Origin of the sequence: Comamonas aquatica NBRC 14918 (assembly GCF_000739875.1) — a bacterium.
In the GTDB taxonomy this organism is placed as follows: domain Bacteria; phylum Pseudomonadota; class Gammaproteobacteria; order Burkholderiales; family Burkholderiaceae_C; genus Comamonas; species Comamonas aquatica.
On sequence record NZ_BBJR01000037.1, the window covers coordinates 1 to 95,094 of the forward strand.

The window sequence follows — 95,094 nt, forward strand, 5'->3', positions numbered from 1 at the left end:
TGTCATTCACTGCCACAGGCACGTCGTCCACGATCTCGATCGTCAGCGCAGCATTGGCCGTGCTACCGTCGCTGTCGGTCACCACCACCGTGAAGTCGTCGGTTTCCGCCACGTTGTCCACATCGGTGGCCGTGCCGGTCAGGGTGTAGATGTAGCTGTACACGCCGTTGGCAACCGTCACCACCAAGCTGCCGTGTGCGCCGGTGACTGTGCCGCCAGCGGTCACATCCACGCCATTGATCTTGACGGTGCCCAGTGTGTCGTTGCCCAAGCTGATGCTCAACGTGCCGCTGGTGGTTGTGCCTGTGCCTTCGGCAGAGCCGCCCACCAAACCAGATTCCAGTACTTGGCCGCTATCGCCTTCTGCACGAACGATGTTCACCGTAGGCTCGGAGTCCGCCACCAAGGTAATGGTGACAGTGGCCGTGCTGCTGTCGCCGTCCGCGTCGGTGATGGTGTAGTCGAAGGTGACCGTGCCTTCCTCGCCGTCACCAGGTTGATAGGTGAAGGTGCCGTCTTCGTTGTAGACCAGCGTGCCGGTGGCCGCCGTGTCGCCGTTTTGCGGCTGGGTATGCGTGACACCCGTCACAAGATTGACGCCGTCAGCGCCCTGGGTGTCGTTGCCCAGCGCATTGATCGTTACGGAGGTGTTTTCTGCTTGCTGCGCGAAAGCGTCGTCTTCAGCCTGTGGCACGTCGTCCTCGATGGTGATCGTGACGTTGCCGCTGCCTGTGCTGCCGCCCGCACCAGTCACCACCACATCGATGATGTCGGTGACCTGCGTGTCTTGGTTCAAGGCTTGGTCGTGTGTTTGCGCTTCGCTGAGCGTGTATTCGTAGCTGACCGTACCTGCCTGGTTATTGACGCCGGGGATATAGCCCGTGATTTTGAGGATTCCCCTGCCGGTGTCGACCACCGGCAGCAGGGTCACATCACCCTGGAGTTGCGCCAGGGTAAAAGTGACACCGCCAATCGTGATGGAGCTGATGCCATCATTGGCACTCACGGCAATGTTGCCGGTGGCGGTTTCCGTGGTGGCGGCATTGCCCAAACCTGTTTCATAGACGGACTGTGCATCCGATACCACGCCGGCCTGGGGCGCGGGTTCTTCATCTTCAGCCGCAATGGCGCCACCAGAAATGAAGTCTTGGGTCGTACCGCCAATAGAACGCGGATATTCCAGCGCCAAGGGCGTAGTGTTTTCAATCACGTTGGCCAGGCGCACATAAGTGCTACCGGCACCGTCACCACCAGCCAGGATGGCGGCGGTGGGGTCCAGCTCTGCCAAGGGGTCTTGCCCTTGGTTCAAGGCGGTGATCAGAGCGTTGACGTCGGCGTCTGCCAGATTGGTGATGGCGGCTTCGCCGGCATCTGCGGTTTGGAACAAGTCGTCTGTCAGCTTGAGTTGCTGGCCTTCTGCAATTTGCAGGCTGCCGGCTTCATTGCCTTGCAAGGCAAGCTGGCTGCCAGCGGCCGTGATGATTTCTGCGTCAACCGGTACGCGCATGCCCACGCGCAGGGGCTGCAGGCTGCCGTCAGCGTTACGAATCCAAGCCTGTCCTTCCAGCTTGGTGACCAATGCAGAAGTATTTGCCATGACATGACTCCAAGAAATTATCTATCGACACTACAGACGCCATTGCGCCGCTCTTGGAGGCAATACTAAAAAGCAAATACGGGCAAGGCTATTGGCCGCCAAGCCAATATGCGCAATCTCTTGATGCAAGCGAATGTGTGGGCATTTACCTGGGCAGGCGATCCCAACAAAAAGGGGCTGCCCGGCCATGGCAGCCCCTGCAACAGGCACAAAGTTTGACAGTGTGTTCAACGTCTCGCTGTATGCCCGCCTTCGCGGGCATGGCGGAGAAAAAAGACGTTGAATACGTTCTGAGGCATAGCCCCCAAAAGCAATGACTGGGATGTCAGGTTTTTGAGCCCATGCTTTCCCGACGAATGCCATGCACTTTGAGCGCCAGTTGCAGGCGGTCATCCACCTGCAGTTTGTCAAACACGGCGGACATATGGGCCCGCACGGTGCGTTCGGTGATTTGCAGTTTTTGTGCAATTTCTGCGTTGCTGTGGCCCACAGCAGCAAGGCGTGCCACTTCTTGCTCGCGTGCAGACAGCGGTTGCGTCCAATCATTGTCAGCCGCTGCGGGCAAGCGCTGGTCAATGTCTTGCAACATTTTTTGTAGCAAGCTGCGCCCGAGCCATATGGCCCCAGACTCCAAACTGCTGACAATCAGCGCCAACGACTCGGCAGGCAAATGGCTGTGCGCATAACCATTGGCACCTTGGGCCAGTACCAGTTGGCCCTCGGCGTCGCTCATATGGGTGCTGAGCACGAGCACACACAGCCCGTCAAAGTACGCAGACCATGTTTCTTGCGCGGCCACTTGGTTGAGCAGTGCCATATCAACAATCACCAGGCGATGGCCTTGGCGCTTCCAGTGCAATACGTCTTGCAAACTCACGCCGCGGTGCGGCACTTTGCCAGGTTGCACCAAGGACTGCCAGCTCTGCCATAAACCGGCGTCCTGAGTCACCACCAAAATAGGCTGTACTTGCATCTTTTCCTCGCGTGCTTGAAGAGCAAGCTCAACGCTCTGTGAAAGCATTTGCTTTGGCCCGCAAAATAGGTTTAAGCAGGTACTGCATCAGGGTGCGCTGCCCCGTCAGGATATGCACCTCCGCCTGCATGCCCGGAATGATCGGCCGCGAGTCGTCTCCCACATGGGCACGGTCGGTCCGAACCTTCACGATATAAAAGGAATTACCTTTCTCGTCGGTGATTGTGTTGGCGGCAATTTGCTCCACCTTGCCCGCCAGCCCCCCGTAAATTGCGAAGTCATATGCGGTGAACTTGACTTCGGCCTTCTGACCAAAATGCAGAAAACCGATGTCCTTCGGGTTGATCTGCACTTCCAGCAGCAAGGTGTCATCCATGGGAACGATATCCAGGATGTCCTTGCCCGGCTGCACCACCCCACCGACGGTGTTGGCCATCAGGTTGTTGACCGTGCCCCGTACGGGCGAGCGCACTTCTGCCAGTTTGACTCGATCCTGCAGCGCCAGCTGTCCTTGCTCCAAGGACGAAAGCTTACCCCGGGTCTCAGACAGTTCCACCCGAGCCAGGTTGCGAGCGTTCAGCTCCGATTCCTGGACCTTGCGTTCAGCCTCCTGGATGGCCGCCTGGATGCGACCAATCTGCGCACCGGCGGCCTTGGCCTCGCCACAGAAACGGGCCACATCACGCTGCAAGCGCAGCAGATCCACTTCCGACACAGCGCCACTGCTCAGCAGAGGCTTGGTGACCCGCAACTCCTCTGAAGTCAAACTGCAGCTGGATGCAGCCTGATCGCGGTTGGCCATGGTCTCGCGCAGCTCCTGCTGCCGCTGATTGAATTGGTCACGCGCAATACTGATGGCGGTCTGCAATTCCTGGGTTTTGCTTTCCCACACTCGCCGCTCCATCTCGACCACATTCGGCGCCTGTTTGAGCACATCATCGGGGGCCTTAAAAGGCTCACCCGTGGCCAGTGCCTCCAAACGCGCGGCCTTGGCTTTCAACGCCAAGGTCTCGGCCTTGTTCTCTCCGAGCGAAGCTGTGGAACGCGTAGGATCCAGCCGCAGCAAGACCTGTCCGGCATCCACCCGTTGACCGGGCCGCACCAAAATCTCCTCCACGACCCCGCCATCGAGGCTTTGCACCACCTGCACCTGTCGCGATGGCACGACCTTGCCCTGGCCACGCACCACTTCGTCGATATAGCCCAGACTGGCCCAGATCAAAAGCACCAGCACGCACAGCAGGGAACTCCACAGCAAGATGCGTGACCCCTTGGCCTGCTGCTGGCTGGCAGCCCATTGGGCATCAGCGGCCAGGTCGGCGGCCGCCAATGTGTCCTTCTTGGCATCCCCCTCGACCAGCCAGTTCTCCCAGCGCTGCTTCCAGCTGCTGGGTTTGCTCTCAGGCCGCTTCATGTGCGCCCTCCCGCCCGTGCGATCCGGCCCGATTTGAGCGCTTGGATCACCTGTTCCTTGGCACCATCAGCCACGATTTTTCCGCAATCAATCACGATCAAACGATCGACCAGTTCCAGTAACGCGGTTCTGTGCGTGACCAAGATGATCGTCTTGTCGGCACTGGCGCGCTGCAAACGCTGTCTTAGCAAGGCTTCGCTTTGGTTGTCCAAATTGCTGCTGGGCTCATCCAGCAACAGGATTGGAGGGTCCTGGATCAAGGCGCGGGCGACGGCGATCGACTGGCGCTGCCCCCCTGACAGAGATTCGCCACGTTCGCCAATCGCCATGTCGTAGCCTTTCGGATGCTCGGCAGCGAATTCATCCACGCCGGCGATCTGCGCAGCATGCAGCATGTCGCCTTCAGAAGCGTACGGAGCCCCCACCAGCAGGTTGTGCTTGAGGCTGCCGTAAAAGAGCATCGGGTCCTGAGGCACATGGCCAATGGAACGCCGCAAATCGATTGGATCCATCTGGCGCACATCCACACCATCGACCAGGATCACGCCCTCCGTGGGCTGGTACAGGCCCAGAATGAGCTTTTCCAGGGTGGTCTTGCCGGAGCCGATACGGCCGATCACCCCGACCTTCTCACCCGGCCGCACCTGAAAGCTCACGCCCGTCAGCGCAGGCTGTTCCTGACCAGGATAGGTAAAGCTGACCTGCCGAAACTCCACGCCGCCCTTGATAACGGGCCGCGCCACAAACTCTTTATCGGCGCCATGTTCCACAGGCATCTTCATGTAATTGTCGATAGAAGCCAGTGAAGTGCGCGCATTGTGGTACTGCATCATCAAGCCAGCCACCTGACCGAGCGGAGAAATGCAGCGCCCAGCAATCATCGAGGCAGCAATGATCCCCCCCATCGACAGCTGGGCGCCTTGCACCAGGTACACGCCGATGACCACGACCGCCACCGTCACCAATTGCTGCATCACCTGCACGAAATTCACATTGGCAGATGAAATCAGCTTGATCTTGCCCCCGATCAGGGCGATGTACTGCGATGCACTCTCCCACAGGCGCTGCACGCCGCCTTGGGCATTCAAGGTCTTGACGGCATCCAGATTGGTCAGCGCCTCCACCAACAGCGCATTGCGTTGTGACGTGGCCTGGAAGGTCTTGACCGTCAAGCTTTCCAGGCTGGATTGCGCAAAGAACGAAACCAGCAAAACCAATCCGATCGCCACGACCGGCGGCAGCACCATCCAGGGTGAAATCCAGGCCAACACCACCAGGAACAGCAGCACAAACGGCAGGTCGACCAAGGTGGTGAGGCTGGCCGAGGCGATGAAGTCGCGCACGGATTCAAACGACCGCAGGTTGGCAGCAAACGAGCCCACCGATGCTGGACGGCTTTCCATCCGCAAATCCAGGACACGCTCCATGATCTGTGCCGAAAGCTGCACGTCGATGCGCTTGCTCGCGGTGTCGACCACATAGGCCCGCGCCGTCGCAAGTACAAAGTTGAAGAACAGGATCAAGCCCACGCCGATGGCCAGCACCCACAGCGTCTCCACCGCATTGTTGGGCACCACGCGGTCATACACATTCATGCTGAACAAGGGAATCGCCAACGCAAACAGGTTGATGAGCACCGCCGCGAGCAGCGCATCCCGGTACAGACGCTTGTTGTCCAGCACTGCAGACCAGAACCAGTGCCCCTGCTTCCCCACCACGCCCTGCGACGCACGCTTTTCAAAGCGGAACTGAGGCCGGACAAAGCAAAGATAGCCGGTGTAGACAGCTTGCAGCTCTGCCGCTGTCATCTCGACCGTGCTGCTGACTTCGGGGAATTGCAGCAGGAACGAGCCGTCTTCGCGCTCCTCCAGCAAGATGGCGGCGCGGCTGTCATGCAACAACACAATTGCGGGCAGCAATCCGCTCGGTATGCCCTGCAACGCGCGCCGCAGAATGCGGGAGCTGAACTTGGCGCGGGCTGCGGCACGCTCCAGCAGCGACGGCGTCAGGCGATTGTTTTCCAATGGCAAGCCATTGCTCAACGCCTGCGCGGTGTAGGGCGTGCCATGCATGCGGGTGATTTCCACCAGGCAATCCAGCAAAGGATCATCCTGTGTGCTGTGCGGAGGCAGTCGATCTGCGACAGGCATCGCAGCAGGGGCCGACAGGGTCTCTTGGGAAGTATCCATAGGAGTTGCTCTGTCGTGTTAGATCAGACCGTCGTCATCGGGCAGCAAGTCCAGCGAGTTGCGCAAACGCTCGCGCACCTGCTTGCGGCGATTGAGCTTTTCCAGCGCCTGGGGCGGCAGATCGGTCAATCGCAGCGTGCCATTGCTCAGCAAAGCATCAATCAAATCCTCCAGCACCCGGATGAAATCATCATCCAGGGCGGAGAAGTCTTGCTGGCCTTTACGCGGTCCATCGTTTGCATCTTTTGTTGCCATACTGCCCTCCCTCACAAGGGCGCTGCATATCCCCTGCAGCCGGGGGACGTGATCAGTTAGGGGTGCGCGGCGTGGATGAACCGGTCTGCTGCAGGGCCACAGGTGTCAAGTTGCTGGTGTCTGGCAGCGCATCGGAGCAAGCCATGACGGGATCGTCAGGCAAGACCAGGTTTTGCTGCTCTTCCGGCTGGTTGTCGTTGTAAGGCTGTGCCAGACCCAGGGTCTGCAGCACCTGGCTGGACAGTGTCAGCCAGTAGTACTCGGCCTTCTTCAGGTCGTACTCGGCATTCAGCAGCGCGCGACGGGCATCGAACAGCTCGTTCTCGGTATCCAGCAAGTCCAGCAACGACCGCTGGCCAATGCTGAATTGCTGCTGGTAAGCCACTCGGACTTTGGATGTCGACAGCTCGTGCTCGCGCAGGAAGGGCAGTTGCTGGCGCAAACGCTGGATGTTGTTCCAGGCAATCGACAGCTCTTGCTGCACGTTGCGGCAGGTGTAGTCACGCACATCCCGGGCGGCATAGTTTTGCGCAGCGGTCTGGCGGATGCGTGCGGAATCGGCACCACCACGGTACAGGGGATATGTCAGCATCAGCTGCACGCGAGAGCTTTGCACGTCGCGGTACAAGGCGCCGGGCTGCTCGCGATCACGGCCGGTGGAAGCGCGCAGGTCCACGGTGGGGGCGAACGCAGCCTTGGCGACCTTTTCGCCGGCCTCGGCGGCCTGGACCAAGGCCTGCTTGGACAAGATGGTCGGATTGGCGCGCAGGGCATCCTCGAAGTTCTTGGTCTGACCGACCACGGGCAGACCGGTCACGGCAGCTGGCACGGGTTCCATCTGTGCTGGAGGGTACTCACCGACCAGACGGCGGTAGCGCTGGGTGACATCGTTGAGGTTGTTGCTCTCAGTCATCAGGTTGGTCTGTGCCAGCGACAGGCGACCACTGGCCTGTTCCATATCGACGCCACGTCCGACACCCGACTGTTGGCGCTCACGCAACTGGTTGAGCGTGGTCTGGTGCATAGAGAAGTTGTCCTGCGCCAGGGTCTGCATGGTGCGATAACGCTGCACGTCCAGGTAGGCCCCTACGGCCTCGTTGGCCAGGGCATTGGTCGTGGCACGCAGGTCGTAGTACTTGGACAGCTTCTCGAAGCCGAACTGGCGGATGCGGTTGGTCGTGGCGCCCGCATCAAAAATCAGCTGGCGCAACTCCAGGTTCCAGCCGGGTCGGCTCCAGTTGTAGGAGGGGACGTTTTCAATGTTGCTGCGCCATTCCTTGCCCACCCAGCCCGAAGCAGTCACCTGGGGGCGCCAGCCGGCACGGGCGATGTTCTGGTCTTCCAGCGACGAGACAAAGTCATGGTAGCGGGCCATGATTTCAGGGTGGGACGTGATGGCACGATCCACAACCTGGTTGAGCTGTGGCTGGGCCACAACCGGGGCCTGCGCTGCAGGCGCGGGGGCCGCCTGTTGGGCCCAGGCACCCACGGCAAGGGACGTGAAGCCCAGGGAGGCCATCAGGCGAGGGAGTTGACGCATTTTCATAAGAGGTTCTCTCAGTGAGTTGCAACTGGCCCCGACTGATTGAAAAAACTAATCAGCAGAAGGCAAAGATTTAAATTTGCATAAACTTTAATTTACTTACGCAAAAAAATACAACCATCACCAAGCCGTTTATCTACGTCACATCCTTTGTCCCGCATGGATGCAGGAAAAATCCTACAAGAACAAAAAAACTATCACCACACAAACTCAATAGCAAAAAAACCAAGGAAAACATTGTCTTTCTGTTTCCAATAATCTTTTGCACTTCGTTTTTTATAGCAAAAAGCGCTTGCATCAAAAGGAGTTCAACACAAAATATTGTTGAAAAACTTTAAAAACAAGCGCTTGAAGCTATCATTTTAGGAGTTTGTCGCTAATCAACTTTTTGGGCGACTGTATACAAAAAACTACACTTCGCCCGCATCCCCACTCTTCGGCAACGCCACTTTGAAGCGCTGCTGTGCCAGGGTTTCCAGCCCGAACTCGGCCAGCAGCTGTTGCAGGCGCTCGGCCGCGCTGCGTTTCTTGTGCCCGGTGTAGCGCGCCACGATCAGCTCGTTCTTCATGCTGTGTTCCCAGCCCACCAGCTCGGTCACGGTCACCTGGTAGCCGCTGGCCTCCAGGTACAGGCAGCGCAGGACGTTGGTGATCTGGCTGCCCATTTCCCGCGTGTGGATGGGGTGGCGCCACAGCTCCGCCAGTGGGGTACGCGACAGGCTCAGCGCCTTGGTCTGGCGCAGGCAGGCAGCCACTTCGGCCTGGCAGCAGGGCACCAGGACCATGGCCTTGGCCTTCTTTTCCAGCCCAAACGCGATGGCGTCGTCGGTGGCGGTGTCGCAGGCGTGCAGCGCCGTGACCACGTCAAAACGCTCGGGCATGGCATCGGCACGCGTGGATTCGGCCACCGACATGTTCAGGAAATGCATGCGCGCAAAGCCCAGCTCGGCCGCCAGCTTCTGCGAGGCCTCGACCAGGGGGGCACGGGTTTCGATGCCGTAGATGTGGCCCTGCGCCTGGGCCTTGAAGTACAGGTCGTACAGGATGAAGCCCAGGTAGGACTTGCCGGCGCCATGGTCGGCCAGCGTGAGGGCCTGGCCGCCCTGCCCCAGCTCCTGCAGGATGGGTTCGATGAACTGGTAGAGGTGGTAGACCTGCTTGAGCTTACGGCGCGAGTCCTGGTTGAGCTTGCCGTCTCGCGTCAGGATGTGCAGCGCCTTGAGCAGCTCGATGCTCTGGCCGGGTTTCAGCTCCAGCTGCGTGGCGATGTCTTGGGGGGCGGGCTTGCCGCCCGCGGTTTTGGCCGGGGTCTTGCCGGCCTTGTCGTGTCTGCTCATCAATCTTTCTCGGTTGGGGGCGTGGCATCGCGGCCGGTGAACGGGCAGCGTGCCGCCAGGTCCAGGTCCAGCCAGCCTTCGATGCCCATCTGCTCCAGCACTTCCATGTTGCGCTCGTAGATGGTCTCGGCTTCGGGGAAGGCCTCCACGGCTTTGTCGATGCTGTCTTCACGCAGCAGGTGCAGCGTGGGATAGGGGGCACGGTTGGTGCAGTTGGTGACGTCGTCCACGTCCGTGCCTTCGAACTGGAAACGCGGGTGAAAGGACGCCACCTGCAGGATACCGCCCAGCTCCAGCTCTTCCACCATGGCGTCGGCCACCTCCAGGAAGTCGTTGAAGTCCAGGAACTCCTGCAGCGCCTGCGGCAGGATCAGCAAGGTGGTGTCGCGCTTGTCGGGCGAGATTTCGGCCAGCGCCTCCAGCTCCCGGTGCAGGTCCATGACCACGCCTTCCGCGTCCGTGGCCTGGCTGACCACGTAGTGGATCTGCCCTTTGACATGCACGCTCTTGGCGAACGGGCACAGGTTCAGGCCGATCACGGCCTTTTCCAGCCAGCGCACCGTGTCGGCGATCACGATGTCTTCAGGAAAGGAGCGTTCGGTGGAGGTGTCGGTCATAGGTCGGCCTTAAAAACAAATGGGGGCACCATGCCCCCTCTTGTGTTGTGCTGCAAATTCTAGCCAGCCGGGCTTGGCGGTGCAGACCGCTTGGGATTGCCGCCCCCCGCCCACCCGTCAGCCCAGCAGCTGGCGCCCCGTGATGCGTTCGTGCTCCCGGGAGGCGTAACGGTCCGTCATGCCGGCCACAAAGTCGGCCACGGCGCGGGCCTTGACCGCCTCCTGGTCCGCCTGCAGCGCGCGCTGGGCGAAGCGCGGCTTCATCATCGCCGGCTGCTGCAGGTAGGCGGCAAACAGCTCGCGCACCACCTGGCGGGCGGCGTCCATGGTCTGCATCACCTGGTCGTGGCGGTACAGCTGGTGGAACAGGAAGTGCTTGAGCGCCTGGGACTGCGCCTGCATGCCGGCGCTGAAGGCCACCAGCCGCTGCCCCTGGGCGCGCACGTCGTCCACGTGCGCCACGCCCGCCTGGGCAATCTGGGCGCGCGTGGTGTCGATCACGTCGTACACCTGGGCGCTGAGCATGCGGCGGATGGTCTCGTACAGCAGGCGCCGCTGCTCCGACGCCTGCGCCAGCTGCGGGTAGGCCGCCAGGGTCTGGGCATGGAAATGCGCAAACAGGGGCACGGCCTGCAGCTGTTCCAGCGTGATCAGGCCAGAGCGCACGCCGTCGTCCACGTCGTGGGCGTTGTAGGCGATCGCGTCAGCCAGGTTGGCCAACTGCCCTTCCAACGAGGTCTGGCGCCCGCTGAGAAAGCGCGCCGCGACGCCGCCCGGCTCCTGGGCCTCCAGCCTGAGCGCATTCGCGCGCGAGCAGTGCTTGAGGATGCCCTCGCGCGTCTCGAACGTCAGGTTGAGGCCGTCGTACTGGGGGTAGCGCTCTTCCAGCGCATCGACCACGCGCAGGCTTTGCAGGTTGTGCTCGAACCCGCCCCAGGCCTGCATGCAGGCGTTCAGCTCATCCTGGCCGGCATGGCCAAACGGCGTGTGACCCAGGTCGTGGGCCAGGCAGATGGCCTCGACCAGGTCTTCGTTCAGGCCCAGCGGCCGGGCAATCGATCGACCAAGCTGCGCCACCTCCAGCGAGTGGGTCAGGCGCGTGCGGAACAGGTCGCCCTCATGGTTGACGAACACCTGGGTTTTGTAGACCAGGCGGCGGAAGGCGCTGGAATGCACGATGCGGTCGCGGTCACGCTGGTGTTCGGTGCGCGTCGGCGCGGCGTCTTCCGGATACCGGCGGCCGCGGGATTGCTCGGGCTGGCAGGCCCAGGGCGACAAGGTTTGCAGTGCCAAACGCAGCTCCTCCCGTTTCACGTTCCAAGTTGGCGAGCGCACAGTGCTCGAAAAAAAGCATAGCGACTTGCGCCTGCCAAACAATGGTTTTAGACCTCTGTGCAATCCAAACCTTTGTTCAGCGCACGCTGGCAGCTATCTTTTCCGGTTACGCCTGGATGCCCACACCCTGGGCGCAGCAGGTGTCGATCACGCGACGGACCAGCGCATCGGGCGCCGCGCGCACCACGGCCTTGCCCGGGCCATTGATCAGCACAAAGCGGATTTCCCCTGCCTCGGCCTTCTTGTCCACACGCATGTGCGCCAGGTAAGCGCCCGCGTTGTCCGCGGTATCCAGCACGGCGCCGCGCGTGGGCAAGCCTGCCCGTTCGATCAGGCGCGTCAGCCGCTGCACAAAGGCGGCATCCACCAGCCCCAGTGCCTGCGACAGGTGCGCGGCCATCACCATGCCGGCGCCCACGCCTTCGCCATGCAACCAGTTGCCGTAGCCCATGCCGGCCTCGATGGCGTGGCCAAAGGTGTGGCCGAAGTTGAGGACGGCGCGCAGGCCGGCTTCCTTCTCGTCCTGGCCGACCACCCAGGCCTTGATCTCCACGCTGCGGCGCACGGCGTGCAGCAGCGCCGTGCGGTCGCGCTGGCGCAAGGCATCGATGTGGGTTTCCAGCCAGTCGAAGAAGGTCATGTCGGCGATCGGGCCATACTTGATGATTTCCGCCAGTCCGGCCGCAACTTCGCGCTGGGGCAGGCTGTCCAGCGTGGCCAGATCGCACACCACCAGCTGCGGCTGGTAGAAGGCGCCGATCATGTTCTTGCCCAGGGGGTGGTTGATGGCCGTCTTGCCGCCGACGCTGGAATCAACCTGGGACAGCAGCGTGGTCGGCACCTGCACAAACGGCACGCCACGCATGTAGCTGGCGGCGGCGAAACCGGTCATGTCGCCCACCACCCCGCCCCCCAGCGCGAACAGCACCGTCTTGCGGTCGCAGCCTTGCTGCAGCAGGCCGTCGAAAATCAGGTTCAGCGTCTGCCAGTCCTTGTGGGCTTCGCCATCCGGCAGCACCACGGTGTGCACCTGGCGGTACTTGCCCGCCAGCGCGGCCTGCAGTTGCGCGGCATACAGCGGCTGCACCGTGGTGTTGGTGACGATGACGGCCTGCGCCGCATCGGGGCAGGCGGCGAAGGTGGCGGCCTGCCCCAGCAGATCGGCAGCAATCACGATGGGGTAGGAGCGGTCGCCCAAATTGATGTGGACGGTGTGGCGGGTTTCGGTCACGGCAAGCATCTCGGCAAACATGGCAGGCCAGCGCGGCCTGGAAACAGCATGCAGCCCGGCTGCACGCTGTGGCATTGGGGCGTATTTATACCTTCAATCACCCGCAGCCCCTGGGCTGCCCGGCCCCGTCAGCAGACCTGCCAACTCGGCCTGCATGCCAATCTTGCGGCTGACCTGGCTGGCGTTTTGCCGCGCCGCATCCACCACGTAGTGGGCGGTCGCAAGGTACAGCGGCCCGCGCACCGCCAGCAGCTCCTGCAGGCGCTGCAGCGGATCGTCCCCCTGCATCAAAGGCCGGGTGGTGTCGTTGCGCAGGCGGCGGGCAATGTCCTCGGGCGTGGACTGCAGGTAAAACACGGTGCTGTGGGCCTGCAAGGCCTGGCGGTTGGCCGCGCGGAGCACCGATCCACCACCGGTGGACAGCACACAGGGCGCCGTGGCGGCCAGCAACTCGGCCAGCACCTGCTGCTCGACGTCGCGGAACGCCGCTTCGCCATGCTCGGCAAAGTACTGCTTGATGGTGCAGCCCAGGCGCTGCTCAATGACATGGTCGGAGTCGATGAAGGGCAGATGCCACTGGCGTGCCAATTGGCGCCCGATGGTGGATTTGCCGGAGCCCGGAAGGCCGATCAGAGAAAAGTGCACAACCGCATCCTGTTCATGCATAGACAAAGACCGCCTTGCGGCGGTCTTGGATTGTCACCGACATTGCGCGCTGTCAGTTGCGGGCAATCGCATCGGTCACCATGCGCGGGGTGATGAAGACCAGCATCTCGCGCTTGGTCGACTCGCGCGTGCGGCTCTTGAACAGGTTGCCCATCACGGGGATATCCCCCAGGACCGGCACCTTGTTGACCTGGTTGGTTTCTTCCATCTCGAAGATACCGCCAATCACCACCGTGCCGCCGTTTTCCACCAGCACCTGGGTCTTGATGTGCTTGGTATCGATGGCCACCCCCTGCAGCGTGGTTTCGCCGCGCGAGTCCTTGTTCAGGTCCAGATCCAGAATGATGTTGCCCTCGGGCGTGATCTGCGGCACCACTTCCAGCTTCAGCACGGCCTTCTTGAAAGCCACCGTGGTGGCGCCATTCGGGGCGGTCTGGGTGTAGGGGTACTCGGTACCTTGCTCGATCACCGCCTGGGTCTGGTCGGCGGTCAGCAGACGCGGACTGGAGATCACCTTGCCTTCGCCTTCCGCCTCCATGGCGGACAGCTCCAGCGACAGGAAACGCGTCAGCCCCGAGTTGAAGATGCTCAGCGCCAGCGACGAAGGCGTGCCCCCGGTCGACAGGCCGGCCGGCAAATTGACAAATGGGGAGCTGGTGGTCGTGCCATACGGCGCATAGCCGGTGCCGATGCTGCCGCGGCCAGGGCTTTGGTACCCCCCGCCAAACTTGACACCCAGAGAGCGGCCGAACGTATCGCGCGCCTCGACAATCCGCGCCTCGATCAGCACCTGGCGCACTGGCACATCCAGCTTCTTCAGCAGGTTGGCGATCTCCTCCAGCTTCTTGGCGGTATCCGTCACAAACAGCTGGTTGGTGCGTGGTTCAGCAATCGCCGAGCCGCGCTGCGACAGGAAGCGCGTACTGGCTTCGCTGGAGCCACTGTTGTCCGCAATCTGCTTTTTCAGATCTTCGGCCTTGGCGTAGTTGATCTGGAAGCCCTGGGTGCGCAAAGGCTCCAGCTGCTCGATATTGCGTGCCGCCTCGAAGTCGCGCTTGGTGCGTTCATCGATCTCATCCTTGGGTGCAATCCACAGCACATTGCCGTTTTTCTTCATGCCCAGGCCCTTGGCCTCCATGATGATGTTGAGCGCCTGGTCCCAGGGCACATCCTTGAGCCGCAGGGTCAGGGCCCCACCCACCGTGTCGGATGTCACGATGTTGAAGTTCGTGAAATCGGCGATCACCTGCAGCAGCGACCGCACTTCGATGTTCTGGAAGTTCAGCGACAGGCGCTCGCCGGTGAAGCCAGGGCCTTTGCTCAGCTTGGTTGGATCCACGCGCTTGGGACGCACTTCCAGCACGAACTGGCTGTCACTTTGGTAGGCACTGTGCTCCCACTCCCCGGTCGCTTCGACCTGCAAGCGCACGCGATCGCCTTGCTGGCTGGATGTCACCACCTGCACCGGCGTTCCAAAATCCACGACGTCCAGACGACGGCGCAATCCTTCCGGCAAACTGGTCTTCAGCAGATCCACCACGATCCCCTTGCCTTCAGGGCGGACATCCGCACTCACCATCGGCGAGCCCAGATCCACCACCACACGGCCAGCGCCATCGGCACTGCGGCGGAAATCGACATCCTTCAGGACCACTGCCCCATCCTGCTGAACCGGCTTGGCCACCAGACGGCGGTTGGGCGATTCCGTGGGCGCAATCGCCGAGGCCTGCTGCACCGGATCCAGGAACACCAGGACGGTGTTGCCCTTGGTTTCCGTGCGGTAGGTGGTCGCGGTCTTGAGATTCAGCACCAGCCGCGTACGGCCGGAGACCTCCACCACATTCGCGGTGTTCAGGTTGCCCTGCTGAATCTCCACCAGCGATTGCCCCAGGGCATTGCTGGTCTGCGGGAAATCCAGCGCAATGCGTGCCGGCGTCTGGATGGCAAACCCGGTGACAGGTGCACTCAGGGGCTCGGAGAGCTCGATGCGCACCACCTCACCGCCGGCCTGCAACGACCCCGTGACCGACTGGATGCTGGCCGCCCAGGCCCATGAGGAACAGAACGCAGTCATGGATACGGCCAACCAGCGCGCGGACAGCCAATTTTTCTTTTTCAGCATTATTTATTCCCCTCTTGCAGATCCAGCGTGGTCATGCGCTCCACCCAGTCCCCCGCAGGGTCCTGAACGATTTCACGCAGCTTGATGCTGTTTTCTCCAATTTGGACGATACGCCCGTAGTTCTGCCCCAGATAGTTGCCCGCCTTGACCTGGTAAATCAACTGATTCACCTTGAGCAGCGCGGTATCCTGCCCGCCCTTGCGCAAGCTACCCACCATCACCATGCTGTCCAGGGGATAGTTTTCCAGCTCTTCCTTGCGCCGCCCCTGCTCTGCGATCAAGAGCGCCATATTCGAGGTGTTTTGCGCCGATTCGCGGGTCAGCACCTGGGTCAGCTTGCTCATGCTGAAAGGGTCTGCACCATCGGCCGCCACATAAGCTTGCGGGGTGAAAACCGAAGGTTCCTTCAGTGGCTGAATCCTGGGCTTGGTCACCGCCCGTTGTTCGGCCACCCATTGCTGCAAGTCCCCGTGCTCATCCCCCGAGCACCCCAGCAGCAGGAGAACGCTCAGACAGCCCACCCAACGCGCATTACGGAGGTTCATCATTTGCCACCCCGCTTGGTTTTTTGGGCGCCAGCCCGTCCACTGATCTCCTCGGGATCCAAGTAACGGTAGGTCTTGGCCGTCGCATCCAGCGTCAGCACACCATCCTTGCCTTTGGGCGCCACCGACAGGTCATTCAGGGTGACGATGCGCGACAAATGCGCCACATCCGACGCAAACATGCCCATGTCGTGAAACTGCCCGGACACCCTGACGGCAATCGGCAACTCTGCATAGAAGTCTTTCACGACTTCGGTACCCGGCTTGAACAGTTCAAACTGCAGACTGCGCCCCAATCCAGCCTGGTTGATATCAGACAACAAGGCCGCCATTTCCGATTTGCTGGGCAACTGTTTCTCCAGCTGGATCACATATTGCTGCACTTGCTCGCGCTGCTGCTTCAAGCCATCCAGGCTGACTGCCTTGAGCAGTTTCTTGCTGTAGTCTGCGCGCAAGCTGGTCTCTTTATCGCGCTCGCTTTGCAAATCGATTTCCAAGTCGCTGAGGTAGAAATACCATGCTGCCCCCGCCGTGAACAACGTGATGGCGATGCACAGCAGTACCCGGGGCAAGATGGGCCACAGTGAGGGATCCTTGGGATCCAGGTCCTGGAACTGTGCCTTGGCATCGGCCAGATACCCTGCGACATCCAGCTTCAACTGCACTTTGGAGGATTTCATGGTTTTGTCCCTCCCGTCGCAACAGCCGCTGCACCAGACTCTGCGTCAACAGGCAGCACCAGCAAAAAGCTCAAATTGAAGTTAACCACCTTGCGTTGGTCCTTCGGGGACAACGCCACTGTCGATGCCACGATCTCTTTGAGATCAGGTTTGGCAAACCAGGCGGTATTGCCAGACAAATTGCGCAACACTTCCGAGACACGCTCGTTGGATTGCGCAACCCCCTTCATCTCGACCTGCAGACCGTTTTGCTTGATCGAGCTGATGTACACGCCTTCCGGGAGCTGGCGCACCAGCTCATTCAGCAGATGCACAGGCAAATTGCGGTTGGCCTGCAAGGCCTCCACCGCTTTCTGCCGCTCGCGCAGCGCATTGATTTCCCCTTCCAAGCCCGCAATTTCCTTGATCTGCTTGTCCAGCACGGCAATTTGCGAGCTCAGGTAGGCGTTGCGATCTTGCTGGTTTTCAATCCGCGATTGGAACCACCAATAGACCAGGGCCGCCACCAGCAGACCCACGACCACGGCCAAGAACATGGTGACCTGAAACGCCTCTTTGCGGCGCTTGCGCGCAGCCTCTCTGTGGGGCAATAGATTGATCAAGATCACGACAGGAACCTCCGCATCGCCAAGCCGCAAGCCGTGAGGTACATGGAGGCATCCTGCTTCAGTCGGGACTGCAGCACGCCCGTCGACAGCTTCATGCCCTCGAAGGGGTTCAGCACATGGGCCTGCACGCCGGTTTGCGCCTGTACCGCCTCGGCCAAACCTGCCACCCCTGCTGTGCCGCCAAACAGCACCACATGCTGCACGCTGTGATAGGGCGTGCTGGTATAGAAGAACTGCAGGGCGCGCCCGATATCCTGGGCCAGGCTGCCAACAAAAGACTGAAGCACGGCCTGGGGATAATCCGCCGGCAAGTCACCCGTCCTTTTCTTCAGCTCCGCCTCTTCCACCGTCACCCCGTAGTGGCGCGCAATCATCTGGGTCAACTGCGCACCGCCAAATGCCTGCTCGCTATCGTGCAGAACCTCATCGTCACGCACGATTTGCAGGCTGACGTTACGGGCGCCAACCTTCACCAAGGCAATCAGCTCACCGGCGCCGGCGTTCGGCAGCTTGGCAATCCAGCGCCCCGCTGCCAGACGCGAGGCATAGGACTCCACGTCCATCACCACCGGATTGAGCCCCACCAAAACCGCCAAGTTGTTGCGCTCTTCCACCCGTTCCTTGCGTGTGGCCGCGAGCAGCACATCGACGTCGCTGGGGTTCTTCGCATTCGCGCCCACCACACAGAAATCCAGGCTCACTTCGTCCAACGGGAAAGGAATGTATTGGCTGGCCTCGGACTCGACCTGCACCTCCAGCTCCTGCTCGCTGAGGCTGCCCGGCAAAATGATTCTTTTTGTAATAACAGCAGAATAAGGTAACGCAAGGGCCGTATTCTTGGCCCGCGTCCCGCTTTTCTTCAACAGGCGCCGCAGCGCGTCGGCCACTTCATCGAATTTTTCGATGTTGCCATCCACGATCCAGTCCACGTCCAAGGGCTCTGTCGCGCACCGCTCCAGCAACCACTCACCTTGACCGTCTTGATTCAGTTCGACCAGCTTGACAGCAGATGCACTGATGTCCAAGCCAATCAGCGGCGAGGGCTGGCGCCTAAATAGAGAACCTACAGATATCAAGGGGCCCTCCCTTCCGGTTTCATTTTGAGATATAGAAATTAGCAGTTCGAGGCATGCTATCAGTAAGGATAGAAATCAACCAAGCCCTCCCCATAGCGGGCGGCTGCGCTATCGTTGCCAAAAGTAGACGCTTTGGCGCTCACCGCGCCAGGAGCTCCGCAAGCTGCCTGGGCACCGTCACCGTTTCACCGCATTGAATCTTGACCATTTCTATAATGGTCTCCCCCTTTTGAGTGGAGCGTCATGCCTACCTCTCCAGACTCTCGAGATAAGAGCACATCCCGTCCTCAGACCCCCCCACACGCACGCATGCACTGGCTGGTGCGTGCTTTTTTATGGCTGATTGGCCTGGCGGTCGCTGGCGCGCTGGCCTTGGCCATGGTGGTGGCCGTGGCCCTGGCGATGGCGTATCCCAACCTGCCGGACGTGTCCGAGCTGGCCGACTACCGCCCCAAGCTGCCGTTGCGCATCTACTCGGCCGAAGGTGCCCTGCTGGGAGAATTCGGCGAAGAGCGGCGCACGCTGACGCCCATCAACGACATCCCCAAGGTTATGGTGGATGCGGTCTTGGCGATTGAGGACACCCGCTTCTTCGAGCATGGCGGCGTGGATTACAAGGGCATGCTGCGTGCGGCCCTGGCCAACCTCGGCAAGGTCAAGAGCCAGGGCGCATCGACCATCACCATGCAAGTGGCCCGCAACGTGTACCTGTCTTCCGAGAAGACGTACACGCGCAAGATCTATGAAATCCTGCTGACCTTCAAGCTGGAACACTTGCTGACCAAGGAAAAGATTCTCGAGATCTACATGAACCAGATCTTCCTGGGTCACCGGGCCTACGGTTTTGCGGCGGCCAGCGAGGTCTACTTCGGCAAGCCCCTCAAGGATGTCTCGATCGCCGAGGCTGCAATGCTGGCCGGGCTGCCCAAAGCCCCCTCGGCTTACAACCCCATCAGCAACCCCAAGCGTGCTCGCATTCGCCAGCTCTACATCATCGACCGCATGGAAGAGAACGGCTTCATCACGCCCGATCAGGCACGCCTGGCGCGTGAGGAGCCACTGCAACTGCGCAACGCCAACCACAACGTGGGCGTGAACGCGGACTACGTGGCCGAAATGGCCCGCCAGCTGGTCTATGCCCAGTACGGTGACGATGCCTACACACGCGGACTGAATGTCTACACCACCCTGAACGCAGGGGAGCAGGAGGTGGCCTATGCCGCACTGCGCAAGGGCATCATGGACTACGAACGGCGCCAGCGTTACCGCGGCCCCGAAAAGTTCATTGCCTTGCCCAGCGATGCCCAGGCGCTGGAAGATGTGATCGACGACACCCTGGCCCAGCACCCCGACAACGGGGATGTGCTGGCCGCCGTGGTGCTGGAGGCCTCGACCAAGTCGATGACCGTGCAACGCCCTGACGGCGAGAAGATCGTCATCACCGGGGACGGGCTGAAGCCCGTGGAATCGGGCTTGAGTGACAAGGCGGCCCCCAACATCAAGATCCGCCCGGGTGCCGTGATCCGGGTGATCGAAACCGGCAAAGGCAAGTGGTCGGCCACACAGCTGCCTGAAGTGGAAGGCGCGTTTGTCGCGGTCGACCCTCGCACCGGCGCCATCCGCGCGCTGGTCGGTGGGTTTGACTTCCAGAAGAACAAGTTCAACCACGTCACCCAGGCATGGCGCCAGCCCGGCTCGTCCTTCAAGCCTTTCCTGTACTCGGCGGCCCTGGAGAAGGGTGTGGGCCCTGCCACCCTGGTTAATGACGCGCCCATGTTCTTCGGCGCCAACGTCACCGGCGGCCAGCCATGGGAGCCGCGCAACTACGACGGTAAGTTCGAAGGCCCGATGCCCCTGCGCACGGCCCTGGCCAAATCGCGCAATATCCCGTCGATTCGCGTGCTGGAGTTCACCACGCCACAGTTCGGCCAACAATGGATCACCCGGTTCGGGTTCGACGCCAGCCGCCATCCTGCCTACCTGACGATGGCCCTGGGTGCCGGCTCGGTCACCCCGATGCAGATGGCCACCGCGTTCTCGGTGTTTGCCAATGGTGGCTACCGCATCAACCCCTGGCTGATCTCCAAAATCACGGACCACAAGGGCAAGGTGCTGTCGGCCTACACCCCCAAGCCTCTGGAAGAGCAGCCACAGGCCATCGACGCACGCAATGCCTTCATCATGAACAGCATGCTGCAAACCGTGGCCAAATCCGGCACGGCGGCGCGCGCGCAGGCCACGCTGAAGCGCCCGGACATCTATGGCAAGACCGGCACCACCAACGATGCGGTCGATGCCTGGTTTGCCGGCTTCCAGCCCACGCTGACCGCGATCACATGGATTGGCTACGACACCCCGCGCAACCTGGGTTCACGCGAAACCGGTGGCGGCCTCAGCCTGCCGATCTGGATCAGCTTCATGCAGCACGCGCTCAAGGACGTGCCGGTTGCCACCTACCCCGTGCCTCCGGGGGTGGTGAACATGGGGGGTGAATGGTTCTACGAGGAATATGCTGGCGGCACCGGCGTGACCGCGCTGGGCATGAACCCCGGGTACTTCAACCCCGATCAGCCCACGGAAGCTCCTCCGCAAGAAGAGCGCAGCCGCATCCTGGACCTGTTCCGCAACTGATGCGCCCACAAAAAAGCCCGGTGGTCACCCACCGGGCTTTTTTCATTCGCGGGTTTGGCGATCGCCCGCCAGCCGTCAGACCGTCTTGGCGGTGAATGCCAGAGCCAGCCCCGACTGGGCGCTGGCAAAACGGCTCAGGTTGTCAAAAAACTCCCCGCCGCCCTTGGTGTCCTGCCAGTGCTGGCCATCGAACTTGTAGTGAAAGCCGCCGGCCTTGGCCGCCATCCAGATTTCATGCAACGGCTTTTGCTGGTTGATCACGATCTGCGTGCGGTTGGCAAACACCAAGGTCACCATCCCCCCCACGCGCTGGGCATCAATGTCCGCGTCGGTCTCATCGTTGAGCCGATCGCACGACTGCTCCACGGCCAGCAGCAACTGCTCGGCTCTGTCTAAATATTCAAGGTCGGTCATTACAATCCACTCATGTTGAATGCTCCCCAAATTCTAGTCAGGTGCATTGCCCTTGCCGTTTGTACGGCGGCCTTGGCAGCCTGCGGCCAGCGCGGACCTTTATACCTGCCCACCGACCCCGCGGCCCAAGGGCGTGCCTCCCTGCCAGATACGGTGCTGCCGAACACCCCGGCGCCGGGCACCACCCCGCCACCTGCCCCGGCCCGCTGAACCTGCGGCGGCTGGGCGAGGGTCTGCACCCACCGGCCGGGTGCGCAGCACACGGTGGATTGCGCTTGATCAAGCGCTGGCCGGGCCACGTCTCCTACAGTGGGCCCTTTTTCCGCATCGACCCTGCAGATGGCCATCGAACTCTACCGTGACAAGACCCACGCTTGCCTGATGTTCACCGACCTCATGGAGGAAGATGGGCAGGCCGTGCAGTGCAACCAGTTCCTGATCGTCGACCATGGCACTGGCGCCATCATCGACCCCGGCGGCAACCTGGCCTTCAACGAACTGTTCATGGGCATGACACGGCACTTTGCGCCGCAAAAGCTCTCCTACGTCATCGCCTCCCACGCCGACCCCGACATCATCGCGTCGCTGGACCGCTGGATGAGCAGCACCAAGGCCGCCCTGGTCATCTCGCGCGTCTGGGAACGCTTCGCGCCGCACTTCACCAAAGTGGGCAAGACCGAAGACCGCGTGATCGGGGTGCCGGACAGCGGCGGCCGCCTGCCGCTGGGGCGCACCGAACTGCTGCTGCTGCCGGCGCACTTCATGCACTCCGAGGGCAACTTCCACTTCTACGACCCGATCAGCCGCATCCTCTTCACCGGCGACCTGGCGGTGTCCATGACCACCGGGGCCGAGGCACGCAAACCCGTGGTTCACATGCCCAGCCACATCCCGCGCATGGAAGCCTTCCACCGCCGCTACATGGTGTCCAACAAGATCCTGCGCCTGTGGGCCCAGATGGCCCGCCAACTGGACGTGCAGATGCTGGTGCCCCAGCACGGTGCCCCCATCATCGGCAAGCGGGCGATCGATGACTTTTACTGCTGGATTGAAAACCTGGAGTGCGGCATCGACCTGTTCGGTGCGCAGCACTACCAGATCCCCTCGGCCCAGATCGATCCCGTCACCCGGCAGATGCGCACGGGCCAGCCGGCTGTGACCACGCCCTGAGCTCCGCCGCCGGCGCATGGTGGCTGACCGGTATCCCCCACCGGCGCCGATAGGGATAATGCAGCACATGGCACTCTTGGCTGAAGGCATCCTCAAGCTGCACTGGGACCAGACGGTCCCGGTCAACATTGCGCACATCGTCAAAAGCATGGGCGTGCGCCTGTCGCTGGAAGACAGCGTGCCCTGCAGTGCCCGCCTGTCCATCACCGCGGGCAACCAGGCCCAGTTGCAGCTGTCACGCCAGCTGCCCCACCTACACCAGCGCTATGTGGTGGCCCACGCCCTGGCGCACGTGGCCCTGCACCACCTGCGCCCCGGCATGCAGCGCGAGCTGCACCTGTCCGAGGATTTCCGGCTGGATTTCGGTGTGCCCCACAACCTGGAAGCCAACGACTTTGCCCTGCGCCTGCTGATGCCCGAGCCGGCGTTGCGCTACGCCGTCGAGCAGATGCAGGCGCGCAGCATGGGCGAGCTGGAGCATGTGTTCGCCGTACCGGCCCTGTTCATCAAGCAGCGCCTGAGCGAGCTGGGCATGGAGCTGCCACGCGCCCAGCCGCGTGCGCGCCGCAGCACCCGCCCGCTGGTACAAGACGTCTGAACGGCGGTGGCCCCCTGGCCGCGCAGCGCCCAGGGCGGTACCCCACCCGACGCACATCAGGCCAGCGCGCGCTGGATCAGGATCTTCTGCACATCGCTGGTGCCTTCGTAGATCTGGCACACGCGCACATCGCGGTAGATGCGCTCGACCGGGAAGTCGCTGACCACGCCGTAGCCGCCCAGGGTCTGGATGGCGGCGCTGCACACGCGCTCGGCCATCTCGCTGGCGAACAGTTTGGCCATCGCCGCCTCCTTCAGGCAGGGCAGGCCGGCATCGCGCAGGCTGGCCGCATGCCAGATCAGCTGGCGTGCCGCCTCGATCTGCGTGGCGCAGTCGGCCAGCCGGAATCCCACGGCCTGGTGGTTGAAGATGGGCTGGCCAAAGCTCTCGCGCTCCTTGGCGTACTGCAGCGCGCACTCGAAGGCGGCGCGCGCCATGCCCACGCTTTGGGCGGCGATGCCGATGCGCCCGCCTTCCAGCGCGCTCAGCGCAATCTTGTAGCCCTCGCCTTCGGCGCCGATCAGGTTGGTGGCGGGGATGCGGCACTGGTCAAAATTGATCTGCGCCGTGTCGCTGCTGTGCTGGCCCAGCTTGTCCTCCAGCCGCGCCACCACATAGCCAGGGGTGTGGGTGGGCACCAGGAAGGCGCTCATGCCCTTCTTGCCCGCAGCCTTGTCGGTCACGGCGATCACGATCGCCACATCGCCGTTCTTGCCACTGGTGATGAACTGCTTGACGCCCTGGATGACGTAATCGCCGCCATCGCGGGTGGCCGTGGTGCGCAGCGCCGAGGCGTCCGAGCCGACATGCGGCTCCGTCAGGCAGAAGGCGCCCAGCATGTCGCCCTGCGCCAGCGGCTTGAGCCATTGCTGCTTTTGCGCCTCGCTGCCATAGCGCATCAGGATGGCGTTGACCGGGCAGTTGGTCACGCTGATCACGGTGCTGGTGCCGCCATCACCGGCGGCGATCTCTTCCAGCACCACGGCCAGGCTCACATAGTCCAGGCCGGCGCCGCCGTACGACTCGGGCACGCAGATGCCGTAGCAGCCCAGCGCCGCCAGGCCGCGGTGCACGTCCTGGGGGAAATGGTGTTCCTTGTCCCAGCGCGCGGCGTGGGGGGTGATCTGCTCCTGCACAAAGCTGCGCAGGGCCTCGCGGATCATTTGCTGGTCTTCGGTCAGCAGCATGGGGGTGTCTCCTTGGTTTTATATCAATAAGAGCTGCCAGCGCAGGTGCTTGCTTGGTTTCAATACTTAAAGTATTTGAAGTGCTTGTCTATCCTGCGCTGCCAGCTATGCTTTTTCAGCCCTTGCAGCGCTCGCCGTTGTAGCGCAGCAGACCGCCCCGGTCTTCCAGGGTCAGCTGGTCGACCGTGTCCAGCATGCCCTGCACGCTGGTCTCGACCGTGATCGGTGCGGCGGCGCCGCCCATCTCGGTCTGCACCCAGCCCGGGTCCATGGCGATCACCGTGGCACCGGGCCACTGCGGCTGGGCGCTGGCCACCACCATGTTCACCGCCGCCTTGCTGACGCGGTACAGCCAGGCATCCGCGTCGGCCAGCGACAGACGCGACATCTCGCTACTGATGCAAACCATGGTGCCGCCGGCGGCCTCCACACAGGGCATGACCTGGGGCAGCACCTGCATGGCGCCCAGCACATTGGTGTGCATGACGCGGTCAAACTGTTCCTGGGTGGGCGGGTGGGCGGCCGTGCCGGCATCCCACACCCCGGCCACATACCAGGCGCAGTCGATCTCCTGGCCGTCCAGCTGCCAGGCCAGGCCGCTGACGCTGGCGGGATCGGCCACGTCCACCACCAGCACCTCGGCGCCCTCGGCCCGCAGGGCCTCCCCATCCGCACGCTGGCGCACGGTGGCGATCACGCGGTCGCCGCGCGCCACACAGGCCCGCACCAGACCACGGCCAATGCCGCGCGAAGCCCCCATCACCAAAATCACTGCCATACCACTCCCTTTCGCTGGGTTCACGGCCGCACACGGCGGACCGGTTCAATGCTGTGTGCGCTCCGCCGCAATCTGCTGCTGGTAGCGCTGCTCCATCGCCGCCTGGCTTTCCGGCGGGGTGTCCAGCCCGATCTGCGCGTGGATCATCTGGTTCATGCTGGGCAGGGCCGAGCGCTCCACCTGCGCTTCGGCCTGCCACAGGCGCGAACGCATCAGCGCCTTGGCGCAGTGCAGATAGGCTTCGCGCACCTGTACCTCGATCACCAGCTTGGGGGTGAAGTGCGCGCCGGCGAAATGCCCGGTCCAGGCCGGCTCATCGCGCAGCCGGGCTGTGCCATTGATGCGCAGGGTTTCGTTCACCCCGGGCACCATGAACAGCAGGCCGATGCGCGGGTCATGCAGCAGGTTGCGCAGGCTGTCCAGTCGGTTGTTGCCACCGGCATCGGGGATCCACAGGGTCTGGGCATCGTGCACGTGCACAAATCCCGGCGCGCCGCCGCGGGGCGACGCGTCCATCAGTGCCCCGGCACCGCCGCCGGTGGCCAGCACGCACAACGGCGACAGCGCGATGAAGCGCTGGCAATGCGCATCCAGCGCAGCCTGCTGCTTGCGCAGGGCCCGCTCGGCCGGCATGGCGTACAACTGGCGCAACTGGTCTTCGCCGGTGATCATGCGACCTCCTCGGCCGCGCGCCGGTCCTGGCGGTGGATGGCGCTGTACATGCCCAGGTACTCGCGCCAGGAGGGGGCGTACTCCAGCGCCAGTGCGGCGTCCAGACCCGGGGCGTGCTCGGCCGCCAGCTGGCGGGCCAAGGCGGCGGCGACGTCCGGGTCGTCCACATAGAAGGCCGCCACGCGGGACTGCATGCCCTCCATGCGCGTGAAGACCTGGATGCCGCGCTGCTGGCCCAGCAGGTGCGCATCCAGCGCGTCCTGGGCCGCCCGCGCGCAGTCCAGGCTCTCCTGGCTGTCCACCGGGAACCGCAGCGTCATCAGATAGCACAGGTCGGCCCGCGTGGCCAACACATGGGCGCTGTCGTGGAAGGTCAGCAGATCGGGGGCACCGTCCTCGTCGGCATCGCGGGGGCGGACTTCCAGTGAGATCCAGCGGTCCTGCTCCTCCTGCGGAAAGTCATAGGTGCGTCCCAGGACCTCGCGCTGGAAGGCATCGAACACGGCGGGGAACTGCGACAGCGGGACTGCATCGGCCTCGGCGTCCCCAAATTCCACCGGCCCCACGCGCACGGCGAAATCCCATTCGCCCAGGGCATGGTCCAGCAGGATGAAGGCCATGTGCCGGGCCTGCTCCTGCAACTGCGGCGGCACGGCCTGGGCGAACGACAGCGCCAGCCCGATGATGCCGCCCGCGTCATAGTGGGCCACCAGCACATCGTCACAGGAGAGCTCGAAATCCTGCAGGCGCATGGCGAAGTTGCTGCCGGCGGCGCGGCTGCGGAACGCCTGCACGGCATAGCCCGCCAGCGGCGGGGCCTGGCGCACCACGGCCTGCGCCGCCTCAAAGTGTTCGATGTTGCCGTGGGCCGTGACCACCAGGCGGGCGCCGTCCTGGCCGGGCGTGCCTTCCAGCTCCAGCGACAGACCGGGGGCATGGCGCTGCAGCAGCGCGTTGGCTGCCTCGACGAAGGCCCGCCCGTCGAGCGCGGCCAGGGCCGTCAACTGGCCGGATAAATCATTCCAGAAGGCGGTCACCTGCGCGGCGCTCAAGGGCGCGGGGGGGTGGTCGTCTTCGGGCAGTTCTGCATGCATACGGAAAACCCTGAAAAGGGCCGCGCCCCGCAAGGTGGGGGCGCGGCCGGTGGCACATGGACCGACTGTAAGCCAAGCCCTGTGGCCCTGTGCCCAGCAGCGCCGGGGGACGGCGCCGCCGCGGTCGCTCAGACCAGTTCGATGGCCATGGCCGTGCCTTCGCCACCGCCAATGCACAACGTGGCCAGGCCGCGCTGCTTGCCATGACGCTGCAGGGCGTGGATCAGCGTCACCAGGATGCGCGCGCCGCTGGCGCCAATCGGGTGACCCAGGGCACAGGCGCCGCCGTGGACGTTGACCTTGTCGTGGGGCACCTTCATCTCGGCCATCAGCGCCATGGGCACCACGGCAAAGGCTTCGTTGATTTCCCACAGGTCCACATCCTCGACCTTCCAGCCGGCCTTCTTCAGCGCTTTCTCGGTGGCTCCCACGGGGGCCGTGGTGAACCACTCGGGCGCCTGGGCGTGCGTGGCATGCGCCATGATGCGCGCCAGCGGCTTGCAGCCCAGTTGCTTGGCCGTGGACTCGCGCATCAGCACCATGGCGGCAGCGCCGTCGTTGATGCTGGAGCTGGAAGCGGCGGTGATGGTGCCGTCCTTCTTGAAAGCGGGCTTGAGGCTGCCGATCTTGTCCAGCTTGGCCTTGGCCGGGCCTTCGTCCACGCTGATGGTCACATCGCCCTTGCGGGTCTTGACGGTGACGGGGGTGATCTCGGCATCGAAGGCACCGCTCTGGGCGGCTTGCTGCGCGCGCTGCACGCTGGCAATCGCAAACGCGTCCTGCGCTTCGCGCGTGAACTGGTACTTGGCGGCACAGTCCTCGCCGAAGGTGCCCATGGAGCGGCCGGCTTCGTAGGCATCTTCCAGGCCGTCCAGCATCATGTGGTCATAGACCTTGTCGTGGCCCATGCGGTAGCCGGCACGGCCCTTCTTCAGCAGGTAGGGCGCATTGGTCATGCTCTCCATGCCCCCGGCGATCATCACGTCACGGCTGCCGGCAATCAGCTGGTCGTGGGCCAGGATGGTGGCTTCCATGCCGGCGCCGCACATCTTGGACAGCGTCACGGCACCGGTGCTTTGCGGCAGGCCGCCCTTGAAGCCAGCCTGGCGTGCCGGGGCCTGGCCCTGGCCGGCCATCAGGCAGTTGCCGAACAGCACTTCCTCGACCTGCTCGGGCTGGATGCCGGCGCGGGCCAAGGCGGCCGCGATGGCCTCACCGCCCAGGTCGTGGGCGGCCAGATCGGAAAAATCGCCCTGGAACGCGCCCATGGGGGTGCGCGCAGCGCTGACGATGACGACGGGGTCTTGGTGTTGTGGCATGGAAGTCTCCTTGTTGATGTCAGTTTGCAAGCCAAAGGTTCACGACGTCAGCGCCGGCGCATGCAGCTGGCGGCTGGGGTCGTACGGGAAAACGTCGTGCATGTGGCCCTGCTGGATGCGCGCCTGGTGCGCCTGCCAGAAGGCCGGCTCCAGCAGGTCGGCGTGGTGCTGCAGAAACACCTCGCGCACGGCAGGATGGCCCAGCAGGAACGGGCCGAAGGTCTCGGGGAACACATCGTGCGGACCGACCCGCCACCAGATCTCCCCGCTCATTTCTTCCTCTTCGGTGCGTGCCGAGGGCACCGCCCGGAAGTGGCAGTCCGTCAGGTATTCGATCTCGTCGTAGTCATAGAACACCACCTTGCCGCCGCGGGTGACGCCGAAGTTCTTCCACAGCATGTCGCCCGGAAAGATGTTGGCCGCCACCAGGTCCTTGATGGCATTGCCGTACTCGATCACGCAGCGCTCCATGTTGGCGCGCGCACGGGGCTGCTCCAGCCCGGCATCGAAGCACTCCTGCAGGTACAGGTTCAGCGGCACCAGCCGGCGCTCGATGTAGAGGTGGCGGATGATGACTTCCTGCTGCCCGTCGCCATCGCTGTCGCTGACCTCGATCTGCTCGGGCGCATGGGCCAGCAGCTCGGCCAGCAGGGCATCGCTGAAGCGCTCGCGCGGGAAGGCTACCAGGCTGTACTCCATGGTGTCGGCCATGCGGCCCACCCGGTCGTGCTGTTTGACCAGCTGGTACTTGGCCTTGACCTGGGCGCGCGTGGTCTCCTTGGGCGCCGGGAAGCGGTCGCGGATCAGCTTGAACACGTAGGGAAAACTGGGCAGGTCGAACACCAGCATCACCAGGCCCTTGATGCCCGGCGCGATGCGGAACTGGTCGCTGGAATGCTTGAGGTGGTGCAAGAATTCCCGGTAAAACAGGGTCTTGCCCTGTTTGGCCAAGCCCAGGGCGCTATAGATTTCGCCACGCGGCTTGCGCGGCATCAGGCCGTGCAGAAACTGCACGTAGGCGCTGGGCACGGCCATGTCGACCATGAAGTAGGCCCGCGCAAAGCTGAACAGCCCGTGCAGGTCATCCTCGCCGAACAAGGCCGCGTGCAGCACCAGTTGGCCCTGGGCGCCGTGCACGATGGGAATGGCCAGCGGCAGCTCGGTGTAGCCGGTGATGATCTTGCCCACCAGGTAGGCGCCCTTGTTGCGGTAGAACAGGCTGGACAGCACCTGGATCTGGAAGTTGGCCCGCAGTGTCAGGCCCGCCAAGCGCTCGCGCATGCGAGCGGCCAGCACGGCGATGTCGCGGGCAAGATCCTCGAACGGGGCTTGCAGCTGCAGCTGCTGCACCAGGGCCTGCAGTGCCTGCGGCAAGGCGTCCAGCAATCCGGGGTAATAGGCACGGTACGTGGGCGCATCGTCCGGGTCCCGGCTCTCCAGGTACTCGGTGCTGACGGCCGGCCGCACGAAGATGAAATCGTTGTGGAAGTGGGTGCGGTGCAGGATCTTGGTGGTGACGGAGTTGAAGAAGGTCTCCGCCAGCTCCGGCTGCAGGTGCTCCACCATCAGGCCGATGTAGTGCAGCTTGACCTGCTGCCACACCGGCATGGGCAGCAGGCCGGCGTGGAACTCGGTCTCCAGCCGCTGCACGCACTCGGTAACGCGCAGATCGTAGAACGCGATGCGCTCGCGTTGCGCGGTCTGCTGGCCGCTCCAGTCGGCCTGTTCGAAACGGCGCTTGGCGCGGGCCGATTCAGCCCGAAACAGGCGGTAATGGCGGTCAAAGCCATCCATCATCGCCTGGGCGATGCCAAAGGCCTGGGGAGCGTCCAGCTGCTGGGGAAACATGGCTCAACGCACGCTAATACGCCCCAGGCGCAGGGCCCGGGGCCGGCCACTTGCCCGCCGTTCAGTCACGCTGGCGCTCGGCCACCAGCTGCACAGCGCGCTGGTGGATTTCATGCAGGCCACCGACGCCGGGGACGGTCATCTCCAGGTTGGTGATGTGGCCGTTCTTCAGGCTGTAGCACCAGCCGTGCAGCGACACGCTCTGGCCGCGGGCCCAGGCGTCCTGCATCACGGTGCTCTGCGCCACGTTCATCACCTGCTCGATGGCGTTCAGCTCGCACAGCACGTCGTGGCGGTACTGCACGGGCGTGGCCTTGATCAGGTCATAGTGCTTGTCGCGCACGTCGCGCACATGGCGGGTCCAGTTGTCGGCCAGGCCCAGGCGGATGCCTTCCAGTGCCGCCAGCACGCCGCCACAGCCATAGTGGCCCACGACCATCAGGTGCTCGACCTTGAGGTGGTCGACCGAGTACTGGATGGTGGACAGGCAGTTCAGGTCGCTGGGCACCACCACGTTGGCCACGTTGCGGTGCACAAAGACTTCACCCGGCTCCAGCCCGGTAATCTGGTTGGCAGGCACGCGGCTGTCCGAGCAACCAATCCACATGTACTTGGGTTTTTGCTGCGACATCAGCCCGGTGAAGAACCCGGGGCGGTCGCGCTCCATCTGGGCAGCCCATTCCTTGTTGTGCACAAACAGGTCATCGATGGAGGTAGTGGTCATGTGGCCTTCCTTTTCTAGGTTGCGTGAAACATGCGCAGGCGCGCCATCCGTTCCGTCAGCAGGTCTCCGCGAACAGTTCGCGGCCGATCAGCATGCGGCGGATTTCGCTGGTGCCGGCGCCAATTTCGTAGAGTTTCGCATCCCGCCACAGACGGCCCAGCGGGTACTCGTTGATATACCCATTGCCACCATAGATTTGCACGCCTTCGCCGGCCATCCAGGTGGCCTTCTCGGCGCACCACAGGATCACGCTGGCGCAGTCCTTGCGCACCTGGCGCACGTGGTCGGTGCCCAGCATGTCCAGGTTCTTGGCCACGGTATAGGCGAAGGAACGACCCGCCTGCAGCACGGTGTACATGTCGGCCACCTTGCCCTGGATGAGCTGGAACTCGCCAATGCTCTGGCCGAACTGCTTGCGGTCGTGGATGTAGGGCACGACGTTGTCCATCACGCTCTGCATGATGCCCAGCGGGCCACCGGTCAGCACGGCGCGCTCGTAGTCCAGGCCGCTCATCAGCACCTTGGCGCCACCGTTGACCTGGCCCAGCACGTTCTCAGCGGGCACTTCCACGTTCTGGAACACCAGCTCGCCGGTGTGACTGCCGCGCATGCCCAGCTTGTCCAGCTTCTGTGCGATTGAGAAACCGGGCATGCCCTTCTCGATCAGGAACGCCGTCACACCGCGCGCGCCCAGCTCGGCTTCGCTCTTGGCGTAGACCACCAGGGTGTCGGCATCGGGGCCGTTGGTGATCCACATCTTGTTGCCGTTGAGCAGGTAGTAGCCGCCCTTGTCCTCGGCCTTGAGCTTCATGCTGATTACGTCGGAGCCCGCGCCCGGCTCGCTCATGGCCAGCGCGCCCACATGCTCGCCGCTGATCAGCTTGGGCAGGTACTTGGCCTTCTGCGCGGCGTTGCCGTTGCGGTTGATCTGGTTCACGCACAGGTTGCTGTGCGCACCATACGACAGACCCACCGAGGCGCTGGCGCGCGAGATTTCCTCCATGGCCACCATGTGCGCCAGATAGCCCATGTCGGCACCACCGTACTGCTCGGGCACGGTGATGCCCAGCACGCCCAGCTCGCCAAACTTGCGCCACAGGTCCATGGGGAACTGGTCGCTGCGATCGATCTCGGCGGCACGCGGGGCGATCTCGATTTGCGCGAACTCGCGCACCGCGTCGCGCAGCGCATTAATGTCTTCACCCAGCTGGAAGTTCAGTCCTGGCAGTTGGCTCATGGTGGTGTCTCCTTGTGTGTATCGGTGTCTGTGCCGGGGCTGGCGATCGGTGCCGCCTATTTGCCCGCAATCCCTGGGCGCCCCTGCACCGCCATCAGCGTGCAGTGCATGGTGGCGCAGAGTTTTTCCTGTCCGCCGTCGAGGGCAAAGGCCCGGCCTTCGGCCAGGACGATGGTGCGCCCGGGCTTGAGCACCCGGCCTTCGCAGCGAAAGCGCTGCCCCTTGGCGGGCGCCAGCAGGTTGATCTTGAATTCGATGGTCAGCACCCCGGCGTCTTCCGGCATCAGGCTGAAGCCGGCATAGCCGCAGGCGGAATCCAACGCAGCCGACAACATGCCGGCGTGGATGAAGCCGTGCTGCTGCGTCAGGCCCGGGGCCCAGTCAAAGCTGATGTCCACCGCGCCCGGCGCCAGGTGGGTGAGTTGCGCCCCCAGCGTGCTCATGGCGCCCTGCAGTGCAAAGCTGTCCCGCACACGCTGCAGGCTGTCGGTCTGGGCCATGTTGTCTCCTTGGCTGTGCGGAATTTTCCATTCCTTTTACGTTAACGTCAATTATGACGTCTTGGCCTTGGGCAGCTTGCGCAACAGCGACTTGGCCTCTTTTTCCTGGGCGCAGACTTCGTCCAGCGTGGCCTGCAGGTCTTCCATGCGCGCCTCCAGCTGTCGGCGGTGGTTGCCCAGCACTTCCAGAAAGCGCTCTAGTTGCACATGGGTGTCGCGCGGACTGTCGTACAGATCGATGATTTCCTTGGCCTCCACCAGCGACAGCCCGAGGCGCTTGCCACGCAGGATCAGGCGCAGGCGCGTGCGGTCGCGCGGGCTGTAGACGCGGGTGCGCCCGCCCGAACCCTGGCGCGTGGGCTGCAACAGCCCCATGTCTTCGTAGAAGCGGATGGCGCGGGTGGTCAGGTCGAATTCCTGCGCCAGATCGCTGATGGAATAGGCCACAGGGGCCTGGGTGGTCTTGCTCATGGCCTGCATTATTGACGTGCACGTCAACGTCAGACACAACCATGCCCTGCGTACGCGGGGTTTTTGGCCGAAAATCACGGCCTTGCCGCCCGTGCGGCGCCTGCCCGAACCCTCGCCGTTGCCCATGCCCCTGTCGCCCCACGCCGCCTGTCCCTGTGGACGCACCACCGCCCAAGGTCTGCCCGTGGCCTATGCCGATTGCTGCGCCCGCTTTGTGGAACACTTCGACACGGCCCCGGCCCCCGATGCCGAGCACCTGATGCGCTCACGCTACAGCGCCTTCGTGACCGAAAACGCGCCCTACCTGCTGGCCACCTGGCACCCCAGCCAGCGCCCCGCGACGCTGGACTTCGAGGCTGGAGCCAAATGGCTGGGCCTGCAGGTCAAGGCCTTTCAGCCGACGGGCGCGGCCACGGCCGAGGTCGAGTTTGTCGCGCGCTTTCGCGTCGGCGGGCGGGCCGTGCGGCTGCACGAGCGCAGCCGCTTCGTCTGCGAAGACGGCCGCTGGTTCTATGTGGACGGCGACCAGTTCTGATGCAAACCCCAGCCTTTTACCCTTTGCACGCAGGTGCTGCCTGCGCTGACAGCCATGTCTTTTGAAGCCATCTTGTTCGACTGCGACGGCGTCCTGGTCGACAGCGAACTCATCACCAACCGCGTGCTGCACGCCATGCTCAACGAATCGGGCTGGACGCTGTCCGAGGACGACTGCATGCGCATCTTCATCGGCAAGACGGTGCGCAGCGAGACCGCCCGCATCGAGGCCGAAACCGGCAAGCCCCTGACCGACGCCTGGATGGCCGCGTTCTATGAACGCCGCAACCAGCGCCTGCGCGCCGAACTGGTGGCCATCGACGGCGCCGTGGACGCCGTGCGCGGCGTGCACGCCCAGCTGCAGGGCCGCATCGCCGTGGCCAGCGGCGCGGACAAGCCCAAGGTGCTGATGCAGCTCGACAAGGTCGGCCTGCTGCCCTACTTCGGCGGCCACGTCTTCAGCGGCCACGACCTGCCACGCACCAAGCCCTGGCCCGATGTCTACCTGGCCGCCGCAGCCGCCGTGGGCGTGCCCCCCGAGCGCTGCCTGGTGATCGAGGATTCCGTGCCCGGCCTGACGGCGGGCGTGCGCGCCGGCGCCACGGTCTGGGGCTACTGCCCGCGGGTCAACGCCCACACCACGCCCGAGGCGTTGCTGGCTGCCGGTGCCGTGCGGGTGTTCGACCACATGGCCGACCTGCCCGCCTTGCTGGCCCAGGCGCTGGCGGCCGCACAGGCACCGCAATAACAAGAGCAGGCTGCGCACGCTGAATCAGCATTTCGCAGTCATTTACCATCGGAACACCGATACAGCCAGCGCCATGCGCTCACCTTTTCATGCTATGCCCTCATGCCACAGGGGCGGCTTTGCGGGTTTGCCCTGCAGAGCACAGGGCTGAAATATAGAATCTGCGCCAGATCAAGGTTTTGCCGGATTGGCGTACCCCGGGGGGCATGCAAATCTGTGCCCCATGCTGGCAGACCGATCGCCCCCGGCCCCGCCCTGGCGACACGGCCTGGGCCCCTGGCCCCACGGCGATGCGCCGTCTGCCCGCCCTGTGGATGCGGGTCTGTGCCAATCTTCGTCGGACATGTTTCAGCCAATGCTTGTTGAGGAGTGCTGATGGGCGAACAGCCTCTTTACGATTTAGCGCCGCTGCTTGAACTCATGGCCCTGGGCGCCGTCATCGCCCTGGCCCCGCTGCTGTGGGTCTGGCACCGCAACCGCGGCGCCGGCCCTGCCCGCCGCCTGCAGGCCCTGGGCCTGCTGACCCTGTTCCTGACCTTCGACCTGGTGCTGTTCGGCGCCTTCACGCGACTGACCGATTCCGGCCTGGGCTGCCCCGACTGGCCGGGTTGCTACGGCAACACCAGCCCCCTGGGCGCGCACGCCGAGATCACCGCCGCCCAGACCGACATGCCCACCGGGCCGGTGACCTTCAGCAAGGCCTGGATCGAGATGATCCACCGCTACCTGGCCACCACCGTGGGCGTGCTCATCATCGCCCTGGTGCTGCTGGCCTGGCGCGAGCACCGCAAGGCCCCGCTGCACGGCCCGCGCCACCCCTGGTGGGCGACGGCCACGCTGGTGTGGGTGCTGATCCAGGGCGCCTTCGGCGCGCTGACGGTGACCATGAAGCTGTTCCCGGCCATCGTCACCTTGCACCTGCTGGGCGGCCTGCTGCTGCTGGTGCTGCTGTGCGTGCAGGCCGTGGGCCACCAGCAGGCCGTGCTGCGCCAGCCCCCCGCCCCTATTCCGGGCACGCTGCGCGCGGCGCTGTGGGCCTGTCTGGCGCTGCTGTTCGCCCAGGTGGCCCTGGGCGGCTGGGTCAGCACCAACTACGCCGTGCTGGCCTGCTCCACCTTCCCGGACTGCAACGGCCAGTGGTGGCCGACGATGGATTTTGCCCAGGCGTTCGAGATCTGGCGCCCGCTGGGCCTGCTGTCCGACGGCAGCCACATCAGTTTCGCGGCGCTGACCGCCATCCACTACGTCCACCGTCTGGCAGCCTATGGGGTGATCGCGGCCGTGGTCGCCGTGGCCCTGGCGATGCGCAGGCAGCCGGCCCTGGCCGGCCAGGGCCGCTGGCTGCTGGGCCTGATCGGCCTGCAATTTCTGACGGGCCTGTCCAACGTGGTGCTGGACTGGCCCCTGGTGGCCGCCGTGCTGCACACCGGCGGCGCGGCCGCCTTGGTCACGGTGATGACCTGGGCCCTGGCCGCCACCCGCACCCACAGCGCACCCGCGCTGCAAGACGATACACAGGCGCCCCACGGCGCACGGAGAGTTGTGGCATGACTGCACAGACTTTGAGTGACACCCAAGGCTCGCGCTGGAGCCAGTTTTACGCGCTGACCAAGCCCCGCGTGGTGCAGCTGATCGTGTTCTGCGCCCTGATCGGCATGGTCCTGGCCATCCCAGGCGTGCCGACGTTCCAGCAGCTGGGCGACATGGCCGTGGCCTGCCTGGGCATCTGGCTGGTGTCGGCGGCGGCGGCGGCCTTCAACTGCCTGGTCGAGCGCCACATCGATGCGCGCATGAAGCGCACCAGCTGGCGCCCCACGGCCAAGGGCGATCTGACGCCCCAGCAGGCCCTGGCCTTCTCCGCCATCCTGTGCACGGCCGGTGCGGCCATCCTGCTGGCCTTCACCAACACCCTGACCATGTGGCTGACGCTGGCCACCTTCATCGGCTATGCCGTGATCTACACCGTGGTGCTCAAGCCCGCCACGCCGCAGAACATCGTCATCGGCGGCGCCTCGGGCGCCATGCCCCCCGTGCTGGGCTGGGCGGCCATGACCGGCCAGGTCAACCCCGAGGCGCTGATCCTGTTCCTCATCATCTTCCTGTGGACGCCCCCGCACTTCTGGGCCCTGGCGCTGTACCGTGTGGACGACTACCGCAAGTCCGGCCTGCCCATGCTGCCTGTGACGCACGGCGCCAAGTACACCCAGCTGCAGATCCTGCTGTACACCCTGGTGCTGTTTGCCGGCTGCCTGCTGCCGGTGATCTTCGGCATGAGCGGCTGGCTGTACTTCACCGTGGCCTCGGCGCTGTGCCTGGGCTTCAGCTGGTATGCGCTGCGCCTGTGGATGCACTATTCGGACGCCCTGGCGCGCAAGACCTTCCGCTTCTCGCTGATCCACCTGAGCGGCGTGTTTGCCGCCCTGCTGATCGACCACTACCTGGTGACCTGAGCGCCCCGCTAACGGCGCTCCACGCCTCTGTCTAGCCCACGCGGGCTGCGCGCCCAACCTGCCCCCCCAAGGCCGCCATTGCGGCCTTGTTTTTTGGTGGCAGCCTCCCACCCGTGCCACGCACCACCTCCAGGCACGGAGCTCCCTCGGCTAGGTCACACCGCCACATTTCAACCAAAAAGACCTACAACGGGCGTCCAGCCTACGCAGGTTGCTATGCAAAAAAGGCCACATGCGCGGCCTTGGAGTGGGTGGGAGTAGGACTCCCGCCGAAAGGAGCTGGGTCGGTGCAGACCGCCCCGCTCAGGACGGCCGTTTGCGCCGCTCGTGGCACACCACCAAGCCCAGATCTCCCTAGGCCGCCATCACGGCCTTGTTGGGGGGCGACGGCCGTGCACCTGCGCCGCGACCCACTTCCGGACCAGGCACTACATCGATGGCGTCACACCGCCCACATTTCAGCCCAAAAGGCCTGCAGCGCCCGTCCAACCTGCGCAGGCTGCTATGCAAAAAAAAACAAAGGCCGCATGCGCGGCCTTGGAGGGAACGGGGAGCTAGGCTCCCGTCGGAAGGATCCGGGTCGTTCCAGGCCGCCCCACTCAGGACGACCGTTTGCGCCGCTCGTGGCGCACCACCAGCCAGGCCGCGCCGACCACCATCAGGGCCAGGCCGTACCAGGTCAGCGCATAGACCGCATGGGTGTTGGTGAACTGGATCACCGTCATCCCCGGCCGTGGCCAGGTGGCCGCCACGGCGGCGCCAGGCAGACCCTGGTCGACAAAGAACGGAGCCACCTGCTGCAGGCCCTTGTCCTGGGCGATCGCCTGCACATCGCGCGAATGCCAGCGGTCTTCCGCAGGCACGTTGTCCCGCATGAAGCCGCCCTTGGGCTCGGAAAAGCGCAGCAGGCCTTCCACCGTCACGGTCGCGCCCGCAGCCTCCCGCGGTGCGGCGGCAACCCGGTCCGCGAAGTCCTTGCGCTGCTCCGCAGGCACAAAGCCGCGGTTCACCAGCAACTGGCTGCCGTCGGCCTGCTGCAGCGGCGTCAGCAGCCAGAAGCCGGCGCCCAGCTCGGTCACGGCCTGGGTCAGCACGCTGCGCCCTTCCATCCACTGGCCCTGGGCCTGCACGGGCAGGTATTCATGCGTGGACGGCTGCACCTGCGGCCAGGCCGCCGCGGCCGGCACCGGCACGGGGGCGCTGTGCACGCGGGTGTTGACCCGCTCGATCAGGTCCAGCTTCCAGGCGCGGCGCTGCACCTGCCAGGTGCCCAGGCTGAGGAAGGAAATAAAAAGGGCGATGCCCGCTAGCGCGAGCACCGCCTTCACGAAGGTGGAGCGAGAGCGCCGGGGCGCCCTCGTGGTGTCAACCGTCATGTTCAGTTGCTGCTGTGGCCACTGTGTGCGGCGGCAGGTTCTGCCGCGGGTTGCACGGCCGCAGGGGCCGGCGCCGCGACCGCGGGCTGGTCCACCGGAGGCAGGTCGGTGTGGCTGGGCATCATGTTGGTGTTCATGTGGAACATGACCCACAAGGTACCCGCCAGGGTGATGGCCACGAAGACCACCGAGAAGATGGTGGACAGCATGGTCCAGCCGCCCTGGATCTTGCCGTTCATGTGCAGGAAGAAGTACATGTGGACCACCACCTGCACGGCGGCAAACAGGCCCAGCACCATTGCGGCGGTGGCACGGTTGTCGATCACCTTGGCCATGACCAGCCAGAAGGGGATCACGGTCAGGATGACCGCCAGGATAAAGCCGGTGACGTAGCCGCCAGTGGTGACGTGAATCTCTTCCTCACCGTGGTGGTCGTCGTGACCAGCATGCAGATCATGCGCGCTCATTTACAGCACCCCCATCAAATACACAAAGGTGAACACACCGATCCAGACCACATCCAAGAAGTGCCAGAACATCGACAGGCACATCAGGCGGCGGTTGTTTTCACGGGTCAGGCCATGCTTGCCCAGCTGGATCATCAGCACGATCAGCCAGATCAGGCCGAAGGTCACGTGCAAACCGTGGGTGCCCACCAGGGTGAAGAAGGCCGAGCCGAAGGCGCTGGACTGGGGTGTCAGGCCTTCGTGCATCAGGTGCGCGAACTCATACAGTTCCACCGCCAGGAAGGCCAGACCGAACAGGCCGGTGATGGCCAGCCAGGTCAGGGTGCCCTTCAGGTTGCCCTTTTGCTTCTGGATCAGCGCAAAGCCGAAAGTGATCGACGAGATCAGCAGGAAGGCCGTGTTCAGGGCCACCAGCTTCAGGTCGAACAGCTCGGCGCCCGTGGGGCCGCCGGCGTAGCTGCGACCCAGCACGCCGAAGGTGGCGAACAGGGCTGCAAAGATGAGGCAGTCGCTCATCAGGTACAGCCAGAAGCCCAGCGAAGTGCCGTTCTCGGGATGGGGCTCGTGCGCGGGGTGGTACTCGCGCTGACCCGCTTGGATGGAAATATTAGACATGGCGTGCGAGCTGTTCAGTACGTGCGTCTTCCGTCGCCTGCACTTCAGCTGCAGGGATGTAGTAGTCGCGGTTGTAGTTGAAGGTGTGGATGATCGAAGCCAGGATCATGCCGGCGAAGGACACCACGGCCAGCCACCAGATGTGCCAGATCAGCGCAAAGCCCAGCACCATGGCGATCATGGAGATCACGAAGCCGGCGCCCGTGTTCTTGGGCATGTGCAGGTCTTCGAAGCCGTTCAGCGGACGCTGATAGCCGTGCTTCTTCATGTCCCACCAGGCGTCGATGTCGTACACCACGGGGGTCTTGGCGAAGTTGTACGCGGGAGGTGGCGAGGAAGTCGCCCACTCCAGGGTACGGCCACCCCAGGGGTCGCCCGTCACGTCACGCAGCTTGTCGCGCTGGAAGTAGGACACCACCAGTTGCAGCAGGAAAGCACCGATACCGCAGGCGATGATGGCCACACCAACGGCAGCGATCACGAACCAGATCTGCAGCGATTGGTCATCGAAATGGCTCACGCGGCGGGTCACGCCCATCAGGCCCAGGATGTACAGCGGTGTGAAGGCGACCCAGAAGCCAACCAGCCAGCACCAGAAGGACACCTTGCCCCAGAACTCGTTGAGGCGGTAGCCGAAGGCCTTGGGGAACCAGTAGTTGATACCGGCCAGCAGACCGAACACCACGCCGCCGATGATCACGTTGTGGAAGTGGGCGATCAGGAACAGCGAGTTGTGCAGCACGAAGTCGGCAGGAGGCACAGCCAGCAGCACGCCGGTCATACCGCCGATGGCGAAGGTGCACATGAAGCCCACCGTCCACATCATGGGCGGCTTGAAGGCAATGCGGCCCTTGTACATGGTGAACAGCCAGTTGAAGATCTTCGCGCCCGTGGGGATCGAGATGATCATCGTGGTGATACCGAAGAAGGTATTCACCGCTGCGCCGGACCCCATGGTGAAGAAGTGGTGCAGCCACACCAGCCAGGACAGCACGGTGATACACACGGTCGCGTACACCATGGAGGTGTAGCCGAACAGGCGCTTCTTGGAGTAGGTCGCCACGATTTCGGAGAAGATGCCGAAGACAGGCAGCACCAGGATGTAGACCTCAGGGTGGCCCCAGATCCAGATCAGGTTCACGTACAGCATGGGGTTGCCGCCCAGCTCGTTCGTGAAGAACTGCGTGCCGAAGTAGCGGTCCATGGACATCAGCACCAGGGCTGCGGTCAGGATCGGGAACGAGGCGACGATCAGCGCGTTGGTGCACAGCGAGGTCCACACGAACACAGGCATCTTCATCAGGTTCATGCCGGGGGCACGCATCTTGATGATGGTCACGATCAGGTTGATACCCGACAGCGTGGTGCCCACACCCGACAGCTGCAGCGCCCAGATGTAGTAGTCCAGACCCACACCCGGATTCTGGTTGCCCAGATTGGACAGCGCCAGCCAGCCGGAGGTCGAGAACTCACCCAGGAACAGCGACACCATCACCAGCACGGCGCCGGTGGTGGTCATCCAGAACGAGAAGTTGTTCAGGAAGGGGAACGACACGTCGCGCGCACCGATCTGCAGCGGGATCAGGTAGTTCATGAAACCCGTGACCAAGGGCATGGCCACGAAGAAGATCATGATCACGCCGTGCGCGGTGAAGATCTGGTCGTAGTGGTGTGGAGGCAGGTAGCCCAGGTTGTCACCAAAGGCCATGGCCTGCTGGATACGCATCATCACCGCGTCGGCAAAGCCGCGCAGCAGCATGACGATACCCAGGATGATGTACATGATGCCGATCTTCTTGTGGTCGATCGAGCAGATCCAGTCGCGCCACAGGGGACCCCACAGCTTGAACTTGGTCAGTGCGGCCATCATCACGAGGCCGCCGAGCACCACGGCAATAAAGGTCCACAGCACGATGGGCTCATGCGCCATCGGTATGGAGTCCCAGCTGATCCGCCCAATCAGCGGATCGTGGGGCAGCGTTGTTTGTCCAGACATAGTTGTGTCTCTTTCAGTGGCTGCCTGACGCGCCGGAGCGCATCAAGGCCGCCGTCCTTGCTTATTGCTGTGCCACAGCACCCTGGGAATCGCGCTGGTCCAGGAGGGCCACCACGCGGTCTGCGTTCTCCACCGAGCACACATCGTCAGGCAGGTTCAGGCCCACCTTCTTCATGTAGGCCGCGCCGCCAGCAGCGTCGATGGCCATCATGTGGTGCATGCACATCTTTCCCTCTTCCACGCACATGTTCAGCACGCGGTTGTAGAGCCCGTCCTGCACGGACGAGAAGCGGGTCACAGGGTGACGCTCGCTGGGCTTGACCAGATCCAGGTAGGAGGCACGATCGAGCACCTTGCCTTCGGTCTTGGCCTGCTGCACCCAGGCGTCGAAGCCTTCGTTGCTCAGGCCGTGGAACTTGAAGGTCATGCCCGAGAAGCCCGCACCGCTGTAGTGCGAGTTCAGGCCCTTGTAGGTGCCTTCCTTGTTGATCACGGCGTTCAGCTGGGTCTCCATGCCAGGCATGGCATAGATCATGCCGGCCAGATCAGGCACGTAGAACGCGGCCATGGTCGAGGTGGCGGTCAGCTTGAAGCGGATGGGACGGTCCACCGGCGCGGCAAATTCGTTCACCGTGGCAATGCCTTGCTCGGGGTACAGGAACAGCCACTTCCAGTCCATGGACACCACCTGCACTTCCAGCGGCTGGACGTTAGGGTCCAGGGGCTTGGTTTCCGAGATGCGGTCCAGGGGACGGTAGGGATCCAGCTTGTGGGTGCTGATCCAGGTCAAAGCGCCCAAAGCAATAATGATGATTAATGGAACACTCCAGATGACCAGCTCCAGAGCGGTCGAGTGGTGCCATTCCGGGTCGTACTCGGCCTCGGTGTTCGACTGGCGGTACTTCCAGGCAAACAACAGGGTCAGCAGGATCACGGGAACGATGATGATCAGCATCAACAAGGTGGCAGTCACCACCAAGTCGCCTTGCTGAGCAGCAATGTCCCCTGCGGGATTGAGCACGACGGCCTTGCTGCAGCCCGTGAGGGTCGCTAGCAGAGCCGCGGCAGCGAGCCAGGCTGGCCCGCGGTTTTCCGTGGATGTAGGCATGCTGTGAACGCGAAAAAACGCGCGTTGTTAGGTGTAAACGCGGATAACAAAACCTGCCGAATTTACTCCGCCTGTCCATCTTCCTGCGCCCCTTTGGTGCTCAACGCAGTGCCGTGTGTTGTCTTTATGTAGGAACTTGACACCAGCCCGTGTCAATTGATTTCCATCAAAGCGTCTCTAAATCCTTGTTTTTTCAGGAAATCCTGAAATAAATAAAACCCATTGATAAATGTCAAGGGCACCCCCACATTGGGGCAAGCCAGCCACAGGGCACTCCCACTTTGTCGCCATGGTTTTTGCCACTTGCATAGCGCTTCAGCCTCCCGACAAACCCTTCTCCTACACGGTGGGCAGGCAAATCTCGCTTGTTGACGCACATCAAGCGGCGTACAAGAGGTGCATCGTCTCGAGGAGTTGCACCTATGACCAGCTTTGCACACCCTGGCTCCCCTTCTGGAACAGCACCCGTCGATCCCGGCTTGGCCCATGCCCACGGCCACCAAGACGTGACCCCCGGTGAGATTGCCGCCGGCGTCATCATCGGCCGGGCCTCCGAATACTTTGACTTCTTCGTGTTCGGCATCGCCTGCGTGCTGGTGTTCCCCTATGTGTACTTTCCCTTCCTGACCACGCTCAACGGCATGCTGGCGGCCTTTGCCGTGTTCGCGCTGGCCTTCTTCGCCCGCCCGGTCGGTACGGCCGCGGGCATGGCCGTGCAACGCCGCTGGGGCATGGCCGTCAAACTGACGATTGCCCTGTTCCTGCTGGGCAGCGCCACCGTGGGCATCGCCCTGCTGCCGGGCTATGAAAGCATCGGCGTGGCGGCCATCTGGTGGCTGGTGGGCCTGCGCGTGGCGCAGGGCCTGGCCGTGGGTGGCTCCTGGGAAGGGCTGCCGTCCTTGCTGGCGATGAATGCGCCCAAGGCCAAGCGGGGCTGGTACGCCATGATCGGGCAACTGGGGGCGCCGATCGGCTTCGTGGCGGCCGCCTCGGTGTTCGCCTACATCTACGGCCAGCTCTCGCACGAGGAGCTTCTGGCCTGGGGCTGGCGCTATCCCTTCTGCGTGGCCTTTGCCATCAACGTGGTGGCCTTGTTTGCCCGCCTGCGCCTGGTCGCGGACGAGAGCTACACCACCATGTTCCAGACCCTGGAGCTCACGCCCACGCCCACGCTTGAGTTGGCGCGCAGCGGTGAGGGCCGCAACGTGTTCCTGGGCGCGCTGGCCGCGCTGGCCAGCTTTGCGCTGTTCCACCTGGTCACCGTGTTCCCGCTGTCCTGGATGACCTTGTACGGCGAAGCTTCGCCCCCGCAGATCCTGTGGACCCAGGTGGCGGGCGCGCTGGTGGCCTGCGCGGCCATCGTGCTGTCGGGCTGGATGGCGGACCGCTTTGGCCGCCGCAACACCCTGGGCGCCATGGCGGTGCTGATCGGCCTGTTCAGCTTTGCCACGCCGATGCTGCTCAATGGCGGCACCGCCGGCCAGAACCTGTTCATCCTGATTGGTTTTGCGCTGCTGGGCCTGTCGTACGGCCAATCCTCGGGCACGGTCACGGCCAACTTCTCGCGCAAGTTCCGCTTTGTGGGGGCAGCCTACTCGGCCGACCTCGCCTGGCTGCTGGGCGCGGCCCTGGCACCCCTGGTGGCCCTGTACCTGTCCTCGCACTTCGGTCCGGTGGCGGTCGGGGGTTACCTGCTGTCGGGGGCCGTCTGCACCCTGGCCGCGCTGGGCATCAACCGGGCGCTGGAGACCTCGCGCAAATAAGACCTCCACGCCGCACACCCCAGGCCTGCTGTCTCCAGCAGGCCTTTTTGCTGCCCGTTTACCAGCACGGACCGCATGCGCTTTGACCAGACCGGCCGATCCACGGCGGCGGCCTGCCTAGAATGGTCGGCCGCTTTGTTTTTGACGCTTCTTCTTCGCGCAGCACACCATGACCCAAGGCCAGATCCGCATCCGTGGCGCACGCCAACACAACCTGCAGAACGTGGATGTGGACATCCGCACGGGCGAATTGACCGTCGTCACCGGCCCCAGCGGCTCGGGCAAGTCCAGCCTGGTGTTCGACACCCTGTTTGCCGAAGGCCAGCGCCGCTACGTGGAAACCTTCAGCGCCTACGCGCGCCAGTTCCTGGACCGCATGGACAAGCCGGCCGTGGACCGCGTCGAAGGCGTGCCGCCGGCGATTGCCATCGACCAGACCAACCCGGTGCGCAACTCCCGTTCCACCGTGGGCACGATGACGGAGCTCAACGACCACCTCAAGCTGCTGTTCGCGCGCGCCGCCCACCTGTTCGACCGCCAGACCACCCTGCCCGTGCAGCACGACACGGCCGAGACCATCTTCGCCGCCCTGCAGCAGCGCTGCGAACAGGCCGGCGACCCACGCATTGCACTGACCTTCCCGGTCGAGCTGCCCGCCAACACCTCGCAGCAAGAAGTGGAGCAATGGCTGTCGGCCAGCGGTTTCACCAAGGTGCAGGCCGAGCGTGACGTCGAACGTGCCGCCCACGTCGAAGAGCCCGCCAAGGGCAAGAAGGCCAAGGCCGCGCCCCCCGAAAGCATCAAGGTGCTGGACGTGGTGGCCGACCGCTTCCGCTTCAGTCGCGTGGAGCGCGCCCGGGCCATGGAGGCCATCGAGGTCGCCCTCAAGCGCGGCAACGGCCACCTGACCGTGTACGTCATGCCCGAAGCCGGCGAGGCTGAGACGTGGAAGTTCTCGCAGGGCCTGCACTGTCCCGAGAGCAACCTCAGCTACACCGCGCCCATGCCGTCGCTGTTCTCCTTCAACTCCGCCGTGGGTGCCTGCGACGCCTGCCGGGGTTTTGGCCGCGTGATTGGCGTGGACTGGGGCCTGGTGATTCCCAACGACAAGCTCACGCTGCGCACCGGGGCCATCAAGCCCATCCAGACGCCCGGCTGGAAGGAGATCCAGGACGACCTGATGCGCCACGCCGAGGCCGAAGGCATCCCGCGCGACATCGCCTGGAGCAAGCTGACCCCGGAACAGAAGCACTGGGTCATCGAAGGCTCACCGCTGTGGAAAGGCCAGTGGAACAAGCAGTGGTACGGCATCCGCCGCTTCTTCGAGTACCTGGAAACCAAGACCTACAAGATGCACATCCGCGTGCTGCTGTCCAAGTACCGCAGCTACACGGAATGCCCCACCTGCGCCGGCGCACGCCTGAAGACCGAAAGCCTGCTGTGGCGCATCGGCAGCAAGGCGCAGGCCGATGCGGTGCTGCCCCCTGCACAACGCTTTATGCCCACCGGTGTGGCCTGGAGCCGCGCGCAGCTCGAAGCCCTGCCCGGCCTGTGCCTGCACGACCTGATGCGCCTGCCCATCACGCGGCTGCGCAGCTTCTTCGACAGCCTGCACCTGGGCAACCAGACCGGGCTGGCCGAGGGAGAGCTGCAGGCGCTGAAGCTGCTGAACGAAGAGATCGGCACGCGCCTGAAATATTTGGTGGACGTGGGCATTGGCTACCTGACGCTGGACCGGCAAAGCCGCACCTTGAGTGGTGGCGAGGTGCAGCGCATCAACCTGACCACCGCGCTGGGCACCAGCCTGGTCAACACCCTATTTGTGCTGGACGAGCCCAGCATCGGCCTGCACCCGCGCGACATGGAGCGCATCACCCAGGCCATGCACCGCCTGCGCGATGCCGGCAACACCCTGGTGGTGGTGGAGCACGACCCGGCCGTGATGTTTGCGGCCGACCGCATGATCGACATGGGCCCGGGCCCCGGTGCCAAGGGTGGGCAGATTGTGTTTGACGGCACGCCCGAGGAACTCAAGCGCGCCGACACCCTGACCGGCGCCTACCTGGGCGGGCGCAAGCAGGTGGGCTTTGGCGTCAAGCGCATGGTGACCGAATCCACCCCGCGCCTGATTCTGGAAGGCGCGCGCCAGCACAACCTCCAAAATTTGAACGTGGACTTCCCGCTGCAACGCCTGGTCACCATCACCGGCGTGTCGGGGTCAGGCAAATCCTCGCTGATCCAGGACATCCTGGCCCCGGCCCTGCTGCGCCACTTTGGCAAGCCCACCGACAGCCCCGGCGCGCACGACCGCCTGCTGGGCGCCGACCACCTGGCTGACGTGGTGTTTGTCGACCAGTCACCCATCGGCAAGACCGCACGCTCCAACCCCGTCTCGTACGTGGGTGCGTGGGACAGCATTCGCGAGCTGTTTGCGCTCGCACCGCTGTCGGCCCAGCGCGGCTACACGGCCAGCAAGTTCAGCTTCAACAGCGGCGATGGCCGCTGCCCCACCTGCGGCGGCTCGGGCTTCGAGCATGTGGAGATGCAGTTCCTGTCCGACGTCTACCTGCGCTGCCCGGACTGCAACGGCAGCCGGTACCGTGCCGAGATTCTGGAAATCACCCTGGAGCGCGATGGCCGCAGCCTGAACGTGGCCGATGTGCTGGAGCTGACGGTGGCCGAAGCCGCCCAGCTGTTCCGCCAGGATGCCGAGGTCCTGCGTGCCCTGCAGCCTATCGTCGATGTGGGGCTGGAGTACGTGAAGCTGGGCCAGCCCGTGCCCACGCTGTCGGGCGGCGAAGCCCAGCGACTGAAGCTGGCGGGCTTTCTGGCCGAGGCGGCCAAGACCGCCTCCAAATCCAAGCAAAAGATTGCGCGCAAGGGCACGCTGTTCCTGTTCGACGAGCCGACCACCGGCCTGCACTTTGAAGACATCGCCAAGCTGATGCGCGCGCTGCGCAAGCTGCTGGAGGCGGGCCACAGCCTGATCGTCATCGAGCACAACCTGGACGTGATCCGCGCCAGCGACTGGCTGATCGACCTAGGCCCCGAAGGGGGCGACGGCGGCGGCCAGATCGTGGCCCAGGGCACGCCCGAGGACGTGCGCCACGTCCCCGGATCACACACCGCGCAAGCACTGCGCGAGTACGACCTGGCCATGGGCGTGGGCGGCCAGCTGGTCGAAGAAGTGGCGCCCATGCTCTACAAAAAAGAGCTGTCAGCGCCCGCCCACAAAGCGCCAGCAGGCAAAAATGCCATTGAAATCGTCAACGCCCGCGAGCACAACCTCAAGGGCCTGAGCGTGGACATTCCGCGCGGCAAGTTCAATGTGGTGACCGGCGTGTCCGGCTCGGGCAAGTCCACGCTGGCGTTTGACATCCTGTTCAACGAAGGCCAGCGCCGCTACCTGGAATCGCTGAACGCTTATGCGCGCTCCATCGTCCAGCCCGCGGGCCGGCCCGAGGTGGATGCCGTCTGGGGCATTCCGCCCACCGTGGCCATCGAGCAGCGCCTGTCGCGCGGCGGGCGCAAGTCCACCGTGGGCACGACCACCGAGGTCTGGCACTTCCTGCGCCTGCTCTACGTCAAGCTGGGCACACAGCACTGCATCCACGACGGCGCCGCCGTGCAGCCGCAAACGCCCGAGCGCATTGCCGCCCAGTTGCTGACCCAGTTCAAGGGCCAGCACATCGGCCTGCTGGCCCCGCTGGTGGTGCACCGCAAGGGCGTGTACACCGAACTGGCCGACTGGGCCCGCCCCAAGGGCTACACGCACCTGCGCGTGGACGGCGCCTTCCTGCCCACCACGGGCTTCCCGCGCCTGGACCGCTTCAAGGAACACACCCTCGAGCTGCCCGTGGCCAGCGTCAAGGTCACGGCGGCCAACGAAAAAGAGCTGCGCGCGCAGTTGGCCAAGACGCTGGAGATCGGCAAGGGCGTGGTCCATGTGCTGTCCGGCATCGACACCCTGGAGGCCGCCATCGCCGCCCCCGGCCAAGGCCTGGGCGTGGGCACGCTGCAGGTGTTCTCTACCCAGCGCGCCTGCCCGGTCTGCGCCACCAGCTATGCCGAGCTGGAGCCCAGCCTGTTCAGCTACAACAGCAAGCACGGCTGGTGCCCCGACTGCGTGGGCACGGGCGTGAAGCTGACCAAGGAGCAGCGCAAGGTCTACGACGACAGCACGCTGGCCGAAGACAACCGCGGCCGCGAACTGACGCTGACCGCCAACGAAGTCGAAGACCTGGAGGAATGCACCTGCCCGACCTGCGAGGGCACACGCCTGAACGCCCGCGCCCGCGCGGTGCGCTTCCACGGCAAAACCATCACCGAGCTGGCCCACCTGTCGGTCAGCGCGCTGCGCCAGTGGTTCCAGGAACTGACGACGACCGGCCGCGAAACCGACATCGCGCGCGACCTGCTGCCGGAAATCCTGGGCCGCCTGGAATTCCTGGAAGAAGTCGGGCTGAACTACCTGACCCTGGACCGGGGCGCGCCCACGCTGTCCGGTGGTGAGGCGCAGCGCATCCGCCTGGCGGCGCAGCTGGGCAGCAACCTGCAGGGCGTGTGCTATGTACTGGACGAACCCACCATCGGCCTGCATGCGCGCGACAACCACATCCTGCTCAACGCCCTGCACAAGCTGGGCGACAAGGGCAACACCCTGGTGGTGGTGGAGCACGACGAAGACACCATCCGCCGGGCCGACCATGTGATCGACATCGGCCCCAGCGCCGGCAAGCGCGGTGGCCAGCTGGTGGCTCAGGGCACGCCGGCCGACATCATGGCCGCCGCCGATTCGCAAACCGGCCGCTACCTGCTGCACGCCATGCGCCACCCCTACCAGGCGCGCCGTGCAGTGCATGGCGTGGCGGATGCAGCCGCTATCCAATCAGAAGCTGCCAGCGCAGATGCAGCCAGCGCAAAACCCAAAAACCGCACCAAAAAGCAGATCGCAGCCGATGCGGCCGCCGCCTTGGCTGCCGACAGCGCGGCCCTGAATGCCGAACTGGCCAACCCCCGCAAAGCCACCGGCCCGCTGCACTGGCTGGTGGTGAATGGCGCGAACCTGCACAACCTGCAGGACATCGAGGCCAGCGTGCCCCTCCAGCGTCTGGTGGCCATCACCGGCGTGTCCGGCTCCGGCAAATCCACGCTGGCGCGCGATGTGCTGCTGACCAATGTGGCCGACCTCGTCAGCCAGCGCGCCACCAAGGCAGGCCGCGAAGCGGCACAAGCGGGCCAGACGCCAACGCTGGTCGGCTGTGAAGCCGTCTGGGGCACGGAAGCCATCGACCGCGTGCTGGAGGTGGACCAGACGCCGATCGGCAAGACCCCGCGCAGCTGCCCCGCCACCTACATCGGTTTCTGGGACACCATCCGCAAGCTGTTTGCCGATACTTTGGAGGCCAAGGCCCGTGGTTACGGCGCGGGGCGCTTCAGTTTCAATACCGGCGAAGGCCGCTGCCCGGCCTGTGAAGGCCAGGGCATGCGCACCATCGAGATGAGCTTCCTGCCCGATGTGAAGGTGCCCTGCGAAACCTGCCACGGCGCGCGCTTCAACCCCGAGACGCTGGCCGTCACCTGGCGCGGCAAGAGCATTGGCGATGTGCTGCAGATGGAGGTGGACGAGGCCGTGGAGTTCTTTGCCTCCATGCCCAGCATCGCCCACCCGCTGCAGCTGCTCAAGGACGTGGGCCTGGGCTATCTGACGCTGGGCCAGCCCTCGCCCACGCTGAGCGGCGGCGAGGCCCAGCGCATCAAGCTGGTGACCGAGCTGACCAAGGTGCGCGACGACATCACCAAGCGCGGCAACAAGGCGCCCCACACCCTGTACGTGCTGGATGAGCCCACGTTGGGCCTGCACATGGCCGACGTGGACAAGCTGATCCGCGTGCTGCACCGCCTGGTGGACGGCGGCCACAGCGTGATCGTCATCGAGCACGACCTGGACGTCATCGCCGAGGCCGACTGGATCATCGACCTGGGCCCCGAAGGCGGCAGCGGTGGTGGCCGCATCGTGGCCGCTGGCACCCCCGAAGAGGTGGTGGCCTTGGGCACGCACACCGGGCAAGCAATACAGTCAGTGCTTGCACGCACTTAACCCCACCAGGAGCCAGCATGAGCGAGGCCAAGTCTTACTACGTTTACGCACTCAAAGACCCTCGCTCATCGCCCGCCCAGGCTTTTTATATCGGCAAAGGTACGGGCACCCGCTCCTCTAACCACCTGCTCCAACCTGACACCACCCGCAAGGGTCTGCGCATTCAGGCCATTGTGGAAAGCGGGGCAAAGGTACTGGTCGAAGTACTGGTGCAGCACTTGACTGAAGCAGAGTCACTCAAGATTGAAGCAGAGTTGATAGCCGCGTTCGGCACCGAAGACAGTGGTGGCCCGTTGACCAACAGCGTGATGCCATCAGGCTTATCGCGCAAACAGCGCACGGCGATCACGGTACCGACGGGTGCCCAAGAACGCGCGCAGATGGGGCTGAGTTTGCTCAAAGAAGCTGTGTTGAACTTTGTGCGCGCCAATCCCCAAGGGGTGAGCAATTCAGACGTTGCCAGCTTGCTGGGTCTGCGCAGCGATTACGGCGGCGGCTCCAAAGATTACTTGTCGTACAGCATCTTGGGACTGCTGATGCGGGAAGGCAAAGTCGAGCGTGTCGCGGGCAGCAAACGCCATATCTCGCGCGTCTAACTAAGACGGCAGACACCTGCACGACACGGTGCAAGGGATAACCCCCTGACCGTTGATTGCCCTTCATTTCTATAGTTCAAATGTCACCTTTTTATCAAGAAGATGACATTCAGGGAGAGGCGGCACCGCTGCCCATACAACAAAGAAATGGAGACACCAATGGCAAGCATTGCCCACTTCCAGCGCAGCGCATGGACCATCGTTTTGGCCTTCGGCAGCGTGGCGTTCACCACCCACAGCCAGGCCCAAGACAGCTCCGCCAACTGGCCCACCAAGGCGATCAAAGTGACGGTCCCTTACACCCCTGGTGGCTCCACCGACATCGTCAGCCGCACCGTGTTCGAGGCCGTGGGCAAGCGCCTGGGCCAACCCGTGGTGATCGAGAACAAGCCCGGCGCCAACAGCACCATCGGCGTGACGCAGACAGCGCGCGCACCGGCCGATGGCTACAACTTCGTCAGCGTGCTGGCCGCGTACACGGTCAACATGTCGCTGTACAAGAAGCTGCCCTACCAGCCCAGCGACCTGGTGGCCGTCAGCCATGTGGCCGACCTGCCCATGTTCCTGTTCGCGGCCAACAAGCTGCCGGTGAAGAACGCCAAGGAACTGGCCGAGTACGGCAAGAAGCAGCCGCTGAACTACGCCTCCAGCGGCACCGGCGCCAGCGCCCACATGATCGGCGCGCGCTGGGCCCAGGAAAACGGGCTGAATGCCCAGCACGTGCCCTACAACGGCAGCGCCCCCATCCTGGCCGACCTGATGAGCGGCCAGGTCGACATGCTGTTCGACCCCGCCCTGGTGCCCATGCCCCACGCCAAGAGCGGCAAGATCAAGGTGCTGGCCGTGGCGTCGAAGCAGCGCTGGCCCGGTGAGCCCGACATCCCCACCATGGAGGAAGCGGGCTTCCCCGGCTTTGTGATGAACTCCTGGGTTGGCGTGCTGGCGCCCAAGGGCACGCCCCAGCCCATCGTCGACAAGCTGTCCAAGACCATCGCCGAGGCCGTGCAGTCGCCCGAGGTCAAGGCCAAGCTGACGCAGCTGGGCTTTGGCGCCATCGGCAGCACGCCCGCGCAGTTCCAGCAGCTGATCGACCAGGACACGGCCATGTACAAGGCCGTGATCACCAAGGCCCAGGTCAGCATCGACTGAGCACGGCCCCGCCGACAAAAAAGCCCGCATGGCCTGTCGCCTGCGGGCTTTCTTATTTCAGGAGCAGTTACCGCTTGTCCTGGCTGAATTTCAGAAGCTTTTCAGTTGAAAACTGAGTAACAACGCGTGCCAAACGCTCTTATTTTGCAAGCAGGTGGTCTGCCAGCTGCACAAAGCCATCGCCGCGCTCGGCCGTGGTCACATAGCGCGGCAGGTGCTGCAACTGGGGCACGAAACGCGCGATGTTGGCCACGCCCACACTGTGGGGCATGTGCTGGAACATCAGCTGGTCGTTGGTCGAGTCGCCGATGTAGACCCACTGGCCCAGCGTCGCGTCCAGGTCGATGCCGAACAGGCTCTGCACGATCCAGCGTGCGCCTTCCAGCTTGTTGTGGTCGCCAAACCAGCCGTTGATGTGGATGGAGCTGACGGTGGCGTTCATGCCCGCGTCGCGCATGATGGCCACGCAGGCGTCGATTTGCGCCTGCGACAAGGTGGTGAACTCGCTGTGGTCCACGGCGATGTCGCACTCGCGCCCATGCGAATCGGTGGCGCGCTGCGCGCCGGGCACCTGCTGCTCGATCTGCGCCAGCACCTCCTGCATCTTGGCAAAGTTGTGCACGCGCGTGTCGTCGTCCTGCTGGTAGAGCTTGTCCAGCCCGCCCCGGTCGTTGCGGCGCAGGGCCACGGCGCCGTTCTCGGCGACGATGGCCTCCACCGGCCAGGCGCGCGCAAACGGCACGCTCCAGCCCACGGGGCGGCCGGTGATGGGCACCACCTTCAGGCCCGCGGCCTGCAGGCGGCCGATGGCGGCCACCACGTGCACAGGCACCACGCCCTCGGTGGTCAGCGTGTCATCGATGTCGGTCAGCACGCCCAGCAGGTTCGCGGGCACCGGCAGTTCAGACAAGGGGCGCAGAAATTCTTGGCTCACAGCAAACTCTCAACAACCAACCCGTGCCAGGCACGGGTGAGATCAAACACAGCGTAGAAATCCGTAGCGGCCAGCGCAGCGGTGCAGGCGAGGCGCCGGATCGAAGACAGTCGCAGCGCTACGGCGAGATTCGGCAACGACGCATGCAGGCCGCTAGTGATTTCAATTAATGGGCACTACCCAGGGCCAGGCCCGCGTGCTCGCGCAGCGGGTGGAAGTGGATCTTGGGAAAGCGTTCCTGCGCCAGGCGCACGTCGTAGGGGCTGGTGCACAAAAAGGCCAGGGTGTCGGCCGCATCGTGCGCCAGGCGCATGGGGTAGGCGTTCTCGAACTCGCGCAGCTCGGCGGGCGAATCGGCAGTGATCCAGCGCGCCCCGGTGTACTGGCAGCCTTCCAGGCGCACGTCGCAGTCGTATTCGGTCTTCAGGCGGTGCTGCACCACTTCGAACTGCAGCTGACCCACGGCGCCCAGCAGCATGTTGCCGCCGACATCGGGCTTGAACACCTGGATCGCGCCTTCCTCGCCCAGTTGCATCAGGCCCTGCTGCAGCTGCTTGGTGCGCAGCGGGTTCTTCAGCACCACGGTCATGAACATTTCGGGTGCGAAGAACGGCAGGCCGGTGAACTGCAGGCTGGGGCCGTCGGTGATCGAATCCCCCAGCTGCACGCCGCCGTGGATGGTGAAGCCGATGATGTCGCCGGCGTAGGCCTCATCCACAGCCTCGCGGCGCTGGCTCATGAAGGTCACCACGGACGTGGGGCGCAGTTCCTTGCCGGTGCGCTGCACCTTCATCTTCATGCCGGGCGTGTACTTGCCGCTGGCCACGCGCACGAAGGCGATGCGGTCGCGGTGGTTGGCGTCCATGTTCGCCTGCACCTTGAACACCACGCCGGCAAAGCCCGGGTCCTCGGGGTGCACGGTGCGCTCTTCGCGGTTGCGGTTCACCTCGGTGAAGGCGATGCGCGGGCCGGGCGGGGGCGACATGTCGACCACCGCGTTCAGCACTTCCATCACACCGAAGTTGTTCACGCCGGAGCCGAAGAACACGGGGGTCAGCTTGCCTTCCAGGAAGGCCTGGTGGTCCCACTCGGCGGACGCGCCCTGGGCCAGTTCCATGCTCTCGATGGCATCGTCAAAGGCCTGGCCGAAGCGCGCGCGCAGCCGGTCGGTTTCAGTCAGCGGGATCACCTCGAAGTCCTCGGGGCGCTTTTCGCTGCCGGCGGCAAACACCGTCATGGTCTGCGTCTGCAGATTGATGATGCCGCCGAAGCTCTTGCCCTGGCCCACGGGCCAGGTGATGGGGCAGCAGGGCATGCCCAGCTCGCGCTCGACCTCATCCAGGATGTCCAGCGGGTCGCGCACTTCGCGGTCGAACTTGTTGACGAACGACAGGATCGGCGTGTTGCGCTGGCGGCAAACCTCGATCAGGCGGCGGGTCTGCGATTCCACACCGTTGGCCGCGTCGATCACCATCAGCGCCGAGTCCACGGCCGTCAGCACGCGGTAGGTGTCTTCCGAGAAGTCCTTGTGGCCGGGGGTGTCGAGCAGGTTGATGACGTGGTCGCGGTAGCTCATCTGCATCACCGACGAGGCCACCGAGATGCCGCGCTGCTTTTCGATTTCCATCCAGTCCGAGGTGGCGTGACGGCTGGCCTTGCGCCCCTTCACGGCACCGGCGATCTGGATCGCACCCGAGAACAGCAGCAGCTTTTCGGTCAGCGTGGTCTTACCCGCATCCGGGTGGGAAATGATGGCGAAGGTGCGGCGACGCCGGGTTTCTGGAGCGTATGACACTGGTCGGGGACGGGTTCGGTCGTGGCGGCGGCCACGCGTTTGCGACAAAGGGCCGCAAGCGCAGCAGTGCGCAGCGGGCCTCTCAAGGTAAAGAGGGTCGATTTTAAGGGAAAGCACGAAACTCCACCGGCCCCGGAGAATGCGCGCCCACGGCGTCCGTGGCCCACCCCGCAAGGCGGGACAGCCCCAATGCCCAGCCGTGCGCGTGGCCCGCAGACTGGCCGGCATGCACCTGCTTGCCCACCTCCATCCGCTGCAATGGGCCATGGCCCTGTGCGCCCTGCTGGCCATGCTGGCCGGCCACCTCGGGCCCTTCGCCGCCTATGCCCTGCTCAAACCCCTGCCGCTGCTGCTGTGCCTGGCCCTGGTCTGGCGGCGCGCCGACCGCCACGGCCAGCCCGTGGCCACCCGCTGGCTGCTGGCCGGCCTGGCGCTGAGCCTGCTGGGCGATGTCTGCCTGCTGTCCGGGCAGGGCTTTCTCGCCGGCCTGGCGGCCTTCCTGCTGGCCCACGGCTGCTACATCGTGCTGTTCCACCGGGGCCTGCCGTGGCTGCCGCACCGCCCGGCCCTGCTGGCGGTGCTGGCCTGCGCCGCGCTGGTCTACGGCCACCTGGCGACACACGGCCTGCCCGCCGACATGCGCCTGCCCGTGGCCGCCTATGTGCTGGTGATTGCCGGCATGGCGGCCCAGGCCATCGGCCGCGCCCAGGTGCTGTGCAGCCCGAGCGCACGCTGTGTGGCCTGGGGCGCACTGAGCTTCATGGTCAGCGACAGCATCCTGGCGATCGACCGCTTCGTGCAGCCCCTGCCCGCCGCCACCGTGTGGGTGCTGGGCAGCTATTACCTGGCCCAGGGGCTGATCGTGCACGGCATGCTGCAGGTGCTGCGCGTGCCACAGACAAAATAAGAGCACCCTGCGCAGGCAGGACGGGCGCTATCGGCCAAAAACACTACATGTGTGGCGTGTGTGTGTCCTGAGCGATCTGGCCGTCGACCATTTCCACCAGCCGGTCGCAGCGCGCCGCCAGGCGCGGGTCGTGGGTGACGATCAGAAAGGCCGTGCCCTGCTGGGCATGGATCTCGCGCAGCAGCGCGAACACATCGTCGGACGACTGCGTGTCCAGGTTGCCCGTGGGCTCATCGGCCAGCACCAGGGCCGGCTGCTGCACCAGCGCCCGGGCGATGGCCACGCGCTGCTGCATGCCGCCCGACAGCTCCGACGGCTTCTTGTGCAGCGCCTGGCCAAGGCCCACGGCGCGCAGCAGCTGCAGGGCACGGTCCTTGTCCGCGCCGGACACCACCCCGTGCGCCATCAGCGCCGGCAGGGTCACGTTCTCCAGCGCGGTGAAGGCCGGCAGCAGGTGGTGGAACTGGAACACGAAGCCCAGGCTCTGGCGGCGCAGCAGGGTCAGGCGGTCGTCGCTGAGCCGGTGGGTCTCCTGCCCCAGCAGTTGGTAGCTGCCGCTGCTCATGCGCTCCAGCAGGCCCAGGATGTTCAGCAGGGTGCTCTTGCCCGAGCCCGAGGGACCGACCAGGGCAATGAATTCGCTGGCGCGCAGCTGCAGGTCGATGCCGTGCAGCACCTCGGCCTCGCTGGGCTGGCCCACGTTGTAGGACTTGCGCACGGCCGACAACTGCAGCAGGGGCGCGGTGGTGGGGTCGTGGGCCATGGGGGTCACATCCGTATCGCCTGGGCCGGGTCCATGGACGCCGCACGGCGCGCCGGAACCACGGCCGCCAGCACGCCGCACACGGTGGCAATCAGCGCCGCGCTCAGGGCGTCGGGCAGGGTCAGGTGGATCTCGAACAGCGCGCCGCCCTCGGCGCTGCGCGCCAGGGTGGTGAACAGCTGCACCATGGCCCAGGACAGCAGCACCCCACCGACCGAGCCCAGGGCCCCGACCACCGCGCCCTGCAGCAGAAACACGCGCAGCACCTGACCGCGCGTGGTGCCCATGGCGCGCAGGATGCCGATCTCGCGGCGCTTTTGCACCACGCTGACCACCAGCACGCTGGCAATCCCCAGCACCACCACCACCAGCACCACCACGCGGATCACCGTGGTGCTGATGGTCTGGGCGTTCAGCGCCGAGAGCAGCTGCGCGTTCGTGTCCTGCCAGCTCTCCACCTCATAGTCGTAGCGCGCACGCAACTGGCGCGCAATCGCATCGGCCTGCCACACGTCGGCCACCTGCATCTCCAGCACCGTGGCGCCGCCGGGCACGCCCAGCAGGCTTTGCGCGCTGCGCAGCGGAATTATCACAGTGCGGCGGTTCAGGTCCTTGAGCCCCATGTCCAGCAAAGCCGTCACGCGCACCGGCTCGTTCACCGTGCCGGTGGCGATGGTGAAGCGGTCGCCCGGGCGCACGCCCAGATCGGCGGCCAGCTCGGTGCCGATCATGGCCTCGCCCGGGGCCAGACCCCAGGCACCGGCCACCAGCTTCTCGCGCAGGTTGACGATGCGCTGGTAGCGCTCCAGCTCCACCCCCATCAGGGCGATGGACTGCGAGGCCTCGCCGCGCAGCGCCAGCCCGGCGCCCGAGACCATGGGCGACACGGCGATCACGCCCGGCTCGCGCTCCAGCACCGGCAGCAACTGCTGCCAGTTGGCCACCGAGCGCAGGCGCTGGGCGCGCGGTTGGGTGTCCGACAGCAGCACCGCATCGCCCACCGCCGGGCGCGGCAGGGGCGTGACCACATCCTCGGGCGCGCGCAGGCTGATGTGGGCCTGCGTGCCCAGCGTCTTGCGCACGGTGTTGGCCTGCAGGCCATGGATCAGCGCCGTGATGTAGGTGACCACGGCCACGCCCGCCGCCACCCCGGCGACGATCATCAGGCTTTGCATGCGCCCTTCGCGCAGAAAGCGCAGGGCCACCTGCCACTCGAAGCCCCAGGGCATGCGCACGGCCATCAGCGCTCCTGCTGCGGCGCGGCCGCGCGCACCCGCTGGCCGGCCTGCGCCGGGGGCAGCAGCACGGTGTCGCCGGCATGCAGGCCGTCCACAATTTCCGCGGCCTCCAGGGTGCGCAGGCCCACCTGCACCGGGCGCGGCGTGGCTTGGCCGTCCTGCAGCACCAGCACCTGGGCAGCGCTGTGGCCTTCACGCAGGCCTTGCAGGGCCTGCAGCGGCAGCACCAGGGCCTGGGCCTGGCGGCCGGTTTCGACCTGCACCGACAGGCTCATGTCCTCGCGCAGGAAGTCCGGCGGCGCGGCCTGCAGCGCCAGCTTGACTTCCACCGCGCCGCGCTGCGCGTCCACGCCCGGGGCGATCGACACCACGCGCGCCGTCAGGCGCTGGTCGGCAAAGGCATCGGCCACCACCTGGGCGCTCTGGCCATCGCGCAGCTGGTCCAGAAAACGTTCATCCACCTGGGCCACGATCAGCGTCGGCCCCTCCAGGGCCAGCTGCAGCAGCGCCGTGCCGGCCTGCACGATCTGGCCGGGCTCCACCGTGCGCGCCAGCACCTTGGCGGCGCTGGGCGCGACGATGTGGGTCTGCTGCAGCTTGGCCTGGGCGGCCGCCAGGGCCGACTGCGCCTGCTGCACCTGGGCCTCGGCGGCCTGCAGCTCGGCCCCGCCCTCGGCCGCCGCCTGGGCCTGGGCCTGGGCGGCCTGCAGCTGCGCCTGGGCCACGCCCAGGGCCTTGCGTTTTTCGTCCAGGCTGGCCTGGCTCAGAAAACCTTGCTGCACCAGTTGCTGGTTGCGCGACCAATCGGACTGGGCCTGCTGCAGCGTCGCCAGGGCCTGGGCCACCTGCGACTGCTTGCCGATGCGCCCATTGGTGCGCACATTGGCCAGTTGGGCCCGCGCCTGGACCAGGCTGGCCTGGGCCTGCTGCACGCTGGCCTGCAGCTCGGTGGGCTCCAGCTGCACCAGCAGCTGACCCGCCTGCACGTGGTCGCCTTCCTGCACGGCCACGCGCTCGACGCGGCCGACGATGGTGGTGCCCACGCCCACGCGCGAGCGGGTTTCCACCCGGGCCGAAAACTGCAGGCTGCGCACCAGCGCCTGGGCCTGCACCTGCACGGCGGGCACCTGCGGGCCACGCCAGCGCTGCACGCCCCAGACGGCAGCCAGCAGCAGCACGGCGGCGCCGGCCAGCCACCACCAGCGGCGCGGGCGGCGGGCGGGTGCCGCGTGGGTGGTTTCAGATGCGTGTGGACTCACAGTGCGTTCCCCTGGTCCCGGATGCCGGTGCGGCCGGCCCCGGTTGCGGCCTTATTCGTTGAACAGACTGCCGGCCGCCTGCGGTGCCACCAGCCCCAGGTGCTGGTAGGCGGCCTTGGTGGCGATGCGCCCGCGCGGCGTGCGTTGCAGATAGCCCTGCTGGATCAGGTAGGGCTCGATCACGTCCTCGATCGTGCCCGCGTCCTCGCCAATGCTGGCCGCGATGTTGTCCACGCCCACCGGGCCGCCGTCAAAGCGGTGCACCACGGCTTCGAGCAGCTTGCGGTCCATCACGTCAAAGCCACGCGGGTCCACGTCCAGCATGGACAGGGCCTTGCGCGCCATGTCCTGGGTGATGGTGCCGTCGCCCTTGACCTCGGCATAGTCGCGCACGCGGCGCAGCAGGCGGTTGGCGATGCGCGGCGTGCCGCGCGAGCGGTTGGCGATTTCCTGCGCGCCCGCCGCATCGATGGGTGCGCCCAGCAGGCCGGCGCTGCGCGTGACGATGCGCGCCAGCTCCTCGGCGTTGTAGAACTCCAGCCGCGCCACGATGCCGAAGCGGTCGCGCAGCGGGTTGGTCAGCATGCCGGCGCGCGTGGTGGCCCCGACCAGGGTGAAGGGCTGCAGGTCCAGCTTGATGGAGCGCGCGGCCGGCCCCTCGCCGATCATGATGTCGATCTGGTAGTCCTCCAGCGCGGGGTAGAGGATTTCCTCGACCACGGGGCTGAGGCGGTGGATCTCGTCGATGAACAGCACATCGTTGGCCTCGAGGTTGGTCAGCAGCGCCGCCAGGTCCTTGGGCTTTTCCAGCACCGGGCCGCTGGTCTGGCGCAGGTTCACGCCCAGCTCGGCGGCAATGATGTGGGACAGCGTGGTCTTGCCCAGGCCGGGCGGGCCGAACAGCAGCACGTGGTCCAGCGCCTCGCCGCGCTTGCGCGCCGCACCGATGAAGATTTCCAGCTGCTCGCGCGCCTTTTCCTGGCCCACGTATTCCTGCAGCAATTTGGGGCGCAGGGCGCGCTCCAGCACCTCTTCGTGCTTGTTGACCGGCGCGGGCGAGATGGCGCTGCTGCGCACGGCGGGCTGGCCTGGGTCGTCCGGGCGCGGCGCCTGGGGCGCAGCCTTGGCGCGCGGCTTGCGCGCCGGCGTGGCCTCGAAATCGCCAAAATCTTCGGTGTGGATGCTCATGGCGGCTTACTTTGCCAAGGCCTTGAGGGCCAGCTTGATGCCCTCGCTCACGCCCACATCAGCGGGCAGGGCTTTGAGGCTGGCCGCCGCTTCCTTGTCCGAATAGCCCAGCGCCAGCAGCGCCTGCAGGATGTCGGACTGGGCATCGTTTTGGACCTGCGCCGCGGCCGTGCCCACCACGGCATCGCCCAGCTTGCCCTTGAGCTCCAGCAGCAGGCGCTCGGCGGTCTTCTTGCCGATGCCCGGCACCTTCACCAGGCGCCCCACTTCCTGCAGGGCGATGGCCTGCACCAGGTCCTCGATGGTCATGCCCGACAGCAGGGACAGGGCCATGCGCGGTCCGATGCCGCTGACCTTGATCAGCTCGCGGAATGTCTGACGCTCCTGTGCGGTCGCAAACCCATACAGCAGCTGCGCATCCTCGCGCACGATAAAGTGCGTCAGCAGACTGACCGGCTCCCCCAGTGCGGGCAGGTTGTAGAACGTACTCATGGGCACCTGCACCTCGTAACCCACGCCATGGCAGTCCACCAGGACTTGGGGCGGGTTCTTCTCCAGCAGGGAACCTGTCAATTTGCCTATCATTGCGATCCTTTGTTGCCGCCCGGCGCGGCCTTCCTCCAGGGAATTATCAGCGTGATCTTGCGCCACACCTTCACACCGCACAACAACCTGCGCCTGACCCACCTGTGTGGCCCGGCCGACGCCCACCTGCGCACCATCGAAACCGGCCTGCAGGTCAAGATTGCCCACCGCCACGAGCAGTTCAAGGTCGACGGCCCCAAGGCCAAGGCCCAGCAGGCGCTGGAGCTGCTGCAGGCGCTGTATGAAATGGCCGACCACGCCATCCCCGAGGACACGCTGCAGCTGATGCTGGCCGGCGATGCCGAGATGCTGGAGCCCGACGCCACCGCCATGCAGCTGACCACGCGCCGCGCCGACCTGCGCGCGCGCACGCCCAACCAGGCGCTGTACCTGCAGAACATTGCCGAGCACGACATCACCTTCGGCATCGGCCCTGCCGGCACCGGAAAGACCTACCTGGCCGTGGCCTGCGCCGTGGACGCGCTGGAGCGCAGCGCCGTGCAGCGCATCGTGCTGACCCGCCCGGCCGTGGAGGCCGGCGAGCGCCTGGGCTTCCTGCCCGGCGACCTGACGCAGAAGGTCGACCCCTATCTGCGCCCGCTGTACGACGCGCTGTACGACCTGATGGGCTACGAGAAGGTGCAAAAGGCCTTCGAGCGCAACGTGCTGGAGATCGCCCCGCTGGCCTTCATGCGCGGGCGCACGCTGAACAACGCCTTCGTCATCCTGGACGAGGCGCAGAACACCACGCCCGAGCAGATGAAGATGTTCCTGACCCGCATCGGCTTTGGCGCCAAGGCCGTGGTCACCGGCGACGTCAGCCAGATCGACCTGCCCAAGGGCGCAATGAGCGGCCTGATCGATGCCGAGCGCGTACTTAAGCGCGTCAAGGGCATTGCCATCAACCGCTTCACCACCGCCGACGTGGTGCGCCACCCGCTCGTGGCGCGCATCGTCGACGCCTACGATGCCGGCAACGGTCGCAGCCGCGGCTGAGATTTTCAAAAATCCATAGCTAACAGCGCTTGACCAGCAAGCGCCAGAGCCCAAAATGGCACTCAACAACCTGTCCCTCTCCCTGCAATTCGGCCAGTTCGACAACCTGGCCGCGCACCGCGCCCTGCTGACCCGCGCGCGCGTCACCAAGTGGATCAAGCACGCCCTGGCCGTGGATGCGGAGATGGCCGTGCGCATCGTCGGCGAGGACGAAGGCCGCCAGCTGAACGCCCAGTTCCGCAAGAAGGACTACGCCACCAACGTGCTGACCTTCGACTACCAGCAGGCCCCCACGGTGATGGCCGACCTGGTGATCTGCGGCCCGGTGATCGAACGCGAGGCCCAGGAGCAGAACAAGTCGCTGGAAGAGCACTACGCCCACATGCTGGTGCACGGCACCCTGCACGCCCAGGGCTGGGACCACGAGACCAGCGAGGAGGACGCCGACGAGATGGAGGCCTACGAGACCGACATCCTGGCCGAACTGGGCTACGCCGACCCCTACGCCAAGGACTGAGGCCCGCCCGCGCGGGCACCCGCGCAACGCAGCCCCCATGCAAAAAGGACGCCACAGGGCGTCCTTTTTTTGTGGCCCCTGGGGGGCGGGGCTTCAGCGGTCGATGCCCGTGGCCAGCACCACCACCAGCAGCACGGCGCTGACCAGTCCCAGCCAGGGCTGCAGGCCCACCAGCACCATCGGCACGCACCACATCAGCAGGCGCACCGCCAGCGCATAAAAATGCCCGGCACGGCGCAGGCTGGTCTGCCCCAGGGGCAGCCACTGCGCGCGCAGCGGGCTGTCCGTGGGCATGCCGGCCACAAAGCCGGCGTGGTGCCACTGGCGCGCCGCCAGCATGGAGCTGATGAAGGACAGGCCCAACAGCACCAGCACCGCCAGGGTGTGCAGCTGCAGCACCTCGGCACGGCCGTTGGTCGCCGCCTCGGCCCAGCTGCTGTGCAGCAGCGAGACCCCGCCCATCAGCGCCAGCGTGGCCGTGGTCGCCGTCATGGTGCAGGACATCAGGGAGTTGCGGATGGTCTGCACGCCCAGCACTTCCGTGCCCTTGCTGTCCGAGATGGCCTGCAGCCAGTCCTGGCGCAGCTGGTCGTGCACGCGCGTGGCACGCGCCGGGCGCAGCCATTGCTTGGCAAAGTAGGCCAGCGCCAGTCCCAGGGTGACCCACATGGGCCAGATGTATTCATACATGGCTGCTCACTCCATCGTCCGTCCCGTGCCAGACCGGGCCTCTGCACATGAAAAAGGCCTGCAGCCCAATCGCTACCTGCGCGGGCCGCTCTGGTTTTTTAAAAACCACCCCGCTTCGCCCAGGCGTGCTGCGCCAGCATGCCCACCAGCATCGCGGCGACGAACAGCCAGACCTCGCCATGGCCGGTGCTCAGGTTCATCAGCGCCGGACCCGGGCAAAAACCGGCCAGCCCCCAACCGATGCCGAACAGCGCCGCACCGGTCAGCAGCTTGCCGTCCAGGGCCGTGGCCGTGGGCAGCTGCATGGGCTCGCCCAGCAGCGAGGTCTTGCGCCGCTTGGCCCAGGTGAAGGCGAAGATGGCGACCGCAATCGCGCCCGCCATGACCAGGGCCAGCGACGGGTCCCAGGTGCCGAAGACATCCAGAAAATTCTGGACCTTGGCCGGGTTGTCCATGCCCGACAGGATCAGGCCCAGGCCGAACACCAGGCCTGCCAGCAATGCCACAAATGCGATCATGGTTCAGCCCCCCAGCACATGGCGCACCACGAACACCGTGGCCACGCCGGTGGCGATGAACACCACCGTCGCCGACAGCGAACGCAGCGACAGACGCGAAATCCCGCAGACCCCGTGGCCGCTGGTGCAGCCCGAGCCCAGGCGGGTGCCAAAGCCCACCAGCAAGCCGGCGGCGATGATGACCAGCGGATTGCCCGGCATCTGCATCGCCGGCAGCGGCGCAAAGCCCTGCCACAACAGGGGCGCCGCCAGCAGGCCGACCACGAAGGCCGCACGCCAGCGCCATTGGGGCGCGCTGCGCCAGGTGCCAGCCTGCAACAGCTGGCCCACGATGCCGCTGATGCCCGCGACGCGGCCCAGCAACACCACCATCAGCGCGGCGGCCGCGCCGATCAACAGCCCGCCGGCCAGCGCGGCCCCGGGCGTGAACAGGTCCCATGCAATGCTCATGCAGGTTCTCCTTGCTTGCAAAACAGCTGGTGCACCACCTGCATCAGTTGCAGGGCGCGTGCATCGGCCAGCTGGTACCAGATGAATTTGCCTTCGCGGCGCGTCGTCACCAGGCCTTCGCGCCGCAGCACGCCCAGCTGTTGCGACAGCGTGGGCTGCTGAATGCCGGTGAGCTGCTCCAGCTCGCCCACCGTGCGCTCCTGCAGCGTCAGCTGGCACAGCAGCATCAGCCGGTCCTGGTTGCCCAGCACCTTGAGCATGGCCACGGCCTCGTCCGCATGGGCGCGCAGGGCGTCCAGGTCCAGGGTGTCAGCACGGGTGTCGGTCGAAGATGGCTGGGTCATGGCAACAAATGCGGTGGGTGGCGAAAAGGCAGGGCCCTGACCTTAGGGGAAAACGCAAAGCGCTGCCCCCGACAAGGCCAAGCCCCCCGGTCCGGCCGCGGCGCCTTACTTGCGCGACGACAGCGGGCAGCTGCTGATGCCCAGCAGCGGGTACAGCGGGCAAAAGCGCAGCAGCCCGGTGGCCAGCGGCACCACGCCCAGCCAGCCCCACCAACCCACCGTGCCGGTGGCGGCCAGGGCGATCAGCACCAGCCCCACCAGGATACGCAGGACGCGGTCGATGCCGCCAACATTTGCTTTCATGGTCTTCTCCTTGCAGTTGATCCACACTGTCCAGATCCGGCCAGCGCCCCATGCGCCAGCCCGTGGTCACGACACGCCGGGCTGACCCTGCCAGTCCTCGCCATCCAGAAAGAGAAAGAGAAAGGCGTGCGTCACAATCTGTTTTTATATATTATATTAAAAAGTAAATTGATGCAGCCCACAGCAGCTTCCCGACTGTTCCCCCGCATTGGCGCCTGAAAGGACACACCATGCACATCGAACCCTTCTACGACGACGTCACCGGCACGGTGAGCTACGTGCTGGCCGACACCGCCAGCGGCCAGGTCGCGGTGATCGACCCGGTGCTGGATTTCGAGCCCAAATCCGGCACGCTGACCAGCGCCTCGTCCGACCGCATCATCGACTACGTGCGCGCCCATGGCTGGCAGGTGCAGTGGATCCTGGAAACCCACGCCCATGCCGACCACCTCTCGGGCGCGCAGCACATCCGCCACCACCTGGGCGGGCAGATCGCCATCGGCACGCACATCCGCGCGGTGCAGCAGATGTTCCGCAGCATCTTCCACTTCGAGCGCGGCTTCCTGCCCGACGGCAGCCAGTTCGACCGCCTGCTGGCCGACGGCGAGCGCTTCCAGGTCGGTGGCCTGACGGTCACGGCCCTGCACGTGCCCGGCCACACACCGGCCGACATGGCCTACCAGGTCGAGGACGCGGTCTTCGTCGGCGACACCCTGTTCCTGCCCGACGTGGGCACGGCGCGTGCCGACTTTCCGGGCGGGAATGCCGCGCAGCTGTACCACTCCATCCAGCGCCTGCTGGCCCTGCCACCCGCCACGCGCCTGTTCATCTGCCACGACTACCCGCCCCAGGGCCGTGCCCCGGCCTGGGCCTGCACCGTGGCCGACCAGAAGGCGCGCAGCATCCATGTGTGCGACGGTGTCACCGAAGCCGATTTCGTCGCCATGCGCACCGCCCGCGATGCCACGCTGGCCATGCCCACGCTGATCCTGCCGTCCGTACAGGTCAACCTGCGCGCCGGCAAGCTGCCACCCGCGGCCGAGGACGGTCGCACCTACATGCAGGTGCCGATCAATGCCTTTGCACTGCACCAGCCCGCGCCCGACGGCGTCTGGCAGCCAGCCCGCGCCGACTGAGTGCCACCACCTTTTCTTTCATCCACCGAGGAGACCAGCATGAGCAGCTTTGACCACCAGCACCTGACCCGCGACATCAACAACGCCCTGCGCCCCTTCCGCCAGTCCCAGAGCGGCACCATGCAGGCCTTTGCCCAACTGGCCCAGGCCTCCATGGCCGAGGGCGCCATCAGCGCCAAGCACAAGGAACTGATCGCCCTGGCGATTGGCGTGACGCAGCGCTGCTCGGGCTGCATCGGCTTTCACACCAAGGCGCTGCAGAAACTGGGCGCCACCCGCCAGGAACTGGAAGAGATGCTGGGCATCGCCGTTTACATGGGCGGCGGCCCGGCACTGATGTACGCTGCCGAAACCCTGGACGCCTGGGACAAGCTGACCGCAACCACCCTGCAGGCCTGACCCGCGCCACTTTGCCCCTCTTCGCCTGCCTGCCATGTCCGCACCTGCCCCCGCCAGCCCGCGTGCGCTGCACCTGCTGTTCGCTGCCCAGTCCCTGGGGGGCGCCTCGCCCCCGATCATCATCTCGCTCGGCGGGCTGGTGGGGCAGCAGCTGTCCGCCGACCCCACGGCCGCCACGCTGCCAGTCAGCCTCTACCAGCTGGGCCTGGCGCTGTCGACGCTGCCGGCCGCCTGGGTCATGCAGCGCCATGGCCGCCGCCCGGCCTATGTGCTGGGTGCGGTGCTGGGCGTGCTGTCGGGCCTGATCGCCGCGCAGGGCATTGCCCAGCAGGACTTTGTGCTGTTCTGCCTGGGCACAGCCCTGGCCGGTTTCTACGCCGCCTGCGTGCAAAGCTACCGCTTTGCGGCCATCGATGCGGTGGGTGATCCGGGGCTGCAGGCGCGCGCCATCTCGCGCGTGATGCTCGGCGGGCTGATTGCCGCCGTCATCGGCCCGCAGCTGGTGATCTGGACGCGTGACGCCCTGCCCATGACACCGTTTGCCGGCAGCTTCTACGGCCAGGCGGCCCTGGCGCTGCTGGCCCTGCCCCTGCTGCTGGCCCTGCGCCTGCCCCCACCCACCCAGGCCAGCGTCAGCGGCCCGGCACGGCCGCTGGGGGCCATCGTGCGCACACCGCAGTTCATCGTGGCCTGCACGGCCGGCGTGGTCAGCTACGGGCTGATGGCGTTTCTGATGACCGCCACCCCCATGGCCATGGTGGGCTGCGGCTTCAGCGTGGGCGAGGCCGCCCTGGGCGTGCAGTGGCATGTGCTGGCCATGTTCGCCCCCAGCTTTGTCACCGGCCGCCTGATGGCACGCTGGGGCAAGCTGCCGGTCACGGCGCTGGGCCTGCTGCTGACGGGCGCCTCTGGCGTGATCGCCCTGATGGGGCTGGAGCTGCTGCACTTCTGGGGCGCGCTGATCCTGCTGGGCGTGGGCTGGAACTTCAGCTTCATCGGCGCCACCGCGCTGCTGACCGAAAGCTACCGCCCGACCGAGCGCGCCAAGGTCCAGGCGCTGAACGACTTCTTGGTGTTCGGCACCGTGGCCCTGGCCTCGTTCGGCTCGGGCCGTTTGCTGCACACTGCGGGCTGGGACGCCATCAATGCCGGCATGCTGCCCCTGGTGGCGGCCGTGCTGCTGATGCTGGCCGCCCAAGCCTGGCGCCAGCGCGCCGCCACCCCCACCGCCGTATGACCACCACCCTCCAGATCCTGCTGCACGCCCCCGACGCCGAAGGCCTGCAACGCGCCCGCATGAACGCCGTCAACGCCCGCAAGGGCGACCCCCACTGCACAGTGCGCATCATCGCCAACGCGGCGGCCGTGGCCGCAGCGCTGGACAGCCCGCACGAACCAGCCGACGCCCTGACCTGGCTGTGCCCCAATTCCCTGGCCCAGCTGCAGCGCCCGGCCCGCGCGCCCCTGCAGGTGCTGGACGGCCCCGCCATCCTGGCCCTGGCACGCCTGCAGACCGAAGGCTGGACCTACATCCGCGCCTGAGGCGCCACGCCCCGCCCCCCGGCGCACTAGGCGGGCACAGGTCCAAGGTGCTTTGCGTTTTGCACATGCCGGCGGCCTGGGCCAGCCACTAAGATCGCTCCATGGCTGCACCAGCACGGTGCGCGCACCCCCATCACAACAACATTCGGGAGACACGCATGGACATTCTGGGCATTGGCCCCTGGGCCCACATCGCCTTGCTGCTGGCGGCCGCCTTTGTGGCCGGCGCCCTCAACGCCGTCGCTGGCGGTGGCAGCTTTCTGACCCTGCCGGCCCTGGTCTTCACCGGCGTGCCACCCGTGGTAGCGAATGCCACCGGCACCGTGGCCCTGTTGCCCGGCTACGCGGCCAGCGCCTGGGGCTTTCGCGAAGACATGGCCGCGCCCCCGGGGCTGACCCTGGGCAAATCCATCGCCCTGGCGCTGATCGGTGGCGCCGGCGGTGCGGCCCTGCTGCTGGTCACCCCCGACGCCACCTTCCGCAAGGTCGTGCCCTGGCTGCTGCTGGGCGCCACCGCCCTGTTCGCCTTCGGCCCGCAGATCCGCGCCTGGGCCTCGCGCAGCACCCACCCCGACGCCCCCGCCAGCACCACCAAGGCCACGCTGGGCATGCTGGCCGTGGCCGTCTACGGCGGCTACTTCAACGGCGGCCTGGGGATCCTGTGCCTGGCGCTGTTCAGCCTGCTGGGCCAGACCCAGCTGAACGCCATGAACGGCATGAAGAACCTGGTCTCGGCCCTGCTGACCGCGATTGCCGTGGGCATTTACGCTGCGGGCGGCATCGTCGAATGGCCACAGGCCCTGGTGATGATGGTCGCGGCCACCGCCGGCGGCTATGGCGGCGCGCGCGTGGCCCGCAAGATTCCGGCGCCGGTGCTGCGTTGGGGCATCGTGGCCACCGGCCTGGTGATGGCCGGGCTGTTCTTCGCCAAGGGCTGAAACCCGGCGCTGGCCCGCAAGCGCCGCCGGGAATGCCACAATCCGCGCCATGCACTGGACGACACCCTGGTTGGGATGGCTGCTGGCCTGGATCATCGCCGCCGGCGGTGGCGCCGGCTGGCTGGCGCAGCAGCGCCTGCAGGCGCTGAACGAGGGTTTCCAGACCAATGCCCGCATCGCCCACCGGCTGCTGAGCCAGCAGCTGGTGCAGCACGATGCCATCCTGGCCACGCTGGCCCTGCTGCAACCCCAGCTGTCACCCGACGCCAGTGCGAACGCCACCGCCAGCGACCTGGCGCGCCTGTACCCGCAGATCCTGGGCATTGCCCAGCGCCGTGCCGACCAGCCCTGGCCCGCGCACTGGCCGTCCACCCTGTACGCGCTGGAGCAGCAGTCGCGCCGCAGCGGCCACGCCCACATGGACGCCAGCCGGCTGGCCGCCGGCACGCTGTTTGTCGTGCAGGCCGGCCAGCCAGCCAGCTATGCCCTGGCGCTGGACCTGCGCGCCGCCGTGCCCACCGAGGAATGGCCCTACCCGCCCAGCCACAGCCCGGTCCGCATCTGGCTGACGCAGGGCGACACGCAATTGCTGCTGCAGCCCGGCGCCCCCGAGGCCGATGCCCCCCGGCTGGGCCTGGACGCAGACCAAGACCCTGGCCTCGCCCAGCCAGGTGCTGGACCTGCACGAACGCTACAAGCTGCACCCCCGCCTGCTGCCGTGGGGGCCCATGCTGGCCTGGGCCCTGGTCTGCGCCCTGGGGCTGGCCGGCCTGCGCGCCGCCTGGCAGCAGCGCACGGCGCGCCTGCGCGCGGAGCAACTGCTGCAGCACGGCCATGTGGCCCGCCTGAACACCCTGGGCGAGCTGGCCGCCGGCCTGGCGCACGAGCTGAACCAGCCGCTGACCGCCATCCTCTCCAGCAGCCAGGCCGCCCGCCGCCTGCTGGACGACCACGAACCCGATGTGGACGCCGCGCGCCAGGCCATGGGCCAGGCCGCCGAACAGGCCAAGCGTGCCTCCGCCGTGGTGGGCCGCCTGCGCCGGCTGGTGGAACGCCCCGACACCGTGACGGCGACCCAGGCCGTGGCGCTGCAGGCGCTGATCAACGACGCCCTGCACCTGCTGGAGCCCGAGCTGCGCCAGCGCCAGGTGCAGGTGCTGCAGACCGTGCCCGCGCCGCTGCCGCCGCTGCACAGCGACCCGATCGCGCTGCAGCAGATCCTGCACAACCTGCTGCTCAACGCTCTGCAGGCCATGGAGGCCCTGCCCCCCCCGAGCGGCGGCTGGAGATCGCGCAGACACGCGCCGGCGCTTGGGTGCAGCTGCGCGTGCAGGACAACGGCCCCGGCATCGCCCCCGAGGTGCGCGACCGGCTGTTCACCCCGTTTGCCACCACGCGCAGCCAGGGCCTGGGTCTGGGGCTGACGCTCAGCGAAAGCCTGGCCGAATCCCTGGGCGGCCACCTGCGCCTCATCGAACGGCCGGCGCTGCGCGGCGCCTGCTTTGAACTGACCCTGCCCCTCCCCGCCGAGCATGCCCAGCCCTGACCTCCTGCAGCAATCCCCCCTGATCCACCTGGTGGACGACGACCTGGCCGTGCGCGACAGCCTGTCGCTACTGATCGGCACCGTCGGCCTGCGCGTGCAGACCTGGGCCGACCCGCTGGCCTTCGCCGCCCAGTTCGACCGCCAGGCCATCGGCGCCATCGTGCTCGACGTGCGCATGCCCGGCGTCGGCGGCCTGACGCTGCTGGGCCAGCTGATGGAACAGGGCGTGGACCAGCCCATCCTCATCCTCACCGGCCACGGCACGGTGGACATGTGCCGCCGCGCCTTCAAGAACGGGGCCACCGAGTTCCTGGAAAAGCCTGTGGACGACGAAGTCCTGCTGGAGGCCCTGCAGGCCGCCGTGCGCCAGCATGTGCGCCTGCGCGCCCAGACCCAGGCCGACCGCGATGCCCAGCAGCGCTACGCCCAGCTCTCACCGCGCGAGCGCGAGGTGCTGGCCCTGATCGTGCAGGGCCTGACCAACAAGGAAATCGGCCGCGCGCTGGACCTGTCGCCGCGCACCGTGGAAACCCACCGCGCCAACCTGTTCAGCAAGCTGGAAGCGCCCTCGCTGGCCTGGCTGATCCGCCGCTACGCCACGCTGGCCGACGACCGCGGCGGCGCCCCCGCAGCCTGAGCCCTCCGTAGTTCTACGCAATCGCGCGCGTAGCCGCCCGCATGGTGCGCCGCGCGCGCTCTCTCTACAGTACCTCCCAGGCGCTGCACCCGGCCTGCGCCCCCGAACCCTCTGTAGAAAGCACCACCATGTCCCGCATCGCCACCCCCGCCCTCGCCATCGCCCTGTGCCTGCTGGGCACCGCCGCCCAGGCCCAGGCCGTCCGCACCGAAAAGAACATGTCGCTGGAACTGGCCAACCAGATCGCCGCACGCAGCGTCGCGGCCTGCGCCGCCAACGGCTACGCCGTGACCGCCACCGTGGTCGACCGCGCCGGCACCGTGCGCGCCGTGCAGCGGGCCGACAACGCCGGCCCCCACACCCTGGAAGCCAGCCGACTGAAGGCCTACACCGCCGCCTCGGCCAAGAACAGCACCCTGGCCATCATGGAAGGCGCCCAGAAGAACCCTGGCGCCGCCAACCTGGTGAACATCCCCGGCTACCTGCTGCTGGGCGGCGGTCTGCCCGTCAAGGCCGGCAACGAAGTCATCGGTGCCGTGGGCATCGGCGGTGCGCCCGGCGGCCACCTGGATGACCAGTGCGCACAGACCGCCCTGGGCCAGGTGCAGGACCTGCTGAAGTAATTCCAGACCTCCTCCGCGCCACTGGCACCGGTCCGTGGCACGTACAGCGCCAGCACTCCTGAAAGCAGAGTGGCTGGCGCTTGCTGTATCTGCGTTTGGGGCGGATTGGGCTTGGATTTTTGTGGTGCTGTGTGAGCTGTTTGCGCTTGATGGATAAGCGCTAGAGGCCAATTTGGCTTTGTTTTGAATTTTGCTGGCCGCTTGTCGCGCGGCGGCGACTTACTTTCCTTTGCTTGCTCAAAGGAAAGTAAGCAAAGGAAAGAGCACCCTGCTACCCGTGTCCCTTTGGGCTTTGCTGCGCAAATCCCAAGCGGGCAACCTGCGGTGCTCGATCACAGGGAGGGGCCGCAGAACTCACTGCGCGGCTGTGCCGCTCCGTTCAAACAGCTGCGGCCAGTCAGACCACGAAGCATGTGTGCCACTTGGCACACATGCCCACCCTGCGCTCTGCGCGCCTCGGCACGGGTAGAAGGGCATGCGGTAAAGACGCCGGGCCTGCCTGGGGCCTGTTTGTGCAACTGTCTCAATATTGGTCATAAATGTGAGCTGCTTGCGCTTACTGGATAAGCGCTAGAGGTCAATTTGGCTTTGTTTATTGTTTTGACCTTTGCTAGCAGGACTGCCACTGGCGGGGCCTTACGCTTCTTGCCGGCATAAGGAAAATAATCAAAAAAGCGAGATCTAATCTCCTCGGCACTGGGCAAATAAGTTTTTAATGGTTAACTTTAAACCATCAATCAATTTCAAAAATCGAACCACCTACCTGAATCACTTGGGCTAACCACGATGACTCTGTCCCACCCAGCTGGACGTGTGGCATAGGCCAAAAGTTGCTTTTTATCGCGTTCATTAAGCCCAAAGCCAATGTGATCAGTGAGCACCAACCACCACTCAGGGTATTTGCTTCTAACACGAGAAATTTTCACCAACTTCTCGCTAGCACAGTGTTCAATGTTGGTAAGCATCTCTGCAACAACAAACCCTCCCGCCTGCAGATCGCTACTACCACCCATATGAAAGTAGTGTTCGAGTGACTCTGATGACCTAAACACATCAACCTCAAAGTTCTCGTCTGTAAAGACTCTTCCACTACTACGTACAGACTGTGTTTTGAAGGATTTAAGCGCTGCGCGCAGTTTTGGTTCTATTTTTTTCCAAGGCTTTATTGGTCGACTAAATTGACAGAATAAAAACCAGCTTTCATCTGAGGCAGATCCGAACGAGTGCCCAAGTTTTTCTAGCCTTTGCCATAAAGATATGGAATCTTCTTCTAACCCACGTTTTCTGCTCCTCACACCGTAGTTCTGATTCAAACGACGAACCTCAATTGCAATTCGATCATCTACCAGGAAATCTGGAGGTACATTTCCATCAGGCTCGTAAACAACGCTTTTGAAACCCATATTTTTTAGTAGTTCTTCGACGCAGGCTTCAGATGCATCCATGGATCTCCTCCTGAAAACACAAGGCGGTTTGGGCGATAAATTTTCAATTATTACCTTCACAGCACATTAGAGCCACTAATGTCCGCAAGCGTCGCGCCCACATATTGTTGAAGTCCCTCATATTTCCGGCGGCTGTTTGAACGGAGCGCTGCAGGCGCGCAGTGAGTTCTGCCGGACCAGCCGCCTGCAAGGCGCGCCTTTTCTTTCCCCGGTTTCTTTTGGCAAGACAAAAGAAATCGGGTCGCCGCCGGGCGACTCCCGGCCTCGGACATAAGTGCCACAACCAGCACAAGACAAAAAGAATAAATCATAGCTGCCAGCGCTTGCTGCATAAGCGCTAGCGCCACCCAACACCCACAAACAAAAAAGGCCGCCAGTCTTGCGACCAGCAGCCTTGGGCATCAGCAACAGCTAGCAACTGCCAGCCGCACGCTGAAAAGATGTTTACAACACGCGCGCTCTCACGCTCTTGCCCTTCACCCGCCCATTGTTCAGCTTGGCGCAGGCCTCCGCCGCAATCCGGCGGTCCACCGCCACATAGGTGGAGAAGTCGTTCACGCTGATCTTGCCGATCTGCTCGCGCGTGTAGCCAAAGTCGGCGCACATGGCGCCCATCACGTCACCGGCGCGGATCTTTTCCTTGCGCCCGCCGATGAGCTGGATGGTCATCATGGGGGGCAGCAGGGCGCCGCCGGGGGCGGGCGTCAGCTCGGCCACGTCGAACCATTCCGAGGCGCGGCCCTGCAGCTGTTCGATCTTGGCGACGTGCACCATCTCCTCCATGTCCACCAGGTGCAGGGCCAGGCCCTCGGCATCGCCGCGGCCGGTGCGGCCGATGCGGTGGATGTGGACCTCGGGGTCGGGCGTGACGTCGATGTTGATCACCGCCGACAGGTTGGCGATGTCCAGGCCGCGCGCGGCCACGTCGGTGGCGACCAGCACGCTGCAGCTGCGGTTGGCAAACTGCACCAGCACCTCGTCGCGCTCGCGCTGTTCCAGCTCGCCGAACAGGGCCAGGGCGCTGATGCCCTGGGCCTGCAGGGCGGCGACGGCTTCGCGGCACTGCTGCTTGGTGTTGCAGAAGGCGATGGTGGATTCGGGGCGGAAGTGCGCCAGCATCTGCACGACCACGTCGAGCTTGTGCCGGGCGGGCACTTCGTACCAGCGCTGGGCGATCTTGTGCGCGCTGTGCTGGGCGGCGACCTGGACCATCTGGGGCTCGCGCATGAAGCGCTGCGCCAGCTGGGCAATGCCTTCGGGATAGGTGGCCGAGAACAGCAGGGTCTGGCGCTGCGCGGGGCATTGCTCGACCACGGTGACGATGTCGGCGTAAAAGCCCATGTCCAGCATGCGATCGGCTTCGTCCAGCACCAGGGTCTGCAGCTTGGAGATGTCCAGCGCGCCGCGCTCGATCAGGTCCATCACGCGGCCGGGCGTGCCGACGACGATGTGGGCGCCGTTCTCCAGGCTGGCGATCTGGTTGCGCGAGGGCACGCCGCCATAGACGGTGACGACCTTGATGTTTTCCTGGGCGCGCGCCAGGCGGCGGATTTCGGTGGCCACCTGGTCGGCCAGCTCGCGCGTGGGGCACAGCACCAGGCCTTGCACGGCGAACCAGCGCTGGTTCAGTCGCTCCAGCAGGGGCAGGCCGAAGGCGGCGGTCTTGCCGCTGCCGGTGCTGGCCTGGGCGATCAGGTCCTGCCCGCGCAGCGTCAGCGGCAGGCTGGCGGCCTGGATGGGCGTCATCTGCTCATAGCCCAGCTGCTGCAGGTTCTGCAGGGTGGCGGGGTGGAGCGACAGGGAAGAGAACGCCGTGGATGCGGCTGCGCCGGCGGCGCTGGGCGAGGTAGTCATGGCCCGAATTATCCGGGGACGCACCCACCGGCCGTGCGGCGGGGCGCAATACCCCGGCGTCAGGCCCTGTGGCCGGTCTGGCGCTCCAGCACGGTGACGGCGCCTTGCGGCAGCAGCTCGATGTGCACCTGCACGCTGGGGATGGCGGCCATCAACGCGGCCTCGGTGCGGTGGCGCCAGTCGGCGGCCTGGGCCAGGCTCCAGTCGCCGGGCAGGTGCAGGTGCAGGTCGATGAAGCTGTGGCCACCGGCCTGGCGCGTGCGCAGGCTGTCGAAGACCAGGGCCACGCCGGTCTGGGCCTGGGCGGCCTGCACCTGGGCGTGCAGCACGGTCTCGACCTGCAGCAGCTGTTCGGGGTCCATGGCCACGTCCATCAGGCCCTGGGCGGCACGCCAGACCAGCACGGCGCCGTGCCACAGGATGTTCAGCGCCACGACCACGCCGGCCAGCGGGTCCAGCCACCACCAGCCGCTGAGGTGGGCCAGCCCCAGGCCCAGCACCACGCCCACCGAGGTGTAGACATCGGTCATCAGGTGGCGGGCATCGCCTTCCAGCGCCATCGAGCGGTAGGTGCGGGCGCTGCGAAACATCAGCCAGGCCAGCGCGCCGTTGAGCACGGTGCTGGCCAGCGACAGGCCCAGGCCCCAGTCCAGGCGCTGCAGCGGCTGGGGGTCCAGCCAGCGGGCCACGCTGACCCAGATGATGGCCAGGCTGGCGCCAATCACCAGCAGCCCCTCGAAGCCGGCCGAGAAGTACTCCGCCTTGTGGTGGCCATAGGGGTGGTCGTCGTCGGCCGGGCGCTGGGCGATGGTCACCATGGCCAGCGCGAAGGTGGCGCCGGCCAGGTTGACGAAGGATTCCAGCGCATCGGACAGCAGGCCCACCGAGCCGGTCAGCAGCCAGGCCAGCATCTTCAGCACGATGGTGACCACGGCCACGGCGATGGAGATGGAGATGCGCAACAGGCTGTGCGGCCTCATCCAGTCCGAAGTGCGTGCGGGTGTCTGCTCTGCCATGTCAGCCTCTGTAATTGAGAATGATTTTGGCTCTCAGCCCTTATATATCAAGCGCTGACAGCTATCGTTTTTTTCAACACTGCCTGCAGTGTGGCACAAAACGCCCGCCGGCGTGGTTCAGCGTCCGCGCTGGGCCTGGCGGTAGGCACCCGGGGCCTGCCCGGTCCACTGGTGGAAGGCGCGGATGAAGCTTTTCTCGCCCGCAAAGCCGCAGGCCTGGGCAACGCGCTTGAGGGGGGTGTCGGTGCGCTGCAGCAGGTGCAGGGCGCGGTCGCGGCGCACCGCGTCCTTGAGCGCCTGCAGGCTGGTGCCGTGCGCCTGCAACTGCCGGTGCAGGCTGCGCGGCGCCAGGTGCAGCTCGGCGCACAGCGTGGCCGCCGTGTGGCTGCACTGCGGGTGGGCGGCCAGGGCCTGGCGCACGCGCTGCACCAGGGGCTGGGCCGGCTTGTAGGGGCGCACCTGCAGCGGCAGGGCGCGCTGCAGCATGGTGTTGAGCGCGGCCTCGTCGCGCACCAGGGGCAGCTGCAGCCAGTGGGCGTCCAGCTCCAGGCTGGCAGCGGCGGCGCCAAAGCGCACCGGCGCGTCGAACAGCCGGCCATAGACCGCCTGGTGGGCGGGCGCCGGGAAGGGAAAACTGGCCTGGCGCAGCGGCAGGCGCGTGTCCACCAGCCAGCTGGCAAAACCGTGCAGGTTGCGCAGCACGGACAGCAGGCAGAACTCCTGCATCGCGCCCAGGTCGCGCCGCGCCTGCACGCGGATGGTGGCCAGCGGGCCGTCGACCTGCAGCGCCAGCGCCAGGTCGTCCGTCAGCAGGCCGTGGTGGCGGCACCAGCGCGCCACGGCCAGCCCCAGCGAGGGGCTGCTGATGCTGGCGCGCGCCAGCAAGCCGTAGCTGCCCCAGGGCAGGCGGCGCTGGAACCAGCCCAGGCCCTCGTCGTCCAGCTCGCGCATGGCGTGGGCGCACAGCAGCTCCATCTGCAAGGCGGTGATGCGGGCCTGGTCATCGGCCAGCAGCGCTGGCGCAATTTGCGCCTGCTGCAAGGCCAACCCCACCTCCATCCCACGCTGCGCATAGGCCTGTGCCACGCAGCGTACAAAGGCGATCGGTGTGAAAGCGGGGTGCTGGCCGGCGGCGGCCGGCACCAGGGCGGGGGTGGTCATATGGCCATTATTGCAACCTCCGTGACCACATCTGTATCGTGATTCGCCCTAGGCTTGCAGCATGCCCTGCCGGGCCGCACGCCGCGCCCGGCCCCACCCGACGGAGACGTTCACGCCCATGCGCCACCGCCCCCCTGCCCTGCCCGCCGCCTCAGGCGGTGGTCTTGCCCGGCTTCAGGCCTGCGGCGCGGCAGGCCACGGCCAGGCGTTTGCGCAGCGACACCTCGGCCATGTCCAGTTCACTGACCATGGCGCGCAGGGCTTCGTCGTTGATGCGGTGCGCCTGCCGTTCGGCGTACAGGGCGTCGCGCTCCACCTGGATGCAGCGCACGCGCAGCTCCATTTCCTTGACCAGGCGCTGGCGGCGCTCGTGCACCATCTCGGGGGTGTCGCGCTGCGCCTCGGTGGACGTGGCCACGCCCGAGCTGTCGTCCAGCAGGTGGATGCGGTTGCGGTATTCCTGCGTGATGCGGCCCACCACCTCCTGGTACTGGGCCACCCACTGCTCGTCGTGCTGCTGCATGTCCTCTTCGGTCAGCGTCAGGCTGGCGATCGCCGCCTTGCAGGCCACGGTGCGCGCGACACGTTCCTCCAGCTGGGCTTCCGTGTCCTCGTGCGGCGGCATGCGGCGCAGGATCAGCGGCAGGGCGATGGCGCCCAGCACCAGGGTGAACAGGATCACGCCAGTGGCCAGGAAGATCAGCAGGTCGCGCTCGGGAAACGGGCGCCCGTTGTGCAGGTGCACGGGAATGGACAGCGCCGCCGCCAGGGTGACGGCGCCGCGGATGCCGGCCATGGTGGTCGCCAGGTTCAGCAGGTGCGAGGGCTTTTCGGCCATCTTGCCTTCGCGGTGGGCCTTGCGCAGCGCGCCGTGCACGCCCAGCGTGATCCACGCCCAGCGCACCAGCAGCAGCGCGATCGAGATCACGGCCACATAGCCCACCAGCTTCCAGCCTTCGTGGCCGGCATCCATCAGCGTGACGCCGATGATGGACGGCAACTGCAGACCCAGCAGCAGGAAGATGGCGCCGTTGAAGGCGGCTTCCACCATGTTCCAGGTGCCTTCGGTCTGCAAGCGCTCCGAGATGAAATTGCTGCGGTCCAGGTCGGCGAAATTGGTGGCCACGCCGGCGGCCACGGCCGCCAGGATGCCGGACACGCCGATCTTTTCACCCACGATATAGGCCGCAAACGGCAGCAGCACCAGCAGCAGCACCATCTGCGTGGCGGCCACGTCGCCCACGCGGCGCGTGATGGCATCGCGCGCATAGCTGAAGCCCCAGCCCAGCAGCGCTCCGATGCCCAGGCCGCCCACGGCCATCCAGGTGAAGTCCTTGGCGACATTGCTCCACGAGAACACGCCGGTCAACGTGGCCAGTACGGCGAACTTGACAGCCACCAGGCCCGAGGCGTCGTTCAGCAGCGACTCGCCCTCCAGCATGTGCATGGTCTTGTGCGGCATGCCCAGGTTGCGCGTGATGGCCGAGACGGCCACCGCGTCGGTGGGCGAGACCACGGCCGCCAGGGCGAAGGCCACGGTCAGCGGCATGGCCGGAATCATCCAGTGGATCAGGTAGCCCAGGCCCAGCACGGTGATCAGCACCAGGCCGAAGGCCAGCAGCAGGATGGGGCGCGCCAGGGCAAAGAATTCGCGTTTGGGGATGCGCCAGCCGTCGGCAAACAGCAGCGGCGGGATGAACAGCAGCAGAAACAGTTCCGGGTCGAAGGCGATGTGCAGGCCGCGCTGGGGCCAGGCAATCAGGGCACCCAGGGCGATCTGGATCAGGGGCAGCGGAATGGCGCGAACGTAACGGGCCGCGATGCCGGTCAGCGCCCCCAACATCAGCACCAGCAGGACGGTTTCAACGGTGTGCATGCGGCATTGTCTGGTGTCGCTGGCGCGCTTCCGTCGCAAACGATCACAAAAACCCTGAATCAACATCGGGATAACCCTAGGGATACCAAGGAGACAACATGGGCGTTCTAAACAGCCAACTCAACCCGCGCTCGGCCGACTTCCAGGCCAATGCGCGCGCGATGCAGACCCTGGTCGATGACTTGCGCGCACGTTGTGAGCAGATCGCCCAGGGCGGCGGCGAGGCCGCGCGCGCCAAGCATGTGGCACGCGGCAAGCTGCTGCCGCGCGATCGCGTGCAGATGCTGCTGGACCCCGGCACGCCGTTCCTGGAAGTGGCGCCCCTGGCGGCACTCAACATGTACCACAACGACGCGCCGGGCGCGGGCCTGATCGCCGGCATCGGCCGCGTCAGCGGCGTGGACTGCATGATCGTGTGCAACGACGCCACGGTGAAGGGCGGCACCTACTACCCGATGACGGTGAAGAAGCACCTGCGTGCCCAGGAGATCGCCCAGCAGAACCGCCTGCCCTGCATCTACCTGGTGGACTCGGGCGGTGCCAACCTGCCCAACCAGGACGACGTCTTCCCCGACCGCGACCACTTCGGCCGCATCTTCTACAACCAGGCCAACCTCAGCGCCCAGGGCATTGCGCAGATCGCCGTGGTCATGGGCAGCTGCACCGCCGGTGGTGCCTATGTGCCGGCCATGAGCGACGAGTCCATCATCGTCAAAAACCAAGGCACCATCTTCCTGGGCGGCCCGCCGCTGGTAAAGGCGGCCACGGGCGAGGTGGTCAGCGCCGAGGACCTGGGCGGCGGCGACGTGCACACGCGCCTGTCCGGCGTGGCCGACCACCTGGCCGACAACGACCTGCACGCCCTGGCCCTGGCGCGCACGGCGGTGAAGAATTTGAATAAAAACAAGCCTGCAGCGCCCGCCGATGCTGCGCCAGCAGCTCCGCTTTTTGATGCGCAAGAGCTGTATGGCGTGATCCCGACCGACACGCGCAAGCCGTTTGACGTGCGCGAGATCATTGCCCGCATCGTCGATGGCAGCGTGTTCGACGAGTTCAAGGCGCGCTTTGGCAGCACCCTGGTCTGCGGCTTTGCGCGCATCGAAGGCATGCAGGTGGGCATCATCGCCAACAACGGCATCCTGTTCAGCGAATCGGCCGTCAAGGGTGCGCACTTCATTGAGCTGTGCTGCCAGCGCAAGGTGCCCCTGGTGTTCCTGCAGAACATCACCGGCTTCATGGTCGGGCGCAAGTACGAGAACGAAGGCATTGCGCGCCACGGCGCCAAGCTGGTCACGGCCGTGGCCACGGCGGCGGTGCCCAAGTTCACCATCATCATCGGCGGCAGCTTTGGTGCCGGCAACTACGGCATGTGCGGCCGCGCCTTCAGCCCGCGCTTTTTGTGGATGTGGCCGAACGCGCGCATCAGCGTGATGGGCGGCGAGCAGGCCGCCAGCGTGCTGGCCACGGTCAAGCGCGACGGCATCGAGGCCCGCGGCGGCCAGTGGAGCGCCGAGGAGGAGAACGCCTTCAAGACCCCGATCCGCGAGCAGTACGAAGTCCAGGGCCACCCCTACTATGCCAGCGCCCGCCTGTGGGACGACGGCGTGATCGACCCCGCCGACACGCGCCGCGTGCTGGCCCTGGGCCTGTCCGCCAGCCGCAATGCGCCGATGGAGGACACCAAGTTCGGTGTCTTCCGCATGTAATGGACCGATGACCCAGCCAGGAGCACGCCCATGACCCGTCCCGTCACCCTGACCACCAACGCCGGTGTGGCCACCATCACGCTGAGCCAGCCGGAGATCCGCAACGCCTTCAGCGACGAGGTGATCGCCGAGATCACCGCCGCCTTCGAGGCCGTGGCCCAGCACGCCGCCGTGCGTGCCGTGGTGCTGGCCGCCGAGGGCCCGGCCTTTTGCGCCGGCGCCAACCTGAACTGGATGCGCCGCATGGCCGACTACAGCCGCGAGGAGAACCTGGTCGATGCCGGCAAGCTGGCGCAGATGCTGCGCACCATCTACACCTGCCCGCACCCCACCATCGCCCGCGTGCAGGGCGATGTCTACGCCGGCGGCCTGGGCCTGGTGGCGGCCTGCGACATGGCCGTCAGCGTGGACAGCGCCCACTTCTGCCTCAGCGAGGTCAAGATCGGCCTGATCCCCGCCACCATCGCCCCCTACGTGCTGCGCGCCATGGGCGCCCGCGCCGGGCAGCGCTACTTCCTGACCGGCGAGCGCTTTGACGCCGCCGAGGCTCTGCGCATCGGCTTCGTGCACCAGGTGGTCGTCCCCGAGGCGCTGGACGACGCCGTGGACGGCCTGCTCAAGCACCTGCTGCAGGCCAGCCCGGCCGCCGTGCGCGCCTGCAAGCGGCTGGTGCAGGACACGGCGGGCCACGCCATTGACGAGGCCCTGATCGCCCGCACCGTGGAAGGCATTGCCGAGATCCGCGCCAGCGCCGAGGGCAAGGAAGGTGTGCAGGCCTTCCTGGCCAAGCGCAAGCCGGCCTGGCTGTCCTGAGCCCCACCGCACGCCACGCTGAACGCCCATGAACGACCTCTGGAACACCCTGCTGCAGTGGCTGCACCGCGTGGGCCTGCACCCCGACCGCACGGCGGTGGAGCAGGCCGGCGGGGCCGTGCTGGACAGCGCCAGCGCCGCAGCGGCCGAGGTGGGCCAGGCCGTCGGCAGCATGGACATGGCCAGCCTGCTGGCCCTGGCGGCGGCCCTGGGCTGGGCCAGCGGCTTTCGGCTGTACCTGGTGGTGTTCCTGGTGGGCCTGCTGGGGGCCACCGGCGCCCTGGTGCTGCCCGGCAGCCTGCAGGTGCTGGCGCACCCGGCCCTGCTGTTCGCCAGCGGCGGGCTGCTGTACGTGGAGTTTTTCGCCGACAAGATCCCCGGCGTGGACTCGCTGTGGGACCTGCTGCAAAGCGTGCTGCGCGTGCCCGCCGGCGCGGCCCTGGCGGCCGGTGTGTTCGGCGCCGACCACGCCACCATGGCCCTGGCCGCAGCGCTGATGGGCGGCACGCTGGCCGCCACCAGCCAGGCCGCCAAGACCACCACGCGCGCCGTGATCAACACCAGCCCCGAACCCTTCAGCAACCTGGGCGCCAGCCTGGCCGAGGACACGGCCGCCGTGGGCGCCGTCTGGCTGGCACTGGCCCACCCGGCCGTGTTCGCCGCGGTGCTGGCGGTCACGGTGGTGCTGATGTGGCTCGTCACCTGGATGCTGTGGCGCTTTCTCAAAACCGCCCTGCGCAAGCTCAGAGGCTGGATGGGGGCGACCGAACCCGCACCACCGCAATTGCCAAAAACATAGCTGCTAACGTTTACCCAATAAGCGCTAGAGCCTCAAAACACTTCAAACGGAGACAAGGCATGTTCACCAAAATTTTGATTGCCAACCGCGGCGAAATCGCCTGCCGCGTGGCTGCCACCGCCCGCCGCCTGGGCATCCAGACCGTGGCCGTGTATTCCGACGCCGACGCCCAGGCCAAGCACGTGGCCGCCTGCGACGAGGCCGTGCACATCGGCGGCAGCGCGCCCAAGGACAGCTACCTGCGCTGGGAGCGCATCCTGCAAGCCGCCCAGGCCACCGGCGCACAGGCCATCCACCCCGGCTATGGCTTCCTGAGCGAGAACGAAGACTTCGCCCAGGCCTGCCAGGCCGCCGGCCTGGTCTTCATCGGCCCGCCCGCCAGCGCCATCCGCGCCATGGGCCTGAAGGCCGAATCCAAGCAACTGATGGAAAAGGCCGGCGTGCCCCTGGTGCCCGGCTACCACGGCGCCGACCAGCATCCTGAGTTGCTGCAGCGCGAGGCCGACCGCATTGGCTACCCGGTGCTGATCAAGGCCAGCGCCGGCGGCGGCGGCAAGGGCATGCGCCTGGTCGAGCGGCGCGAGGACTTCGCCGCCGCCCTGGCCAGTTGCCAGCGCGAGGCCATCAACAGCTTCGGCAACGACGCCGTGCTGGTCGAGAAATACGTACTGCGCCCGCGCCACATCGAGATCCAGGTGTTTGGCGACACCCAGGGCAACTGCGTCTACCTGTTCGAGCGCGACTGCTCCGTGCAGCGCCGCCACCAGAAGGTGCTGGAAGAGGCCCCCGCCCCCGGCATGACCGAAGCCCTGCGCCAGAAAATGGGCGCGGCCGCCGTGGCCGCCGCCCAGGCGGTGCACTACGTGGGCGCGGGCACGGTGGAATTCATCGTCGAGCAGCCCGGCGGCTACGACGCGCCGGACGCCATGCAGTTCTACTTCATGGAGATGAACACCCGCCTGCAGGTGGAACACCCCGTGACCGAGGCCATCACCGGCGAAGACCTGGTGGAGTGGCAGCTGCGCGTGGCCGCCGGCCAGCCCCTGCCCAAGCAGCAGTCCGAGCTGAAGATCATCGGCCACGCCATCGAGGCCCGCATCTGCGCCGAGAACCCCGACAACGGCTTTCTGCCCGCCACCGGCACGCTGCAGGTCTACCGCAAGCCGGCGTGCAGCAGTTTTGCCATCAGCGATGTGCGCGTGGACGACGGCGTGCGCGAGGGCGATGCCATCAGCCCCTTCTACGACAGCATGATCGCCAAGCTCATCGTGCGCGGCGACACGCGCGCCCAGGCCCTGGCGCGGCTGGATGCGGCCCTGGCGCAGACGCAGATCGTCGGCCTGGCCACCAACGTGCAGTTCCTGCGCCATGTGGTGCGCAGCACCGCCTTTGCCAATGCCCAACTGGACACGGCCCTGATCGAGCGCGAGAAGGCCGCACTGTTCGACCAGCAGCCTGTACCCACCGCCCTGGCCGTGGCCGCCGCCGTGGCCCAGCTGCTGCAGGCCGAACAGGCGCTGCAGACGGCCGACCCCTTCAGCCGCCGCGACGGCTGGCACAGCCACGGCAGCCCGCGCCGCCCGCTGCAGCTGCTGCAGGGCGGCACGCCCGTCGCCGCCAGCCTGACCACGGCCCACGACGGCCAGCTGCAGCTGCAGGTGGGGGACACCACAGGCCGCCTGGACTGGCAGCCCCAGGGCGACGGCCTGCTGGTGCAGTTTGCCGGCCTGCGCAGCACCGCCCAGGTGCATGTGCAGGGCGAGGTGCGCCACATCTTCACGCCCCAGGGCGCGGCCGTGCTGGAGCTGCCCGACCCGCTGGCCCACGCCGGCGAGCACGGCGCCGAAGGCGGCCGCCTGACCGCGCCCATGCCGGGCAAGCTGGTGTCGTTTGCCGTGCAGGCCGGCGATGCCGTCACCAAGGGCCAGCCGCTGGCGGTGATGGAGGCCATGAAGATGGAGCACACCATCGCCGCGCCCGCCGACGGCGTGGTGCAGGAGCTGCTGTACGCACCCGGCGACCAGGTCAGCGAAGGCGCGGAGCTGATCCGCATCGAGGCGACCGCCTGAACGCGCGCCGGCCGCAAACGGCCGGTGGGCGGGGGTGGGGGTGGGGCGGGGCCACCGCCCTGCCGGCTGCGTTCCGCGCCCCCCCTCCGCAGGCCCCGTTCGGTTGCACGCAAACCCATAGCTGCCCGCGCAGGATGTACGCCATCTTCCAATGAGAAAGCCTACGAATTGCTTGCACTACTTGCGCTAGCAGCTCCTTTTTTGAAAGTAGCTCTGTCCCCGTGACAGACAGGCCATCGCCCACCCTGTAACCTTGCCGCCATGCGAGTGACTTTTTGCTGTACGGGTACCAAGGCCGAACCTTGGCTGGAAGGACTGCGCGCCGCCTTGCCGCATGCCGACATCAGTGTGTGGGCGCCCGGTGCGCCCCAGGCGGACTACGCCGTGGTCTGGGCCCCGCCCCAGCAGTTCCTGGACGAGCAGCCGGGGCTGAAGGCCTTGTTCAACATCGGTGCCGGGGTCGACGCGCTGCTGAAGCTGCGCCTGCCCCCCCAGGCCCAGGTGGTGCGCCTGGACGATGCCGGCATGTCCGTGCAGATGGCCGAGTACGTGACCCAGGCCGTGATCCGCCACTTCCGCGAACTCGATGCCTACGAGGCCGACATGCGCCAGGGCCAGTGGCAATTCCGCAAGCCCCAACTGCGCTCCGACTTCCCCGTCGGCGTGATGGGCCTGGGCGTGCTGGGCGAGCGCGTGGCCAAGGCACTGCGCGTGTTCGAGTTCCCCGTGCGCGGCTGGAGCCGCAGCCCCAAGCAGATCGACGGTGTGCAGACCTTCAGCGGCGAGGCCGGTTTCCACGACTTCCTGCGCGGCACGCGCGTGCTGGTCAACCTGCTGCCGCTGACGCCCGAGACCGAGAACATCCTGTGCCGCGACACGCTGCAGCAGCTGCTGCCCGGCGCCTACCTGATCAACGTGGCGCGCGGTGCCCACCTGGTGGAAGAGGACCTGGTGGCCCTGATCGCCCAAGGCCATGTGGCCGGTGCCATGCTGGACGTGTTCCGCCAGGAACCGCTGCCCGCCGGCCACCCGTTCTGGACCATCCCGCAGATCACCATGACGCCCCACACCTCGGCACGCACCCTGCGCGAGGACAGCATTGCCCAGATCGTCGGCAAGGTCGCCGCCCTGAGCCGCGGCGAGGCCGTGGTCGGCATGGTCGACCCCCGGCGCGGTTATTGACCCGACCGTTCACAGACCCACAAGGACCACCCCATGAGCTACCCTACCCGCGTCAAACTGGTCGATGTCGGCCCCCGCGACGGCCTGCAGAACGAAAAGCAGCCCGTGCCCGCCGCGGTCAAGATCGAGCTGGTGCACCGCCTGCAGGCGGCCGGCCTGAAAGAGATCGAGGTCACCAGCTTCGTCTCCCCCAAATGGGTGCCCCAGATGGGCGACAACGCCGAGGTCATGGCCGGCATCGAGCGCCGCGCCGACGTGCGCTACTCGGTGCTGACGCCCAACATGAAGGGCTTTGAAGCGGCCGTGCTGTCACGCCCCGATGAGATCGTGGTCTTCGGCGCGGCCAGCGAGGCCTTCAGCCAGAAGAACATCAACTGCTCGATCGCCGAGAGCATCGAGCGCTTCGCCCCCGTGGTGGCCGCCGCCCGCGCGGCAGGCATCCAAGTGCGCGGCGCCATGAGCTGCACCGTCGGCTGCCCCTACGAAGGCGAGGTGGCGCCCGAGCGCGTGGCCTACCTGGCCGGCCTGATGAAGGGCATTGGCGTGCAGCACATCGGCGTGGCGGACACGATTGGCGTGGGCACGCCCATCAAGGTGCGCAAGGCCATCGAGGCCACGCTGCAGCACTTCGACCTGAATGACATCTCCGGCCATTTCCACGACACCTACGGCCAGGCCCTGTCCAACACCCTGGCGGCCCTGGCAATGGGCGTGTGGCAGTTCGACACCTCGGTGGCCGGGCTGGGCGGCTGCCCCTACGCCAAGGGGGCGACGGGCAATGTGGCGACCGAGGACGTGGTCTACATGCTGCACGGCATGGGTATCGACACCGGCATCGACCTGGACCAGCTGATCGATGCCGGCCAGTTCATCAGCGATCACCTGGGCCGCCCCACGCAATCGCGCGTGGCCAAAGCGATCCTGGCCAAACGCGCCAGCAGCGCGGCCTGCGAGGCGGTGTGAATGTGCGGTTCTGAATTGCATCCCCTGCCCGAAGGCGTGCAGCGCGTGGCGCGCTACCTGCAGCAAGTCGGTCATCCCCACTCGCCCCAGATGCTGGAGGGCGCGGCCCGCACCGCGCAGGAAGCGGCCGACCAGTTGGGGATCGCCGTCGGCCAGGTGGCCAAGAGCGTGATCTTCAAGCGCAAGGAAGACGGCGCCTCGGTGCTGGTGGTGGCGGCCGGGGATCGCCGCGTGGATGAAAAAAAGGTGGCCGCCCTGGTCGGCAAGATCGGCCGCGCGGATGCCGACTTCGTCAAGGACCGGACCGGTTTCTCCATCGGCGGCGTCAGCCCGGTGGCACACGCCCACGCGCCCGTGACCTTGATCGACCGCAGCCTGCAACGCTTTGACGTGCTGTGGGCAGCGGCCGGTCACCCGCATGCGGTGTTTGCCCTGAACATGGAGGCCCTGCGCGCCCTGGCCCAGGCCCCGGTGGTCGACATTGCGCAGCGGATGGACACGGAGGCAGCGCCTGTCGCCTGCGCCATCCCGCCTGTGCCCGACGCCTTGCGGCACAAGTTGCAGACCCTGCTGGCCCAAGGCAGCCTGCAGCCCTCGGCCGCCGAGGCTCCGCCCTCGCCCTGCATCTCCGTCTGTCGTATGGATGCAGACCGCCAGTACTGCGTGGGCTGCCTGCGCACCCTGGATGAATTACGCTGCTGGGGCAAGGCCGATGCCACGGCCAAGCGCCACATCTGGCAGCAGATCCAGCAACGCTGCGGGCCGGCTTCTTAACCCCCTGGAAAGGCAAGCGACATGCGCCACATCACCATGCACCTGGACTTTGTCTCGCCCTACGCATGGCTGGCCTTCCAGCAGTTGCCCCACACCCTGGCGGGCCTGCACTGCCACGTGGAGTACCGCCCGGTCCTGCTGGGCGCCTTGCTGCAGCAGCACCACAACCCGGGGCCGGCCGGCATCCCTGCCAAGCGGGTGTGGACCTACCAGCACGCCGTGTGGCTGGGGCAGCACCTGCAGATTCCGCTGCAGATGCCGGCTAAGCACCCATTCAACCCCCTGCCCCTGCTGCGCCTGGCACTGCAAACCAGCCACGACGGCAGCATCAACCGCTATGTGGCGGAGACCATCTTCCGCCACGTCTGGCAGGGCGGCAAGGATGCTTTGGCCCCCGCGCGGCTGCAGGCCCTGCAGGCCGAACTGCAGCCGCGTTTCATCGCCGCCGCCGATGCCACCGAGGCCACCAAGCCCCTGCTGCGCAACAACACCGAAGCGGCCGCGGCCCTGGGCGTATTTGGCGTGCCCGCCTTCACCGTGGACGGGCAGAATTTCTGGGGGCTCGACAGCCTGCCGATGCTGCGCGACTACCTGGATGGGCACCCCTGGTTCCAAACCGAGGGCTGGGTAAATGCCGATGCCACTCCCTCGGGTTTGGCCTGATTTCAAGCACCGCCTTCCCCGGTAGGAATTTCCGGCGATGTCACATCCCGAAACAGACTGCGCGGGTTTGACCTGAATTTGTCAGAAGTGCGTCAGTTTGACGCAAGTTCGCGTTGGATTCGCGTCAGAAGTGGGTCAGTACGGCCTCCAAGAATGTGATCGTCCGCACATGGCGGCAAGCAACAATCACATTCAGGAGACAACACCATGGCCATCAACGCTGCAAACGGCGTAGGTCCGAAAGGCACTGCCGCCGCTCGGCCCATGACGCCAGAAGAACGCAAAGTGATCTTTGCGTCATCCCTCGGCACTGTGTTCGAGTGGTATGACTTCTACCTCTACGGTTCGCTGGCAGCCATCATTGCCAAGCAGTTCTTCAGCGGACTGGATGCAGGCTCCGCCTTCATCTTCGCGCTGCTGGCGTTTGCAGCCGGCTTCATCGTCCGTCCATTCGGTGCGCTGGTCTTCGGCCGCCTGGGTGACATGATCGGTCGCAAGTACACCTTCCTGGTGACGATCCTGATCATGGGCATCTCCACCTTCATCGTGGGTGTCCTGCCCAACTACGCCACCATCGGCGTGGCAGCCCCCATCATCCTGATGGTGCTGCGCATGCTGCAAGGCCTGGCACTGGGCGGCGAATACGGCGGTGCGGCCACCTATGTGGCCGAACACGCGCCCCACGGCAAGCGCGGCGCCTACACCTCCTGGATTCAAACCACCGCCACGCTGGGCCTGTTCCTTTCGCTGCTGGTGATTCTGGGCACCCGTACCGCGATGGGCGAAGAAAAGTTCCAAGACTGGGGCTGGCGCATTCCCTTCCTGGTGTCCATCCTGCTGCTGGCCATTTCGGTGTGGATCCGCATGACGCTGTCGGAATCCCCCGCCTTCCAGAAGATGAAGGCCGAAGGCAAAACCTCCAAGGCACCGCTGGCTGAGTCCTTCGGCCAATGGAAGAACCTGAAGATTGTGCTGCTGGCACTGGTCGGTCTGACTGCCGGCCAGGCTGTGGTCTGGTACACCGGCCAGTTCTACGCGCTGTTCTTCCTGACACAGCAGTTGAAGGTCGATGCCGTCACCGCCAACCTGATGATCGCCGCCGCGCTGCTGCTGGGTACGCCCTTCTTCGTGGTCTTCGGTTCGCTGTCGGACAAGATTGGTCGCAAGCCCATCATCATGCTGGGCTGCGCGCTGGCCGTGTTCACCTACTTCCCCGTGTTCAAGGCCCTGACCTCCGCCGCCAACCCGGACCTGGCCGCCGCACAAGCGAACGCCAAGGTGGTGATCGTGGCTGACCCCGCCGAGTGCTCGTTCCAGTTCAACCCCACAGGCACGGCCAAGTTCACCAGCTCCTGCGACATCGCCAAGCAAGCCCTGGCCAATCGCTCGGTCAGCTATGACACCGAACAGGCACCGGCTGGCACCCCTGCCGTCATCAAAATCGGCGAGCACACCATCCCCAGCTACAGCTCGGTGGGTCTGAGTGCCGACGATGCCAAGGCCAAGGGCGCTGCGTTCACCAAGAGCCTGGCAGAAACCTTGAAGCAGGACGGCTACCCCGACAAGGCCGACCCCGCCAAGATGAACAAGCCCATGATGATTCTCATCTTGTTCTATCTGGTGATCCTGGTGACCATGGTCTACGGCCCCATCGCAGCCATGCTGGTGGAGATGTTCCCCACCCGCATCCGCTACACCTCGATGAGCCTGCCCTACCACATCGGTAACGGTTGGTTCGGCGGCCTGCTACCCACCATGTCCTTCGCCATCGTTGCCCAGACCGGCAACATGTACAACGGTCTGTGGTACCCCATCATCATTGCAGGCGCCACTGCCGTGATCGGTACCCTGTTCCTGCGTGATACCAAGGATGTGGATATCTATGCCGATGACTGATTAAAAGTCACTCCCCACAGTTGTGCGCCCCGCCTCAAAGCGGGGCGTTTCTTTTCAGCGCGACCACGCATGGTGCACAGCAATATTCTTCTGTTGTTGTCATGCATCATTCGTCATCAAAACTTCACCCAAACGCCCTGTACGGCAGGTGCAATCCCTAAAATTTGACCAGCCCTTTGCAAGTGCTAGTCACACAAAGTTGATGGCTACCCTCAACCCACCAAGGAAATAACATGACGAAGACAACTCGCGTGATGCTGGCCGTGCTGGCCGTTTGCGGCACCTCCGCCGCCATCGCCCAAAGCAGCGTGAACGTGTATGGCCGTATCAACACCACCGTGGAAAGCCAGAAAATCGGTGCCGATAGCAAATCGGTCATGAATGACAACAGTTCTTTCATTGGCTTCCGCGGTACCGAAGACTTGGGCAATGGCCTGAAGGCAGGCTTCCAACTGGAAGGTCGTTTCAACGCAGATAATGGTTCTGGCGAAGGTGGCGGTGGTTTGAACTTCGCACGCCACAGCGAAGTGAACCTGTCGGGCAACTTCGGTACCGTGCGCCTAGGCAAGTTCAACGTGGGCTCCTACCTGGCCACTGCGGACTACATCAGCATGCACAACCACGACACGGGTTCCTCGTCGGATGCCCTGTACGCCTATGTCTTCCCAGAAGGTAACCAGATCTCTTACCGCTCGCCTGACTTCGGTGGTGTGACTGCCGAGTTCAACTACGGTTTTGGTGAAAAGGCCAACCGCGAAACTACGCTTACAGGCTTTGGCTTTGATCCAGCTAATGCTGTGGGTGGTCAACACAAGGGCGCTTTTGATGCAGCGCTGAACTACAACAATGGTCCCCTGGGGCTGGGGCTGGGCTACACACAAGCCAAAACAAACGATGCTGGTGACTCTCTCAAGGAGCAGCAACTGGGCCTGCGTGCCAGCTACACCATCAACAGCCTGACACTGGGCGCCTACTACCAGTATTACAAGGCAAGTGCTGATGCGTTCGATACCAAGCGCCACGCCTACCGTCTTGCAGCCATGTACACCCTGGGTGCATCGGAATTCCACGCCAACGTGGGCCGTGCTCAAGGCTACAAGGGTGATTTGGACAACCTCAAGACATCGGCAACCCAGTGGACGCTGGGCTACAACTACAACCTGAGCAAACGCACCAAGGTGTACGGTTACTTCACCAAGATCAGCAATGGTGACGATATCGGATACGGCCCTGTTACCAACGCTGGTGACAACTTCCGTTCCATCGCCGTGGGCGTGCGCCACCTGTTCTGATCACCCAGAGCGTAAGCTCTCTGCAAACCCTGGCTGGTGTAATGCCTCCAGGGTTTGCGCCAAGGTTGAAGCCCCAGTTCTCAGGAGTTGGGGCTTTTTTCTTGGCGACAGCCTCCAAGCTTGAAAAGTGGATACCCCTTCTTCAGAACAAAGGAGACTCTCATGTGGAAAATTGCCGTGGCTTTTGCCATCTTCGCCGCCATTTCGTTGTACATGATCATGCAATTTGGCGATCAGGTGGACATGAGCGGAGAAAAACACGGTGCTGATGCAGTGCACGCACCGGCACCTGCAGAAGCCAAGTGAGTGAGCCGGAAGGTCCGAAGCTCCAATCTGTGAGCGCCTGGCGCTCACCCAGATTCGGTTCTCAGGTGTTTGGTGCCCTGAATCGCAATAAGAGCGCACGCAGTGCGCTCTTATTTTTTGAGAATTGGGAGTGAGCGCACTTGTGATCCATAAGCTGCCAATGCCGGTTCACAGTAAGCGGCCGGCCATCCCACCTTGGCTAGGCATCGGTGTGGGATGCCGCTAGATTGGCTATCGGAGGTTCAGGATGCGCCGGGCACCGCTGAGCACTATCAGCGCAATGACTGCGCCAATCACGAGGTCAGGGTACGAGGAGCCCGTCCAAGCGACCAAAACACCAGCGACTATCACCCCCGCGTTTGCGATCACATCATTCGCAGAAAAAATGTAGCTTGCCGTCATGTGGGCGCCCCGATCCCGCTTCTTGGCGATCAGCACCAGGCAGGTGACGTTGGCGATCAATGCGACCAGCCCGATACTCATCATGAGCATGGACGCCGGCTCACTTCCCACAACTGCCCGCCGAACGACCTCCAAAAGCGCGCCAAGCGCAAGCACGACTTGCAACCAACCAGCGATGTGCGCTGCCTTCATCTTCAAGGCGGCGGCGCGGCCCACCGCATAGAGCGCCAGTCCGTAGACCGCCGCATCGGCGAACATGTCAAGCGAGTCCGCTATGAGACCTGTGGACTGGGCGATCAGGCCAACGATCAACTCAAAGACAAACATCGCACCGTTGATAGCGAGCAGCAGCTTTAAGGTCCGAGCCTCAGAGGCATTCCCCTCTGCGTCTGGGGCCGTAGACTCGTCGCTTTGCACGCTGTCCAACACTTGCGCGCCGAGGTTGAGAGGGATGAGACGGCCCAGCAGCTCTTGCGTACTTCCCCCATGCTGCACGGTGAGTACACGGTCCTTCAGATCGAAGTCCAGTGCCGCAACAGCCGACGCATCGGCCAGCGCCATCCGAATGAGATTCTCCTCCGACGGGCAATCCATCTTCGGCACGGAGAAACGCGTCTTCCACTGCCCGCCTTCGGTGCGCCTCTCGCTTGTCAGCAGAACCGCACCCAAGTTCAGGGGCGTCAGCTTCTGGGCGATCCTGGCGGGCTCGCCCGAGTGCACCACCCGGAGCTGCCGATGGGCCAGATCGAAGGTCATCGGCCCAACCCCGGTCAGACCACCCAGCGCCATGCGAATGAGGTTCTCCTCGGAGGGGCAGTCCATTCCCGGAACTGAAAATGTGCTCTCCACGGAAGCAATGGCGCTTGGGGCCTCGTCGACCGTCTGCGAATTGCAACTGCTCGAGCAGCTACTGCTTTGACATGTACTCATGTCCCGTATTAGAAACCCTCAAGTAGCTGTAGAGTCAAGCGGTAGGTAGGCAAATATGAAAATCGGTGAACTATCGTCATTGGCAGGGTGCTCCGTTCCCGCGGTGCGCTTTTATGAAGCAGAGGGCCTTCTGCAGGCGCCCCTGCGGGCCGCCAACAACTATCGGCAATATGGCCAACAGCATGTCGACAGGTTGGCCTTCATCGTTCGGTGCCGCTCGCTGGACATGTCGCACGACGATATCCGGGCTCTGCTGCAGTTGCAGGACGACCCCGCCATGTCCTGCGACGAGGTCAATGCCTTGCTAGACGATCAAATGCGCTTGGTAGAGCAGCGAATCGCCGAGTTGCAGGCGCTGCGCAAGCAACTGCGTGCCATCCGCAGTACCTGTGCGGGAGGGGTATGCGTTGGCGATTGCGGTGCACTTGAATCGCTGCGCAGCGCCACTGGGGCAAGCTGGCCAACCGTTCGCTGAGCGGAGCCTCAAATAACGACATTCAGCTCGGTGCGAACCAACGATGCGGTAGCAACTCGTGAACCAGGCTAACCCGTTGCGTCGGCAAGCGAGCCAAAACGTCCTTGAGATACGCATAGGGATCATGCCCATTGAGTCGTGCTGACTGGATGAGCGTCATGACGGCTGCTGCCCTCTGACCAGCTCGTAGGCTGCCCGCAAAGAGCCAGTTGTTGCGGCCAATGGCAATCGGCCGAATCTGGTTCTCGATCCAGTTGTTGTCCACGGGCAGCTGTCCGTCATCGACGAACCGGGTCAAAGCCTCCCAGCGCCGCAAGCTGTAGTCCAGCGCTTTGGCGCTTGCCGAGCCTTCCGGCACCTTCTGGCGTTGCAGCACCATCCACTGGTGCAAGGCATCAAGCAGCGGCTTCGTTTGTTGTTGCCGGATGGTTTGGCGCTGATCGGTCGCAATCTCCTTGACCTCACGCTCGATCTCGTAGACCCGCGCGAACTGCTGCAGCGCGACCTCGGCGATCTGGCTTTGGTTCGCCGCGTGCAAATCGAAGAACTTGCGCCGCGCGTGCGCCAGGCAGCCGACCTCGGTCACACCACTTGCGATCAAGGCCTTGTAGCCGCTGAAGTCGTCACAGGTGAGGCTGCCTCTCCAGTCGCCCAGGAAGCGCCGGGCGTGTTCGCCCGAGCGCGATTCGCAGAAGTCGTAGACGACCGCCTTGATGTTCTCGAAGGCGCCCGTGGCATAGGCCCATAGGTACGCCCGGTGCGCCTTGCCGTTGCCCGGCTTGAGCATGGACACCGGCGTCTCGTCGGCATGCAGCACGCGGCGCTGCAGCAGCTCTGTCCTCATGGCGTCAACCAGTGGCTGCAACTGCACGCCACACGAGCCCACCCATTGCGCCAGCGTGGAGCGGGGGATGGCTAGGCCGGCGCGGCCGAAGATCGCTTCCTGGCGGTACAGCGGCAGGTGGTCGGCGTACTTGGCCACCAGCACTTGCGCCAGTAGCCCAGTGGTAGGGATGCCTTTGTCGATGATGTGAGGATCGACAGGCACCTGGTGAATCGTCTCGCACTGGGCACAGGCCCACTTGCCCCGGATGTGGCGCTCCACCGTGAACACGCCGGGCGCGTAGTCCAGCTTCTCGGCCACGTCCTCGCCGATGCGCTTCATCTGGCAACCGCAGGCGCAGGTGGTGGACTCGGGCTCGTGGCGGATCTCGCGCCGCGACAGGTTGGCCGGCAGGGGTGCGCGTTTGGGGACTTGCTTGTCTTGGCGGCCTGCCACTGGCGGCGTGGCCTGCTCGATCTCATCGGCCACCGCCTGCAGGTCCTCATCCAGCGATTCATCGAGCAGGCTCTTCTGCTCGGCGCTGAAGCGCTCCGACTGTGCGGCGAACTTCATGCGCTTGAGCAGTGCGTTCTCGTGCGTGAGCTTGTCGATCTGCGCCTGCTTGAAGACCGCCTCTTGGCCCTGGCGTGCGATCACGCCGTCTCGCTCGGCCAGCTCACCCATCAACGACAGCAGGGCCGCTCGCATCTGCTGCGGCTCCAGGGTGTCAAGGTGGTCTGCGGTGATCACGGGAGAAGATGATGCGGCTAACATCACATTCGCGCATCGGTGCAAGCGCTGATTGCCTGGCCAACGACCGGAGCACTCAAAGTACAGTGATGACTCCAGCCTCGCCGACGTTCTTCCAGGGCAGGCCCAGCACGAGCGCATCGAACTGCGTTCGGCTGAGTGTGGCGGTGGTGGCGGCATCGCGCGGCCAGACGAACTTGCCGCTATTCAGGCGCCGGGCCGCCAGCCAGACACCGATGCCGTCGTGCACCAGCACCTTCATGCGGTTGGCTCGTCGATTGGCGAACAGATAGGCGTGGTGTGGGCGCGCTGCGCCAAAGACAGCCACTACCCGGGCGAGCGCCGTCTCGGTGCCTGCTCGCATGTCCAGCGGCTCGGTGGAGAGCCACAGCGCATCAATGCGGATCATCGGAGCCAGTCGCGCAGCCACGCTGCACATGACGCTGCATCTTCCAGGGGCCAGTTCACGGTGACTACGCTGGCGCTGCGCCGAACATCAACGCGAATCGCACGCGACACGGGCGGCGAGCTGGTCTCGGTTGCTGGGAGCTGTTCAACTGGTGGAGGCAGATTCAGCGCAACGAACTCATTCCGGGGCGCTGGCAACAGGGAGTCTGCTTGCTCGCGCATCCAGCGATGAACGATGTTGGCGTTGATTCCGTGTGCAAGCGCTACGCCGGCCACTGACGCGCCGGAGACCTGGCATTCGGCCACGATCTGGCCTTTAAGTTCCGGGGAGTAGTAGTGCCGCTTGGGGCGCTGGGCGATCGTGTCGTTCGCCATAGTGTGCGTGATGTTCATCGTGCACACGATGCCTCGACACTGGGTCTATCTCAAGATGGGATTGCCGGACGCTTA

The 95,094-nt window shown here is 65.2% G+C and carries 89 protein-coding genes and 1 pseudogene; 37 read left to right on the forward strand and 53 right to left on the reverse strand.

Going from position 1 to position 95,094, the window contains the following annotated elements:
- From CA2_RS06860 to CA2_RS06935, 16 genes are all read right to left on the reverse strand, one after another.
- Window positions 1–1,597, reverse strand: a 1,597-nt coding sequence (locus CA2_RS06860; protein ID WP_156105977.1) for a retention module-containing protein, incomplete at its 3' end; no start/stop codon positions are given.
- A gap of 325 nt (window positions 1,598–1,922) precedes the next feature.
- Window positions 1,923–2,570 carry a helix-turn-helix transcriptional regulator gene (locus CA2_RS06865; RefSeq protein ID WP_042414587.1) on the reverse strand — a complete coding sequence of 216 codons (648 nt, stop codon included), beginning with the start codon at window positions 2,568–2,570 and terminating at the stop codon, window positions 1,923–1,925.
- 28 nt (window positions 2,571–2,598) lie between these two features.
- Window positions 2,599–3,984 (reverse strand): HlyD family type I secretion periplasmic adaptor subunit, encoded by a 1,386-nt coding sequence (locus CA2_RS06870; RefSeq protein ID WP_042414379.1) that lies wholly within the window; start codon window positions 3,982–3,984, stop codon window positions 2,599–2,601.
- Window positions 3,981–6,173 (reverse strand): type I secretion system permease/ATPase, encoded by a 2,193-nt coding sequence (locus tag CA2_RS06875; RefSeq protein ID WP_081770787.1) that lies wholly within the window; start codon window positions 6,171–6,173, stop codon window positions 3,981–3,983. The genes CA2_RS06870 and CA2_RS06875 overlap by 4 nt, the downstream gene beginning before the upstream one ends.
- Before the next feature lie 18 nt (window positions 6,174–6,191).
- Window positions 6,192–6,428: a hypothetical protein gene (locus CA2_RS06880; protein WP_042414384.1), complete on the reverse strand. Its 237-nt coding sequence runs from the start codon at window positions 6,426–6,428 to the stop codon at window positions 6,192–6,194.
- A gap of 52 nt (window positions 6,429–6,480) precedes the next feature.
- Window positions 6,481–7,974, reverse strand: a complete 1,494-nt coding sequence (locus tag CA2_RS06885) for a TolC family outer membrane protein (protein WP_042414386.1) — start codon at window positions 7,972–7,974, stop codon at window positions 6,481–6,483.
- 407 nt (window positions 7,975–8,381) lie between these two features.
- On the reverse strand, window positions 8,382–9,308 hold the full coding sequence (locus CA2_RS06890; protein ID WP_042414388.1) for a class I SAM-dependent methyltransferase: 927 nt from the start codon (window positions 9,306–9,308) through the stop codon (window positions 8,382–8,384).
- Window positions 9,308–9,925 carry a DUF1415 domain-containing protein gene (locus tag CA2_RS06895; protein ID WP_042414389.1) on the reverse strand — a complete coding sequence of 206 codons (618 nt, stop codon included), beginning with the start codon at window positions 9,923–9,925 and terminating at the stop codon, window positions 9,308–9,310. The genes CA2_RS06890 and CA2_RS06895 overlap by 1 nt, the downstream gene beginning before the upstream one ends.
- A 117-nt stretch (window positions 9,926–10,042) precedes the next feature.
- Window positions 10,043–11,218 carry a deoxyguanosinetriphosphate triphosphohydrolase gene (locus CA2_RS06900; RefSeq protein WP_081888901.1) on the reverse strand — a complete coding sequence of 392 codons (1,176 nt, stop codon included), beginning with the start codon at window positions 11,216–11,218 and terminating at the stop codon, window positions 10,043–10,045.
- A gap of 148 nt (window positions 11,219–11,366) precedes the next feature.
- Window positions 11,367–12,500, reverse strand: coding sequence for a 3-dehydroquinate synthase (gene aroB / locus CA2_RS06905; protein ID WP_042414590.1), 1,134 nt, complete (start codon window positions 12,498–12,500; stop codon window positions 11,367–11,369).
- Between the two features lie 84 nt (window positions 12,501–12,584).
- Window positions 12,585–13,136 carry a shikimate kinase gene (locus tag CA2_RS06910; protein ID WP_439708929.1) on the reverse strand — a complete coding sequence of 184 codons (552 nt, stop codon included), beginning with the start codon at window positions 13,134–13,136 and terminating at the stop codon, window positions 12,585–12,587.
- Between the two features lie 73 nt (window positions 13,137–13,209).
- A complete protein-coding gene (locus tag CA2_RS06915; RefSeq protein WP_042414397.1) occupies window positions 13,210–15,279 on the reverse strand; it encodes a type IV pilus secretin PilQ in 2,070 nt (689 codons plus the stop codon).
- On the reverse strand, window positions 15,279–15,827 hold the full coding sequence (locus tag CA2_RS06920; RefSeq protein ID WP_042414400.1) for a pilus assembly protein PilP: 549 nt from the start codon (window positions 15,825–15,827) through the stop codon (window positions 15,279–15,281). The genes CA2_RS06915 and CA2_RS06920 overlap by 1 nt, the downstream gene beginning before the upstream one ends.
- The gene (locus tag CA2_RS06925; protein ID WP_042414403.1) at window positions 15,824–16,504 is read right to left on the reverse strand and encodes a type IV pilus inner membrane component PilO; all 681 of its coding nucleotides are present in this window, start codon (window positions 16,502–16,504) and stop codon (window positions 15,824–15,826) included. The genes CA2_RS06920 and CA2_RS06925 overlap by 4 nt, the downstream gene beginning before the upstream one ends.
- The gene (locus CA2_RS06930) at window positions 16,501–17,112 is read right to left on the reverse strand and encodes a PilN domain-containing protein (RefSeq protein WP_042414405.1); all 612 of its coding nucleotides are present in this window, start codon (window positions 17,110–17,112) and stop codon (window positions 16,501–16,503) included. The genes CA2_RS06925 and CA2_RS06930 overlap by 4 nt, the downstream gene beginning before the upstream one ends.
- Window positions 17,109–18,188, reverse strand: coding sequence for a pilus assembly protein PilM (locus CA2_RS06935; protein ID WP_042414411.1), 1,080 nt, complete (start codon window positions 18,186–18,188; stop codon window positions 17,109–17,111). Before CA2_RS06935 ends, CA2_RS06930 begins: the two co-directional genes overlap by 4 nt.
- Before the next feature lie 309 nt (window positions 18,189–18,497).
- Here CA2_RS06935 and CA2_RS06940 point away from each other — a divergent pair, with 309 nt between their 5' ends.
- Window positions 18,498–20,819: a penicillin-binding protein 1A gene (locus tag CA2_RS06940; RefSeq protein WP_042414412.1), complete on the forward strand. Its 2,322-nt coding sequence runs from the start codon at window positions 18,498–18,500 to the stop codon at window positions 20,817–20,819.
- Between the two features lie 75 nt (window positions 20,820–20,894).
- Here the strand turns inward: CA2_RS06940 and cyaY are convergent, their stop codons facing one another.
- Window positions 20,895–21,233, reverse strand: coding sequence for an iron donor protein CyaY (gene cyaY, locus CA2_RS06945; RefSeq protein WP_042414413.1), 339 nt, complete (start codon window positions 21,231–21,233; stop codon window positions 20,895–20,897).
- A gap of 12 nt (window positions 21,234–21,245) precedes the next feature.
- Between cyaY and lptM the strand changes: the two genes are divergently transcribed.
- The 3 genes from lptM (at window position 21,246) to CA2_RS17160 (ending at window position 23,001) form a co-directional block, all read left to right on the forward strand.
- On the forward strand, window positions 21,246–21,443 hold the full coding sequence (gene lptM, locus CA2_RS17505; protein ID WP_081770784.1) for an LPS translocon maturation chaperone LptM: 198 nt from the start codon (window positions 21,246–21,248) through the stop codon (window positions 21,441–21,443).
- A 129-nt stretch (window positions 21,444–21,572) separates the two neighbouring features.
- Complete coding sequence (locus CA2_RS06950) at window positions 21,573–22,403, forward strand: oxygen-binding di-iron domain-containing protein (protein WP_042414415.1); 831 nt, start codon at window positions 21,573–21,575, stop codon at window positions 22,401–22,403.
- 67 nt (window positions 22,404–22,470) lie between these two features.
- A complete protein-coding gene (locus CA2_RS17160) occupies window positions 22,471–23,001 on the forward strand; it encodes an ImmA/IrrE family metallo-endopeptidase (protein WP_169741452.1) in 531 nt (176 codons plus the stop codon).
- Between the two features lie 56 nt (window positions 23,002–23,057).
- On the opposite strand, the gene CA2_RS06960 is transcribed toward CA2_RS17160, so the two are convergent.
- From CA2_RS06960 to CA2_RS07005, 10 genes are all read right to left on the reverse strand, one after another.
- Window positions 23,058–24,188, reverse strand: coding sequence for an acyl-CoA dehydrogenase family protein (locus CA2_RS06960; RefSeq protein WP_042414417.1), 1,131 nt, complete (start codon window positions 24,186–24,188; stop codon window positions 23,058–23,060).
- Between the two features lie 115 nt (window positions 24,189–24,303).
- A complete protein-coding gene (locus CA2_RS06965) occupies window positions 24,304–24,966 on the reverse strand; it encodes an SDR family oxidoreductase (protein ID WP_042414420.1) in 663 nt (220 codons plus the stop codon).
- A 45-nt stretch (window positions 24,967–25,011) separates the two neighbouring features.
- Window positions 25,012–25,638 carry a pyridoxamine 5'-phosphate oxidase family protein gene (locus tag CA2_RS06970; RefSeq protein ID WP_042414423.1) on the reverse strand — a complete coding sequence of 209 codons (627 nt, stop codon included), beginning with the start codon at window positions 25,636–25,638 and terminating at the stop codon, window positions 25,012–25,014.
- Entirely contained in the window at window positions 25,635–26,732 is a 1,098-nt protein-coding gene (locus CA2_RS06975; RefSeq protein WP_042414428.1) for a hypothetical protein, read from the reverse strand. The genes CA2_RS06970 and CA2_RS06975 overlap by 4 nt, the downstream gene beginning before the upstream one ends.
- Window positions 26,733–26,860: 128 nt before the next feature.
- A complete protein-coding gene (locus CA2_RS06980; protein WP_042414596.1) occupies window positions 26,861–28,051 on the reverse strand; it encodes an acetyl-CoA C-acyltransferase in 1,191 nt (396 codons plus the stop codon).
- 39 nt (window positions 28,052–28,090) lie between these two features.
- Window positions 28,091–29,899 (reverse strand): bifunctional isocitrate dehydrogenase kinase/phosphatase, encoded by a 1,809-nt coding sequence (aceK, locus tag CA2_RS06985; protein ID WP_042414431.1) that lies wholly within the window; start codon window positions 29,897–29,899, stop codon window positions 28,091–28,093.
- 61 nt (window positions 29,900–29,960) lie between these two features.
- Window positions 29,961–30,623 (reverse strand): carbonate dehydratase, encoded by a 663-nt coding sequence (gene can, locus CA2_RS06990; RefSeq protein WP_042414435.1) that lies wholly within the window; start codon window positions 30,621–30,623, stop codon window positions 29,961–29,963.
- Between the two features lie 55 nt (window positions 30,624–30,678).
- Window positions 30,679–31,860 carry an isovaleryl-CoA dehydrogenase gene (locus tag CA2_RS06995; protein ID WP_042414438.1) on the reverse strand — a complete coding sequence of 394 codons (1,182 nt, stop codon included), beginning with the start codon at window positions 31,858–31,860 and terminating at the stop codon, window positions 30,679–30,681.
- Window positions 31,861–31,916: 56 nt separating this feature from the next.
- Window positions 31,917–32,360: a PaaI family thioesterase gene (locus tag CA2_RS07000; protein WP_042414441.1), complete on the reverse strand. Its 444-nt coding sequence runs from the start codon at window positions 32,358–32,360 to the stop codon at window positions 31,917–31,919.
- A 51-nt stretch (window positions 32,361–32,411) separates the two neighbouring features.
- Entirely contained in the window at window positions 32,412–32,831 is a 420-nt protein-coding gene (locus CA2_RS07005; protein WP_042414599.1) for a MerR family transcriptional regulator, read from the reverse strand.
- A gap of 124 nt (window positions 32,832–32,955) precedes the next feature.
- Here CA2_RS07005 and CA2_RS07010 point away from each other — a divergent pair, with 124 nt between their 5' ends.
- From CA2_RS07010 to cyoE, 4 genes are all read left to right on the forward strand, one after another.
- Window positions 32,956–33,366, forward strand: a complete 411-nt coding sequence (locus tag CA2_RS07010) for a YchJ family protein (RefSeq protein WP_042414602.1) — start codon at window positions 32,956–32,958, stop codon at window positions 33,364–33,366.
- A gap of 54 nt (window positions 33,367–33,420) precedes the next feature.
- Window positions 33,421–34,113: an HAD family hydrolase gene (locus CA2_RS07015; RefSeq protein WP_042414606.1), complete on the forward strand. Its 693-nt coding sequence runs from the start codon at window positions 33,421–33,423 to the stop codon at window positions 34,111–34,113.
- Between the two features lie 375 nt (window positions 34,114–34,488).
- A complete protein-coding gene (locus CA2_RS07020; RefSeq protein ID WP_042414444.1) occupies window positions 34,489–35,664 on the forward strand; it encodes a COX15/CtaA family protein in 1,176 nt (391 codons plus the stop codon).
- Entirely contained in the window at window positions 35,661–36,563 is a 903-nt protein-coding gene (cyoE, locus tag CA2_RS07025; RefSeq protein WP_042414447.1) for a heme o synthase, read from the forward strand. Before CA2_RS07020 ends, cyoE begins: the two co-directional genes overlap by 4 nt.
- 599 nt (window positions 36,564–37,162) lie before the next feature.
- Here cyoE and CA2_RS07030 read toward each other — a convergent pair.
- The 5 genes from CA2_RS07030 to cyoA form a co-directional block, all read right to left on the reverse strand.
- The gene (locus tag CA2_RS07030; RefSeq protein ID WP_042414451.1) at window positions 37,163–37,939 is read right to left on the reverse strand and encodes an SURF1 family protein; all 777 of its coding nucleotides are present in this window, start codon (window positions 37,937–37,939) and stop codon (window positions 37,163–37,165) included.
- 2 nt (window positions 37,940–37,941) lie between these two features.
- Entirely contained in the window at window positions 37,942–38,406 is a 465-nt protein-coding gene (gene cyoD, locus CA2_RS07035) for a cytochrome o ubiquinol oxidase subunit IV (protein WP_042414455.1), read from the reverse strand.
- Entirely contained in the window at window positions 38,407–39,021 is a 615-nt protein-coding gene (gene cyoC / locus CA2_RS07040; protein WP_042414457.1) for a cytochrome o ubiquinol oxidase subunit III, read from the reverse strand.
- Window positions 39,014–40,951, reverse strand: coding sequence for a cytochrome o ubiquinol oxidase subunit I (gene cyoB, locus CA2_RS07045; RefSeq protein ID WP_245620904.1), 1,938 nt, complete (start codon window positions 40,949–40,951; stop codon window positions 39,014–39,016). Before cyoB ends, cyoC begins: the two co-directional genes overlap by 8 nt.
- Window positions 40,952–41,078: 127 nt before the next feature.
- Window positions 41,079–42,125 (reverse strand): ubiquinol oxidase subunit II, encoded by a 1,047-nt coding sequence (gene cyoA, locus CA2_RS07050; protein ID WP_042414464.1) that lies wholly within the window; start codon window positions 42,123–42,125, stop codon window positions 41,079–41,081.
- Window positions 42,126–42,547: 422 nt separating this feature from the next.
- On the opposite strand from cyoA, the gene CA2_RS07055 reads away from it, so the two are divergent.
- From CA2_RS07055 to CA2_RS07070, 4 genes are all read left to right on the forward strand, one after another.
- A complete protein-coding gene (locus CA2_RS07055) occupies window positions 42,548–43,888 on the forward strand; it encodes an MFS transporter (protein WP_042414467.1) in 1,341 nt (446 codons plus the stop codon).
- Between the two features lie 169 nt (window positions 43,889–44,057).
- Complete coding sequence (gene uvrA, locus CA2_RS07060) at window positions 44,058–49,988, forward strand: excinuclease ABC subunit UvrA (RefSeq protein ID WP_042414470.1); 5,931 nt, start codon at window positions 44,058–44,060, stop codon at window positions 49,986–49,988.
- Window positions 49,989–50,005: 17 nt separating this feature from the next.
- Window positions 50,006–50,584: a GIY-YIG nuclease family protein gene (locus tag CA2_RS07065; protein ID WP_042414473.1), complete on the forward strand. Its 579-nt coding sequence runs from the start codon at window positions 50,006–50,008 to the stop codon at window positions 50,582–50,584.
- Between the two features lie 159 nt (window positions 50,585–50,743).
- Entirely contained in the window at window positions 50,744–51,733 is a 990-nt protein-coding gene (locus CA2_RS07070) for a Bug family tripartite tricarboxylate transporter substrate binding protein (protein ID WP_156105978.1), read from the forward strand.
- 139 nt (window positions 51,734–51,872) lie between these two features.
- Here the strand turns inward: CA2_RS07070 and CA2_RS07075 are convergent, their stop codons facing one another.
- Both CA2_RS07075 and CA2_RS07080 read right to left on the reverse strand, forming a co-directional pair.
- The gene (locus CA2_RS07075) at window positions 51,873–52,667 is read right to left on the reverse strand and encodes an HAD family hydrolase (RefSeq protein ID WP_042414477.1); all 795 of its coding nucleotides are present in this window, start codon (window positions 52,665–52,667) and stop codon (window positions 51,873–51,875) included.
- A 166-nt stretch (window positions 52,668–52,833) separates the two neighbouring features.
- Complete coding sequence (locus CA2_RS07080) at window positions 52,834–54,462, reverse strand: peptide chain release factor 3 (RefSeq protein WP_042414480.1); 1,629 nt, start codon at window positions 54,460–54,462, stop codon at window positions 52,834–52,836.
- 226 nt (window positions 54,463–54,688) lie between these two features.
- Between CA2_RS07080 and CA2_RS07085 the strand changes: the two genes are divergently transcribed.
- Entirely contained in the window at window positions 54,689–55,369 is a 681-nt protein-coding gene (locus CA2_RS07085) for a lysoplasmalogenase (protein WP_169741454.1), read from the forward strand.
- A gap of 43 nt (window positions 55,370–55,412) precedes the next feature.
- On the opposite strand, the gene CA2_RS07090 is transcribed toward CA2_RS07085, so the two are convergent.
- The 5 genes from CA2_RS07090 to ruvA are packed head-to-tail and all read right to left on the reverse strand — an operon-like array spanning window position 55,413 to window position 60,402.
- Window positions 55,413–56,132 carry an ABC transporter ATP-binding protein gene (locus tag CA2_RS07090; RefSeq protein ID WP_042414483.1) on the reverse strand — a complete coding sequence of 240 codons (720 nt, stop codon included), beginning with the start codon at window positions 56,130–56,132 and terminating at the stop codon, window positions 55,413–55,415.
- A gap of 5 nt (window positions 56,133–56,137) precedes the next feature.
- The gene (locus CA2_RS07095; RefSeq protein ID WP_042414486.1) at window positions 56,138–57,373 is read right to left on the reverse strand and encodes an ABC transporter permease; all 1,236 of its coding nucleotides are present in this window, start codon (window positions 57,371–57,373) and stop codon (window positions 56,138–56,140) included.
- A complete protein-coding gene (locus CA2_RS07100; protein ID WP_052369860.1) occupies window positions 57,373–58,629 on the reverse strand; it encodes an efflux RND transporter periplasmic adaptor subunit in 1,257 nt (418 codons plus the stop codon). The genes CA2_RS07095 and CA2_RS07100 overlap by 1 nt, the downstream gene beginning before the upstream one ends.
- A gap of 51 nt (window positions 58,630–58,680) precedes the next feature.
- Window positions 58,681–59,817: a Holliday junction branch migration DNA helicase RuvB gene (gene ruvB / locus CA2_RS07105; protein ID WP_245620903.1), complete on the reverse strand. Its 1,137-nt coding sequence runs from the start codon at window positions 59,815–59,817 to the stop codon at window positions 58,681–58,683.
- A gap of 6 nt (window positions 59,818–59,823) precedes the next feature.
- Window positions 59,824–60,402 carry a Holliday junction branch migration protein RuvA gene (gene ruvA / locus CA2_RS07110; protein ID WP_042414490.1) on the reverse strand — a complete coding sequence of 193 codons (579 nt, stop codon included), beginning with the start codon at window positions 60,400–60,402 and terminating at the stop codon, window positions 59,824–59,826.
- Window positions 60,403–60,453: 51 nt separating this feature from the next.
- Here ruvA and CA2_RS07115 point away from each other — a divergent pair, with 51 nt between their 5' ends.
- Window positions 60,454–61,398, forward strand: a complete 945-nt coding sequence (locus CA2_RS07115; protein WP_042414631.1) for a PhoH family protein — start codon at window positions 60,454–60,456, stop codon at window positions 61,396–61,398.
- A 55-nt stretch (window positions 61,399–61,453) separates the two neighbouring features.
- Window positions 61,454–61,915 carry an rRNA maturation RNase YbeY gene (gene ybeY / locus CA2_RS07120; protein WP_042414493.1) on the forward strand — a complete coding sequence of 154 codons (462 nt, stop codon included), beginning with the start codon at window positions 61,454–61,456 and terminating at the stop codon, window positions 61,913–61,915.
- Between the two features lie 93 nt (window positions 61,916–62,008).
- Here ybeY and CA2_RS07125 read toward each other — a convergent pair whose 3' ends face one another.
- The 5 genes from CA2_RS07125 to CA2_RS07145 form a co-directional block, all read right to left on the reverse strand.
- Window positions 62,009–62,605: a DUF599 family protein gene (locus CA2_RS07125; protein WP_052369861.1), complete on the reverse strand. Its 597-nt coding sequence runs from the start codon at window positions 62,603–62,605 to the stop codon at window positions 62,009–62,011.
- A 98-nt stretch (window positions 62,606–62,703) separates the two neighbouring features.
- Complete coding sequence (locus tag CA2_RS07130) at window positions 62,704–63,123, reverse strand: YeeE/YedE family protein (RefSeq protein ID WP_042414496.1); 420 nt, start codon at window positions 63,121–63,123, stop codon at window positions 62,704–62,706.
- A gap of 3 nt (window positions 63,124–63,126) precedes the next feature.
- Window positions 63,127–63,573: a YeeE/YedE family protein gene (locus tag CA2_RS07135; RefSeq protein ID WP_042414499.1), complete on the reverse strand. Its 447-nt coding sequence runs from the start codon at window positions 63,571–63,573 to the stop codon at window positions 63,127–63,129.
- Complete coding sequence (locus tag CA2_RS07140; protein WP_042414502.1) at window positions 63,570–63,917, reverse strand: ArsR/SmtB family transcription factor; 348 nt, start codon at window positions 63,915–63,917, stop codon at window positions 63,570–63,572. Before CA2_RS07140 ends, CA2_RS07135 begins: the two co-directional genes overlap by 4 nt.
- 105 nt (window positions 63,918–64,022) lie before the next feature.
- Entirely contained in the window at window positions 64,023–64,220 is a 198-nt protein-coding gene (locus CA2_RS07145) for a YgaP family membrane protein (RefSeq protein WP_042414634.1), read from the reverse strand.
- A gap of 230 nt (window positions 64,221–64,450) precedes the next feature.
- Between CA2_RS07145 and CA2_RS07150 the strand changes: the two genes are divergently transcribed.
- From CA2_RS07150 to CA2_RS07185, 9 genes are all read left to right on the forward strand, one after another.
- Window positions 64,451–65,356: an MBL fold metallo-hydrolase gene (locus CA2_RS07150; RefSeq protein ID WP_042414505.1), complete on the forward strand. Its 906-nt coding sequence runs from the start codon at window positions 64,451–64,453 to the stop codon at window positions 65,354–65,356.
- Between the two features lie 39 nt (window positions 65,357–65,395).
- Window positions 65,396–65,755, forward strand: coding sequence for a carboxymuconolactone decarboxylase family protein (locus CA2_RS07155; protein WP_042414509.1), 360 nt, complete (start codon window positions 65,396–65,398; stop codon window positions 65,753–65,755).
- Window positions 65,756–65,789: 34 nt separating this feature from the next.
- Entirely contained in the window at window positions 65,790–66,992 is a 1,203-nt protein-coding gene (locus tag CA2_RS07160; protein WP_042414512.1) for an MFS transporter, read from the forward strand.
- A complete protein-coding gene (locus tag CA2_RS07165) occupies window positions 66,989–67,297 on the forward strand; it encodes a hypothetical protein (RefSeq protein WP_042414515.1) in 309 nt (102 codons plus the stop codon). The genes CA2_RS07160 and CA2_RS07165 overlap by 4 nt, the downstream gene beginning before the upstream one ends.
- A gap of 158 nt (window positions 67,298–67,455) precedes the next feature.
- Window positions 67,456–68,235, forward strand: a complete 780-nt coding sequence (locus CA2_RS07170; RefSeq protein ID WP_042414518.1) for a sulfite exporter TauE/SafE family protein — start codon at window positions 67,456–67,458, stop codon at window positions 68,233–68,235.
- Window positions 68,236–68,852: 617 nt separating this feature from the next.
- The gene (locus CA2_RS18800; protein ID WP_369441179.1) at window positions 68,853–69,659 is read left to right on the forward strand and encodes a sensor histidine kinase; all 807 of its coding nucleotides are present in this window, start codon (window positions 68,853–68,855) and stop codon (window positions 69,657–69,659) included.
- On the forward strand, window positions 69,563–69,781 hold the full coding sequence (locus tag CA2_RS18805) for an ATP-binding protein (RefSeq protein WP_369441180.1): 219 nt from the start codon (window positions 69,563–69,565) through the stop codon (window positions 69,779–69,781). The genes CA2_RS18800 and CA2_RS18805 overlap by 97 nt, the downstream gene beginning before the upstream one ends.
- On the forward strand, window positions 69,768–70,418 hold the full coding sequence (locus tag CA2_RS07180; protein WP_042414521.1) for a response regulator transcription factor: 651 nt from the start codon (window positions 69,768–69,770) through the stop codon (window positions 70,416–70,418). Before CA2_RS18805 ends, CA2_RS07180 begins: the two co-directional genes overlap by 14 nt.
- Before the next feature lie 128 nt (window positions 70,419–70,546).
- A complete protein-coding gene (locus CA2_RS07185) occupies window positions 70,547–71,041 on the forward strand; it encodes a GlcG/HbpS family heme-binding protein (RefSeq protein ID WP_154165088.1) in 495 nt (164 codons plus the stop codon).
- Between the two features lie 743 nt (window positions 71,042–71,784).
- On the opposite strand, the gene CA2_RS17950 is transcribed toward CA2_RS07185, so the two are convergent.
- The 5 genes from CA2_RS17950 to CA2_RS07205 all read right to left on the reverse strand — a co-directional run bounded on the left by CA2_RS17950 (window position 71,785) and on the right by CA2_RS07205 (window position 78,393).
- The gene (locus CA2_RS17950; RefSeq protein ID WP_156105980.1) at window positions 71,785–72,486 is read right to left on the reverse strand and encodes a hypothetical protein; all 702 of its coding nucleotides are present in this window, start codon (window positions 72,484–72,486) and stop codon (window positions 71,785–71,787) included.
- A 444-nt stretch (window positions 72,487–72,930) separates the two neighbouring features.
- Window positions 72,931–74,340, reverse strand: coding sequence for an ATP-dependent RNA helicase DbpA (dbpA, locus tag CA2_RS07190; RefSeq protein WP_042414524.1), 1,410 nt, complete (start codon window positions 74,338–74,340; stop codon window positions 72,931–72,933).
- 59 nt (window positions 74,341–74,399) lie between these two features.
- Entirely contained in the window at window positions 74,400–75,356 is a 957-nt protein-coding gene (locus CA2_RS07195) for a cation diffusion facilitator family transporter (RefSeq protein WP_042414532.1), read from the reverse strand.
- A gap of 117 nt (window positions 75,357–75,473) precedes the next feature.
- Window positions 75,474–76,517 carry an AraC family transcriptional regulator gene (locus CA2_RS07200; protein WP_042414535.1) on the reverse strand — a complete coding sequence of 348 codons (1,044 nt, stop codon included), beginning with the start codon at window positions 76,515–76,517 and terminating at the stop codon, window positions 75,474–75,476.
- Between the two features lie 151 nt (window positions 76,518–76,668).
- The gene (locus CA2_RS07205) at window positions 76,669–78,393 is read right to left on the reverse strand and encodes a Na+/H+ antiporter (protein WP_042414539.1); all 1,725 of its coding nucleotides are present in this window, start codon (window positions 78,391–78,393) and stop codon (window positions 76,669–76,671) included.
- A gap of 98 nt (window positions 78,394–78,491) precedes the next feature.
- Between CA2_RS07205 and CA2_RS07210 the strand changes: the two genes are divergently transcribed.
- The 12 genes and pseudogenes from CA2_RS07210 to CA2_RS18240 all read left to right on the forward strand — a co-directional run bounded on the left by CA2_RS07210 (window position 78,492) and on the right by CA2_RS18240 (window position 90,856).
- On the forward strand, window positions 78,492–80,099 hold the full coding sequence (locus tag CA2_RS07210; protein ID WP_042414542.1) for a carboxyl transferase domain-containing protein: 1,608 nt from the start codon (window positions 78,492–78,494) through the stop codon (window positions 80,097–80,099).
- Window positions 80,100–80,129: 30 nt separating this feature from the next.
- A complete protein-coding gene (locus tag CA2_RS07215; protein WP_042414544.1) occupies window positions 80,130–80,912 on the forward strand; it encodes an enoyl-CoA hydratase/isomerase family protein in 783 nt (260 codons plus the stop codon).
- Between the two features lie 28 nt (window positions 80,913–80,940).
- The gene (locus tag CA2_RS07220; RefSeq protein WP_042414546.1) at window positions 80,941–81,711 is read left to right on the forward strand and encodes a DUF4126 domain-containing protein; all 771 of its coding nucleotides are present in this window, start codon (window positions 80,941–80,943) and stop codon (window positions 81,709–81,711) included.
- Between the two features lie 59 nt (window positions 81,712–81,770).
- The gene (locus tag CA2_RS07225; RefSeq protein WP_042414548.1) at window positions 81,771–83,780 is read left to right on the forward strand and encodes an acetyl-CoA carboxylase biotin carboxylase subunit; all 2,010 of its coding nucleotides are present in this window, start codon (window positions 81,771–81,773) and stop codon (window positions 83,778–83,780) included.
- A 261-nt stretch (window positions 83,781–84,041) separates the two neighbouring features.
- Window positions 84,042–84,962 carry a 2-hydroxyacid dehydrogenase gene (locus CA2_RS07230; protein WP_042414550.1) on the forward strand — a complete coding sequence of 307 codons (921 nt, stop codon included), beginning with the start codon at window positions 84,042–84,044 and terminating at the stop codon, window positions 84,960–84,962.
- 33 nt (window positions 84,963–84,995) lie between these two features.
- Complete coding sequence (locus CA2_RS07235; RefSeq protein ID WP_042414552.1) at window positions 84,996–85,925, forward strand: hydroxymethylglutaryl-CoA lyase; 930 nt, start codon at window positions 84,996–84,998, stop codon at window positions 85,923–85,925.
- Window positions 85,926–86,417 (forward strand): annotated as a pseudogene (locus CA2_RS18810) (YbaK/EbsC family protein); the annotation flags it as partial.
- Window positions 86,418–86,699: a DUF1289 domain-containing protein gene (locus CA2_RS18815; RefSeq protein WP_369441183.1), complete on the forward strand. Its 282-nt coding sequence runs from the start codon at window positions 86,418–86,420 to the stop codon at window positions 86,697–86,699.
- A gap of 21 nt (window positions 86,700–86,720) precedes the next feature.
- On the forward strand, window positions 86,721–87,362 hold the full coding sequence (locus CA2_RS07245) for a 2-hydroxychromene-2-carboxylate isomerase (RefSeq protein WP_042414559.1): 642 nt from the start codon (window positions 86,721–86,723) through the stop codon (window positions 87,360–87,362).
- A 207-nt stretch (window positions 87,363–87,569) separates the two neighbouring features.
- Window positions 87,570–89,258 carry an MFS transporter gene (locus CA2_RS07250; protein WP_042414562.1) on the forward strand — a complete coding sequence of 563 codons (1,689 nt, stop codon included), beginning with the start codon at window positions 87,570–87,572 and terminating at the stop codon, window positions 89,256–89,258.
- A gap of 233 nt (window positions 89,259–89,491) precedes the next feature.
- A complete protein-coding gene (locus CA2_RS07255; RefSeq protein ID WP_042414566.1) occupies window positions 89,492–90,550 on the forward strand; it encodes a porin in 1,059 nt (352 codons plus the stop codon).
- Window positions 90,551–90,712: 162 nt separating this feature from the next.
- Window positions 90,713–90,856 (forward strand): hypothetical protein, encoded by a 144-nt coding sequence (locus tag CA2_RS18240; RefSeq protein ID WP_169741455.1) that lies wholly within the window; start codon window positions 90,713–90,715, stop codon window positions 90,854–90,856.
- A 231-nt stretch (window positions 90,857–91,087) separates the two neighbouring features.
- On the opposite strand, the gene CA2_RS07260 is transcribed toward CA2_RS18240, so the two are convergent.
- A complete protein-coding gene (locus CA2_RS07260) occupies window positions 91,088–92,188 on the reverse strand; it encodes a cation efflux transmembrane domain-containing protein (protein WP_077446928.1) in 1,101 nt (366 codons plus the stop codon).
- 55 nt (window positions 92,189–92,243) lie between these two features.
- On the opposite strand from CA2_RS07260, the gene cadR reads away from it, so the two are divergent.
- Window positions 92,244–92,663, forward strand: a complete 420-nt coding sequence (gene cadR, locus CA2_RS07265; protein WP_010791743.1) for a Cd(II)/Pb(II)-responsive transcriptional regulator — start codon at window positions 92,244–92,246, stop codon at window positions 92,661–92,663.
- Between the two features lie 22 nt (window positions 92,664–92,685).
- Here cadR and tnpC read toward each other — a convergent pair whose 3' ends face one another.
- The 3 genes from tnpC to tnpA form a co-directional block, all read right to left on the reverse strand.
- Entirely contained in the window at window positions 92,686–94,236 is a 1,551-nt protein-coding gene (tnpC, locus tag CA2_RS07270) for an IS66 family transposase (protein ID WP_031757192.1), read from the reverse strand.
- A 76-nt stretch (window positions 94,237–94,312) separates the two neighbouring features.
- Window positions 94,313–94,645, reverse strand: coding sequence for an IS66 family insertion sequence element accessory protein TnpB (gene tnpB / locus CA2_RS07275; protein ID WP_003121550.1), 333 nt, complete (start codon window positions 94,643–94,645; stop codon window positions 94,313–94,315).
- A complete protein-coding gene (tnpA, locus tag CA2_RS07280) occupies window positions 94,642–95,019 on the reverse strand; it encodes an IS66-like element accessory protein TnpA (RefSeq protein WP_071536238.1) in 378 nt (125 codons plus the stop codon). Before tnpA ends, tnpB begins: the two co-directional genes overlap by 4 nt.
- Window positions 95,020–95,094 lie beyond the last annotated feature (75 nt).

What these genes read in the sequence shown, in the direction of transcription:
- CA2_RS06865 (WP_042414587.1), bottom strand. Translation starts at nt 2,570, where the DNA reads ATGCAAGTACAGCCTATTTTGGTGGTGACTCAGGACGCCGGTTTATGG.
- CA2_RS06870 (WP_042414379.1), bottom strand. Translation starts at nt 3,984, where the DNA reads ATGAAGCGGCCTGAGAGCAAACCCAGCAGCTGGAAGCAGCGCTGGGAG.
- CA2_RS06875 (WP_081770787.1), bottom strand. Translation starts at nt 6,173, where the DNA reads ATGGATACTTCCCAAGAGACCCTGTCGGCCCCTGCTGCGATGCCTGTC.
- CA2_RS06880 (WP_042414384.1), bottom strand. Translation starts at nt 6,428, where the DNA reads ATGGCAACAAAAGATGCAAACGATGGACCGCGTAAAGGCCAGCAAGAC.
- CA2_RS06885 (WP_042414386.1), bottom strand. Translation starts at nt 7,974, where the DNA reads ATGAAAATGCGTCAACTCCCTCGCCTGATGGCCTCCCTGGGCTTCACG.
- CA2_RS06890 (WP_042414388.1), bottom strand. Translation starts at nt 9,308, where the DNA reads ATGAGCAGACACGACAAGGCCGGCAAGACCCCGGCCAAAACCGCGGGC.
- CA2_RS06895 (WP_042414389.1), bottom strand. Translation starts at nt 9,925, where the DNA reads ATGACCGACACCTCCACCGAACGCTCCTTTCCTGAAGACATCGTGATC.
- aroB (WP_042414590.1), bottom strand. Translation starts at nt 12,500, where the DNA reads ATGCTTGCCGTGACCGAAACCCGCCACACCGTCCACATCAATTTGGGC.
- CA2_RS06915 (WP_042414397.1), bottom strand. Translation starts at nt 15,279, where the DNA reads ATGCTGAAAAAGAAAAATTGGCTGTCCGCGCGCTGGTTGGCCGTATCC.
- CA2_RS06920 (WP_042414400.1), bottom strand. Translation starts at nt 15,827, where the DNA reads ATGATGAACCTCCGTAATGCGCGTTGGGTGGGCTGTCTGAGCGTTCTC.
- CA2_RS06925 (WP_042414403.1), bottom strand. Translation starts at nt 16,504, where the DNA reads ATGAAATCCTCCAAAGTGCAGTTGAAGCTGGATGTCGCAGGGTATCTG.
- CA2_RS06940 (WP_042414412.1), top strand. Translation starts at nt 18,498, where the DNA reads ATGCACTGGCTGGTGCGTGCTTTTTTATGGCTGATTGGCCTGGCGGTC.
- cyaY (WP_042414413.1), bottom strand. Translation starts at nt 21,233, where the DNA reads ATGACCGACCTTGAATATTTAGACAGAGCCGAGCAGTTGCTGCTGGCC.
- lptM (WP_081770784.1), top strand. Translation starts at nt 21,246, where the DNA reads ATGTTGAATGCTCCCCAAATTCTAGTCAGGTGCATTGCCCTTGCCGTT.
- CA2_RS06950 (WP_042414415.1), top strand. Translation starts at nt 21,573, where the DNA reads ATGGCCATCGAACTCTACCGTGACAAGACCCACGCTTGCCTGATGTTC.
- CA2_RS17160 (WP_169741452.1), top strand. Translation starts at nt 22,471, where the DNA reads ATGGCACTCTTGGCTGAAGGCATCCTCAAGCTGCACTGGGACCAGACG.
- CA2_RS06960 (WP_042414417.1), bottom strand. Translation starts at nt 24,188, where the DNA reads ATGCTGCTGACCGAAGACCAGCAAATGATCCGCGAGGCCCTGCGCAGC.
- CA2_RS06965 (WP_042414420.1), bottom strand. Translation starts at nt 24,966, where the DNA reads ATGGCAGTGATTTTGGTGATGGGGGCTTCGCGCGGCATTGGCCGTGGT.
- CA2_RS06970 (WP_042414423.1), bottom strand. Translation starts at nt 25,638, where the DNA reads ATGATCACCGGCGAAGACCAGTTGCGCCAGTTGTACGCCATGCCGGCC.
- CA2_RS06975 (WP_042414428.1), bottom strand. Translation starts at nt 26,732, where the DNA reads ATGCATGCAGAACTGCCCGAAGACGACCACCCCCCCGCGCCCTTGAGC.
- CA2_RS06980 (WP_042414596.1), bottom strand. Translation starts at nt 28,051, where the DNA reads ATGCCACAACACCAAGACCCCGTCGTCATCGTCAGCGCTGCGCGCACC.
- aceK (WP_042414431.1), bottom strand. Translation starts at nt 29,899, where the DNA reads ATGTTTCCCCAGCAGCTGGACGCTCCCCAGGCCTTTGGCATCGCCCAG.
- can (WP_042414435.1), bottom strand. Translation starts at nt 30,623, where the DNA reads ATGACCACTACCTCCATCGATGACCTGTTTGTGCACAACAAGGAATGG.
- CA2_RS06995 (WP_042414438.1), bottom strand. Translation starts at nt 31,860, where the DNA reads ATGAGCCAACTGCCAGGACTGAACTTCCAGCTGGGTGAAGACATTAAT.
- CA2_RS07000 (WP_042414441.1), bottom strand. Translation starts at nt 32,360, where the DNA reads ATGGCCCAGACCGACAGCCTGCAGCGTGTGCGGGACAGCTTTGCACTG.
- CA2_RS07005 (WP_042414599.1), bottom strand. Translation starts at nt 32,831, where the DNA reads ATGAGCAAGACCACCCAGGCCCCTGTGGCCTATTCCATCAGCGATCTG.
- CA2_RS07010 (WP_042414602.1), top strand. Translation starts at nt 32,956, where the DNA reads ATGCCCCTGTCGCCCCACGCCGCCTGTCCCTGTGGACGCACCACCGCC.
- CA2_RS07015 (WP_042414606.1), top strand. Translation starts at nt 33,421, where the DNA reads ATGTCTTTTGAAGCCATCTTGTTCGACTGCGACGGCGTCCTGGTCGAC.
- CA2_RS07020 (WP_042414444.1), top strand. Translation starts at nt 34,489, where the DNA reads ATGGGCGAACAGCCTCTTTACGATTTAGCGCCGCTGCTTGAACTCATG.
- cyoE (WP_042414447.1), top strand. Translation starts at nt 35,661, where the DNA reads ATGACTGCACAGACTTTGAGTGACACCCAAGGCTCGCGCTGGAGCCAG.
- CA2_RS07030 (WP_042414451.1), bottom strand. Translation starts at nt 37,939, where the DNA reads ATGACGGTTGACACCACGAGGGCGCCCCGGCGCTCTCGCTCCACCTTC.
- cyoD (WP_042414455.1), bottom strand. Translation starts at nt 38,406, where the DNA reads ATGAGCGCGCATGATCTGCATGCTGGTCACGACGACCACCACGGTGAG.
- cyoC (WP_042414457.1), bottom strand. Translation starts at nt 39,021, where the DNA reads ATGTCTAATATTTCCATCCAAGCGGGTCAGCGCGAGTACCACCCCGCG.
- cyoB (WP_245620904.1), bottom strand. Translation starts at nt 40,951, where the DNA reads ATGGCGCATGAGCCCATCGTGCTGTGGACCTTTATTGCCGTGGTGCTC.
- cyoA (WP_042414464.1), bottom strand. Translation starts at nt 42,125, where the DNA reads ATGCCTACATCCACGGAAAACCGCGGGCCAGCCTGGCTCGCTGCCGCG.
- CA2_RS07055 (WP_042414467.1), top strand. Translation starts at nt 42,548, where the DNA reads ATGACCAGCTTTGCACACCCTGGCTCCCCTTCTGGAACAGCACCCGTC.
- uvrA (WP_042414470.1), top strand. Translation starts at nt 44,058, where the DNA reads ATGACCCAAGGCCAGATCCGCATCCGTGGCGCACGCCAACACAACCTG.
- CA2_RS07065 (WP_042414473.1), top strand. Translation starts at nt 50,006, where the DNA reads ATGAGCGAGGCCAAGTCTTACTACGTTTACGCACTCAAAGACCCTCGC.
- CA2_RS07070 (WP_156105978.1), top strand. Translation starts at nt 50,744, where the DNA reads ATGGCAAGCATTGCCCACTTCCAGCGCAGCGCATGGACCATCGTTTTG.
- CA2_RS07085 (WP_169741454.1), top strand. Translation starts at nt 54,689, where the DNA reads ATGCACCTGCTTGCCCACCTCCATCCGCTGCAATGGGCCATGGCCCTG.
- CA2_RS07090 (WP_042414483.1), bottom strand. Translation starts at nt 56,132, where the DNA reads ATGGCCCACGACCCCACCACCGCGCCCCTGCTGCAGTTGTCGGCCGTG.
- CA2_RS07095 (WP_042414486.1), bottom strand. Translation starts at nt 57,373, where the DNA reads ATGGCCGTGCGCATGCCCTGGGGCTTCGAGTGGCAGGTGGCCCTGCGC.
- ruvB (WP_245620903.1), bottom strand. Translation starts at nt 59,817, where the DNA reads ATGAGCATCCACACCGAAGATTTTGGCGATTTCGAGGCCACGCCGGCG.
- ruvA (WP_042414490.1), bottom strand. Translation starts at nt 60,402, where the DNA reads ATGATAGGCAAATTGACAGGTTCCCTGCTGGAGAAGAACCCGCCCCAA.
- ybeY (WP_042414493.1), top strand. Translation starts at nt 61,454, where the DNA reads ATGGCACTCAACAACCTGTCCCTCTCCCTGCAATTCGGCCAGTTCGAC.
- CA2_RS07125 (WP_052369861.1), bottom strand. Translation starts at nt 62,605, where the DNA reads ATGTATGAATACATCTGGCCCATGTGGGTCACCCTGGGACTGGCGCTG.
- CA2_RS07130 (WP_042414496.1), bottom strand. Translation starts at nt 63,123, where the DNA reads ATGATCGCATTTGTGGCATTGCTGGCAGGCCTGGTGTTCGGCCTGGGC.
- CA2_RS07135 (WP_042414499.1), bottom strand. Translation starts at nt 63,573, where the DNA reads ATGAGCATTGCATGGGACCTGTTCACGCCCGGGGCCGCGCTGGCCGGC.
- CA2_RS07140 (WP_042414502.1), bottom strand. Translation starts at nt 63,917, where the DNA reads ATGACCCAGCCATCTTCGACCGACACCCGTGCTGACACCCTGGACCTG.
- CA2_RS07145 (WP_042414634.1), bottom strand. Translation starts at nt 64,220, where the DNA reads ATGAAAGCAAATGTTGGCGGCATCGACCGCGTCCTGCGTATCCTGGTG.
- CA2_RS07150 (WP_042414505.1), top strand. Translation starts at nt 64,451, where the DNA reads ATGCACATCGAACCCTTCTACGACGACGTCACCGGCACGGTGAGCTAC.
- CA2_RS07155 (WP_042414509.1), top strand. Translation starts at nt 65,396, where the DNA reads ATGAGCAGCTTTGACCACCAGCACCTGACCCGCGACATCAACAACGCC.
- CA2_RS07160 (WP_042414512.1), top strand. Translation starts at nt 65,790, where the DNA reads ATGTCCGCACCTGCCCCCGCCAGCCCGCGTGCGCTGCACCTGCTGTTC.
- CA2_RS07165 (WP_042414515.1), top strand. Translation starts at nt 66,989, where the DNA reads ATGACCACCACCCTCCAGATCCTGCTGCACGCCCCCGACGCCGAAGGC.
- CA2_RS07170 (WP_042414518.1), top strand. Translation starts at nt 67,456, where the DNA reads ATGGACATTCTGGGCATTGGCCCCTGGGCCCACATCGCCTTGCTGCTG.
- CA2_RS18800 (WP_369441179.1), top strand. Translation starts at nt 68,853, where the DNA reads ATGCCCCCCGGCTGGGCCTGGACGCAGACCAAGACCCTGGCCTCGCCC.
- CA2_RS07180 (WP_042414521.1), top strand. Translation starts at nt 69,768, where the DNA reads ATGCCCAGCCCTGACCTCCTGCAGCAATCCCCCCTGATCCACCTGGTG.
- CA2_RS07185 (WP_154165088.1), top strand. Translation starts at nt 70,547, where the DNA reads ATGTCCCGCATCGCCACCCCCGCCCTCGCCATCGCCCTGTGCCTGCTG.
- CA2_RS17950 (WP_156105980.1), bottom strand. Translation starts at nt 72,486, where the DNA reads ATGGATGCATCTGAAGCCTGCGTCGAAGAACTACTAAAAAATATGGGT.
- dbpA (WP_042414524.1), bottom strand. Translation starts at nt 74,340, where the DNA reads ATGACTACCTCGCCCAGCGCCGCCGGCGCAGCCGCATCCACGGCGTTC.
- CA2_RS07195 (WP_042414532.1), bottom strand. Translation starts at nt 75,356, where the DNA reads ATGGCAGAGCAGACACCCGCACGCACTTCGGACTGGATGAGGCCGCAC.
- CA2_RS07200 (WP_042414535.1), bottom strand. Translation starts at nt 76,517, where the DNA reads ATGACCACCCCCGCCCTGGTGCCGGCCGCCGCCGGCCAGCACCCCGCT.
- CA2_RS07205 (WP_042414539.1), bottom strand. Translation starts at nt 78,393, where the DNA reads ATGCACACCGTTGAAACCGTCCTGCTGGTGCTGATGTTGGGGGCGCTG.
- CA2_RS07210 (WP_042414542.1), top strand. Translation starts at nt 78,492, where the DNA reads ATGGGCGTTCTAAACAGCCAACTCAACCCGCGCTCGGCCGACTTCCAG.
- CA2_RS07215 (WP_042414544.1), top strand. Translation starts at nt 80,130, where the DNA reads ATGACCCGTCCCGTCACCCTGACCACCAACGCCGGTGTGGCCACCATC.
- CA2_RS07220 (WP_042414546.1), top strand. Translation starts at nt 80,941, where the DNA reads ATGAACGACCTCTGGAACACCCTGCTGCAGTGGCTGCACCGCGTGGGC.
- CA2_RS07225 (WP_042414548.1), top strand. Translation starts at nt 81,771, where the DNA reads ATGTTCACCAAAATTTTGATTGCCAACCGCGGCGAAATCGCCTGCCGC.
- CA2_RS07230 (WP_042414550.1), top strand. Translation starts at nt 84,042, where the DNA reads ATGCGAGTGACTTTTTGCTGTACGGGTACCAAGGCCGAACCTTGGCTG.
- CA2_RS07235 (WP_042414552.1), top strand. Translation starts at nt 84,996, where the DNA reads ATGAGCTACCCTACCCGCGTCAAACTGGTCGATGTCGGCCCCCGCGAC.
- CA2_RS18815 (WP_369441183.1), top strand. Translation starts at nt 86,418, where the DNA reads ATGGACACGGAGGCAGCGCCTGTCGCCTGCGCCATCCCGCCTGTGCCC.
- CA2_RS07245 (WP_042414559.1), top strand. Translation starts at nt 86,721, where the DNA reads ATGCGCCACATCACCATGCACCTGGACTTTGTCTCGCCCTACGCATGG.
- CA2_RS07250 (WP_042414562.1), top strand. Translation starts at nt 87,570, where the DNA reads ATGGCCATCAACGCTGCAAACGGCGTAGGTCCGAAAGGCACTGCCGCC.
- CA2_RS07255 (WP_042414566.1), top strand. Translation starts at nt 89,492, where the DNA reads ATGACGAAGACAACTCGCGTGATGCTGGCCGTGCTGGCCGTTTGCGGC.
- CA2_RS18240 (WP_169741455.1), top strand. Translation starts at nt 90,713, where the DNA reads ATGTGGAAAATTGCCGTGGCTTTTGCCATCTTCGCCGCCATTTCGTTG.
- CA2_RS07260 (WP_077446928.1), bottom strand. Translation starts at nt 92,188, where the DNA reads ATGAGTACATGTCAAAGCAGTAGCTGCTCGAGCAGTTGCAATTCGCAG.
- cadR (WP_010791743.1), top strand. Translation starts at nt 92,244, where the DNA reads ATGAAAATCGGTGAACTATCGTCATTGGCAGGGTGCTCCGTTCCCGCG.
- tnpB (WP_003121550.1), bottom strand. Translation starts at nt 94,645, where the DNA reads ATGATCCGCATTGATGCGCTGTGGCTCTCCACCGAGCCGCTGGACATG.
- tnpA (WP_071536238.1), bottom strand. Translation starts at nt 95,019, where the DNA reads ATGGCGAACGACACGATCGCCCAGCGCCCCAAGCGGCACTACTACTCC.